Genomic DNA, 110,307 nt, shown 5'->3' with positions numbered 1-110,307 from the left:
TGGCGCAGAAAATCCACCGACGAACGAATGATCGTCAGCAGATTGTTGAAGTCGTGGGCGACGCCGCCGGTCAATTGGCCGATGGCTTCGAGCTTCTGCGACTGGCGCAACGCCGACTCGGCCTGGGCCAGGCGCAAGCTGCGCTCTTCGACCCGTTGCTCCAGCGTGGCGTTGAGCTCAGCCAGCGCCAGCAGGCCTTCGCGCACATTGGCATCGGCGCGCACCCGCTCGATGTGCGCCCAGCACCGTTCGGTCACTTCGCTCATCAATGCCTGCTCAAATTGCGACCAGACCCGCGGCACTTTGTCGTGGACGGCCATCAATGCGGTCAGACGGCCCTGCTTGATCAGTGGTACACAAATGGTCGCGGTAATACCGATGGCCTGAAAGGTCGCCGACTCTTCCGGTGGTAGCTCGCTGCGGTTGTCATGGATGACCAGCGGTTCCCCGGCGCGCAGCAGACGCACTGCCTTCTCACCGAAATCGCGCAGGCGGTAGTGGCCGACGATGCTTGGCGAACCCGGTGCCGCATAGTCGCCGCGAATGGTGAAGCCGTCCTCGTCGGCATCCATGTCGGCGTACGCGCAGTTGGACAATTGCAACTGCTCGACCATCAGCCGGGTGCTCGCCGCCAGGATTGCTTGCGCATCGGTGGCATTGGTCACCGCTTCGCCGATGGCATCGAGGACGGCCAGGCGTTGGTTGAGATAAACGGTCTGGGTGGTCTCGGTGACCGTGTCGAGCATGCCGACGACATTGCCCAGCGAGTCACGAATCGGGCTGTAGCAGAAAGTGAAGAACGCCTGCTCCGGACCGTTGCCGCGTTCGATCTTCAGGGCAAAGTTTTCGATGTAGGTGGCTTGGCCGGCATAGGCCGCCTCGGCTATCGGGCTGATCTCATGCCAGGCTTCTTTCCAGATGTCGCTGAAAGGACGTCCCAGCGCATGCGGCTTGTCGCCGAGAATCGGCACGAAGGCGTCGTTATAAAGGGTGATCAGTTGCGGACCCCAGACGATCGCCTGAGGGAAATGCGACGCGAGACTGAGCGAGACAGTGGTCTTGAGTACATCGGGCCAGTGTTCCAACGGGCCGAGGGGCGAATTCGCCCAGTCGTGACGGCGGATCTGCCCGGCCATCTCGCCGTTGTCTTGCAACCAGTCTGTCATGGGGTTCGTATCTTTCCGGGCATTTGTCTGAGAACAAAGACCTGCGCGCAGGGTGTTTGGTTTCAGCGCACCAGACACTGTTTGCGCTGCGAATTATTCTGACCTACATCATGGCAGCAAAAAACAGCGCTGGCGAAAAGAGCATCTTTTCGCCAGCGGATTTTTCTTCAGTTCGTGAGCGACTGCTCAGGCCTCGACGGTCGGGAAATCAATGTCGGTCAACGCCGTGTTGTTCAGGTAGTTGGTCAATGTCTGCACGGCCACTAGGGCAATCACTTCGATGATCTTGCGGTCATCGATACCGGCAGCGCGGGCAGCGGCCAATTGTTCATCGCTCAAGTGGCCACGGGTTTCGGTCAGTTGGCGGGCGAGGGCGGCGTAGGCATTCAGTTCGCCGTGACGGGCCGCGACGATGTCCTGTGGCGAGAGCCCGGCCTTGCCGGCGAACATTGTGTGTGCGGACAGGCAGTAGTCGCAGCCGTTTACTTGCGAAGTGGCGAGGTAGACGGCTTCTTTTTCCTGGGCGCTGAGCGAGGTCTTGCCGAGGATCGCCGAAGCTTGCAGGTAAGTGTCGAATGCAACTGGCGCTTGGGCGAGGGTAGTGAAGACGTTGGGCAGGAAGCCGATTTTTTTCTTCACGCCTTCCAGTGCAGGACGGGTGGCATCGGTGGCGGTGTCGAGGCTGATAGCGGGGATGCGGCTCATGGTGATTCTCCGAAATTCCGCAGCGAAGTGCAGCGGCGATGGAGAGATCTTAGGGGCTGCCAATGGCGCTTTGGCGGCAAATCGTCGAGGATATGCGGCAGATCGTCCAGATATGCCTTCGGGAGTCAGCCATGGATCGCCTTTCCACATTACTCAGTCATTTCGGCGTGAACGCCGGCACCTTCCATAGCGGCGCGTTTTGCGGCGTGAGCGTTCACGAAGGCGAGCCGGTCGGGCACGTGCATGTTCTGCAAGCCGGGGCGTTGCTGCTCAAACCGGGCAACGAGCGGGAGATCCGTCTGGACGAACCGTCACTGATTTTCTTTCCCCGGCCGTTTACCCATCGAATGTTTGCCGACGAAGCCATGGCCAGTCAGATTGTCTGTGCATCGCTGACCTTCGACGGCGGCTCGGGCAATGCCCTGGCCGCCGCGCTACCCGACTATCTGGTATTGAAACTCACCGACATCCCGGAACTGCGCAGCACCCTTGACTGGCTGTTCAATGAAGCCTTTGAAGGGCATTGCGGGCGCGTGGCGGTGATGGATCGCCTGTTCGAATTGCTGGTGATTCTGTTGCTGCGCCATCTCATCGGCAGTCGAGATCAGCAACCGGGCATGATGGCCGGGCTGGCTGACCCGCGCTTGTCTCGCGCTTTGAACCTGATCCATGAGCAGCCGCACAAGCCTTGGAGTGTGGCCGATCTCGCGGCGGCGGCGAACCAGTCCCGCGCCGGTTTCGCCGAGCAGTTTCGCCGCGTGGTCGGGCAGACGCCGGCCGATTATCTGCTGAGCTGGCGCGTCAGTCTTGCGCAGAAACGCCTGCGCGAAGGCCGGCCGATTGCGCTGATTGCCGAAGAGGTCGGTTACGAAAGTCCGTCGGCGCTGGCCCGGGCGTTTCGGCGCAAGACCGGGCTGAGTCCTCGGCAATGGAAAGCCGGACACTGAACATTACCTGGCGAATTTCTTCGCTCCGGCCACGCAAAGAATCACCCCAAGCGTTACGCCGAGCATGCCGACGCTGACCTGCTCATGCAGCAACGTCGCCGCCAGCGCCAGACCGAAAAACGGCTGCAGCAACTGCAACTGCCCGACCGCCGCAATCCCGCCCTGGGCCAGGCCGCGATACCAGAACACAAAGCCGATCAGCATGCTGAACAGCGACACGTAGCCCAGGCACATCCACGCAGGCAAGCTGATGTTGCCGAACGAGGCGGGCGCCAGCCACAGGCTCAGCACTGCCATCAGCGGTAACGACATTACCAGCGCCCAGCAGATCACCTGCCAGCCGCCGAGGCTGCGTGACAGTTTCGCGCCTTCGGCGTAACCGAGGCCGCAGGCGAGAATCGCCGCGAGCATCAGCAGATCCCCGATGGGCGAGGCGCTTAGGCCTTGCGACAGAGCGAAGCCCACCACCAATGCGCTGCCCAGCACCGAAAAGATCCAGAACACCGGCCGTGGCCGCTCACCGCCACGCAAGACACCAAACATTGCCGTGGCCAGCGGCAGCAATCCTACAAACACGATCGAATGCGCTGACGTTACGTGCTGCAATGCCAACGCGGTCAGCAGCGGAAAACCCAACACCACGCCCAGCGCCACAATCACCAGCGACAGCCACTGATGGCGCGACGGTCGCGGTTGCTTGAACAACAGCAGAAGTCCGACCGCCAGTGCGCCGGCAATCGCTGCTCGCACCACGGTCAGAAACACCGGATCGAATTCCAGCACCGCCAAGCGTGTGGCCGGCAGTGAACCGCTGAAAATCAGCACGCCGATAAAACCGTTGATCCAGCCGCTGGTTTTTTCCAGCGCCGGGTTGGCCGCAGTCGATGTTGTGTGCATGTCGGTCGCGCTCAAATAGTGGGTTGTATTGCGGCGATCCTAGGGCTGAGAATCAGCACAATCAAAAAATTGTCATGGATACAGCCGGCATGCCCCGATCCCGTTACAAGACCTTGGTTGACCGTTACGCGGCGGATATTCGTGGCGGACGACTGCCGCCGGGCACGCGATTGCCTACGCATCGGCAACTGGCGGCGCAGGAAGGACTGGCGCTGGTTACCGCTTCACGGGTTTATGCCGAGCTTGAGGCGATGGGCCTGGTCAGTGGCGAAGCCGGGCGCGGCACTTTTGTGCGGGAAACGTCGCTGGCGCCGGGGCAGGGCATCGATCAGAAAGACGTAGCGGTCGGCATGATCGACCTGAATTTCAACTATCCGTCGTTGCCCGGTCAGGCTGAGCTGTTGCGCACGGCGTTGCGGCAACTGGCGTTGTCCGGCGATCTCGAAGCGTTGCTGCGTTATCAACCCCACGCCGGACGTGCCCACGAACGCGCCTCGGTGGCGCGACATTTGTCGACACGCGGCGTGACCGTTGGAGCCGACCAAGTGCTGATCGTCAATGGCGCTCAGCAAGGTTTGGCGGTGACGCTGATGGCCCTGCTCAAACCCGGTGATGTGATCGCCGCCGATGCGCTGACGTATTCCGGGTTCAAGGTGCTGGCCGACGCGTTGCATCTGGAAGTGCTGGCGATCCCGATGACGGAGCACGGCCCGGATTTGCCGGCACTGGACAGGCTCTGCCGCCAGCGTGCGGTGCGCGCCGTGTACAGCATGCCGACGCTGCACAATCCGCTGGGCTGGGTCATGCCACTGGAACAGCGCGAGCAATTGGTGGCGATTGCCCGGCGCTATGATCTGACACTTATCGAAGATGCGGCCTACGCGTTTCTGGTGGAAAATCCGCCGCGAACCTTGATCGATCTGGCACCGGAACGGACGTTTTACGTATCGGGCCTGTCGAAAAACATCGCCACCGGATTGCGGGTCGGCTTCATCGCGGCGCCGCTGCCTCAAGTGCCCGCACTGGAACGAATCATTCGCGCGACAACGTGGAACACGCCCGGGGTGATGACCGCCATTGCGTGCGGTTGGCTCGACGACGGCACCGTCACCGTGCTTGAGGAGCAGAAGCGTAGTGATGCGATGGCGCGACAGGCCTTGGCCGCCGAGGTGCTGAAGGGGCTGCGCTACATTGCTCATCCGGCCTCGTATTTTCTGTGGTTGCCGTTGCCCGAAGATGTGCGTGCCGATCAGATCGTGGTCGAGTTGATGCAGCAGCAGATTTCGGTCACCACCGCCGAGCCGTTTTCGCTGTCGGCCAATACGCCCCATGCGATTCGTCTGGCGTTGGGTTCGGTGGACATGAAGGTGTTGTGTCAGGCGTTGATCACTGTCGGAACGATTGTCGGCGCTTATCTGTAAACTGCGTTCACGCCATGCAAAGCCAGGTTTGGACTGTTTAATGAAATTCACCACAGCACTGCTTCTCGCCTTGATCTTCAGCACCAGCGCTCAGGCTGAGGGCGATCCTGAAGCCGGGGCGAAAATCTTTCCGCGTCTGTGCGGCGGTTGCCATCAGGTTGGCGAGTCGGCTCGTTCGGGGTTTGGTCCGCAGTTGAACGGCATCGTTGGCCGGGCTGCGGGGACTTCGGCCAATTATGTTTATTCCGCTGCGATGAAGAACTCGGGGATTACTTGGGATCGGGCGACGTTGAAGGCTTATCTGAAGGATCCGAAAGGGGTGGTGCCGGGGACGCGGATGATTTTCTGGGGGCTGAGTGATGAGGAGAAGTTGAATAATTTGTTGGCTTATCTGCAGAAGTTCAGTGCTGAGCCCTAGTCGGGCGATGGTTTCCTGGCTGATTGAGTACATATCCATTGCTGCGGTAACGGCTGCTTAGGGTTCCGCCCTTACGGCGGGTCACCTTTTTCAAACGCCGGAGTGCCGGCCCAGCAAAAAGGTAACCCAAAAGGCTTGCTCCTGCGTTCGGCCCTCGCAGGCTCGGGTCCCTTCGCTGCGGGATCGATCCGGGCGCAGCGGCTCCGGTTTGCTTCGCTGCACCTACACTCGCTGTGTCTGGCTGCGCCAGACGGTCGCTGCGCTCCCACCCCCGGATCAATCCCTCCGCTCAGCCTTCCGACGTCGCCGGTGGATCAAAAGCAAGATCAAAAGCACTCGAGCTAACGCTCATTGTTGAGTGGGGCGGCTTCGCCGCGGGCAGCTGCGCTGCTTTGCTTTTCTGTGGGAGCGAGCCTGCTCGCGAAAGCGGTTCTCCTGCCGACCCATATTTGCGGTTTTCCCCCATCCCTGGAGGAGCTGGCTGGCCAGCGAGGCCGGCGGGCCGACCTGTCTCAGGTTGATATACGCGGTGTCAGTGAGCATGGAACGCCACCTGATTGCGCCCCGCAGCTTTCGCCTGATACAGCTGCTGATCGGCGCGTTTGATCAGGGCCGTGTGGTTGTTGTCTGCCGGATCTGCCAGGCCAAGGCCAATACTCACCGTGACGTTGCCGACGCCGGGAAACTGCGCTTCGGCGACTGCCATGCGAATTTTTTCGGCAACGACTTCCGGGGTGTCGGGTTGCGCGACTTCCGGCAGCAGTACGGCGAACTCTTCGCCGCCGTAGCGGGCGACGAAATCGGTGCTGCGCACGCTGTTCTGGATCAAGGTCGCCAGTTGTTGCAGGACCTCATCACCGACCGCGTGGCCGTGGCTGTCATTGATGCGTTTGAAGTGGTCGGCATCGATCAGCAGCAGGGCGAACGGGCGTCCGGTGCGTCGGGACAGCAGCGAATACTCAGTGATTTTTTCGTCAAAACGGCGACGGTTGTAAACGCCGGTCAAGCCGTCGTGTGTGGCCAGGCTCAGCAGTTCGGCGTTGGCCTCGGTGAGTGCGGCGGTGCGTTGCGCCACGGTGGCTTCCAGCGAGGCGTTGGCTTCTTGCAGTTCGCGCTCCTTGCCTAGTAGCGACTGCGTCATTGCGTCGATGGACTGGCCGAGCTGGGCGATTTCCAGCACCGGATGCTGCAGCTGGAACTGCGCGCCGGACTGGTTGTTTTGCACCTGTTTGGCCGAGTGCGCGAGTTGTTCGATCGGGCGGCTCAGGTACAGCGCCAGGTAATAAGCCACCAGACCGAAAACGATGGCGGCGAAAACGCCGAGTATCAGCAATTCGTATTGCAGCGTCCGCGCCGGTTGCAGCGCAGTCTCCAGTGGCTGGCGAATGGCGATCGACCACGACAGCGCCGTGCCCGATGGCGTCGGCACAGTGACCATGCTGGTCAGGTAACCGTTGGCCGCCGTCCAGCCCGACAATACCGGATCGTTGGTCGCCAGCTGTTGGCCCATCAGCGCTTCGGGGTAGAGCACCTTGCCGTCGTGATCGACAATCAGCGCCTGGATATCCGGCGCCGAGTTCTTGTGGGAAAACGCTGCCGACTCGACGATGCGCGTTACCCAACTCCAGTGTGCATGTGCGCCCAGCACGCCAATCACCTGTCCTTCGGCATTGTGGATCGGCGCGGCGAAATCGATGAAGCGCAGCGGCTCGCCATTGGCCAGGCCCGGCAACAACTTGGCCAGCAACACTGCTTCATGGGGATCGCCGGTGTATTGCCGGCGCAGGCCGATCTGGAACCACGGGCGTTTCTGCACTGATTGACCGACCAGCAGATCATTGACGGCCTGGCGGACGTTGCCCTCGGCGTCGGTGACGCCCATCCACGCATATTCGGCGCGCGCCTGGGTGCGCAACTGCATCGACTTGAGGATGGCTGGGTTGTCCAGATCTCCGCGCTCCAGATGCGGTGCGCGACTGAGCAGGTAGACCTCCAGTTGCCGTTCGCGCAGCTGTTCGCCCAACAGCGTCGCCGCTGCACGCGCGGTGTTCAGCAAGGCGTTGCCGCTGGCCTGCTTCATTTGTTCGGTGGCGATGTGACCGACATAAAAGCCGACGCTCAATAACGTCAGCAGGGACAAACCGCCGAACCACAGGGTGAGATGGCTACGCAGACTGGCTTTGAACATGGAGGCGGGTGTCTGTCTTTATTGAAGTGGCGCCATGGTATGCGACATCGCCGATGGGCGGCCAGCGAACGGGTTCATGTAAATACAAAGAAGATTGATGCCAATGAGCCATCATTTTGGTTAGAATGCGCGCCGCCCGAGAGACGGATCCCGGGCTTTTTCCCATGGAGTTTTACCGTGAAATACCTCAGCAAAGTAGTCGCCGCCACACTGTTCGGTGTGGTTCTGGCAGGTTGCACCGGCGCCCCGATGAAAACCGCCCATTACGACAGCAACCAATACACCGTGGTTGGCCACAGCGAAGCATCGGCCACCGGCCTGCTGCTGTTTGGCATCATCCCGATCCGCCAGAACAGCCGATTTGTGCGCGCGCAAAACGCGGCCATCCAAGCCAAGGGCGGCGATGCAATGATCAACACGCAGGTTCAGGAAAACTGGTTCTGGGCCTGGGTCCTGACCGGTTACACCACCACCATCTCCGGTGATGTGGTCAAGCTGAAAACCGCGCAATAAGCGACGGTTGAATGCAAAAAAGCCCGGCTGATCAGGCCGGGCTTTTTCATGGGTGTTGCGGTCATGCAGATGATTCAGGCGACACGGCGTTCGATCAGACGATCAGAACCACCTTCGGCAACACGGCGTTCGAGCAGACGATCCGAACCACCTTCGGCAACGCGGCGTTCGATCAGACGATCAGAGCCACCCTCGGCAACGCGGCGTTCGATCAGACGATCGGAACCACCTTCAGCAACGCGGCGTTCGATCAAGCGATCAGAGCCACCTTCAGCAACGCGGCGTTCGATCAAGCGATCAGAGCCACCTTCAGCAACGCGGCGTTCGATCAGACGATCGGAACCACCTTCGGCAACACGGCGTTCGAGCAGACGATCAGAGCCTCCTTCAGCAACGCGGCGATCGATCAAGCGATCGGAGCCACCCTCGGCAACACGGCGTTCGATGAGACGATCCGAACCGCCTTCAGCAACACGGCGTTCGAGCAGACGATCTGAACCACCTTCAGCCAGACGGCTTTCGATCAGCTTGTCCGAGCCGCCTTCAGCGACCAGGGTGTGAGCAGGCGTTACTGCAAAAGCGTTAACTGCGAAAACCGAGAAAGCGATGCCGAGAAGGGTTTGGCGTTTCATGATCGTGTGCTCCAGAAAGTTGTTTGTTTGTCTGGAGCCGATGTTACGCCGCGCAGTTTTTATGAGAACTTCATTGACGTGATGGTGAACATCGACGCCGATGATGTTTGCCATAAGCGGCGATTCAGAGGGCTTTTGCCCGAATGCACAACTCGCCGCTGGCACGAATCAGCGCCATGTCATGCAGCGAATCGGCGGCCAGACCGTTGCGGACATTGGCCAGCCATGCCGGGCAATTCGGATCCTGGCGATAAGGCGCGAAGGCGGCGTACTGCTGCAACAAGCGCTTTTGCAGTTCATCCAGGCGCGGGCGGATCTGTTTGCCCAGATCCGGACGCGGTGTGTCCGGTGCAGCACCTGCCGCTTGCCATTGCGCGAGCAGACCGTATTGCACCAGTTTGTTCGCTTCCATCTGTGCGGCGATCAGCTGCGCGACGTCGTCCGGATCGAGTTTGTGTTCGGTGGCCAGAGTTCGGGCATTGGCGATGACCTGCGCCTCTCGCGGGCTGTCCGGGATCGGCTTGCCGCTGTCCCACTTGGTCAACGCAACCAGATCGCCGATGCTCAGGCGTTCATTCAAAGTGGCCAGTAGCGGTTTCAATGAAGCAGGCGCCGCTGCGGGTGCGGCCGCCTGAGCGTAGGCGGCCGACAGAGCGAGGAGGGAGCCAAGCAGAAAATTTGCAACGTTACGCATGAACCGAGCCTCAATAGTCAGTGTCGAGAGAATCGCTGATTTACCACAGCCGCACACTGACACAAAGCGATGCCTGGCATTTACACAAATGCAAAACAGGCAATCAACGCCGATGGGAAATGTTGATTGCACGCTGCACGCAACTCACCGAAGCTATCGTCAATCAGGCCTGCCGCCGTCGAGATGGACCTCCATTCAATGCAAAGCGCCACCTTCGCCAAGCCGCTCTGGCAAACCTATCTGCTGTTTCTCGCGCCGATGGTGCTGTCGAACTTCCTGCAATCGATGTCCGGGACGGTCAACAGCATCTATATCGGCCAGATGCTCGGCACACAGGCGCTGGCGGCGGTATCCGGCATGTTTCCCGTCGTGTTCTTTTTCATCGCCCTGGTCATCGGCCTTGGAGCTGGCGCGGGCGTGTTGATCGGTCAGGCGTGGGGCGCGCGCGAAACGCACATGGTCAAGGCGATTGCCGGAGCGACGTTGCTACTGGGTGTGTTGATCGGTTTGGTCGCGGCGGTGCTGGGCACGGTGTTTGCGCGACAGGCACTGACGGGGTTGGGCACGCCGGCGGATGTGCTCGACGACGCGGTGGACTATGCCCACGTCATGTTGTGGATTCTGCCATCGCTACTGGTATTCGTGCTGTTCACCCAATTGCTGCGTGGTGTCAGCGATACGCTGTCGCCACTACTCGCGCTGATCGTCTCCACCGCCGTGGGGCTGGCGCTGACGCCAGCGTTGATTCGCGGCTGGCTGGGCTTGCCACCGTTGGGCATTCAGAGCGCGGCGTATGCCGGGCTGGCGGGGAATCTCTCAGCAATGGCGTGGCTGGCCTGGCGGCTGATCCGCAAGGGCCATCCGCTGGCGCCGGATCGAGAGTTCTTTGCCGCACTGCGACTGGATCGGGCCATTCTCGGCAAGGTCCTGCGCATCGGCCTGCCCACCGGCGTACAGATGATCGTGCTGTCGTTGTCGGAGCTGGTGATCCTGGCACTGGTCAACCAGCACGGCTCGCAAGCGACGGCGGCGTATGGCGCAGTAACGCAGATCGTCAACTATGTGCAGTTTCCGGCGCTGTCGATTGCGATCACCGCATCGATCCTCGGTGCCCAGGCGATCGGCGCCGGGCATTTGCAACGCATGGGGCCGATCCTGCGCACCGGGCTGTTGATCAACGTGTGCCTGACCGGTGGCCTGATTGTGTTGGGTTATCTGCTATCGCACTGGTTGCTGGGCCTGTTCCTGACCGAGGACTCGACCCGGGCGATGGCCGAGCATCTGCTGCACATCATGCTCTGGAGCCTGTTGGTGTTCGGCTTCCAGGCCATCATCGGCGGGATCATGCGCGCCAGCGGCACCGTCCTGATGCCGGTGGTCATTTCGATTGTCTGCGTGGTCGGCGTGCAGTTGCCGGCGGCGTACTGGCTCGATGGGCAGTTCGGTTTGCAGGGTGTGTGGATGGCTTTTCCGGTTGCCTATTTGGGGATGCTGATACTGCAGACGCTCTATTACAAACTGGTCTGGAAACACCAGAAGATCGAGCGGTTGATTTAGGCACGGCGGACAAACATTTCTCTGTCCCCCGAGACGAAAGCATCGTAGCGTATGCGCCCACAACAATAAGGGAATGACGAGGGTTCAAGTGGGAGCTTTTCGACTGCTGTTGGCGGTGTTGGTCGCTGTATCTCATATGGGCAAAAAGTTCGCCGGACTGAATCCTGGTGTGATCGCCGTCATCTCGTTCCTGATCATCAGTGGATTCGTCATGGCTTCGCTCATCGAGCGAAACTACCGTGAGCCGAGGAAGATCGGTCTGTTCTATATCGACAGGGCTCTGAGGTTGTATCCGCAATTTCTGGTCTACTTCGTCGCCTCGTGTCTGGTTATTCATTTTCTGTTGCCCGGTACGCCCCAAGCGGCTGAGCTGACATGGAAGACCCTGTCCACCAGTTTGCTCATGCTACCGCTTGGCTATTACATGTTCGGCGTCGGCGGGACCGAGATCCTGCCACCGGGCTGGTCGCTGGGGCTGGAAATGAGTTTTTATCTGTTGATCCCATTTCTGCTGATTTTCAAGACGCAGGGTGTCGCCTTTGCTGTCTCGGTCGGGATTTTTTTGCTGGCTTGCCTTGGCTTTATCAATACCGACGTCTATGGATATCGTCTGCTGCCGGGTGTGTTGTTCATCTTCCTGTGCGGCTGTTATCTATACCAACGCAATATCAGGGCAATGGTCGTTGTCACCGGCACAGCCGTTGCGGCGGGACTGCTGTTTGTAGCGATCATGGTCGGATGGATTGAGCGTCGTCCGTTCAATGCCGAAGTCACTCTGGGTATCGCCGTGGGCATTCCCTTGGTCTACCTGTTGACCAAACTGAAATTCCACCGGATGGACGAGTTCCTGGGCAATATCAGTTATGGCGTGTTTCTTAACCACTTTGTGGTGATGTATCTACTGCGGGGTTTTTGGCCCGTCGCGTATGACGCCTACGTTGTCGGAGCGGTGCTGGCGTTGTCATTTTTCTGCAGTGGCCTGACGTATTACTGCGTCGAGCGACCGGCGCTGAAGTTGCGTCACCACCTGCGCGGCAGGGCGAAGGAAAGGCCGGTTCAACCGGGGAGCGCCGAGAAAATTGTATCCCCTTTGGGTGAGCGTGAACTGGCATAACGCTCGGCTGTTTGCTTAAGTCAACCAAGGCCCTCGACGACACACGCCGCCCGGAGAATTCCATGACGTCGCGATTGCTGCTGGTTGCCGCGTTTACATCCTTTGTCATGGCCTGTGCGCAGGCCGCTGAATATAACCGGGTCAACACCAGCGCCAGCCAGATCAGTTTCACCTACAACCAGATGGGCTCGCGAATGTACGGCACCTTTGGCAAGTTCGAGGCGGCTCTGGATTTAGATACCGAAAACCTTGCCAACGCCCGCACCACCTTGCATATCGACCTGAGCAGCATTGACGCCGGCAGCGAAGACGCCAATACCGAGCTGGTGAAACCCGCCTGGTTCGATACTGAAAAATTCCCGCTCGCGGTATTCGAGTCCCGTCGTTTCACCCAGGTGGCCGAGCATCGTTACCAGGTCGCCGGTCAGCTCACGCTCAAAGGCATCACTCGCGATGTCGAAGTGCCGGTAGAGCTGAAACCGGACAACGCCATTGGCATTTTCGACGGCGAGCTGGTGCTCAACCGTGAGGAGTTCGGCCTCGGCGCAGGGGAGTGGGCGGACAGCGTGGTGTCGAAGGACATCTACATCAAATTCAGGGTGGTGGCGCCACAACAGTGACGGTTCGATAGATTCGGCGCGGTATGATGTCGCGGTTCGTCGACGGCTCTGATCATCGGCAACGTTTTTTATCGCCGGAGTTTGCCCATGCCACGCATCACCCACTACACCTCCCCATGCCCGGAAAGCGTCAACAGCCAGATCCTGCAAATGGTCGTCGATTACCTGACCGACATCAGTGCTGTCGGCCTCGGCCCGAGCAATCTGCTGTACAACGTTTATCAGTACGCGGTGGGTTATGAGGTGCATCTGTACCTCGAGGCGTTGAACGGCCAGAAGGGCACCGAGGTGGAATTGCTGGTGGCCACTGACGATGAGGATCCAGAGCAAGTCATCGGATTTCTCATCTGTCTGCCGGTGCAGGGCGATTGGGAGGCGTGCAGCGTCGCGTACATGGCGGTGCGTGAAGGCCATCGGCGCCAAGGTGTGGCGCGGGCGATGCTCGCGGACATGGTCGGGCGCTATCCGCATGCGGAACTGGCCTGCAGCATTGGCAAGGTGCCGTATTTCGAGGCGCTGGGTTTTGAAGTGATCGGCCAGCGCGAGACTCAGGTGCTGATGAGCACGCGGCATTACCGCAGCAACGGCTTGCGCGGGTTCATCGACACCACGCCGATCTACCGCTCGCTGGAAGTGCAGCAGATTCATACTTACTTGCTGCAGAAAAACGGCAAGCGCGCGATGCTCGATGCGGAAAAACAACGCGACCGCCATCTGGACCAGACCAGCCGCCACGTAGAAGAGTTTGTCCGTCAGCGCCTGACTCTGCACTGACCCGGCCAGTAAAAAGCCCTTGCTGCGCATTGCGCAACGAGGGCTTTTTTGTGCCTGCAATCTCAACCGATCTTGACGTTCATGGTGATGCGCGCGGTGAAGACTTTTTTGCCCTCGGTATCGTGAATGTCGACGTTGACCACCTTGTCGCCATCGCTTTGCCAATCCACACCTTCGGCGCTGGCCACGGCGGTGACGTCGGTTTTCGCCTTGGCCAGGTATTCCACGGTCATGCCCTTTGGAATCCAGCGCGCGCCGGGCGGGATCGAGACGTCGGTCATCATTCCGCCGGCCAGTTCCGCCGCGTTGCACAGGGCGATCGCATGCACCGTGCCAAGGTGATTGGTAATTTCCTTGCGAAACGGCACTTGTACGGTGGCGGCGTTCGGGCGCAATTCGCTGATCAGCGGATTGATGGTGCTGAAGTACGGGGCGAACTGACAGGCCATTTTGCTGAATGCATCCGCGCCGACGCTGTTGAACATGCTGAGAGATTGACTCATGGAAGCCTCACTGGGTGGTTTGCAGAATTATGTTCCGTTACAGAATAATGTTCTGTAACGGAACGGTATTCTGTTCGCGGCAAATCTGTCAACCTAGGCGCGATTTGTTCACGGGCACTTGATGCCTTTTTCAACCTCCGTTTTTGGACCCGAGCAGCATGGACACCGCCGATCTACTGGAGCGCAGCTACCCCGGCCGCCGCGCCGAACTCAAACGCGATATCTTTCGCAAGGCCCTGAGCCTGTTCAATGAACAGGGGATCGAGGCGACCACCATCGAGATGATTCGCGCCGAATGCGACACCAGCGTTGGCGCGATCTACCACCATTTCGGCAACAAGGAAGGGCTGGTCGCGGCGCTGTTTTTCACCGCGCTGGAGGATCAGGCGCGTTTGCGTGATGCGTATCTGGACGCGGCCAATACCACTGAAGAAGGCGTGCAGGCGCTGGTCTTCAGCTATGTCGACTGGGTCGAGCAGCAGCCGCAGTGGGCGCGTTTTCAGTACCACGCACGATTTGCAGTGACCAAAGGCCCGTTCAAGGAAGAGCTGGCCGAGCGCAACAAGACGCGCAACCTGCGCTTGGGCCAGTGGTTGGCCGAATCGGGTCGCGCCGCTGAGCTTAAGGATTTGCCTGCGGAGTTGCTGCCATCGCTGATCATCGGCCAGGCGGACAGTTACTGCCGGGCCTGGCTGGCAGGGCGAGTTAAGGGCAGTCCGATGGCTTATCGCGAAGTGCTTGCGCAGGCGGCATGGCGGTCGATTCGCGCCGAAGGTCTCGCCGAGAACTGAAATACGCAGACAAAAAAAGAGCCTCCAAGCTCTTTGATGCGGAGGAAGTAGAGCCCGTGAGGCTCAAGAGGCGTGTGAAGCAGAACTTGGGCTTGATTGGGAGTCAGTACACCCACGCCTACGCAGCGCCGGATCAATCCAGGCACCGCGTAGCTTCATCCTGGGAGCGTGCAATGGACGACTCAAGTACCGCCAATCGTCCCTGCACAATGCCGGTTCATGCCGGACGCGATCCCGGCCAACCGGATTTTTTCAGCGCCGCCAGAAGCGTCTGCGCATCCAGGCCCGGCACCGAATGGCCGTTGCCCTCGCTGCTGTCGCTGGCGAGCAGGGCATTGATGATCGCTTCTTCAACGGCTTCGGTCGCGGCCAGAAACAGCTCGCTGATGTGGTCGTTGTTGACCATGCGCAAGCCGTCGCAGGTGGCTGCGCGTTTAGCCTCGTAAGCGGCGGGCGGGACGTGATCATTGCCGGTGGCGAAGGCAATGAAGATGTCGCCGCTGTGGTCTTCGTTACCGCCGCCGGTGCGCGCCAGGCCCAGGCTGGCACGCTGTGCCAGGCGCGTGCATTGATGGGGCAGCAGCGGCGCATCAGTCGCCAGGCAAACGACGATCGAGCCCATGCCCGGGTGCGGCAGCGCTGCCCGCAGGAACGGTGAATCCTTCTGTTCCATATAGCGCCCGACCGGGTAACCATCGACGCGTAATTCACTGCGAATACCGTGGTTGGCCTGCACGATCGCGCCAACGGTCCAGCCACCCTGGGCAGCACTCAAACGGCGCGATGCGGTGCCGATACCGCCCTTGAACTCATGGCAGATCATGCCGCTGCCACCACCCACCGCACCTTCGACTACCGGCCCATCCACGGCGCCGTTCAGTGCCTCGGCGACATGCTCGGGCTTGACGTGAAAGCCGTTGATGTCATTGAGCAGTCCATCGAAGGTTTCCAGCACCACCGGCATATTCCAGTAAAGCCGCCCGTCATCCGGCTGTTGCTCACGGTCCAGCACAATCAGCGCATCCCGCACCACACCCAGGCTGTGGGTGTTGGTAAAGGCAATCGGACTGGTCAGCAGGCCGGCCTCGCGAATCCATTCCAGGCCGGTCGCATCACCGTTGCCATTGAGTACATGCACGCCGGCAAAGCACGGTTGCTGGCTGGTCGAGCCGGGGCGCGGCTCGATCAGCGTGACGCCGGTGCAGATGTCACGGCCGCTGCTGCTGCGACCGCGTACATTGCTGTGACCGACGCGCACGCCCGGCACATCGGTGATGGCATTGAGCGGGCCGGGTTGCATCTGGCCAATGAGGATGTCGAGATCACGGGCACGCGGATTCATAAGATTCAGTCTCTTCATTGAAAAGGTCGGGCGGCTTACCGCTCGGATGAGGCAGGCAGATTTCTCGCGCGGACTATTGGCCGTTCTTGACCTTGCTCCACACCCGCGTACGCACGCGTTCGGCGGCTTTGGGCAAGGGTTCGAGGGTGTAGAGGGTGGCCATGGCGGCGGGGGACGGGTAGACCGCCGGGTTGTCGCGAGTTGCTGCTGCCACCAGCTTTGTCGCGGCCCGATTGCCATTCGGGTACGACAAGTGATCACTGACCGGCGCGATCACCTCCGGTCGCAGCAGGTAATCGATAAACGCCAGGCCCTGGGCGCGATTGGGCGCGTCCTTGAGCAGTACCAGAGTGTCGAACCACACCGGCGCGCCTTCCTTTGGCAGGCTGTAGGCGATCTTTACGCCGTTATTGGCCTGCTCGGCGTTGGTCTTGGCTTCGAGCATCGCCCCGGACCAGCCAACCGCCACGCAGATATTGCCGTTGGACAGATCGCTGATGAACTTCGAAGAGTTGAAGTAGGCGATGTGCGGGCGCAGCCTGAGCAGCAGTGCTTCGGCTTTTTTGTAGTCCTCGGGATCGGTGCTATTGGGCGGCAAACCCAGGTAATGCAGGGCGACCGGCAGCATCTCCGACGGCGAATCGAGCATCGCCACGCCGCACTCGCTCAGTTTGGCCAGATTGGCTTCGTCGAACAGCAACTCCCAGGAATCCACCGGCGCTTTGTCACCCAACGCGGCGCGGACTTTTTCGACGTTGTAGCCGATGCCGTTGGTACCCCACAGGTAAGGCACGGCGTACTGATTACCCGGATCGTTGACCGCAAGTTTTTCCAGCAGATCGGGGTCGAGGTTTTGCCAGCCTGGCAGTTGATCGCGAGGCAACGGAGCGAGGGCGCCGGCCTTGATCAGGGTCGGCAGGCTGAAGTTGCTCGCCACGACAACGTCGTAGCCGCTGCGGCTGGTCATCAGTTTGCCTTCGAGCACTTCGGCGCTGTCGAAGGTGTCGTACACCGGCCGGATGCCGCTGTCGCGCTGGAAATCGTGCAGCGTGTTCGGCCCGATGTAGTCGTACCAGTTGTAGACATGCACGCTCGGTACGTCTGCCGCCATGGCGACCGAGGAGAGACAAAAACAGGCCAGCAGGCCCGGGTTGATAGATCCACGGTGACGACGCATGATGCGGCACTCCTGGCCTGTCGCAGGCCGGTGAGGAACTGGAGTGGTCAGGCTAACGGGCCGGTCACACCAGCCCCATTCCCATCATGGGTTACTCGAAAGGGGTAGTGCGTGGACGCGTTGTTGCAGGAACTGCCGGTGCATCAGAGTCTGGCGCGGGTATTTTCCCACCTCGGGCAGGAGGGTTTCTGGCGCGCGCTGGTCGACACCCTGCGCCTGCTGGTGCCGCTGGACAATGCCCTCGTCGCCCTGATGCAGCCCGGCCAGCCGCCGCGTTTGCTGATCGACTTCGACAGCAAGGGGGGCGTGGACGACCAGCAGGAGCTGGCCGGTTATACCGCCGGCATGTACCTGCTCGATCCGTTCTATCAAGCCGCCGTCAGCGGGATCAGCGACGGCCTGCACAGCCTGACGTCCGTTGCGCCGGATCAGTTTCTGCACAGCGAGTATTACCAGAGCTACTTTCGTGCCGTGGTGGGCGAGGATGAATTGCAGTTTCTGATCAACGTCGAAGGCGCGGTACTCGGCTTGTCCCTGGGCCGCTCGACCGCGTTTGGCATGGCCGAGCAGGGCCGACTGTTGTGCATTCGTGATTGGGTATTGGCGGCGATGCATCGCCACATGCAGTTGCTGCCGCCGCAAGGGCCGGTGGCTGACGCGGTGGTGGGTGATCTGGCGACGCTGCTGGACCGTTTCGATGCCCGGCTGACCGTGCGCGAGATCGACACGGCGCGTCTGATCCTGCAGGGCTTTTCCAGCAAGGCGATGGCCCAGCAGATGGGGATTTCGCCGGAGACCGTGAAAGTGCATCGACGTAATCTCTATCACAAGCTCAACGTCACCGGGCATGGTGAGTTGTTTGCACTGGTGCTGCGGCCGACGGCTTTTTGATCAACACAGAACTTGTGTGGGAGCGAGCCTGCTCGCGAAAGCGGTGTATCAGTCAACAAAATTGTTATCTGACACTGCGCTTTCGCGAGCAGGCTCGCTCCCACAGGTGAACTTACGCTGTGTTAGTGGCTGCGCTGGAAGACCAGGGCTTTCAGGCCGCTCTCTGGATCGATATCGGGAAACTCCGGCGGATTGTCCAGCCGATGATCGAAGCGCAGGCTTGGCGCTTCCTGGGTCACGCCATCAATCAGAAAGTCGGAACCGAACGACGGATCGTTCATGCACGCCAGCACCGTACCTTGCGCGGTCAGCAGTTCCGGCAAGCGGCGCAATACGCGTTGATAGTCCTTGGTCAGCAAAAAGCTGCCTTTCTGAAACGACGGCGGGTCGATGATCACCAGATCGTACGGGCCGCTGTTGATCACTTTGCCCCAGGATTTGAACAGGTCGTGGCCGAGAAAGCTGACCTTGCTCAGGTCGTGGCCGTTCAAACGGTGATTGTCGCGACCTCGGCTCAGGGCCGCACGGGACATGTCGAGATTCACCACATGGCTGGCGCCACCCTCGATTGCCGCTACGGAAAAGCCGCAGGTGTAAGCGAACAAGTTCAACACCCGCTTGCCCGCTGCCTGTTCACGGACCCAGTTGCGTCCGTAACGCATATCGAGAAACAGCCCTGCGTTCTGCTTGCGTCCCAGGTCGACGCGGTACTGCAAGCCGCCCTCGACGATGGTCATTTCTTCGATTTCCTCACCGATCAGCCATTCGGCCGTGCTTTGCGGCAGATAACGGTGCTGGATCAGCAAACTGTGCGCGCCGGACTGCTGCCACTCGGCCGAGGCGGCGAGGTGCAATAGCCAATCCCGCAGATCTTGCAGCTGCTCAGGCGCCGGTTCCTTGAACAGCGACACCAGCACCACGCCCTGCAACCAGTCCACGGTCAGTTGCTCCAGCCCCGGCCAGCAGCGTCCGCGCCCGTGAAACAAACGGCGGGTTTCGCTGGGCGCCGTTGCCAGTGCGGGCAGCAAATGAGCGTGGAGGGTAGCGAGGGCTTCAGGGTTCATGGATCAGGATCGGCCAGGCAAAGGGCCGGCATTTTAACCACAAATGAGGGGATTCGATGGGCGCCGCGCTTCGAAAAACAACACCTTGGCGAAATCCTCTGTATCAAAAATGAATTTCTACAGGGCGCGCTGCTCATACCAGATAAGCAGCGGATTCAAAACCGCTTATCAAAAATGTAATTCGGGGGAGTGCTGTTCATGTGCCCTACACCTACGTCGAGCGCGCACCTTCCTGGCGGGTTGATTCTGGTTGTCGAGGACGATCCGTTGATTCTGGAGTTTCTTTGCGAAATTCTTCAGGAGGAAGGGTTCAAGGTCGAACCGCAAACCAGCGCCGACGCCGCCTCACTGTATCTGGAAGAACACGCGGCGAACGTCGCGCTATTGCTGACCGACATCACCATGCCCGGCACGCTTAACGGCGCCGACCTGGCGAATCTGGTCGGCGATCGCTGGCCGGAAAAACCGGTGATGGTCATGTCCGGCTACGAGACGCCCGAGACCTCCGGGGTCAAGCATTCGGTGGCGTTCATCAAGAAGCCGTGGGCGATCGGTCAATTGCTCGACTGTGTGGAAAGTGCGTTCAAATCCAAGGCCCCGCAGTTGCACTGACAAGTGCTACATTGCCGGGCCAGGCTGCCCGGCCAACTGTCAGAGGATTTGTTCTTTTGTCTGCACAAGCATCGGTTTTTGATCGCGCATTCGGCGCGTTCCTGTTCGACATGGACGGCACCGTCCTCAATTCCATCGCCGCCGCCGAGCGCATCTGGTCAGCGTGGGCGGTGCGTCATGGTGTTGATGTCGAGACGTTTTTGCCGACCATACATGGCGCACGTGCGATCGACACCATCACCCGGCTGAATCTGCCGGGAGTGGATGCCGATGAACAAGCGGCGTTCATCACCGCAGCGGAAATCAATGACGTTGAAGGCATTGTCGAGATTCCTGCGGCGGCGGCATTTCTCAACGGTCTGCCGAAAGATCGCTGGGCAATGGTGACTTCTGCGCCTCGCGATCTGGCGTTGCGGCGGATGGCGGCGGCGGGTATCCCCGAGCCGGCGGTCATGATCACGGCGGAAGATGTAAAGGCTGGCAAGCCTGATCCTGCGGGTTATCTCTTGGCTGCAAATGAGCTGGGAGTCGAGCCGGCTGACTGTCTGATTTTTGAAGACGCCACGGTTGGTATTCAGGCTGCGGAAGCGGCGGGCGCGGCGTTGATGATCATCACCACCACGCACCAGCACCCGATCGAAACGGCGCATGCGACGTTGGCCAGTTACGATGCGATCGGCGTCAGGGTCGGCGCCGATGGTCTGCTTCGTCTGACGGAAATCTGATCTGTTCCGAAATGCCCCTCACCCTAGCCCTCTCCCGGAAGGAGAGGGGACTGACCGGGGGATATTCAGGTAATACGCCGACGTGAAAGGTCTTCTCTGAATCCATAATCGCTATGGTCTTTCAGGTCGAGGGCAAACTCAGCACAACTCGATCGGTTCCCTCTCCCCCGGGAGAGGGCTAGGGTGAGGGGCTACGGTCTGCCAGACACAGGGGATCGTCGATCAAACAACATCCCCGTCACCGGTCGGCAGCTCAACCATGCCGGCAATATCGCAACTACGCTGATCCATGCTTGTGAAATCGTCGCCAAAGTCGAGCGCGGTGGAACTCCTTGCTAATGAGGTAAACGCATGAAGATTGATCTGAGTGGAAAACTGGCCATCGTTAGCGGCAGCACTGCCGGCATCGGTCTGGGCATCAGCCAGTCGCTGGCCGAAGCCGGGGCGACGGTGGTGGTGATCGGTCGTGACACGGCAAAGGTCGAGCAGGCGCTGGCGAGCATACGCGAAGCGGTGCCCAGCGCGCAGTTGCGCGGTCTGACCGCTGATCTGGGCACGGCCGAGGGCGCGGAAAAGCTGTTCGCCGCCGAACCGCGCGCGGACATTCTGGTGAACAACCTCGGCATCTTCAACGACGTCGATTTCTTCGAGACTCCCGACAGCGAGTGGACGCGCTTCTACGAGGTCAACGTGATTTCCGGCGTGCGCCTGGCGCGGCATTATGTGCCGGCGATGGTTGAGCAGGGCTGGGGCCGGGTGATCTTTCTGTCATCGGAATCCGGCGTGGCGACGCCGGCGGACATGCTCAATTACGGCGTGACCAAAAGCGCCAACCTCGCGGTGTCCCACGGCCTGGCCAAACGTCTGGCTGGTACCGGTGTCACGGTCAATGCAATCCTGCCGGGGCCGACTTTCACGGATGGTCTGCAGGACATGCTCAGAGACGCGGCCGCCGAGTCCGGGCGCGAGCTGCGCGACGAAGCCGACGCCTTTGTGCGCAAGGCCCGTCCGACCTCGATCATCCAGCGCGTGGCGGATGTTTCGGAAGTGGCGCATCTGGTCACGTACATTGCTTCACCACTGTCCTCGGCCACCACGGGCGCAGCCTTGCGCGTTGATGGCGGTGTGGTCGACAGCCTGACTATCTGAATTTTCCAAAAGAGAGGTTTTATGCCAACTGCATCCGCAACCATCGACATCCCGGCCTCGGCCGATCAGGTCTGGCAATTGATCGGCGGCTTCAACACGCTGCCGGACTGGCTGCCGTTGATCACCAACAGCGAACTGAGCGAAGGCGGGCGAGTGCGCACCCTGCACACCGCTGACGGCGGCGTAGTGGTCGAACGTCTGCAGACTTTCGACAACGCTGCCCGAACGTACAGCTATTCGATCGAACAGGCACCGTTTCCGGCCAGCGATTACCTGGCGACGATCAAGGTTGAAGCCCAAGGGCATGGCGCGCGGGTGACGTGGTCGGGGCGCTTCAATGCGGTCGGCGTGAGCGATGAAGAAGTGGTGGCGCTGTTCAACGGCATCTACCAGGGCGGGCTCGAAGCCTTGCGGGCGAATTACCCGACCTGAGACGCCGATCGTTCCCACGCTCTGCGTGGGAATGCAGCCCGGGACGCTCTGCGTCCCATTTCGAAAGCCGGAACGCGGAGCGTCCCTTGAGGCATTCCCACGCGGAGCGTGGGAACGATCGGCGCGAGACGTCAGGCCTGACTGATCAAACTCTGCCGACAATCCAGCACCAGTTTCGCCCCACCCAAATCACTGCCGCCCACCTCAAGACTGAAGCCGTGCAGGCTGACTATCGCCGCAACGATCGACAACCCCAGACCAAAACCACTCTGCGGCTGGCCACCCTCGGTGCGGTAAAACCGCTGGAACACCGCCTCACGTTCCGCCTCGGGAATCCCCGGGCCTGAATCGTGCACCTCGATCCGCGTCTGCCCACCGGCATTGACCCCACGCAACATCACCGTGCCGCCGGGCGGGGTGAATTTGATCGAGTTGCTCAACAGGTTCGCCAACGCTTCGAACAGCAGTGCGCGGTCGCCATTGAGCGGCGGCAGCGTCTCCGGCATGTTCAACTGGAAACGCAGATCGCCTTCCTCGGCCAGCGGCAGATAGAACTCGTGCAACTCCTCCAGCAAACGCACCGGATCAAGTTCGACGAAACCTGAACGGCGCTGGCGATCCTCCAGCTCGGAAATCCGCAACAAACCGCGAAAGCGCGCCATCAGGGTATCCGCTTCAGCCAGTACCAAGTCCAGTTGCGCCGCTTCTTGCGAACCTTCGCCGGCCTGTTGCTGCATGCGATACAACTGCGCGCGCAGGCGGGTCAGCGGCGTGCGCAAATCGTGGGCGATGTTGTCGCAGACGCCTTTGACCTCGTTCATCAAGCGCTCGATGCGCTCAAGCATGGCGTTGACGATGGCGGCGAGCATGTCCAGTTCATCGCGGCGATTGGACAGCGGCAAGCGGTGCGTCAGGTCGCCGGCAACGATGGCCTGGGCGCTGTTCTGGATCGCGCGGATGCGCTGCAACGGTCGACGCCGCAGCAGATGCCAACCGGCGACCCCGGGAATAATCGTCAACGACACGCCCCAGAACAACGCGTGCAAAATGATCCGCGTCACCGCGAACAGCGAGCCATTGTCACGCAGCAGCACCAGCCAGCGCCCGTCACGGGTTTGCGTGGCTACGGCATCGCAGCTGTCGCTCGGCAGGGTCGGGTCATCGGAATCGGCGCACTCGGCGAGCATATGGATCTTGCCATCCAGCGGCAGTCCTTCGGGAATTTGCTGGAGTGCGCCGCCCAGGTAAACACCGTCAGCGCTGAACAGACCATAGGCGTCGATACCGCGAATATCGAAGGTCATGCTGGCCGCGAGCGCGTCTTCGAGTTGCTCGCCGCGAAAATGCGAGAACAGGTGCTGACGTTGCATCAACGAATGTTTGGCCAGTTTGTCGAGGTAGCCGGACACCTCGTAATACATGACCCCCATGAGGATCGCGCTCCACGCCACGAACAGCGAGCTGTACAGCGCCAGCAAGCGACTGCTGGAGGAGCGCCAGCCGTCAGACGGGTTCGGCAATGACATAGCCCGAGCCCCGTACCGTGCGGATCAGCGGAACGTTGCCGGCTGCGTCGATCTTCTTGCGTAGCCGGCCGATATGCACGTCGATGAGGTTGGTGCCCGGGTCGAAGTGATAACCCCAGACCTCTTCGAAAATCATCATCCGCGAGAGAATCTGGCCGCTGTTGCGCATCAGAAACTCGAGCAGTTTGTATTCGGTGGGCAACAGCGTCAGCACCTGCTCGGCGCGGCGGGCTTCGTGGCTGATCAGGTCGAGCTCGAGGTCGGCGACTTTCAGCGTGGTGGCCTGGGTGGCGACGCTGTTCTGCCGGCGCAGCAACACTTCGACCCGCGCGGCCATTTCATCGGTGGCGAACGGCTTGGTCAGGTAGTCATCGCCACCCGCGCGCAAGCCGCGCACGCGCTCATCGACGTCGGAGAGGGCGCTGATCATCAGAATCGGCGTCGCCACGCCCATGGTGCGCAGGGTGGTGACGATGGCCAGACCATCCAGCTCGGGCAGCATGCGGTCAAGGGTGATCAGGTCGTAGTTGCCGCTCACGGCGCGGTCGAGGCCTTCGCGGCCATTGTCGACCCAGTCGACGTCCAGCCCGTGGCTGCTCAGTTCGGCAACGATTTCCCGCGCGGTCACGGCGTCGTCTTCGATGGTCAAGATACGAGTCATAGGCAGGCCTGCTGATCGGTTCAAACGGAATGGCAGCATTTTGCCAAGAATTTGCCGTGGCGCTTTAAATTAACTTTCATCTTCGTCGCCTGGTGAATCAGAACTGATCGGATTTGCCACGCTTTGGTTAATGCAGAAAACCCGCAATCGGATGCGCTTTATTGCAAGTTGCACGGTCCGAGGAAGTTCAAGTTTTGTAACTCATTGAAAGAAGAGGAGTTATTAAAAGTGTGCGACTGGCACGGTCACTGCAATTCCTCACACGACGACTTGTAACACCATTTTTCATGCCTGGAGCACTACAACAATGAATAGATCCCCTGATGGCTATTATCCTGCCTTGGAAGAGTCGAGCAGCGTGTCAGGCGTGTCCTGGGGCGCGATCTTCGCCGGTGCTGCGGCTGCCGCCGCGCTGTCGATGATTCTGGTGCTGCTCGGGTTTGGCCTGGGCTTTTCGGCTGTATCACCGTGGGCCGGAGAAGGCGTCAGCGCCAAGGGCCTGGGCATTTCAACGATCGTCTGGCTGGCGGTGACGCAGATCATCGCTTCCGGCATGGGCGGCTACATTGCCGGCCGTCTGCGCGTTAAGTGGGCCAACATGCACGGTGACGAAGTCTACTTCCGCGACACCGCACATGGTTTCCTCGCCTGGTGCGTCGCTACTTTGGTGACCGCTGTGCTGGTGGTCGGTTCGGTCAGCAGCGTCGTCAGTGGCGGTGTGCAGGCGGGTGCCAACGTAGTCGGCGGTGCTGCCGGTGCGATGAGCCAGGCCGCCGGCTCTGCCGCAGCCAATACTGACAGCGATCAGTACGGCTACTTCGTCGACAGCCTGTTCCGCGATGATCGTCCTGCTGCCGTCAGCGATGACGCTGCACGCGGCACTGTGACCCGCATCTTCACGCAAAGCCTGGCCAACGGTCAGCTCAGCGCCGAAGACCGTACCTACCTCGCACAACTGGTATCGCAACGTACCAATCTGAGCCAGGCCGATGCTGAACGTCGTGTCGACGAAATCTACGCCAACACCCAGAAAGCCATCGCTGACGCCAAACTGAAAGCTCAGCAAGCGGCCGATACCGCCGCCAAAGTCGCTGCCTACACCTCGCTGTGGATGTTCGTCGCGCTGCTGGCCGGTGCGTTCTTCGCCAGCCTGGCAGCCACCTTCGGCGGTCGTCGTCGCGATGCAGTCGAGTACGTTGAAGTCGACACCTACACCACTACCACTCCGGTCCGTTAAAAAGGAGAGTCACCATGCGCTCATTACTGCTGTTTTTCCTCGGCGTACCGATCCCGATCATCATCCTGATCGCCCTGTTCGTACACTGATCCCTCTGAGGCAGGATGCCTCTGCCGCTTTCATCTTCGGGTGAAAGCGGCTTTTTGCATTCTGCGGGGCCAGTTCGTCTTCTCCAACTAACCGTTTCCATCCCGCCATCTTCACTGGCCTGGATCAATATTTCCCCTGGCGATATCGCCTACCGTAAATGATCCAGGCCTTTGCTGAGGTATGAGCTACAGTGCTTGTCGCGCACCTTGTTGCGCTGACGAAGTATCCGCGTCGACGTTGAAAACACAGCAATAAAAAAGCGTCGACGAGGCGTAGTGCAGCAAGGAGCTGTCACAACCTCAACTGAATCTTCACGGACGAATACCGTAATGAACTGCCTAGAAAGAACCTTCGATATCCAGCCCTTGGTGCAGGCGGACATGACCGTGCACATCAATGGCCAAGCGGTCAGCGCCGCCATCGGCGAAACCGTTCTCAGCGTCATCCAGTCCCTCGGCGTGCGCCAGATCGCACGCAACGATCACGATCAGATCAGCGGCGCCTATTGCGGCATGGGCGTATGCCAGTGCTGTCTGGTGAAAATCAACGGTCGGCACAAGCGCCGCGCCTGCCAGACCGTGGTGCGCGACGGCATGCTGATTGAAACCCAAGTCAACCGCGTCGTCGGGCAGGAGGTTGTATGAGCCTGCAACCGTTGATTGTCGGCGGCGGGCCGGCGGGAATGGCGGCGGCCATCGAACTGGCGCGCCACGGCGTGCGCTGCACCTTGCTCGAAGAGGCTTCGCGCCTCGGCGGCGTGGTCTATCGCGGGCCGCTGCGTGATGGTGTGCAACTGGATTATCTCGGCCCGCGTTATTCCGAAGCACTGGACAAACTGCACGGCGAATTTCAGCAGCAATCGGGGCTGATTGACGTGCGCCTCAACCATCGCGTGGTCGGCGCCGAAGGCACCCGCGCAGTGGTGGTGCTCGACGGTGATGAGCAACTGCACGAGATCGCTTATCCGCAACTGCTGTTGGCCGCTGGATGTCACGAACGCAGCGTGCCGTTTCCCGGCTGGACGTTGCCGGGAGTGATTCTGCTCGGTGGTCTTCAATTGCAGATCAAGAGTGGCGTGGTCAAGCCGCAAGGGCCGGTGATCATCGCCGGCACCGGGCCGTTGCTGCCGCTGGTTGCGACCCAGTTGCATGCCTCTGGCGTGCGCGTCGCCGGCGTCTATGAGGCTTGCGCATTCGGCAAGATCGCCCGCGAGAGTCTGGCGCTGCTGAACAAGCCGCAGCTGTTCCTCGACGGCTTGAGCATGCTCGCTTACCTCAAGTTGCACGGCATCCCGATGAAGTATGGTTGGGGCGTGGTTGAAGCCCATGGCGACGGCGAGCTGAAAAGCGTTAGCGTCGCGCCGTATTCGCCGACGTGGGAGGCAGATCTGTCGCGGGTCGAGCGTTTCGAAGCGCAGACGCTGGCGTTCGGTTACGGTTTTATTCCGCGCACGCAATTGAGCCAGCAGATGGGCCTTGATCACGGCTTCAGCGACGATGGCTACCTGCGTGCGCACGCCAATGTCTGGCAGCAAAGCAGCGTGGCGCATGTGCATCTGGCCGGCGACATGGGCGGGATCCGCGGCGGTGAAGCGGCGATGCTGGCGGGCAAGATCGCCGCCACTTCGATCCTGCTGCAACGCGGTGTGCTCGACGCCGAGCTGGCCCGGGTGCGCCGCGATCGTTACGCGAGCAAGCTCAGAGCCATCGTGCGCTTTCGTGCGGCGGTGGATCGCTACACCGAGCGCGGCGTTGGTCAGATCGCTTTGCCCGCAGCCGACACGGTGATCTGCCGCTGCGAACATGCGACCCGCGCCGACATCGATCTGGCGCTGGAGCAGGGTGTGCAAGACATCGCCAGCCTGAAAATGCGCACCCGCGTGAGCATGGGCGATTGTCAGGGGCGGATGTGCGTCGGCTATTGCAGCGATCGTTTGCGCCAGGCTACCGGACGTCAGGATGTCGGTTGGTTGCGCCCGCGCTTCCCGATTGATCCGGTGCCGTTTTCCGCGTTCCAGTCCCTCGGCAAGGAGGGCGCTTGCCATGAGTAAGTTCTACGACGTGGTCATTGCCGGTGGCGGAGTGATCGGCGCCTCCTGCGCCTACCAATTGTCCAAACGCAAAGATCTCAAGGTGGCACTGATCGACGCCAAGCGCCCCGGCAATGCGACCCGTGCTTCGGCGGGTGGTTTATGGGCGATCGGCGAGTCGGTCGGCCTCGGTTGCGGGGTGATTTTCTTTCGCATGATGTCGGCCAACCGCAAGCGCGAAACCCAGGGCGCAGCGGTGGCGGTGGACGCCAGTACGCCGCATATCTTGCCGGCGTCGTTTTTCGATTTTGCCTTGCAGTCCAACGCGCTGTACCCGGCGCTGCACCGCGAGCTGAAAGACAACCACGGCATGGATTGCAAGTTCGAGAAGACCGGATTGAAATTCGTGATCTATGACGATGAAGACCGGCTCTACGCCGAGCACATCGTCGGCTGCATTCCGCATCTGGCTGATCAAGTGCGCTGGCTCGATCAGGCGGCGTTGCGCGCGGCGGAACCGAGTGTCAGCCATGAGGCGCACGGGGCGCTGGAGTTTCTCTGCGATCATCAGGTCAGCCCGTTCCGCCTCGCTGATGCCTACATGGAAGGCGCGCGGCAGAACGGCGTCGATATCTTCGTCAACACCAACGTCACCGGCGTGCTGCATCACGGCACTCGCGTGACGGGTGTGCAGACGGCGGAGGCGGGGGTGTTCCACTGCAAGACGCTGATCAACGCCGCCGGTGCCTGGGCGGCGGATCTGAGTGAGTGGGCCACGGGGATTCGCATTCCGGTGAAACCGGTGAAAGGGCAGATTCTGCTGACCGAACGCATGCCGAAAATCCTCAACGGCTGCCTGACCACCAGCGATTGCTACGTGGCGCAAAAGGACAACGGCGAAATCCTTATCGGCAGCACCACCGAAGACAAAGGCTTCGACGTCACCACCACCTACCCGGAAATCGCCGGGCTGGTGCAGGGCGCGGTGCGCTGTCTGCCGGAGCTTGTGGACGTCAATCTGAAGCGCACCTGGGCGGGGCTGCGCCCGGGCTCGCCGGATGAGTTGCCGATCCTCGGGCCGATGCGTGGGGTCGAGGGTTATCTGAATGCTTGCGGGCACTTCCGCACCGGCATTCTGACCTCAGCGATTACCGGTGTGCTGCTGGATAAACTGGTGAATGACGAGCCCTTGCCGCTGGATATCACGCCGTTTCTGGCGGATCGGTTTGCAGTCACAGCCGTCGAGCCTGCGCCCGCGCTGGAACTGGTCTGACCCAATCCCCTGTGGGAGCGAGCCTGCTCGCGAATGCAATCTGTCAGTGAAGTATTGGGTGACTGATACGACGCTTTCGCGAGCAGGCTCGCTCCCACAGTTGGTTCTGGGCAAGGCACGATCAGGATTTTCGGGCTTCCTCTTCGAGCTGATCCGATTCAAACAATTTGGCCAGTTCCGCCCGGGCTTCCTGGGCGGTCTGCAGGACTTTGGCGGCATCGTCGTAGACGGCGTGTTGCGCCTCCAGCACCTGTTCGTCGTGATGCTTGAAACGCTTGATCCGCGCATCGGCCTGGGCTTGCGTCAGACCGAGGCCGACCAGCGTGCGCCGGCTCATTTCCAGACTCGAATAATAGGTCTCACGAATCGCTTCCGCGCCGACATCAACCAGGCGATGCACGTGCTGACGGTTACGCGCGCGGGCGATGATTTTCATGTGCGGATACAGCTTGTGCACCACTTCGGCAGTCTTGATGTTGGTCTCCGGATCGTCCGTGGCGATGACGAAATATTCCGCCTCGCCGACCTTCGCCGCGTGAAGGATTTCCGGGCGCATCGGGTCGCCGTAGAACACCGGTACGCCGCCGAAGCTGCGTGACAGTTCGATGGTTTCCACCGAGGTGTCCAGCGCAACGAACTTGATGTTCTGCGCGCGCAGAATCCGCGCCACGATCTGGCCCATCCGGCCCATGCCGGCAATCACCACGCGCGGCGCTTCGGTGTCGATTTCGCGGAATTTCTCCGGCACTTCCACCGGCTGCACTTTCGGGCTGACCAGACGCGCGCAGATCAACAGCAACAACGGCGTCAGCGCCATCGACAGGGTGATGGTCAGCACCAGCAGGTCGTACAGACGCGGCTCGAACAGGCCCTGATCGCGACCGATCTTGAACACCACGAACGCAAACTCACCGCCGGCGGCAAGGACGATGCCGAGGCGGATTGCGCTGATCTTGTTCAATCCTCCTGCCAAGCGCCCAACCACGAACAGCAGCGGCAATTTCAGACCGATCAGCAACAAGGTCAGGCCCAATACGGTGATCGGCGCGCTCAACAACAGGCTGAGATTGGCGCCCATGCCGACGCTGATGAAAAACAGCCCGAGCAGCAGGCCCTTGAACGGTTCGATCTGCGCTTCCAGCTCATGCCGGTATTCCGAATCCGCCAGCAGCAGTCCAGCGAGAAACGCACCCAGCGCCATCGACACACCGACCAGATCCATCAGCCACGCCGTGCCGATCACCACCAGCAACGCGGTGGCGGTGGACACTTCCGGCAGCCCGGTTTTTGCCACCACGCGGAACACCGGACGCAGCAGATACCGTCCGCCGATCACCACCACGGCAATGCCGCCGAGCACCTGCAAGCTGTGACGAATATCGTCGGCGGTGCTGGTGTGATGATCGACGCCGGCGAGCATCGGCACCAGGGCGATCAATGGAATCGCGGCGATGTCCTGGAACAGCAGAATCGCAAACGCGAGACGCCCGTGGGGGCTGGTCAGTTCCTTGCGTTCGGCGAGGCTTTGCAGGCCGAACGCCGTGGAGGAGAGCGCCAGACCGAGGCCCAGGACAATCGCGCTGTTCAGCGGCTGGCCGAACACCGCCAGTGCCAGCACGCCGATCACCGAAGCGGTCAACAGCACCTGCGCCAGACCGACGCCGAACACCGATTTGCGCATCACCCACAAGCGCCGCGGCGACAATTCGAGGCCGATGATGAACAGCAGCAACACCACGCCCAGCTCGGAAATATGCGCAACGCTTTGCGGGTTGCCGATCAGACCGAGCACCGACGGGCCGATGATCACCCCGGCAAACAGATAACCGAGCACCGCGCCCAGTTGCAGACGTTTGGCCAAAGGCACGGTGAGCACGGCCGCGAACAGAAACACGACGGCGGCTTGCAACAGATTGCCTTCATGGGGCATGGAACGACTCCTGACTACGGCTACGGCGGGGGTGACAAGGATAAGGGTTACGCGGTCTCCAGACCATTCGAGAACCAATGTGGGAGCGAGCCTGCTCGCGAATGCGCCGGGTCAGCCACCTATCCATTGACTGATGCCCCGCGTTCGCGAGCAGGCTCGCTCCCACAAGGGCAGCTTCCATCAGGTCTGTAATAATTTGCATCAACTAGTTACATTTATAACCCCTGCGCATCAATTTCCGGAAACGCCATGGCCATCAACTTCGACCTCAACGACCTACAAGCCTTTCGCGCGGTGGTCGAGCAGGGCAGTTTTCGCAAGGCTGCCGACACTGTGCGCCTGTCACAACCGGCGCTGAGCCGGCGCATTGAAAAGCTCGAAGATGCCCTCGGCGTGAAACTGTTCGAGCGCACCACGCGCAAGGTCAGCCTGACCCAGGCCGGGCGCGGCTTCATGCCCAGCGTCGAACGCTTGCTGGATGATCTCGACATTGCCTTGCTCGGCATCAGCGAAGTCGCCTCGACCCGTCTGGGCCATGTCACCGTCGCCTGCGTGCCCTCGGCGGCCTACTACTTCATGCCCCGCGTGGTCGCGCGCTATCACCAGCAGTTTCCGCGGATCAAGGTCAAAGTCCTCGATTCCAGCGCTCACGATGTGTTGAGTGCGGTGGTCAATGGCGAGGCGGATTTCGGTTTGAGTTTTCTCGGCACGCAGGATGCCAAAGTCGAGTTCGAACCGCTTGTGCAGGAGTGCTACGTTGTCGCCTGCCGCCGCGATCATCCGCTGGCCGGGCGCAGCAGCGTCAGTTGGGACGAGTTCTATCAGCAGGATTACATCGCGCTGGACAAGACTTCGGGCAATCGCTTTCTGCTTGATCAGGCCTTGGGCGGGGTGGTGCCGCAGCGTCAGAGCATCTGCGAGACGCGGCATGTGACGACGATGATCGGCTTGGTGGAGGCGGGGCTGGGCGTGGCGGCGGTGCCGTTGATGGCGATGCCCGGGCCGGATCATCCGATCCTGACGCGGGTGCCACTGATTGAGCCGCAGGTGATGCGCAGTGTCGGCATCATCAAGCGCCGGGATCGCACGTTGACCCCGGCGGCACTGGAACTGGAGCGGCTGGTCGTGGAGATGCGCGTCCAGCCGCCAGCGATCAACGCTTGACCGAATCCAGCCCGGTGGCCTGTACATCAGCCTGAGCGGCCGGTGCAGCGAGGTAGGCGAGCAGGGCCTTGGCTTCTTCCGGATGCTCGGCCTTGACCGGAATGCCAGCGGCAAAACGTGTCACCGACTGCACCGATTCCGGAATCTTCGCGACGAAGCTTACGCCCGGCACCGGCAGCAATTCGCTGACCTGCTGGAAGCCCAACTGATAGTCGCCAGTGGCAACCACCGAGCCGACCGGGATCCTGGCAATCATTTTCGCCTTCGGTTTCAGCTGGTCTTCGATGCCGAGTTTCTTGAACAACTGCTGCTCGATGTACACGCCGCTGGCGCTGTCGGAGTACGCCACTGACTGTGCGTCGAGCAGGGTTTTCTTCAGGCCATCGACGCTGCTGATGTCCGGTTTCGCCGCGCCTTCACGCACCACCATGCCGATCCGCGAATCCGCCAGTTCAACGCGGGAGGCCGGGTCGACTTTGCCTTGTTTGATCAGCTCATCGAGGGCGTAACCGACCATGATCACCACGTCGGCGTGCTCACCGCGTGCCAGACGATTGGGAATCGCTTCCGGCGCCTTGCCCATCGACGGGCCGAGGCTGGTGGTGAGCGTGTTGCCCGTTGCGGCGGCGAATTTCGGCCCGAGGATCTTGTAGGCGGCAGTGAAACCACCGGAGGTCATCACGCTGAGTTCTTCGGCCTGGGCCGCGAAGTTGAGGGCGAGACCGGCGAGCAGGGCGGTGACAGTAAAGAGTTTTTTCATGGCGAGTATTCCTCAGGCCGCGACAGGTTGCAGACGACCACCGGCACGGCGGTACAAGTAAAGAGTGGCGCACAGCGCGCACAGGGCACCGATGCTCATCCAGTAGCCTGGCGCGGCTTTGTCGCCGGTGTACTGGATCAGGAAGGTCGACATCGCCGGGGTGAAACCGCCGAAGATCGCCGTGGCCAGGCTGTAAGCCAGGGAGAAACCGGCGACGCGCACTTCCACCGGCATGATTTCGGTCAGCGCCGGAATCATCGCGCCGTTGTACAAGCCGTAAATGAAGGACAACCACAGCAGCGACAGCAGCATGTTGGTGAAGCTCGGCGCCTGCACCAGGAACGACAGCGCCGGATAAGTCGTGGCCAGTGCAAGCAAGGCCATGCCGATCAGCACTGGGCGACGGCCGATACGGTCGGACAACGCACCACCAATCGGCAGCCAGAAGAAGTTCGACACGCCCACCAGCAGCGTTACCAGCAACGCGTCGGATGTGCTCAGGTGCAGCACGGTCTTACCGAAGGTCGGTGCGTACACGGTGATCAGGTAGAACGCGGTGGTGGTCAGCGCGACCATCAACATTCCGCCGAGTACCACGCCCCAGTTCTGGCCGAGGGTGCGGAACACTTCGCGCATGCTTGGACGGTGTTTGCGTGCGGCGAACTCTTCGGTTTCCGCCAGGTTGCGGCGCAGGAAGAAGATGAACGGGACGATCATGCAGCCGACGAAAAACGGAATGCGCCAGCCCCAGGCGGCCACGGCTTGCGGCTCCATCCACTGGTTCAGACCGTAGCCCAGCGCTGCCGCGACGATGATCGCCACTTGCTGGCTGGCCGACTGCCAAGCGGTGAAAAAGCCTTTGCGGCCCGGCGTAGCGATTTCGGACAGATACACCGAGACACCGCCCAATTCCGCACCGGCCGAGAAGCCTTGCAGCAGCCGCCCGATCAACACCAGCGCCGGGGCGAACAGGCCTATGGTTTCGTATCCGGGCACCAGCACAATCAATATCGTGCCGCTGGCCATGATCGACAGGGTGACGATCAGACCTTTGCGCCGGCCGACGTCATCGATGTATGCGCCGAGCACAATGGCGCCCAGCGGACGCATCAGGAAGCCTGCGCCGAACACCGCAAAAGTCATCATCAAGGAGGCGAACTCGCTGCTCGCCGGGAAGAACACCGCCGCGATCTGCGTGGCGTAGAAGCCGAACAGAAAGAAGTCGAACTGTTCGAGGAAGTTGCCCGAGGTCACCCGGAAGATGGCACCGGCTCGCGAGCCGTTGGTTGGGATTGAGGCTGTCATTGAAAAGTACTCCACCGCTTTTATGACGTGCGCTACGGAGAGGCGGCGCACGGTTTTTATTGAGGTGGATGGTGGCGCAGATGTAACAATCTGTTAATTGCATTGTTGGCATGGATTGATGTGTGGGGCGGATCAATGGCTTCAGTGCCTGGCGCATTTGTGGGAGCAAGCCTGCTCGCGAAGGCGCCTGGTCAAGTGATGATTTGTTTCGGTCGACCGGGTACATATCCGTTGCTGCGGTAACGGCTGCTTAAGGTTTCGCCCTTACGGCGAGTCACCTTTTCCAAACGCCGAAAAGGTAACCCAAAAGGCTTGCTCCCACGTTCGGCCCCTCGCGGGCTCGGGGTTCCTTCGCTGCGGGCAGCTGCGCTGCTTTGCTTTTCTGGTGGGGGCGAGCCTGATCGCGACGACGGCCTGCAGGTGAACCCGTTTCCATCGAATTCACGCGATCCAACTGTAGGAGCTGCCGAAGGCTGCGATCTTTTGATCTTGCTTTGCTTTGCTTGGTTTTGTAGGAGAGGACCGGAGCTCAGGTCAATAATTGCGCTGTAATACAAAACCCTGCGGGAGCTGGCTTGCCAGCGATGGTGGTCTGATGGACAAAGCCTTCTGACGGCCACCTCCGGCAAAAAACAAGGAATGTTTCCTGCGCCACGCAGTCGGAGTTCAGGTACTACTCATCTGAAAGAGGTTCACCGATGAACAGCAAAACCCTAATCGCCAGCCTGGCCCTCGTTGCCGGCATTGCCGGGATCACGCCCGTTGTTCAAGCGGCGCAAACCTCCAGCGAACCCGCCGTGCAATCGCCGACCAGCGACCGCCAGTTGAAGGTCAACGACCGCGCACCGGAAATGTACCAGCGCGAAGACAAGGCGCTTAAGAACTGGAAAGCCAAAGGTCTGAAAGCGCCGATCGAGCAGGCGCAGTGGGTGCAGATCAATGACAAGTACGTGATGGTGATGATCACCAACGGCACGATTGTCGAGATGCATCCCGTCGAGAAATAGCCTGAACATCGGGGGGAGCGTTTACAGAAGCTCCCCCTTGTCCCAAAGCTGCACCAGCTCCCCAGGCGCCTGATCCTCTGGCACCTTCAACACCATTTCCCCTGACGGGTAGCGCACCTCAATCTGGTAGAAGCGCTGATCCCCACGGCCGGATTCGCTGCTGTCCAGTGGCAGGCAACCTTCGAGCACCGAGCATATTCTCGAACGCTGACTGATGTCGCATTGCGCGAATTCGATTTCCCGTGGGCGGCTCAGGCTGTGAATCGCTGCAACGCCACCCTGGCGAGATACGCGCAAAACGGAATCTTTATCCAGCTCGGGTAGCGTTTTCATACGGTCTCCTCAGATTATTCGATACCGACCTGTGCCCAGGCTTGCTGCACCGTGTCGGCTGCTTCGGCGCCGAAGCGCTGGTCAGCATGGTCGATCGTCAGTTTCGCGAACGCGTCGAATGTTGCGTCCTGTTTCAAACGGTCATCACACAGCGTGTCGTACCAGATGTGTCCGGCCTTTTCCCAAGCGAAGCCGCCAAACGCTCGCGCTGCCAGGTAAAACGCGCGGTTGGGAATGCCGGAGTTGATGTGCACGCCGCCATTGTCTTCGCTGGTGATGACGAACTTGCGCATGTGATCCGGTTGCGGATCCTTGCCCAGCATCGGGTCGTCGTATGCCGTGCCGGGGTGCGACATCGAGCGCAGGCCCTTGCCTTGGATCTGTGGCATCAGCAGGTCGGCGCCGATCAGCCAGTCTGCCTGCTCGGAGGTTTGGCCGAGGATGTATTGCTTAATCAACACGCCGAATACATCCGAGAGCGACTCGTTCAGCGCGCCGGACTGGTTGGCATAAATCAGCCCGGCTTCGCTTTCGGTGACGCCGTGGGCCAGTTCATGGCCGATGACGTCGAGCGAGCGGGTGAAGCGCTGGAAGATCTCGCCATCGCCGTCACCGAAAACCATCTGCGCGCCATTCCAGAATGCGTTTTCGTAGGCTTGCCCGTAATGCACGCTGCCGATCAGCGCGAATCCCTGATTGTCGATCGAGTCGCGACCAAGCACCTTCCAAAAGAAATCATAGCTGGCGCCCAGCGCATCGTAAGCCTCGTCGACCGCCGGATCCCCCGACGCCGGCTGGCCCTCGAGGCGCACCGGCATGCCCGGCAAGAGCATTTTGTTCTGCGCATCATGCACACTGCGCCGCGCCAGGCCAGGCTTGCTCGCTTCCGGCAGAATCGCGCGCGCCGGCGGCTGCGAAGGGCGGCCGGGGTTGGGCAGCAGGCTGCGCACATGGTTGAGCGTCTGCATCGCGGCGTTGCGCTGCGGCTCGGAACCGTGGGCGATGATGCGGTTGAGGATGTAGGGCGGGATGAAACTGCGCAGCAATCGAGAGTCGGTCATCTAAGCATCCTTGTCGTCATACGATGTCGATACACATGTGAGCGGCAAGGCGCGTTTTCGGTTCCATGGATTGCCATCGACGCCGGATTCTGCGAAAAACGCCGCCTGCGAACATCTCGAGAGCCAACGACATGACAGACGAACTGCAAATCATCGACCTGCAACCGGGCGACGGCAAAGCCGCGGTGAAAGGCGCGCTGATCACCACCCAATACACCGGCTGGCTGGAAGACGGCACTGAATTCGATTCGTCCTGGAGCCGGGGCAAACCGTTTCAGTGCGTGATTGGCACTGGCCGGGTGATCAAAGGCTGGGATCAGGGGCTGATGGGCATGCAGGTCGGCGGCAAACGCAAATTGCTGGTACCGGCGCATCTGGCGTACGGCGAGCGGACCATGGGCAAGATTCCGCCGAATTCGAATCTGGTGTTTGAAATTGAGTTGCTGGAGGTTTTGACGCGGGAGGATTGAAGGGGAGGAATCATCCAGCGGAACTCCTGTGCAGCTGGATGATGTCGATGGTTAACCGCGAAGTTGAATGCTATTCAACTCCCTCGATTTCAAAACTCGGAATGCAGGGTGGACATTGCCACGCAAAGCCAGTGTCAGGCCCATTGCAACGGGCCTGACGGAAAGCAAATGTCCACCTCCAGCCTTGCAGCAGCTGACAGGTTGACCAATGCATCGAGCGAGAATTTGTCGATTTTCCCGTTGAGTACATCATTGAGGCGTGGCTGCGAGATTCCCAATCTTTGTGCCGCGTCCTTTTGAGGAAGCTCCCACGCTCGAATGGTCTCGCAAAGCGAACGCATGAGCTTGGCTCGCAGACGCATGTTGGCAGCTTCCTGAGGCGTGTCCTCCAATGCATCCCATACACTGGAAAATCGTTGGGATGAGTCTTGATGTTCCTTCATGGCTTAACCTATTTCCTGATATCTGGCCCGGGCCAGTTCGATGTCTCTAATTTCCGTTTTACGTGTGGTTTTGTGCATGGCGTGAAGCACATAGATTGCTTCAGGTCGATTGACTACATAAAACACGCGAAACGCCCCTGAGTCCTCGGTGATCCTGATTTCGTTGACACCGCGTCCTACGGTTTTCATAGGGCGCCAATCGAGTGGGGCATCACCCTGTTGCAACAGGTCCAGCTGAAACCCCGCCGCTCTTCGGGCATCAACCGGGAACGCTTTGAGATCTTTCAACGCGCTTCCCACGAACACCACACCCTTGTGTTTCGGCATCGGCTTGTCCTGTGTCAAAAGGAAAAGCGTAATAGCTGAACGTAAGCGGCGACGGTGAGTTTTATTGCAAGAAATGCCAGTGCCCGGTTGATTTTCAGGTTATATCAGAATCAATATAAAGCAAGCCGCATTTTCCGTTTCACAATTTTCACCGTGAGCGTTTCTGCCGGCCTCGCCGTCAACGTCAGCGCTTAAAACGCTGCGGGATGGAGCGAAAGCTTGTTGCTTCGCCCAAACCGCTCCCGATAAACCGACGGCGGTACGCCCACCACGCTGCGGAACGCCACACGAAAACTCTCCACCGAGCGATAGCCGCAGCGCTGGGCGACCTGCTCGGTGTGTTGATGGGTGCTCTCGAGCAGCTCCCGCGCTCGCGCCAGGCGTTCATGTTGCAGCCAGGCTTTCGGCGATTGCCCGCTGGCTTCGGTGAAGCGCCGCAGAAACGTGCGCTCGCTCATTGCCGCTTCGCTGGCCAGATCGCGGACTTCCAGTGGTTCGTGCAGGCGTTCGCGGGCCCATTGCATGACGCGCGACAGGTCGCTGCGGGGCGTCGGGCTGACCGGGGTGGGGATGAACTGGGCCTGGCCGCCGGTGCGTTGTGGCGACATGACCAGTCGCCGCGCGACGGCGTTGGCGACCTGCGTGCCGAAGTCACGTGTCACCAGATGCAGGCAGGCGTCGATGCCGGCGGCGCTTCCGGCGGAGGTGATCAGTTGGCCCGCGTCGACGTAGAGCACGTCCGGATCGACCTCGATGGCCGGGAAGCGTTGCGCCAGTTCGCTGGTATAGCGCCAGTGAGTGGTGGCGCGGTGGCCGTCGAGCAGGCCGCTGGCTGCAAGGACGAACACCCCGGAGCAGATCGACAGCAACCGCGCGCCTCGGTCATGGGCCTGACGCAACGCGTCGATCAGCGCAGGCGGTACCGAGGCGTTGCGGTCGCGCCAGCCTGGAATGACGATAGTGCGCGCTTCGGCGAGCAATTCCAGGCCACCATCGGCCAGCACCTGAATGCCACCCATGGCGCGCATCGGGCCTGGATCGACTGCGGCAATCGCATGCTCGTACCAAGGGAAATCGAACTCTGGTCGGGCCAGGCCGAAGATCTCCACGGCAATGCCGAACTCGAATGTGCAGAGGCCATCGTAGGCCAGAATGGCAACCAGATTGGGCTGAGTGAGCATTTGGCGGAAAACTCCCGGTCGGTGTCTTGCGCGCCACTGTAGCGGCAAGCGCCGTCTCGATAAAGTCTGTTCATCCCCCACAGACAAAGGAGCAACACAACATGACCAGCCTGGTTCGCGAAATCCCCGCCGCACCTTCGGCGATTGCCCTGATGCATTTCAGCAATCGTCTGACCTTCGAAACCGATTGTTCCGACGTGTTCAGTAGCCAAGAGGCCGGTGAGGTCGACTTCGTTCTGGTGGATGTGCGCGGCCCATTGGCGTTCGAGCGCGGGCATGTGCCCGGCGCGATCAATATCCCGACACGCTTGCTCACGGCGGAGCGCTTGGCCGATTACCCGAAACACACTTTGTTCGTAGTCTATTGCGCCGGGCCGCATTGCAATGGGGCGAACAAGGCTGCGGTGAAGCTGGCGGCATTGGGCTATCCGGTCAAGGAGATGATCGGCGGCGTCACCGGATGGCTCGATGAAGGTTTCGAACTGCACGCGGCGTCAGTCGCCAATACACCTGTCGCCTGCGAATGCTGACGTTTCTGTAGGAGCCGCCGGAGGCTGCGATCCTTTGATCTTGATCTCAAAAAAAACAAGATCAAAAGATCGCAGCCTCCAGCAGCTCTACGGGGGATCGGCGTTTCTTGCTCTGAAAACAGTCTTGTTCTACATCCTTCGCACCAACACGGCGCACGCGTTTACTCTCGTCAAAGTGATCGCCGATGTTCTGTAAGTATTTGTCGCTTAAAAACAATTGCCTCCGTGCGCGCCGCCATAGACTGCCGGCCACTTCGGTTTTTGCCGTTAGAACGCCATGACCGAACGCTGACTCGAAAGCTGCCAATAAAAGCCTCCGCACGGGAGTAATAAATGAAAAAGCTAGTGATGTTCGGTGCCCTGGCACTGTCGATGTTGTCCCTGACCGCTGTGGCCGAAGACGCCAAGCCGATCCGCATCGGTATCGAAGCCGGGTACCCGCCATTCTCGATGAAAACCGCTGACGGCAAACTCACTGGTTTTGACGTGGACATCGGTGACGCACTGTGCACGCAGATGAAAGTCAAATGCACGTGGGTCGAGCAAGAGTTCGATGGCCTGATCCCTGCACTCAAAGTGAAAAAAATCGACGCGATCCTGTCGTCGATGACCATCACTGACGATCGCAAGAAAAACGTCGATTTCACTATCAAGTACTACCACACCCCGGCACGCTTTGTGATGAAGGAAGGCTCGGGCGTGAAAGACCCGCTGACCGAACTCAAGGGCAAGAAAGTCGGCGTGCTGCGTGCCAGTACCCATGACCGCTACGCGACCGAAGTGCTGGTTCCGGCCGGGATCGAACTGGTGCGCTACGGCTCGCAGCAGGAAGCCAACCTCGACATGGTTTCCGGGCGTATCGACGCGATGCTCGCTGACTCGGTCAACCTCAGCGATGGTTTCCTGAAAACCGACGCCGGCAAAGGCTTCGAATTCGTCGGCCCGACCTACGAAGACGCCAAATACTTCGGCGGCGGCGCTGGCATTGCCGTGCGCAAGGGCGATACCGCACTGGCTGAGCAATTCAACAAAGCCATCACCGAAATCCGCGCCAATGGCGAGTACAAGAAAGTCCAGGACAAGTACTTCGACTTTGACGTGTACGGCCATTAATACGCCGTGAAAAAAAGTGGCCCCGTTTGCGCGGTGGCCACTTTTTTTATGCTTTTTTATTGATGGAAATTCTCTGTGGGAGCGAGCCTGCTCGCGAATGCGGTCTGACATTCGATATCGTCATCGTCTGACCTGACGCATTCGCGAGCAGGCTCGCTCCCACAGGGTTTTACGTAACCCAGCTATTCAGGAGTTTTTCATGCAACGCATCGACCACGTTCTGCCCTGGAGCCACTTGGGCAGCGAGCGCTCCCTCAGCGTGTTCCGCTACGGCGCCGGCAGCCGCAAGGTGTATATCCAGGCCAGCCTGCACGCCGATGAACTGCCGGGCATGCGTACCGCGTGGGAACTCAAGCTGCGCCTGAACGAACTGGAACGGCAGGGCCGTTTGCAGGGTGTTATCGAATTGGTGCCGGTGGCCAATCCGATCGGCCTGGATCAGCATCTGCAAGGCAATCACATGGGCCGCTTCGAACTGGGCAGCGGCAAGAATTTCAACCGCGCGTTCGTCGAACTCAGCGCCCCGGTGGCAGCGCTGGTGGGCGAGCGTCTGGGCGCGGATGCCGAGGCCAACGTCGCGCTGATTCGCCAGGCCATGGCTCAAGTCTTCGAAGAATTGCCGGCGCCGGCCTCGCAACTGGAGGCCTTGCACCGCTTGTTGCTGCGCCACGCCTGCGACGCCGACATCACCCTCGATCTGCATTGCGACTTCGACGCTGCGATTCACCTCTATGCGCTGCCGCAACACTGGCCGCAGTGGCAATCGCTGGCGGCGCGGCTGAAGGCGGGCGTGGCATTGCTCTGCGAAGACTCCGGTGGCAGCTCGTTCGATGAGTCCTGCTCGACGCCATGGTTGCGTCTGGCCAAAGCATTCCCGAACGCGGCGATTCCGGCGGCGAATCTGGCGACAACGCTGGAGCTGGGCAGCATGGGCGACACCCGCGTCGATCAGGCTCAGGCCAATTGTGAAGCGATTCTGGGCTTTCTCGCCGAGCAGGGTTTCATCAGCGGCGAATGGCCGGCGGCGCCGAGCGAATGTTGTGAAGGTCTGCCGTTTGAAGGCACCGAATATCTGTTCGCCCCGCACCACGGCGTGGTCAGTTTCTTGCGCAATGCCGGCGAGTGGGTAGAGCAGGGCGATGCGCTGTTCGAGGTTGTTGACCCGTTGCAGGATCGCGTGACCACCGTGCGCGCCGGCACCAGCGGGGTGCTGTTCGCGATTGATCGCGGGCGTTATACCGAGCCGGGGATCTGGCAGGCGAAAGTGGCGGGGCGGGTGCCTTTTAGAACCGGGAAGCTCACCAACGACTGATGGCTCTCCGCTGAATTTGCTGACCCCATCGCTGGCAAGCCAGCTCCCACAGGGTTGCGGTTGATCCCAGATTTTGTAGACGCCGTAATTCTTGTGGGAGCTGGCTTGCCAGCGATAGCGGCATCAGCCGCACCACAAAATTTGGATCCTCAGCCGAGAATGTTAGGCTCCCCCGCGAACCCGACACTCTGTGAAGGAACGCTGCAATGCTGAAATTATTCGCCCTGCTGACCCTGCTCGCATCCACCGCCGTCCACGCGCAAACCACCCTGCAATCCGACTTGCCGCTCAAATACCTCGAACAGGTCCACGCCGACGCTGAACCACGTCCGCTGGTGATTTTCCTGCACGGTTACGGCAGTAACGAGGCCGATCTGATCGGCATGAAATTTCAGCTGCCGGCGCAGTACAACTACCTTTCCGTGCGCGCGCCGATGACGTTGGGTGAAGGACGTTTCCAGTGGTTTCGCAAGAAAGGTGAAGGCGCCTACAACGGCGAGACCGATGATCTGAAGGTCAGCGGCCAGAAGCTGCGCGACTTTATCGCCCAGGCGGCGAAGAAATATCACGCCGCGCCGGACAAGGTGTACCTGATCGGCTTCAGCCAGGGCGCGATGATGAGCTACGAAGTGGGCCTGCGCGCGCCGGCGGTCGTGGGCGGGTTTGCCGCGTTGAGCGGGCGCTTGTTGCCGGTGCTCAAAGCCGAACTCAAGCCTGGGCAAGCGCCGCTGCCGCTGAGCATTTTTATCGGCCACGGCACCGCTGATGATCCGGTGCCTTACCGTCACGGCACCGAGGCCAACGCGCTATTGCAAAAACTCGATTACAAGCCCGAGTTTCACGCTTATCCGGGCGTCGGCCACAGCATCAGTGCGGCCGAATTGCGCGATCTGAATGGCTGGTTGCAGCGGCTCAATCCTTGACGATGGCTTTGATCAAGGCATCGTGAGCTTTCTTGTCGCTGACGCGGGAAATCACCTGCACCAGCGCCATCTTCGTCCCCGAGCCGGCCAGCAGCGTGGTGTTCAGGGTTTGGCCACCGCCCTGGGTGGCGGTGCTGTCAACCTGACGCAGCCCCAGGCCGGTGCCTTTTTGGGTCAGGCTTTTTTCGCTGAGCTTGTTGAAGTCCGGCAGGGCCTTGCGCTGATCGTCGATGAAACTCGACACGCTGCCGTCGAGAAACTCACCGTCGTTGTCCTTGACGTTCTGCCCAGCCGGGATCTGGTTTTCGGCGGCGATGACCACGGTTTTGGTGGTCTGGTTGGTGTACATCGTGCCCTTGGCCCCGCTCGGGCTGGCGGGCAGTGGGTCGGCGACAAAGCCTTTGGGCAGGACAAAGGCAAACTTGCCGTCGAGCAGCGAGACCTTCTCGGTTTTGACTTTTTCCTTGGCGGCGTGCGCGTTGATCGCGGCGAAACCAGCGACGGCCGCCAGCATCAGAACAACGGCTTTTTTGCTCAACAATGACATGTGAATCTCCGGTGAATGGTCGCGCGAGGCGGGCGATCATCCCACGGAGCGTGCCGGCCGTTCCAGCGCGATTCGTCCAGGCGGTTATTGTGCTTGCGCCTTGGCCACTGGCCGCGCCAGCAGACGCCGGGTCACCCCGAGCATCGCCACCGACACTGCCACTCCCACTGCGAAGCCGCTGAGGCCCATGGTCGGCAGCGTCAAGGCCGACACCAGGCAGAACGCCGAGAACGAATACATGCCGGTTGCCGTTGCGCGCAATAACGCAGCGGTAAACGCCGGGCCGCGCGTTTGTTGCGAGAACACCGCCATGACGCTGCCGAGCACCGGGAACACCGCGAGCAGGCCGCTCCAGCGTTCGCCGACGGTGCTGGCCAGCATCGTCACCACCAGCGTCAGCGCCGCACCGGCGATCATCCGCCAGATCAGTTTGTCCGACTTCGGTGCTGGCCCGTTCAATACTGGATGCACCTCAGGGAACAGATAAGGCGAAGCGAGCAGTGCCACCGCTGCCGCAATCACCGAGAACGGCAAGGACGCCGGGATCACCGACAAGACTGCCGCCAGCGCGGCCCACACCGCCAGTGAAATGGTCAACGCCCACGGCCAGTTCGCCCGCTGCGCCACCTGCGCATAGGTGATGCAGAAAGCGATCATCGCGAACATTGCCGACAGCGCCGCGACCGCCGATTGCGCGGCAAACTGCGGCCCTTGTTCGATCGCCAGAAAAAACAGAATCGGCCCGACCACCACCGGCAATCCCGACAGCCACCCGGCCACGCTCGGCCCCCAGCGTTTGCCCGCCAGGGAAATCAGCAGGAGAAAACCGGGAATCAGCAGCAGTTTGAGGATCAGCACGCGGGTGTCTCCATCGGGTCAGGATGAGCCACGTTAGCACTGCCGATTAAAGATTGCTGCCTATGTTCGCAATTTTTGTATACAAAAATTCAGGCGCGAATCCGGCTATGCTTTGATCATCAGAATGCAGTGGAGACGATACGGCGATGAACAGAACACCCAAGCTCGTTCGTGGCTGTTGTGGCATCGGTTTATGGGCGCTGTTGCTCACACCGACATGGGCCAATTGGCAGGACGCAGTCCCGGGCGCGCAAATTATCGGCAGCGGCGATTTCAGCGTGTTCGGCTTCGACGTTTACAGCGCGCGCTTGTGGAGTGCCGCGCGGCCTCTGGCGGACGGCCAGCCGTTTGCTCTGGAGCTGATCTACCGGCGCAATATCTCGCGAGACGATCTGGTCAGCACCAGCGTCGATGAGATCAAACGCCTTGCCGGTCCCCGGGTCACTTCAGCGCAATTGGCCGGCTGGCAGACGCAGATGCAGCAATCGTTTGTCGACGTTCAGGCCGGCACGCGGATTACCGGCGTGTATCTGCCGGGGCAGGGCGCGCGGTTTTTTGTCGGCCAGAAGCTGCAGCATGAGATTGAGGATCCACAGTTTGCCAAGGCGTTTTTCGATATCTGGCTGGATCCGCGAACACGCAGTCCCGAGTTGCGCGAGCAGTTGCTGGGGGTGAATCCATAGGTTCAGTGATCTTTGCGCTTCAAGGCATCAGGCGAAACGACTAAGCTGCCGGGCTCCCGTTTTTGTTTCTGGATGTGTGCGTGAAATTCAGTCTGCCCAAAATCGCCACCGCGCCGTTTTGCCCGCCGGAAGTGGCCGGCAGTGTTGCGGTCGATCCGACTGCCTCGTTCTTCAAACGTGTGCTGCGTTTCGCCGGTCCCGGTTTGCTGGTGTCGATCGGCTACATGGATCCGGGCAACTGGGCGACCGCGATCGAGGCCGGTTCGCGTTTTGGCTACAGCCTGTTGTTCGTCGTGTTGCTGGCGAGTCTGGCCGGCATGGTCGTGCAATGTCTGTGCTCGCGGCTGGGCATCGCCACCGGGCGCGATCTGGCGCAGTTGTCCCGCGAGCGCTACAGCACCCCGACAGCGCGCCTGCAATGGATACTGGCGGAGATCTCGATCATCGCCACCGACCTCGCCGAAGTGCTTGGCTGCGCTCTCGCGTTTCACTTGCTGCTCGGTTGCTCGCTGACCTTCGGCATCGCCCTGACGGCGTTCGACACGTTGCTGGTGCTGGCCCTGCAAAACCGGGGCTTCCGCCGTCTCGAAGCGATCATGCTGGTGCTGGTCGCGACCATCGGCGTGTGTTTCTTCGTCGAGTTGTTGTTGATCAAACCGTACTGGCCAGACGTGGCGCTGGGCTTCAAACCTTCGCTGGCGGCCATCGGCGATGCCGCGCCGCTGTATCTGGCCATTGGCATCCTCGGCGCCACAGTAATGCCGCATAACCTTTACCTGCACACCTCGATCGTGCAGACACGGATGATCGGCAAGGACCTGGCGAGCAAGCAGGACGCGGTGAAACTCGCGCGTATCGACACCATTGGTTCGCTGGCCCTGGCGCTGCTGGTCAACGCTGCGATCCTGATTCTCGCGGCGGCGGCGTTTCACCAGTCCGGACACACCGATGTGGTCGACATTCAGGACGCGTATCACCTGCTCGACCCGCTGGTTGGCGGTGCGCTGGCGAGTGTGCTGTTCGGCGTGGCGCTGCTCGCGTCGGGGCAAAGTTCGACCTTCACCGGGACCATCGCCGGGCAGGTCATCATGGAGGGCTATCTGAACCTGCGCATCCCGTGCTGGCAGCGGCGTTTGATCACTCGCGGGCTGGCGCTGATTCCGGCGTTCATCGGCGTCTGGCTCATGGGCGATAACGCGATCGGCAAGTTGCTGGTGTTGAGCCAGGTGGTGTTGAGTCTGCAGTTGCCGTTTGCCCTGTTCCCACTGATCCGCATGACCAACGACAAACGGCTGATGGGGCCGTTTGTGAATCGCTGGCCCACGCGGGTGCTGGCCTGGGGGCTGTTTGTGTTGATCAGCGGGGCGAACAGCTGGTTGATATTGCAGTGGGCGGTTTGATCACTGAGTTGCGGTGACTGGCAGGGACTCTTCGCGAGCAGGCTCGCTCCCACAGGTTTTCGCGGGCCGCCACAATTCAGCTGGCCAGCCGACGAGGGGTCATCCATCAACTTGTTTCGCGGCGGGCGAGCCTATACTGTATATGCACACAGTAAAGAGTCCGTGCCATGCAAATCATCGACAAGCTCAGCATCCTCGCCGACGCCGCCAAGTACGACGCCTCCTGCGCCAGCAGTGGTGCGCCCAAGCGCAGCTCCGAGGGCAAGAGCGGGCTCGGTTCGACGGACGGCATGGGCATCTGTCACAGCTACACGCCGGACGGGCGCTGTGTGTCGTTGCTGAAAATCCTGCTGACCAATTTCTGCCTTTACGATTGCCAGTACTGCGTCAACCGCCGTTCCAGCGATGTGCCGCGTGCGCGCTTCACCCCGGAAGAAGTCGTGACGCTGACCATGGATTTCTACCGGCGCAACTGCGTCAGCGGCCTGTTTCTCAGCTCCGGGATCATTCGCTCGGCGGACTACACCATGGAGCAACTGGTGCGGGTGGCGAAGTTGCTCCGAGAAGAGCACGAATTTCGCGGCTACATCCATTTGAAGACCATTCCGGAAGCCGATCCGGCCTTGATCGAAGAAGCCGGGCGTTACGCCGACCGCCTCAGCGTCAACATCGAACTGCCCACCGATGCCAGTCTGCAGACGCTGGCGCCGGAGAAGGACATCACCTCGATCAAGCAAGCGATGAACACCATCTACACCGGCGTGCAAACAGTGTTGAACGAGCCGCGCTCGGCGAAATTCGCCCCGGCCGGGCAGAGCACGCAATTGATCGTCGGTGCCGATGACACCGACGACAGCACCATCCTCCACAGCGCCCAATCCTTGTACGGCAACTTCCGTTTGCGCCGGGTCTATTACTCGGCGTTCAGCCCGATCCCCGACAGCCCGAAAAGCGTACCGCTCGCCGCGCCGCCGCTGATGCGCGAGCACCGTTTGTATCAGGCTGATTTCCTCCTGCGCAGCTACGGCTACAGCGCTGACGAATTGCTTAAAGGCCCGGGCAATCTGGCGCTTGATATCGACCCGAAGCTGGCCTGGGCGCTGGAAAATCGCGAAGTGTTTCCGCTGGACCTGAACCGTGCCGACGCGACGTTGATCGCGCGCATCCCGGGCATTGGCTTGCGCACCACCGAGCGCCTGGTCGAGTTGCGTCGCCAGCGCCGCGTCCGTTACGAAGACGTGGCGCGGATGCGCTGCGTGCTGGCCAAGGCGAAGCCTTTCATCATCACCAGCGATTACCACCCGCAACAGGCGGAAGTCACCAGCCACATGCTCTATCAGCAATTGCGCGACCGACCGATGCCGCAGCAGATGGGGTTGTGGGGATGATCAGTCTTGATTGCGATGACCTGTTCGACACATGGCGTCAGCAGGCGCGCTGGTTGCTCAGCCATGAAATCGATCCGAGTCTGGTGAGCTGGGCGGCGGAAGGCGTTGGCGATCTGTTTGCCAGTGATGAGCACGTGCCCGAAGGGCCGGGGCCGTTTCAGGCGCGTATTCCCCGTGCGCTGCTCGCCACCCTTGAGCAAGCGGCGCGCTATCGCGGCGAACAGCGCTGGAGCCTGTTGTATGAAGTGCTCTGGCGCGTCAGTCACGGCGACCGCACGGCGATGATGGCGGGCGACAAGCTCGGCAGCGAATTGCAGCGGCGCATCAAGCAGGTCAGCCGCGAGGCCCATCATCTGCATGCATTCGTGCGTTTCATCGAGCGGTCGAAGGATCTGCCCGGTCCACAATACGTGGCGTGGCACGAGCCGGCGCATGACATTCTGCACAGCGCCAGCGAGCACTTTATCGGGCGCATGGGCCAGCATCGCTGGTTGATCGCCACACCGCGTGACGGCGTTTATTACGACGGTGAGCAATTGATTCACGAGCGGCAGTGCCCGATTGAGTGGCAGCAACTGGCGCAGAACGTCGACGATCCCCACGGCGATTTGTGGTTGACCTACTACAGCCACATCTTCAACCCGGCGCGGTTGAACCCGAAGGTCATGCAAGGGCATTTACCGGTGCGGTTCTGGAAGAATCTGCCGGAGGGTGAGTTGATACCGGGATTGATCACCCAGGCGCGGATGGGCAAGCAACAGAATGGGCAGGCGAGCGGGATTTCGGATCGGACGGGCAAGCGCATTGCCTCCAAAAATCAAAAGCAAACCCTCACCCCAGCCCTCTCCCGGAGGGAGAGGGAGCCGACCCAGGTGTTCTTGCGAACTCCATCGACCTGAATGGCCGAGGTGAACGCGATTTTTGAAAAGCACACAAGTCGGCTCCCTTTCCCCCTCGCCCCCTTGGGGGAGAGGGCTGGGGTGAGGGGGTGACGTTCTTCAATACGACACCAGAGCCCAGCCCTACAAAAAAGCCCCCCACCAATCACTCGGTGGAGGGCTTTGAGCATCAGCAGTCGTCAGATCAAACCTTGACGATCCAGCCCGCTGGCGCTTCGATGTCGCCGGTCTGCACGCCAGTCAGCTCTTTGTAGAGCTGCTGGGTTACCGGGCCTACCTCGGTTTCGCTATGGAACACATGCAGGTGGTCGTTGTAGCTGATGCCGCCAATCGGCGTGATCACCGCAGCGGTACCGCAGGCACCGGCTTCCTTGAAGTCCGACAGCTTGTCGATCAGCACGTCGCCTTCAACCACTTCCAGGCCCAGACGCGATTTGGCCAGTTCGATCAGCGACAGGCGGGTGATGCCTGGCAGGACCGATGGCGAGTTCGGGGTGACGAACTTGTTGTCGTGGGTGATCCCGAAGAAGTTGGCCGAACCGACTTCCTCGATCTTGGTGTGGGTCATCGGATCGAGGTAGATCGCGTCGGCGAAGTTGGCCTTCTTGGCTTTCGAGCCCGGCATCAGGCTGGCGGCGTAGTTGCCACCGACCTTGGCCGCACCGGTGCCTTGCGGGGCCGCGCGGTCGTAGCTGGAGATCTGGAAGTTGTGCGGGGTCAGGCCACCCTTGAAGTAGGCGCCGACCGGGATGCAGAAAATCGAGAAAATGAACTCGGGCGCAGTGCGCACGCCGATGTTGTCACCGACGCCGATCACGAACGGACGCAGGTACAGCGCGCCGCCAGTGCCGTAAGGCGGGATGAAACGCTCGTTGGCGCGGACCACGGCTTTGCAGGCTTCGATGAACTGCTCGGTGTCGACCGTCGGCATCAGCAGACGCGCGCAGCTGCGTTGCATGCGCAGGGCGTTCTGGTCCGGGCGGAACAGGTTGATCGAGCCGTCCTTGCAGCGATAGGCCTTCATGCCTTCGAAGCACTGCTGACCATAGTGAAGGGCGGTGGAGCCTTCGCTGATGTGCAGGACGTTATCTTCGGTCAGGGTGCCTTTGTCCCACTCGCCATCGCGAAAGTACGACAGATAGCGCTTGTCGGTCTTGATGTAGTCAAAACCCAGCTTGTCCCAATTGATGCTTTCGTTACCCATGACACCCTCTATCACTGAACAACCGCCGAAACGGTTCAAGGCTTCTGACGTTTTTTTGGATGGGCACAACAATACTTCATTCTTGAGCGGTTTCGCAGCCCGGACTATCGGATGACACTCAGATAAATAGTGTTGCCCTCAAGAATTCGCGAGCAGGCTCGCTCCCACAGGGGGAATGCATTTCAAGTGTGGGAGCGAGCCTGCTCGCGAAGGGGCCTACAGATGCAGCGCATGCCCCAGCGCCCGCAACGCCGCTTCCTGCACCGCTTCGCCCAAGGTTGGGTGCGCATGAATGGTGCCGCCGATGTCTTCCAGTCGCGCGCCCATTTCCAGGCTCTGCGCAAAAGCCGTCGACAGTTCGGAAACCCCAACGCCCACCGCTTGCCAACCGACAATCAGATGATTGTCGCGACGTGCGACCACGCGCACGAAGCCGCTTTTCGATTCCAGGGTCATCGCCCGGCCGTTGGCGGCGAACGGGAAGCTGGAAACGATGCAGTCCAGCCCCGCAGCCTTGGCCTCATCCGGAGTTTTGCCGACCACCACCAGTTCCGGGTCGGTAAAGCACACGGCGGCGATGGCGGTCGGGTTGAATTCGCGGCGCTTGCCACTGATCAGCTCGGCAACCATCTCGCCCTGGGCCATGGCGCGGTGGGCCAGCATCGGTTCGCCGCTCACATCGCCAATGGCGTAGACGTTGCGCATGCTGGTCTGGCAACGGCTGTCGATCCTGATCGCCGAACCGTTCATGTCCAGATTCAGCGCTTCGAGATTAAATCCCTGCGTATTGGGTTTGCGGCCGACGGCAACCAGTACCTGATCGGTTTCCAGATTGAGGGTTTCGCCTTCGGGATCGCGCACCTGCAACGTGCCGTCGAAACCGAGCACGCTGTGCTTGAGGTACAGTTTCACGCCCAGCTGCTTCAGCGCGTCGTGGACCGGTTGTGTCAGCTCCGCGTCATAGGCCGGCAGGATGCGGTCCTGTGCTTCGACCACGCTGACCTCGGCGCCGAGCTTGCGATAAGCGATGCCCAGCTCCAGACCGATGTAACCACCGCCGACCACCACCAGACGTTTCGGCACAGACGTCGGTGCCAGCGCTTCGGTGGAGGAAATGATCGGCCCGCCAATCGGCAGGATCGGCAGATTGACGCTGGTCGAACCGGTGGCCAGCACCAGATGTTCGCACTGGATGCGGGTATCGCCGACTTCCACGGTTTTGCCGTCGATGATTTTCGCCCAGCCATTGATGACCTGGACCTTGTTCTTCTTCAACAGCGCGGCAACGCCAGTGGTCAGGCGATCAACGATGCCATCCTTCCACTCGACGCTTTTGCTGATATCCAGGGTCGGCGCGGCAACGTTGATGCCCAACGCCGAATGCTGGCTGTGATGCTGCGTCTGGTGAAACTGCTCAGCCACATGAATCAGCGCTTTTGACGGAATGCAGCCGATATTCAGGCAGGTGCCGCCCAACGACTGGCCTTCGACCAAAATGGTCGGGATACCCAATTGCCCGGCGCGGATCGCCGTGACGTAACCGCCGGGGCCGCCGCCGATAATCAGCAGCGTGGTGTTCAAAGTCTGCATTCCATTACTCCACAAACAAGGTAGCGGGTTGTTCGAGCAAGCCACGGATGGCCTGAATGAAAAGCGCCGCATCCATGCCGTCGATCACGCGGTGATCGAAGGAGCTGGAGAGGTTCATCATCTTGCGGATCACCACTTGGCCTTTGACGACCATTGGCCGCTCGACAATTTTGTTCACGCCGACAATGGCCACTTCCGGCAGGTTCAGCACCGGCGTGCTGACAATGCCGCCCAATGCGCCGAGGCTGGTCAGAGTAATGGTCGAACCGGACAGCTCATCGCGGCTGGCCTTGCCATTGCGCGCGGCGTTGGCCAAACGCGAAATTTCCGCGGCGCTGTCCCACAGGCTGCGCGCTTCGGCGTGACGCACCACGGGCACCATCAGGCCGACATCGCTTTGCGTGGCGACGCCGACATGCACCGCACCGAGGCGGGTGATGACTTGCGCTTCGTCATCGTAACGGGCGTTCATCTGCGGGAAGTCGCGCAGGGCGACGACCAGCGCGCGAACAAGGAACGGCAACAAGGTCAACTTGCCACGGCTGGCGCCATGTTTTTCATTCAGATGCGCGCGCAGTTCTTCGATTGCGGTGACGTCGATTTCCTCGACATAACTGAAGTGCGCGGCACGCTGAGTAGCATCTTGCATGCGCTGAGCGATCTTGCGGCGCATGCCGATCACTTGAATCTGTTCTTCGTCGTGGCGCTGGGTATAAGCGGCAGCGGCCGGCGCCGAAGCGTTCGACTGACCTTGCGCCAGATAGGCTTCAAGGTCTTCGTGCAACACGCGACCGGCCGGGCCGGAACCGCGCACCAAGCGCAATTGAATGCCCAGATCCAGCGCATGTTTGCGCACGGCTGGCGAGGCTAGCGGGCGTTCATCCGCTTCGCGAGCGACCATCGGACCCTGGCAAACGGCAGCCGGACGTGGTGCGGCGGCTGCGGCGGGTTTGCTTTCGACAGCGGTCTCAACTTTCGGCGCAGCCGGTGCTTGTGTGACAGGCGCGGGTGCGGCGGACTCTTTAAGGTTGCCGGCACCTTCAACTTCAATGCTGATCAGCACACTGCCGACCGCCATCACTTCACCCGGCTGACCACCAAGGGCAATCACCTTGCCGTGTACCGGCGATGGAATATCGACCATCGCCTTGTCGGTCATCACATCCGCCAGCACCTGATCTTCAACCACCAGATCGCCAACCTTGACGTGCCACTGCGACAGTTCTACTTCTGCGATGCCTTCGCCGATGTCCGGCATCTTGATAACGTGCGTGCCCATTCAGACCTCCATGACCCGTTTCAACGCCGCGCCCACGCGGGACGGCCCTGGGAAATACGCCCACTCCTGCGCGTGCGGGTAGGGAGTGTCCCAACCGGTGACGCGTTCGATCGGCGCTTCCAGGTGATGGAAGCAGTGCTCTTGCACCAGCGATACCAGCTCGGCGCCGAAACCGCAGGTGCGGGTGGCTTCGTGTACCACCACGCAGCGGCCGGTTTTCTTCACCGACTTGACGATGGTTTCCAGGTCCAGCGGCCACAGGCTGCGCAGGTCGATGACTTCGGCATCGACGCCGGATTCTTCGGCAGCGACTTGCGAGACGTAGACGGTGGTGCCGTAGGTCAGCACGGTCACGTCCTTGCCCGGGCGAGTGATCGCGGCAACGTCCAGCGGCACGGTGTAGTAACCGTCCGGCACCTGGGCTTGCGGATGTTTCGACCACGGGGTTACCGGGCGGTCGTGATGGCCATCGAACGGGCCGTTGTACAGGCGTTTCGGCTCGAGGAAGATCACCGGGTCATCGTTTTCGATGGAGGCGATCAGCAAGCCTTTGGCGTCGTACGGGTTGGACGGCATCACCGTACGCAGACCGCAGACCTGAGTGAACATCGCCTCGATGCTCTGGCTGTGGGTCTGGCCGCCGTAGATGCCGCCGCCGCAAGGCATGCGCAGGGTCATCGGTGCGGTGAACTCGCCGGCCGAGCGATAACGCAGACGCGCCGCTTCGGAGATGATCTGGTCGGAGGCGGGGTAGACGTAGTCGGCGAACTGGATTTCGGCGACCGGGCGCAGTCCGTAAGCGCCCATGCCGACAGCCACGCCGACGATGCCGCTTTCCGAAATCGGCGCGTCGAACACCCGCGAGGTGCCGTACTTGGTCTGCAGGCCTTCGGTGCAGCGGAACACACCGCCGAAGTAACCGACGTCCTGGCCGAAGACGACGACGTTGTCATCACGCTCAAGCATCACATCCATGGCCGAGCGCAGGGCCTGGATCATGGTCATGGTGGTCGTGGTCATGGCGGTTTCCAACTGAATATTGTTGTTGTGATCGTTCATGTCAGATCCCCAACTGCTGACGCTGGCGCTTCAAGTGCTCCGGCATCTCTTTGTAGACGTCTTCGAACATGGTCGCGGCGCTTGGAATCTGGCCACCGGCGAGGGTGCCGTACTGTTCGGCCTGTTTCTGCGCGGCAATCACTTCGGCTTCGAGTTCAGTGCTGACGGCGCTGTGCTCTTCCTCCGACCAGTGGCCAACCTTGATCAGGTGCTGTTTCAGACGCGCGATCGGATCGCCGAGCGGGAAGTGGCTCCAGTCATCGGCAGGGCGGTATTTTGATGGGTCGTCGGAGGTCGAGTGCGGGCCGGCGCGGTAGGTGACCCATTCGATCATGGTCGGGCCGAGATTGCGCCGGGCGCGTTCGGCAGCCCAGGCGGAAGCAGCGTAGACCGCGTAGAAATCGTTGCCATCGACACGCAGCGAGGCGATGCCGCAACCGACGCCGCGTCCGGCGAAAGTCGTGGCTTCACCGCCGGCTATGGCCTGGAAGGTGGAAATCGCCCACTGGTTATTCACGACATTGAGGATCACCGGCGCCCGATAAACGTGGGCGAAGGTGAGGGCGGTGTGGAAGTCCGATTCGGCGGTGGCGCCATCGCCGATCCACGCCGAGGCGATTTTGGTGTCGCCCTTGATCGCCGAGGCCATGCCCCAGCCGACGCCCTGAATGAATTGGGTGGCGAGGTTGCCGGAAATGGTGAAGAAGCCGGCGTCCTTGACCGAGTACATGATCGGCAACTGGCGGCCCTTGAGCGGATCGCGCTCGTTGGACAGCAACTGGCAGATCAGGTCCACCAGCGGCACATCACGGGCCATCAAGATGCTTTGCTGGCGGTAGGTCGGGAAGCACATGTCGTCGATGTTCAGCGCCAGAGCCTGGGCGCTGCCGATGGCTTCTTCGCCAAGGCTCTGCATGTAGAACGACATCTTTTTCTGCCGCTGGGCGACGACCATGCGGTTGTCGTAGATGCGCGTCTTGAGCATCGCGCGCATGCCTTTGCGCAGGATCTCGACCGGCACGTTTTCGGCCCACGGGCCGAGGGCGTTGCCCTGATCGTCAAGCACGCGAATCAGGCCACGGGCGAGGTCGGCGGTATCGGCAGGTTCTACATCGACAGGGGGTTTGCGCACCGTACCGGCATCGGTCAAATGCAGGTAGGAAAAATCGGTTTTGCAGCCGGGACGGCCCGAGGGTTCAGGGACGTGCAGGCGCAGCGGTTCATACGCTTGGGTCATGGCTTCTACGCTCGATCTTGTGAATTTCTTGTAGTGAGCTGGCAGTCATTCCCGGGTAGGGGAAATCTTGTCCTACAACAATCATAGGCGTGGGCAAGAAGAATATTTCTCTGTGTTTCGTTGCGCTGGCGACCATTTGCAGATAGAAATTCTGCATAAACATAAAAAACAGGTGGTTTTGTCTCATGCGCAAACTGGACCGTACCGACATCGGCATTCTCAACAGCCTTCAGGAGAATGCGCGCATCACCAACGCCGACCTCGCCCGTTCGGTGAACCTGTCGCCGACGCCGTGCTTCAACCGGGTCAAGGCCATGGAAGAATTGGGCCTGATTCGCGAGCAGGTCACGCTGCTGGATGCCGATCTGCTGGGGCTGCATGTGAATGTGTTCATTCACGTCAGCCTGGAAAAGCAGGTGGAGGAAGCGCTGCAGCACTTCGAGGAGGCGATTTCTGATCGGCCGGAGGTGATGGAGTGCTATCTGATGGCCGGCGACCCGGATTATCTGATCCGTGTGCTGGTGCCGAGCATTCAGTCGCTGGAACGCTTCATGATGGATTTTCTGACCAAGGTGCCGGGGGTGGCGAACATCCGCTCCAGCTTTGCGCTCAAGCAGGTGCGTTATAAGACCGCGTTGCCGTTGCCTGCGAACGGTTTGACGTTGGGGACGTGAAGATCAAAACATCGCAGCCACGGCAGCTCCATTCGCCGATCGTTCCCACGCTCCGCGTGGGAATGCATCCCGTGACCCTCTGCGTCACTTCTTGAGGCGGAACGCGGAGCGTCCCTGGCGGCATTCCTTTGCTGCGCGTGGGAACGATCAGTTGGCTCCGCGCCTGAATCAGCGCGGTCAGAGTTTGTTCAGCGGGATCTTCAGGTAAACCACGCCGTTGTCCTCAGGCGCCGGCATATTCCCCGCCCGTACATTCACCTGAATCGCCGGCAGCAGCAACGTCGGCATGCCTAACCCAGCGTCACGTGTCGTGCGCATCTCCACGAACGCCGCTTCATCGATCCCGTCATGCACATGAATATTGCTTTTGCGCTGTTCGCCGACAGTGGTCTGGCACTGCGAGGCGCGGCCCTCGGGCGGGTAATCGTGGCAAACGTAAAGCTTCACGCTCGCCGGAAAAGCCAACAGCTTCTGGATCGACTTGAACAATTGCTGCGCATTGCCGCCAGGGAAATCACAGCGCGCGGTGCCGACATCGGGCATGAACAGCGTGTCACCAACCAGGATCTGCTCGCCGTCGACCAGGTAGGCCATGTCCGCTGGCGTATGGCCGGGGACGTGCAGGGCGGTGGCCTTGAGGTTGCCGATCATGAATGACTCGTTCGGCGCGAACAGGTGATCGAACTGCGAGCCATCGACGCAAAATTCCGGCTCCAGATTGAACAGCGCCTTGAACACATTCTGCACTTTGCTGATCGATTCACCGATGGCGATCTTGCCGCCCAGTTCACGACGCAGGTACGGCGCGGCGGAGAGGTGATCGGCGTGGGCGTGGGTTTCCAGCAGCCATTGCACTTGCAGCCGATGCGCACGCACGAAGGCGATGATCTTGTCCGCTTGCGCGGTGCCGGTGCGCCCGGCAGCGCCGTCGTAATCGAGCACCGGGTCGACGATCGCGCACTGGCCGCCGTCGGCTTCGTAGACCACGTAGCTGTAGGTCGAGGAGGCGGGGTCGAGGAACGCTTCAATCAGGGCGGGCATGGCGAAAACCTGTGCTGGGTAATTTCGGGTTGCAACACTTTATGTAAAAACATAATGTTCGCAGCTTAAGTGACCTTCAAGGCCTCGTGCAAATGCAATCCAGTCTGACCGAATGTGAAGTCGCCCAACTGCGCGCCTCGGCGTCCAAAGCCTGCGCGTTGCTCAAAGCCCTGGCCAATGAGGATCGCCTGTTGATCCTCTGTCAACTGACCCAGGGCGAACGCAACGTCGGCGAACTGGAAAAAATGACCGGCGTACGCCAGCCGACGCTGTCCCAGCAACTGGGCATCTTGCGCGATGAAGGCCTGGTCGCGACCCGCCGCGAAGGCAAATACATTTTCTATGGCCTGGCCAGTCACGAAGTGATCCAGGTGATGAAAACCCTCTCGGGGCTGTATTGCGGAGCGGTACTCAAGAGCTGGGAACAGCCATAAATGCCAGCCCTCACAAACATCTCCTGTGGGAGCGAGCCTGCTCGCGAAGGCGGCGTGTCAGCCGACGAATAGTTGACTGAGCCACCGCTTTCGCGAGCAGGCTCGCTCCCACATTGGTTGTTGTGGTGAGCCAATAAATCCTTGCGTGCAGCAAAAGGAACAAGCAATGAACGATCAACACTGGGGCCTATCCATCAGTGCGGACATCGTGGTCATCGGCGGTGGCACGGCCGGCATCGGTTTTGTCGCCAGCCTGCTCAAGCGTGACCCGCAGCTCAAAGTCACCGTGATCGAACCGAGTTCACAGCACTACTATCAACCGGCGTGGACGCTGGTCGGCGGTGGCGCGTTTGACGTGAAGGACACGGTCAGGCCGATGAGCAAAGTCATGCCGCGTCAGGCGACGTGGATTCAGGCCAGTGTCAGCGCTATCGACCCGCAAAGCCGCCAACTCACCCTCGACGACCAGCGCACCGTCAGATATCAGAACCTGATCGTCTGCCCCGGCCTGCGCCTGGCCTGGGAGAAAATCGAAGGCTTGCGGGAAAGCCTCGGTCAGCACGGCGTCACCTCCAACTACAGCTATCAACACGCCCAGTACACCTGGGATCAAGTGCAGAAACTGCGCGATGGCCGGGCGCTGTTCACCCAGCCGGCGATGCCGATCAAATGCGCCGGCGCGCCGCAAAAAGCCCTGTACCTGTCTTGCGATTACTGGCGCAAATCCGCCGTGCTGAAAGACATCAAGGTTGAATTCAATCTCGCTGGCGCTGCGCTGTTTGGCGTGCCGACCTTCGTGCCGCCGTTGATGAAGTACATCGAACAGTACGACGCGCAACTGGCGTTCAACTCGAATCTGGTCAAAGTCGACGGCCCGGCGAAAACCGCCTGGTTTGACGTCAAGGACGCCGATGGCAATGTCAGCCGGGTCGCGAAAACCTTCGACCTGCTGCACGTCGTGCCGCCACAAGTCGCGCCGGATTTCATCGCACAGAGTCCGCTGGCCGATGCCGGCGGTTGGTGCGAGGTCGATCCGCACAGCCTGCAGCATCCGCGTTATCCAGACGTGTTCGCACTGGGCGATATCTGCGGCACCAGCAATGCGAAAACTGCCGCAGCGGTGCGCAAGCAGGTGGTCGTCGTTGCGCAAAATCTGCTGGCCGCGCGCAAACAACAGCCGCTGCCGCTCAAGTACGACGGCTACGGTTCCTGCCCGCTGACGGTGGAGAAGGGCAAGGTGATCCTCGCCGAGTTCGGCTATGGCGGCAAACTGCTGCCGACCTTCCCGCTGGACCCGACCGTGGCCCGCCGTTCGGCATGGTGGCTGAAGGCGACGTTGCTGCCGTGGTTCTACTGGCACGGCATGCTCAAGGGCCGCGAGTGGCTGACGCGTCTGTCCAGGGTCGACTGAGAAAACTCCTATGTTGCTGGCAAGTCTGTTTGGCGTGGTGATGGGGCTGGTGCTTGGCCTGACCGGCGCGGGCGGCGGGATTCTCGCAGTGCCGGCGCTGGTGCTCGGGCTCGGCTGGACGATGACGCAAGCGGCGCCGGTGGCCTTGTTTGCGGTCGGCAGCGCGGCAGCGGTCGGGGCGATCGATGGTTTGCGCCATGGCCTGGTGCGTTACCGCGCGGCGCTGTTGATCGCCGCGTTGGGTGCGGTGTTTTCGCCGCTGGGGATCTACTTCGCGCATCAGTTGCCGGAAAAGATTCTGATGATGCTGTTCAGTCTGCTGATGGTCCTGGTCGCCTGGCGAATGTTCAGAAAGGACCGTCAGCAAGCGGGGCCGAGCGATCACGGCCACGCCAGTTGGGGCCAGAAAAACTGCATGCTCAACGAGCAGACCGGGCGCTTCGACTGGACCGCCAAATGCACCGCCACCCTTGCTGCACTGGGCGCGATTACCGGCGTGGTTTCGGGTTTACTTGGCGTCGGCGGCGGCTTTCTGATTGTGCCGGCGTTCAAGCAACTGACCGATGTGCAGATGCGCGGCATCGTTGCGACGTCGTTGATGGTGATCAGTCTGATTTCCGCGATCGGGGTGATCGGCGCGTTTCATGCGGGTGTGCGTATCGACAGTCAGGGTGCGGCGTTCATTGTCGCCAGCATCGTTGGCATGATCGTCGGTCGCAGGCTGTGCGCGCAGGTGCCGGCGCGGGCGTTGCAGGTGGGGTTTGCCAGTGTCTGTCTGGTGGTGGCGGGGTACATGCTGGTGCGGGCGTGAAGATCAACAGATCACAGCCTCGTTGCACTCGACAGCTCCTACAGGGGTATGCGATTCCTGCAGGAGCTGCGATCTTTTCAGCGGGTTACAACACCAGGTGCGGCAGCCACAGCGAAATCGCCGGCACGTAGGTCACCAGCAGCAGCACCAGGAACAGCACGCCATAGAACGGCAGCAGCGCTTTTACGGTGCTTTCGATACTGACCTTGCCCACCGCCGAGCCGACGAAGAGCACAGCGCCCACCGGCGGTGTTATCAATCCGATCCCCAGGTTGACCAGCATGATCATGCCGAACTGCACCGGATCGACACCGATGCCCATGATCACTGGCATCAGGATCGGCGTGAGGATCAGGATCAGCGGCGCCATGTCCATCACCGTGCCCAACAGCAGCAACATCACGTTGATGCACATCAGGATCACGTAGCGGTTGTCCGACAGGGTCAGGAACAGCGTGGTGATCTTCGCCGGGATCTGCATCAGGGTCATGATGTAGCCGAAGCTGGCGGCGAAACCGATCAGGATCATCACAATGGAGATGGTGCGCACCGTGCGGTGCATCAGCTTGGGCAGCTCGCTCCATTTGTAGTCGCGGTAGATGAACATGGTCACGAAGAATGACCACAGCACCGCGATGGCCGCCGATTCAGTGGCGGTGAAAATACCCGAGAGAATGCCGCCGAGGATGATCACCATCGCCATCATGCCCCACAGGGCTTCGCCGACGATCTTCAGCGCCTGGCGCATCGGAATCACTTCGCCCTTGGGGTAGTTGCGCTTTTTCGCGAAGATCAGGCACAGCACCATCAGGCAGGCGCTCATCAGCAGGCCCGGGACGATGCCGGCCATGAACAGCGAAGCGATCGACACCGTACCGCCTGCAGCCAGGGAGTAGAGCACCGAGTTATGGCTTGGCGGAGTCAGCAGGGCTTGCACCGAACCGCTGACGGTCACGGCGGTGGAGAAGTCCCGTGGATAGCCCTTGCGTTCCATTTCCGGGATCAGCACCGAGCCTACCGACGCGGTGTCGGCCACCGAAGAACCGGAGATCGCGCCGAAGAACGTCGAGGCAACGATGTTGACCAGCGACAGGCCACCGCGGACGAATCCCACCAGCACCCCGGCACACGCCACCAACCGCCGTGACATGCCGCCCTCGGCCATGATCGCACCGGCGAGGACGAAGAACGGAATGGCCAGCAGCGAGAATTTGTTCACCCCCGAGGCGACCTGGATCATCACCGCCTGGAACGGGATGTCGATCCACCACGCGCCGATCAGCGCGGCGGCGCCCAACGCGTAGGCGACCGGCATGCCGATCAGGATCAATACGATAAAACTGCCCAGCAGAATCAGAGCGTCCATTAAGCGGCACCTTCACTTTCTTCAACCAGGTCGAACTGCACGACCCGCCGTTTGCTCTGGTCACCGAGCAAGAGTTTTTCCAGAACAAAAATGAGCGTCAGCAGGCCGCCCACGGGGATCGGCAGATAGGTCACGCCAACGCGCAGATCGGGCAGGGCGGCCATGAACTGGTTCCAGGTGGAGATGCACAGCTTGGTGCCCCAGATGGTCATGAAGATGCAGATTGCCGCCATCAGCAGTTGCGAAAAAATCGCTGCTGCGGATTTCAGCTGCGGTGGCATGCGGTCGGTGAGCATGGCCACGGCCATGTGCGCACCGGCGCGGTAACTGGCGGCGGCGCCGATGAAGGTGAACACCATCATCAGCAGGATCGCCGTCGGCTCTGGCCAGCTCGAACCGGTGCCGAGCACGTAGCGGGCGAAGACGCCCCAGGGAATCATCAGGGAAATCGCCAGGACGGAAAGGCCGGCGACCCAGATGCACGTCATGTAGATCTTGTCGTTGATACGCAGCAGCAGATTCTTCATCGGGTTCCACCGTAACCGGGCGCGCCTGAACCGCTGGCGCGCCGGGCCTTTTTCATGAGTACGGAGCGGGAGGTGTTACTGAACGGCTTCGATCTTTTTGATCAGATCTGCGTACTTCGCACCGTACTTTTCACGTACCGGAGCGGTGGCGTCGTAGAAGGGTTTCTTGTCAACGGTGATGAACTCGACGCCGGCGGCCTTGAGTTTTTCTTCACTGGCGGCGGACTTCTTGTCCCACAACACGCGTTCTTCAGCCTGGGCAGCTTTGGCCGCCGTTTTCACCATCTTCTGTTGATCCGGAGTGAGTCTTTCCCAGGTGATTTTCGACATCACGATCGGCTCTGGCAGGATCAGGTGACCGGTCAGGCTGTAGAACTTGGCGTTCTGGAAGTGGTTGTGTTCGAGCAGGGTCGGCGGGTTGTTTTCCGCGCCGTCGATCACGCCGGTCTGCAGGGCGCTGAAGATTTCCCCGGTGTCCATGGCGATACCGTTACCGCCCATGGCGTTCATCATGTCGATGAACATCGGGTTGCCTTGTACGCGGATTTTCATGCCCTTGAGGTCTTCGAGCTTGCGCACCGGTTTCTTGGTGTAGATGTTGCGCGTGCCGCCGTCCATCCACGCCAGGGCCACCAATTTGAATTCGGAGTTGGTGATCTTGTCGAGAATCTCATCGCCCACCGGGCCATCGATGACGTTACGCATGTGTTGCTGGTCGCGGAAAATGAACGGCATGTTGAACACGTTCACATCCGGCACCACGGGGCCGACGATACCCAGGCTGACCCGGGACATCTGTATCGCGCCGACTTGCATCTGCTCGATGACTTCCTTCTCGGAACCGAGCACTCCGCCCGGGAAGTACTGGAAGGTCAGCTCGCCGTTGGTTTCCTTTTCAAGCGTTTTGCCCATGCTCTTTTCGGCCACCACAGTTGGGTAACCGTCTGGATGAATATCAGCGAATTTGAGTTTCATATCTGCCTGAGCGCCACCAGCAAAGGTGAACATCAGCGGGAGTGCAGCGGCGAGCAAGGTGCGTTTGAAGTTCATGAGGGGTGAGTCTCCAGTCTTGTTATTTTTGTGTTCAAGGCGCAGCGGTGCAGCAGAGGGTTTAAAGCAAATCGTTGAATTGCGGTTCGGCGAGGCCCTTGACGCCTGGCTTCAGGGCGAACACGCCGCCGGCCAGGGATTGCGGGTCGTGGTCATCGCCGGGGCGAATCGAGGCGACAAACAAGGTATCCAGGTTGCTGCCGCCGAAAGCGCACATGGTCGGTTTCTTCACCGGTACTTCCAGCGAGAAATCCAGTCGGCCATCCGGGGCGAAGCGGTGGATCAGGCCGGCGTCGTTGGCGCAGATCCAGTAACAGCCTTCGGCATCCACGGCAGCGCCATCGGGGCGGCCGGGGAAATGATTCATGTCGACGAAGACTCGGCGATTCGATGGCGTGCCGGTCTCGGTGTCGTAATCGAAGGCCCAGATCAGTTGCACGTTGGGGTGCGAATCCGACAGGTACATGGTTTTGCCGTCGGGGCTGAAGGCGAGGCCGTTGGGTACGATGAAGCCATCCAGCTGCGCTTCGATCACGCCAGTCTGCCCGGCGCCGTAGCGATAGAGCCGGCCTTCAGGCGCGTTCTGGCCCATATTCAGCACCATGCTGCCCGCCCAGAAACGACCTTGGCGATCACAGCGACCGTCGTTGAGGCGCATGTCCGCGCGGCTGTGCCCGACGGTGGCGAGCAATTCGCTGTCGAGGCTGCCGTCGCTGTGCGGGTGCAGGCGATAGAAACCGCTTTCCATGCCGGCGACCCAGCCGCCACTGCGGTGGCGGGTGATGCAGGCGAGCATTTGCGGGGCTTTCCACGAGGCGACGTGCCCGGTGTCAGCGCTCCAGCGTTGCAGCCCGCCGTTGGGGATGTCGACCCAGTACAGAGCGTTTTCCTGCGGCACCCAGACCGGGCTTTCACCGACCGCGTTGCGGGCGTCGACGATCAATTCGGCTTGCATACTCATTCCCTTGGTTTTTATTGGAGGGGGATCAAGTCGAGCGATCAATCGCCAAACGGGCCTGCTGCGACGAAGGCGCCGCCCTGATAGATCCGCGCCGGATCATCGTCGGCTGGCATCGGTTGCGCTTCGACCTTGTCGCGGAAGATTTCCGAGGTGTCATTGGCTTCGAAACCGAGGTGGCTGGCGTAGCGGTTGTCCCACCAGACGTCTTTGTTGGCGGACATGCCGTAGACCACGGTGTGGCCGACATTTGGTGTGTACAGCGAGCGTTCGAGCAGTTGCGTGAGGTCGTCGAAGCTCAGCCAGGTGTGCATCATCCGGCGGTTCTGCGGTTCGGGGAACGAGGAGCCGATGCGGATGCTGACGGTTTCGATGCCGTAGCGATCGAAGTAGAAACTGGCCATGTCTTCGCCGTAGGACTTGGACAAGCCGTAGTAACCATCGGGACGACGCGCCGAAGTGGCGTCGAGCTGTTGGTCCTGTTTGTAGAAACCGATGACGTGGTTGGAACTGGCGAAGATCACCCGTTTCACACCGTGCTTGCGTGCCGCTTCGTAAATGTGGAACACGCCGCAGATGTTGGCGCCGAGGATTTCTTCGAACGGGCGCTCAACCGAAACGCCGCCGAAATGCAGGATCGCATCGACGCCTTCGACCAGTTGATGCACGGCTTGCTTGTCGGCGAGATCGCAGAGCACGACTTCTTCGTGGTCATCGACGGCCGGGGCGAGGGCGGCGATGTCGGACAGGCGCAGCACATTGGCGTAAGGGCGCAGGCGTTCGCGCAGGACTTTGCCCAAGCCTCCGGCGGCACCGGTCAGCAGCAGGCGATTGAAAGGAGCGCGGGGGGTAGAAATAGACGTCATGGCAATCCCTGAACACATTGTTATTAGGTTTGTTGTAGGTTGTCGTATGACTGCGCTGAAGTATCGGTAGGGTTTCCGGATCTTGTCAACGCGACTTTTGGTGTAGATGACGGAAGGGCGCGATTCATTTTCTCAAGACCCGATACCTGCCTTGCAATGCAATCCCCTTGTGGGAGCGAGCCTGCTCGCGAAGGCGGTGTGCCAGTCAAAACAAGTCGACTGGTCCGGCGCTTTCGCGAGCAGGCTCGCTCCCACAGGGCAAAACACCAACCGTTACAACAACGAAATCGGATAGCTGATAAAAATCCGGTTCTCGTCAAATTCGTTGGTGCTGAAGTCCCGGCGAATGGTCGCGTTGCGCCATTTCACGTTGAGGTTCTTCAGCGGGCCGCTCTGCACGGTGTAGGCCAGTTCCGATTCGCGGCCCCATTCCTTGCCGTCGTTGGTGGTGGCGGTGTGTACGTTATCGCCGCTGATATAGCGGTTCATCAGGGTCAGGCCAGGCACGCCCAGCGCAACGAAGTTGTAGTCGTGACGCACCTGCCAGGAGCGCTCTTTGGCGTTGTCATAACTGGCGTTGTAACTGTCGTTGGCCAGGGTGCCGCCGCTGGTGCCGTTGACGCGCATCCAGGCATCGTCGCCGGTGAGTTTCTGCAGGCCGACGTAGAAGGTGTTGCCACCATATTTCGCCGAGAGCAGGGCGAACGCGGTCTTGTTGTCGAGGTCGCCGGCCTGAGCGCTGCCGTCTTCCTTGCCGGTGAAGAAACCGAGGTTAGCGCCCAGCGTCCAGTCGCCCATCGGCTGGCTGTGGCTGAGGTTGAAATACTGCTGCTGATAGATGTCGGTGAGCTCGGCGTACCACACGCCGACCATCGTGCGTTTTTCGTTGAAGCTGTATTCGCCGCCGCCGAAGTTGAAGCGATCGGAGGTGAATGCACCGCGGCCGTTCATCGACATGTCTTCCATGCTCGCGTCGTTGCGCGGGCTGTTGCCACGGAACTGGCCGCCGTAAACGGTCAGGCCGTTGATCTCGGTGGACGTGATCTGGCCGCCGCGAAAGGTCTGCGGCAGGGAGCGGCCGTCGTCGGAGCGCAGGATCGGCAATACCGGCATCCATTCGCCGACCTTCAATTCGGTCTTCGAGACTTTGGCTTTCAGCGCCACGCCGAGGCGACCGAAATTGTCGGCCGGGCGACCGTCATCATGAATCGGCAACAGTTGCGTGCCGCCAGTGCCTTTGCCGCCATCAAGCTTTTGCGAATACAACCCGAGCATATCGAGGCCGAAGCCGACGGTGCCTTGGGTGAAGCCGGATTTGGCGTCGAGAATGAAGCTCTGCGTCCACTCTTCAGCCTTGCCCTGCGGATAGGCCGGGTTGACGAAGTTGCGGTTGAAGTAGGCGTTGCGCAGGTTCAGCGTAGCTTTGCTGTCGTCGAGAAAGCCTTCGGCATCAGCGCTCATGGGCAAGGCCAGAGCGAGGCTGCTGCAACCGATCAGGCTGAGGGTCGAACGCGGCTTGAAATGGGCAAAACGTGAAGGGCGGACGGAATTGCGGGCGAGTGGGCTCACTGTGACGCTCCCTGGATCGTTTGTTGTTTTTATTATTTGTCATACGTCGTCGTACAACATCGATGCGGATATTTCCCAGATTTTCAGGGATTGTCAACTGGGAGTTATACGATGACCTCCCATGCGACGCCGAACCCATGTGGGAGCGAGCCTGCTCGCGAATGCGGACTTTCAATCAATGAAGTTGTCGACTGACACAGCGCTTTCGCGAGCAGGCTCGCTCCCACAGGGTTCCTTGGTGTCTGTCGAGTCGTGTGTTGCCCGTGAAATTGCGGCAAACTTCCTTCACCCCCAGCACCAGGCCGATTCATGGATAAATACGCCCCGCGCAACTGGCAACCCCACGAAAAGCCCAGCCTGCCCGGTTCTCCGTCGACACCGCTGCACTCCACGCCCAAGCGCCTGGCGTACGCGGCGGTTGGCGTGCTGGTGGCGGTGACTGGTGGGTTGGGCAACTCGCTGGTGGTTGCCAACCTGCCTTACCTGCAAGGCTCGCTCGGCGCGACCACGGCGGAGATGGCCTGGCTGCCGGCGGCGTATGTGATGACCAACGTGTCGATGAACCTGCTGCTGGTGAAGTTTCGCCAGCAGTTCGGTTTGCGCGCGTTCACCGAGGTGTTTCTGGTGCTGTATGCACTGGTGACCTTCGGCCATTTGTTCGTCAACGATCTCAACTCGGCAGTGGCGGTGCGAGCGGCGCACGGCATGGTCGGTGCGGCGCTGAGCTCGCTGGGTCTGTATTACATGGTCCAGGCGTTCCCGGCGAAGTGGCGGCTCAAAGCGTTGGTACTCGGCCTCGGCACGTCGCAATTGGCGTTGCCGCTGGCGCGGCTGTTCTCCGAAGACCTGTTGCAGATCGCCGAATGGCGCGGCCTCTATCTGTTCGAATTGGGCATGGCCCTGCTGTCACTCGGCTGTGTGTTGCTGCTGAAGTTGCCGCCCGGTGACCGCTTCAAGACCTTCGAAAAACTCGACTTCCTGACCTTCGCCATCCTCGCCACCGGTGTGGCGTTGTTGTGCGCGGTGCTGTCGCTGGGGCGCATCGACTGGTGGCTGGAGGCGGACTGGATCGGCGTGGCGCTGGCCTGTTCGATCGCGCTGATCATTATGGGCCTGGCCATTGAGCACAATCGCAGCAACCCGATGTTGATGACCCGCTGGCTGGGCAGCGGAACGATGATTCGCCTGGCGCTGGCGGTGACCCTGATTCGCATGGTCACCTCGGAGCAATCCACCGGCGCCGTGGGGTTCATGCAGAACCTGAACATGGGCTATGAGCAGTTGCACAGTCTGTATGTGGTGATGCTGATCGGCAGTATCGCCGGGCTTGCCACCAGCGCGTTGACCATCGACCCCAAACACTTGCTGATGCCGTTGATCATCTCGCTGGCGCTGATGGCCACCGGTTCGGTGATGGACAGTTTTTCCAACAACCTGACACGCCCGCAAAATCTCTACTTCAGCCAGTTCCTGCTGGCGTTCGGCAGTACGTTTTTTCTCGGCCCGACCATGGTCTTCGGCACGCGCAACGTGCTGACCAATCCGCGCAACCTGGTGAGTTTTTCCGTGCTGTTCGGGATCTGCAATAACCTCGGCGGGCTGCTCGGCGCGGCGTTGCTTGGCACTTTTCAGATCGTGCGGGAGAAGTACCATTCCAGCCACATCGTCGATCATCTGGTGATGTCCGATCCGTTGGTGGCGGCGCGGGTGCAGAGCGGCGGCTCAGCCTACGGCGGTTTGCTGGCGGACCCGAGCCTGCGCAATCTGGCCGGCATGCGCAGCCTCGCCAATGCGGCGACACGCGAAGCGAACGTGCTGGCCTATAACGATGTCTTCATGCTGATCGCGGTCATTGCCGTCCTGACCATGATCTGGCTTTCGATTCGCGCGTTGTGGCTGATGAGCACCACCAAAGCCATTGAACCGACACCTTCCGTACCACCCAGCGGTGCCACTTCTTCATGACCGAACCGACCACCACAACCACCAATGCCATCGCCGCCACGCCTGAAGGGGAAGCGCCGCCATCGTCGCCGAACACTGCGCCGCGTTCGCTGCGGGTGCGGATCATATCTTCGCTGGGCTTTGCCGCAATCGCCATCGTCGGTGTCCTGATCGTGCTGTATGCGTGGCAACTGCCGCCGTTCAGCAGTGCGGTCGAAACCACCGAAAACGCCTTGGTGCGCGGGCAGGTGACGATCATCGGCCCGCAGCTCAGCGGCTATGTGTTCGAGGTGCCGGTGCAGGACTTCCAGTACGTCAAGGCCGGGGATCTGCTGGTGCGTCTGGACGACCGCATTTATCAGCAACGCCTCGACCAGTCCCTGGCACAACTGGCGGTGCAGAAGGCCGGGCTGGCCAACGTCGTGCAGCAACGCAACAGCGCTGAAGCGACGATCAAATTGCGCCAGGCAGTGCTCGCCGACAGCCAGGCGCAGTTGCGCAAGAGCGAGGCCGATCTGCGGCGTAATCAGGAACTGGTGCGCGACGGCTCGGTGTCCAAACGCGAGTTCGACGTGACCCTCGCTGCCAATGCGCAGAGCACGGCATCTGTGGCGCAGGCCAAGGCCAATCTGGAAATCGCCCGGCAGGATCTGCAAACGGTCATCGTCAATCGCGGCTCCCTGGAAGCCGCCGTGGCCAGTGCTGAAGCAGCGGTGCAACTGGCGCGGATCGATCTGTCGAACACGCGGATTGTCGCCCCGCGCGACGGCCAGCTCGGGCAGATCGGCGTGCGCTTGGGGGCCTACGTCAACTCCGGCGCGCAGTTGATGGCGCTGGTCCCGGACCAGAAATGGGTGATCGCCAACATGAAGGAAACCCAGATGGCCAACGTACGTGTCGGGCAACCGGTGCGCTTCACCGTCGACGCCTTGAACCACCGCAGATTCACCGGCCATGTGCAGCATATTTCGCCGGGCACCGGTTCGGAATTTGCCTTGCTGCAGGCCGACAACGCCACCGGCAACTTCGTCAAGATCGCCCAGCGGGTGCCGGTGCGCATCACTATCGATCCCGATCAGCAGGAAGCAGAACGCTTGCGGCCGGGGATGTCAGTTGTTGTCAGCATCGACACCGCCGCCGGCGACACCCAACCCCACTGATCAATGCATAACCCTGTGGGAGCGAGCCTGCTCGCGAAAGCGTCGTATCAGTAACATTTCTTTATCTGACACACCGCTTTCGCGAGCAGGCTCGCTCCCACAGGATTAGTGCTCACGGGGCTCTATTCATTCGGGCGAGGGGGTGACCCGGCAACTTTTGCGGTTGCGAATCTGCTCGTCGCTGGGCCTCTCGCGGACGAATTCGAAACGCGGTTCGCCTTCGCTGTAATGCACCAGCCAGCCCCATTCCAGTTCGCTTTCGTCCTGTCCGGGATGTGGTGGCCGGGCCCACCAGGGTTCTTTGCTGAGGATCTCGCGCATGGCAGCCTCCGGTTGATGGCAATCCCTGAACTATAGCTTCCTGTCGCGAGTCGTCAGCACAGGCTGTGTAGAATCGGCGCGATCATGACGAACAAGGGGGCAGGGCAATGATTGATGGGGTGCGCAAGGATGAACCTGCAAAGCGGCTGTTCTTTGCCCTGGATTGCCCGCCGGCGCAGCGCAAGGCAATCGCCCAGTGGCGCGCGGAGCTGGGCCTGCGCAGCGGCAAACCGGTGCCGGCGGATAACTTTCATCTGACTCTGCTGTTCCTCGGTGCGGTGCCGTTGGCGCAGATTCACGGCGTCTGCGAAGCAGCGGGCAGTGTGCGTATTCCGGGCGAAACGTTGCGTATTGAGCTGGATCGCTTGCAGGTCTGGCATCGCGCCGGTGTGCTGTCGCTGGCGCCCGAGCAGGCACCGCCGGCGCTGTTGCGCCTGGTTTACGCGCTGGAGCAGGCGATGCTGCCGTTCGGTTTTGAACAACCCACCCACGAGTTCCGTCCGCACTTGACGCTGGCCCGCGAGTACCGCGCGCCGGAGCCGGAAGCGCGCACGCCGCCGGAGTTTTTCCTGCGCCCTGAACGCTTCGGCTTATTCGAATCGCACAAGGGCCGCTATCGAGTTGTGCAGGACTGGCCGCTGATCTGAACGGACAAAAAAAGGCGCCCGAAGGCGCCTGCAAATTCACCCGAGCCGAGGGAGCCGGGTGAGGCCGTTCAGAGCAGGGTGCAGCGGTGGTAAGGCGCTGCGTGAACGGAAAATTTTCAGCACTGCATTGCTTCATTGTGGGAGCGAGCCTGCTCGCGAAAGCGTCGGCACATCCAATATTTTCGTCGCCTGTCCCACCGCCTTCGCGAGCAGGCTCGCTCCCACATTTTGATCATCGGTGTTTTTATTTACCGAGCTTCACCCGCGTCCAGCCGCGCGTCATGATCCGCTGTGTGGCAATCGGCTGATCCGGCACTGCATACAAAGTCGCCATCACCGCTTGCGACGGATACGAGCCCGGTTCGTTGCGGATCGCTTCGTCCACCAGTGGCGTGGCCGCTGCGTTGGCGTTGCTGTAGCCGATGCTGTTGGTGACTTCGGCGATGATGTCCGGGCGCATCAGGAAATCCATGAACAGGTAGGCGTTGTCGACGTTCGCCGCATCACGGGGGATGGCGACCATGTCGTAGAAACTGCCGGCGCCTTCCTTGGGAATGCTGTAGTCGATCACCACGTTGTTGCCCGATTCCACCGCGCGGGCCTTGGCCTGCAGGACGTCGCCGGAGTAACCGACCGCCACGCAGATGTTGCCGTTAGCCAGATCGGAGATGTACTTCGAGGAATGGAAGTACGCCACGTAAGGGCGGATTTTCATGAACAGCGCTTCGGCTTCGGCGATGTGCGCCTTGTCCTTGTCGTTCACCGGATAGCCCAGGTAGTGCAGGGCGGCCGGGAGCATTTCGGTTGGCGAATCGAGGAAACTGATGCCACAGGCTTTGAGTTTTTCCGCGTTCTCCGGTTTGAACAGCAAGTCCCAGGAGTTGGTCGGGGCGTTGGCGCCGAGCACTTCCTTGACCTTCGCCGGGTTGAAACCGATGCCGATCGAGCCCCACATGTACGGGAACGCATGCGCGTTGTCCGGATCACTGGCGGAAGCGTTTTTCAGCAATACCGGGTTAAGATTCTTCCAGTTCGGCAGCTTCGACTTGTCCAGCGGCTGGTAGACGCCGGCTTTGATCTGCTTGGCCAGAAAACTGTTCGACGGCACGACGATGTCATAGCCGGATTTGCCCGCGAGCAGGCGCGCTTCCAGAGTTTCGTTGCTGTCGAAGACGTCGTAGGTCACGCGAATGCCGGTCTCGTCTTCGAATTTCTTCACGGTGTCCGGCGCGATGTAATCGGACCAGTTGTAAACACGCAGCACCTTGTCGTTGGCCTGGGCGCCCATGACCATCGCGCCCATTAAGGACAGTGTCAGCAGAGTCCTGCCAAACATTTTCATCGGTACAACTCCCTTCTTCTTATTCAAAAACACAAAAGCTCGGTGCACTTGAACCTTGTGGCGAGGGGATTTATCCCCGCTCGGCTGCGTAGCAGTCGCAAAACCTGAATACGGAGTCTTCAGGTAGAACTGCAGGGGCCGCTTCGCAGCCCAACGGGGATAAATCCCCTCGCCACAGTTGTTCATCGGTGTTGCTCAGGCAGTCGCCGTTGCCGGCTGTTGCCACGACTCGCTCGCCGTCTGCTCCATCGCTTCCTGAATCGCCCGTTTGCGGTTGGCTTCGGCCTTGCGGCCGAAGTACCAGACCAGGAAAGTCACCAGCGATACCGCCAGCAGAATCAGGCTGGCCACGGCGTTGATCTCAGGCTTCACGCCCAGACGCACCGCCGAGAACACTTCCATCGGCAGCGTCGTCGAGCCCGGCCCGGAAACGAAACTCGCCAGCACCAGATCGTCCAGCGACAAGGCAAACGACATCATTCCGCCGGCGGCCAGCGACGGCGCGATCATGGGGATGGTGATCAGGAAAAACACTTTGAATGGTTTGGCGCCGAGGTCCATCGCCGCTTCTTCGATCGACAGATCCAGCTCGCGAAGGCGCGCGGAGACTACCACCGCGACATAGGCTGCACAAAATGTGGTGTGGGCGATCCAGATGGTGACGATGCCGCGCTCCTGCGGCCAGCCGATCAGTTGCGCCATTGCCACGAACAGCAGCAACAGCGACAGGCCGGTGATCACTTCCGGCATCACCAACGGCGCGGTGACCAGGCCACCAAACAGCGTGCGCCCCTTGAAGCGCGTCACCCGCGTCAGCACGAAGGCCGCCAGCGTACCCAGTGCCACAGCGGCAATCGCGGTGTAGCAGGCGATTTCCAGCGAGCGCACCACCGAGCCCATCAGTTGCGTGTTGTCGAGCAGGCCGACATACCACTTCACTGACCAGCCACCCCACACCGTCACCAGTTTCGAGGCGTTGAACGAGTAGATCACCAGAATCAGCATCGGCAGATAAATGAACATCAAGCCGAAGATCAGCATGAACTTGGAAAAATTGAAGCGTTTCATCCCCGTGCCTCCATCTCTTTGGCCTGGCTGCGGTTGAACAGCAGAATCGGCACAATCAGGATCAACAGCATCACCACCGCCAGCGCGGAAGCCACCGGCCAGTCGCGGTTATTGAAGAACTCCTGCCACAGCACGCGACCGATCATCAGCGTCTCCGGGCCACCCAGCAGTTCCGGAATCACGAACTCGCCAACTACCGGAATGAACACCAGCATGCAGCCGGCAATGATGCCGTTCTTGGCCAGCGGCACGGTAATCTTCCAGAAGTTGTTGAAGTTGCTCGAACCTAGATCCTGCGCGGCTTCCAGCAGGCTGTTGTCGTGCTTGACGAGGTTGGCGTAGAGCGGCAGAACCATGAACGGCAGATAGGCGTAAACCACACCGATATAGACGGCAGTGTTGGTGTTGAGGATCTCGATCGGGTGATCGGTGAGCCCGGTCCACATCAGAAACCCGTTGAGCAGACCGTTGTTGCTGAGGATGCCCATCCACGCATACACGCGGATCAGGATCGCCGTCCAGGTCGGCATCATGATCAACAGCAGCAGGACGTTTTGCGTTTCCTTGCCGGTCTTGGTGATCGCGTAAGCCATCGGGAAACCGATCACCAGGCACATCAGCGTGCTCAGTGCCGCGACTTTCAGCGAGCCGAGGTACGCCGACAGGTACAGCTCGTCTTCGCCGAGCAGGGTGTAGTTGCCGATGTTCAGCAGCAGCTGGAATTTCTGTTCGGCGAAGGTGTAGATCTCCGAGTACGGCGGGATCGACAGCGCGGCTTCCGAAAAGCTGATCTTCATCACCAGAAAGAACGGCAGCATGAAGAACAGGAACAGCCAGATGAACGGAATGCCGATCACCAGTTTTCGTCCGCTGGGCACCAGGCGCAAAAATTGCTGATTGAAAGTTCTCATGAGCGCAGCACCACGCCGCTGTCGTCTTCCCACCAGACGTAGACTTTGTCGTCCCAGGTCGGCCGCGCGCCACGCCGCTCGGCATTGGCCATGAACGACTGGACGATCTTGCCGCCGGGCAGCTCGACGTAGAACACCGAATGGCCGCCGAGGTAGGCGATGTCATGCACCTTGCCTTCGGACCAGTTGTAGCGGAACTCCGGTTGAGTGGTGCTGACGAGCATTTTTTCCGGGCGAATGGCGTAGGTGATCGACTTGTCCTGCACCGACGTGCTGACGCCGTGACCGACATAGATCTTCTGCTGCAAGTCGGGGCTGTGAATGATCGCGTGGCCTTCGAGATCTTCCACCACGGTGCCGTCAAAGGCGTTCACGTTGCCGATGAATTCGCAGACCATGCGGCTGACCGGCGCTTCATAAATGTCCACCGGGCTGCCGATCTGCGCGATCCAGCCCAGGTGCATGATCGCGATGCGCTGGGCCATGGTCATGGCTTCTTCCTGGTCGTGGGTCACCATCACGCAGGTCACGCCAACGCGCTCGATGATTTCCACCAGCTCAAGCTGCATCTGCGACCGCAGCTTTTTATCCAGCGCGCCCATCGGCTCGTCGAGCAGCAACAGTTTCGGCCGTTTGGCCAACGAGCGGGCGAGGGCGACGCGCTGACGCTGGCCGCCGGACAACTGGTGCGGGCGGCGCTTGGCGTATTGGGTCATGTGCACCAGCCGCAGCATTTCTTCGACGCGGGCATCGATTTCGCTGGCCGGCAAACGATCCTGCTTGAGGCCGAAGGCAATGTTCTGCGCCACGGTCATGTGCGGGAACAGCGCGTAGGACTGGAACATCATGTTGATCGGCCGCTCGTACGGCGGCATGTCAGTGATGTCCACGCCATCGAGCAGAATCCGCCCCTCGGTCGGCCGCTCGAAACCGGCGAGCATGCGCAGCAGCGTCGATTTGCCCGAACCGGAACCGCCCAGCAGCGCGAAGATTTCGCCCTGATGGATCTCCAGGGACACATCGTCCACGGCCACGGTTTCGTCGAACTTCTTGGTGACACGATCGACTTTCACCAGCACCTTTTTCGGTTGCTGCTGACCTTCGAGTGCCTTGCGGTAAGTGCTGGAGGCGTTTGCCATGTGAAACTCCCAACAGGTGTCGTGTGCCTGGCCAATGTGGCCGGGCTTAAGTGGATTGCGGAGCTGCATGAGAATTACCTGCCGAACTACATCCCCCTGTGGGAGCGAGCTTGCTCGCGAATACGTCGTGTCAGTCGACATCTTTGTTGGCTGACACACTGCTTTCGCGAGCAAGCTCGCTCCCACAGGGTTTTGCATTGATCTGACAGGTATCGCTCAAACCGATCCGGCTTGTTCGGCGCCGCCGTCCTGGCTGCCTGGGTCGTACTTGTTGTTATCACGGGTGTTGCGGTTCACGACTGGCAGATGTGCAAACGCACACCCGCCAGCCGTGGGGGCAGTAAATCGTTATCGAGTCTGGGATTGCGTCAGCGCTGACTGCGCTTCGCCGCCCGTTGCCGGCACGCTGCGCCGAACGCCTGGAAAATCCTCAGGTAGTTCGGGTTGTCCAGCACTTGCCATTCCGGGTGCCATTGCACGCCGAGGGCGAAGGTCGGGCTGTGCTCGACCGAGATCGCCTCGATCAAACCGTCCGGCGCCACGGCTTCAACACGCAGGCCGGGAGCGAGGCGGTCGATGCCTTGGCTGTGAATCGAATTGACCTGAAATTCGTCGGGCAGCTCCAGCGCTTCGAACACACCGCCAGCGATCACACTGACCGCATGGGCCGGTGCATATTGCACGGCCACATCCGGGCTGTCGGCTTCGCGGTGGTCGAGCATGCCGGGCAGCTCATGCACCTTTTGATGAAGGCTGCCGCCGAACGCCACATTCATCTCCTGGAAACCACGGCAGATGCCGAGCACCGGAACGCCCGCCGCGATGGCTGCACGCAACAAAGGAAGGGTGGTGGCGTCGCGGGCCGGATCGTGATCCGTGCCGGGGGCGCTGGCCGGGCCTTGATAGTGGAAGGGCTCCACGTTCGAGGGAGAGCCGGTAAGCAACAGACCGTCGAGTTGACCGAGCAGGTCTTCGATCTCAGTCAGATTGCCGAGGGAAGGAATGACCACTGGCAACCCTTGAGCGCCAACGCTGACAGCACGTACGTACTTGTCGCCGCTGATGTGATAGGGGTGCAGGCCAATCTGTTTGACGCACGCAGTAACGCCGATCAATGGCTTGAATGCCATTTTTATTCACCTCGAAGTCTGTCACTTGAACGAGCTTTTCCGGAGCTTAGCCTCGTTGATTTTAATTAACAACTGCCATGTAAAAAATTCTAAACGCCATTCATCAAATCGCTTAGGTTTACCGGGGTTTGCCGGTAGATATGGCTCGAGAGTGTTAAGAAAAGCCCGAAAAATAAAGGCTGCAGGGCAGGGTGTTCGCTATTGACTTCACTTTGCCTTTCGGATTGACTGGCTGCGCAACACGGTGGTGAACATAATAATTAACAGCTAAATAGGTGCATCATGTCGGTCCCTCTGCGTACCGTTCAACTCAACGAAGCCAACGCATTCCTTAAGAAATATCCTGAGGTTTTGTACGTCGACCTTCTGATTGCGGATATGAACGGTGTGGTGCGCGGCAAGCGCATCGAACGCACCAGTCTTCATAAGGTGTACGAAAAAGGCATCAACCTGCCGGCGTCGCTGTTCGCGCTGGACATCAACGGCTCGACGGTGGAAAGCACCGGCCTGGGCCTGGATATCGGCGATGCCGATCGCATCTGTTACCCGATCCCCGGCACCCTGAGCATCGAGCCGTGGCAAAAACGCCCGACCGCTCAACTGCTGATGACCATGCACGAGATCGAAGGTCAGCCGTTCTTCGCTGACCCGCGTGAAGTACTGGCCAACGTTGTGCGCAAATTCGACGACCTCGGCCTGACCATCTGCGCGGCGTTCGAACTCGAGTTCTACCTGATCGACCAGGACAACGTGAATGGCCGTCCGCAATCGCCACGTTCACCGGTATCCGGCAAGCGTCCGGTGTCGACCCAGGTTTACCTGATCGACGATCTCGACGAATACGTCGATTGCCTGCAAGACATCCTCGAAGGCGCGAAAGAGCAGGGCATCCCGGCGGATGCCATCGTCAAGGAAAGCGCCCCGGCGCAGTTCGAAGTCAACCTGCATCACGTCTCCGACCCGATCAAGGCGTGCGATTACGCGGTCCTGCTCAAGCGTCTGGTGAAGAACATCGCCTACGACCACGAGATGGACACGACCTTCATGGCCAAGCCTTATCCGGGCCAGGCCGGCAATGGTTTGCACGTGCACATTTCGATTCTGGACAAAGAAGGCAACAACATCTTCGCCAGCGAGGATCCCGAGCAGAACGCCGCACTGCGTCACGCGATCGGCGGTGTGCTCGAGACCCTGCCGGCGCAAATGGCGTTCCTCTGCCCGAACGTCAACTCGTACCGCCGCTTCGGCGCACAGTTCTATGTGCCGAACTCGCCGAGCTGGGGCATCGACAACCGCACCGTGGCCGTGCGCGTGCCGACCGGTTCAGCGGACGCCGTGCGCATCGAACACCGCGTCGCCGGTGCCGATGCCAACCCGTACCTGCTGATGGCGTCGGTGCTGGCCGGCATCCACCACGGCCTGACCAACCAGATCGAGCCCGGCGCGCCGGTCGAAGGCAACAGCTACGAGCAGAACGAGCAGAGCCTGCCGAACAACCTGCGCGACGCCTTGCGCGAGCTCGACGACAGCGAAGTCATGGCGCGCTACATCGACCCGATGTACATCGACGTGTTCGTTGCGTGCAAGGAAAGCGAGCTGGCCGAGTTCGAGAACTCGATTTCTGACCTTGAGTACAACTGGTATCTGCATACGGTCTGAAGATCAAAAGCCCCTCACCCTAACCCTCTCCCGGAGGGAGAGGGGACTGACCGCGTCGTCTGGAGATATCCGGCGACCTGAACGATCCAGTCGATGATGGATTCGGCAAAGATTTTTCAGGTCGGCGCAGTTACCAGACATCCCCCGATCGGTCCCCTCTCCCTCTGGGAGAGGGCTAGGGTGAGGGCAGCGATTCCCGGCCAGACAAAGCAACCAGACCAACCCCCAAATTCCCCCTTGTCGAGCTCAAAACAATGACCACAACCCGCAACGACTGGGAACAACGCTTCCAGTCTCTGTCCATCGAATCCCGCGCCTTCATCAACGGTGAATATCGCCCGGCGATCAGCGGCGACACCTTCGAATGCCTGAGCCCGGTCGACGGCCGCTTTCTTGCCGCCGTCGCCAGCACCGATGAAGCCGACGCCAACCTGGCCGTCGAAGCCGCGCGCCAGTCCTTCAACTCCGGCATCTGGGCGAAACAAGCCCCGGCCGAGCGCAAGCGCGTGCTGATCCGCTTCGCCGATCTGATCCTGCAGCACCAGGAAGAACTGGCACTGCTGGAAACCCTCGACATGGGCAAACCGATCAGCGATTCGATGAGCATCGACATCCCGGCGACCGCCAACGCGATCCGCTGGAGCGCCGAGGCCATCGACAAGATCTACGACGAAGTCGCCGCCACGCCGCACGACCAACTTGGCCTCGTCACCCGTGAGCCCTCGGGTGTGGTCGCGGCGATCGTGCCGTGGAATTTCCCGCTGATCATGGCCAGCTGGAAGTTCGCCCCGGCGCTGGCGGCGGGTAACTCGTTCATCCTCAAACCTTCGGAAAAATCACCGCTGACCGCCATCCGCATCGCGCAACTGGCGCTGGAGGCGGGCATTCCAAAGGGCGTGTTCAACGTGCTGCCGGGCTACGGCCACACCGTCGGCAAGGCACTGGCGTTGCACCTGGACGTCGACGTGCTGGCCTTCACCGGCTCCACGGCGATCGCCAAGCAACTGATGATCTACGCGGGCCAAAGCAACATGAAACGCGTCTGGCTTGAGGCCGGCGGCAAAAGCCCGAACGTGGTGTTCGCCGACGCACCGGATCTGCGCGCAGCTGCTCAAGCGGCGGCCAGTGCCATCGCCTTCAACCAGGGCGAAGTCTGCACTGCCGGCTCGCGTCTGCTAGTCGAGCGCTCGATTCGCGAACAGTTCATTCCGTTGCTGGTAGAGGCGCTGCAAGCCTGGAAACCGGGGCACGCACTGGATCCGGCGACCACCGTCGGCGCCGTGGTCGACCAGCGTCAGCTCGATAACGTGCTGCGCTACATCAGCATCGGCCGCGAGCAGGGCGCCGAGTTGATAGCCGGCGGTCAACGCACCCTCGAAGAAACCGGTGGCCTCTACGTGCAGCCAGCGATTTTCGACGGCGTGACCAATGCGATGACCATCGCTCAGGAAGAAATCTTCGGCCCGGTGCTGTCGCTGATCACCTTCGACACTGCCGAAGAAGCCCTGCAGATCGCCAACGACAGCATCTTCGGCCTCGCCGCCGGGGTGTGGACCAGCAACCTGAGCAAGGCACACACCTTCGCCCGCGGCCTGCGCGCCGGTAGCGTCTGGGTCAACCAGTACGACGGTGGCGACATGACTGCGCCATTCGGTGGCTTCAAGCAATCGGGCAACGGTCGCGACAAATCGCTGCATGCGTTCGACAAGTACACCGAACTGAAAGCGACCTGGATCAAGCTCTGACTCTTTTACAGCGGCGGCCGCCCCTGATTGGCGGCCCTCGGAGAAACCTATGAAACAGCAACACGTAAACAGCTACTACGCCGCCACCCGCAACGAAGTCATCGACTTCCCGGTTCTCGAAGAAGCGCTGGACTGCGACGTCTGCATCATCGGCGCCGGCTACACGGGCCTGTCCTCGGCACTGTTCCTCAGCGAAGCCGGCTACAAAGTCACCGTGCTGGAAGCGGCGAAAGTCGGCTACGGCGCCAGCGGGCGCAACGGCGGGCAACTGGTCAATTCCTATAGCCGCGACGTCGATGTCATCGAAGAGCGCTACGGCGACAAGACTGCAGAAATCCTCGGCAGCATGATCTTTGAAGGCGCCGACATCATTCGTTCGCGCATCAAGGATTACGACATCAAGTGCGACTATCGCCCGGGCGGCATCTTCGCAGCGATGAACAAGAAACAACTCAATGGCCTGGCAGAGCAGAAGCGCAATTGGGAACGCTACGGCAACCGCAATCTGAAGATGCTTGATGCAGCGGACATTCGTCGCGAAGTCGGCTCCGACGCCTACGTTGGCGGCTTGCTGGACATGCAGGGTGGCCACGTTCATCCATTGAATCTGGCGCTAGGGGAGGCCGCTGCCATCGTGCGTTTGGGCGGCAAGATCTACGAGCAATCGGCGGCGGTGGAAATCGCCTACGGCGAGCCGATCACCGTGCGCACTGCCAAAGGTCTGGTCCGCGCCAAATATTTGCTGATCGCCGGCAACGCTTATCTGCCGCAAGGCCTCGACAATCGCGTCACCGCGAAAAGCATGCCGTGCGGCTCGCAGATCGTCGTCACCGAACCGCTGACCGAGCAGCAGGCGCGCAGCCTGATCACCAATAATTACTGCGTCGAGGACTGCAACTATCTGCTGGATTACTACCGCCTCACCGCTGACAACCGCCTGCTTTACGGTGGTGGTGTGGTCTACGGCGCGCGGGAGCCGGACGATATCGAGCAGCTGATCCGGCCGAAGATCCTCAAGACCTTCCCGCAGCTCAAGGACGTGAAGATCGACTACCGCTGGACCGGCAACTTCCTGCTGACCATGTCGCGCATGCCGCAATTCGGCCGCATCGAAAAGAATGCCTACTACATGCAGGGCTACAGCGGCCACGGCGTCACCTGCTCGCACCTGGCCGGCAAACTGATCTCGGAAATGATCCGCGGCGACGCCGAACGCTTCAACGCCTTCGCCTCGCTGCCGCACATGCCAATGCTCGGCGGCCGCACCTTCTCCGCACCGCTTACCGCTCTGGGCGCGGTCTACTACTCCCTGCGCGACCGCTTCGGCGTCTGACTTACCTCCCGGCGGCGGTCCGAAAGACCTCGCCGGTTTTTCACTTATGCAAAACCACTGATGTCCACTGTGGGAGCGAGCCTGCTCGCGAAGAGGCCATATCAGGCGACATCGATTCGCCAGACACTACGCTTTCGCGAGCAGGCTCGCTCCCACAGTGGCTGTATTGCCAAGGCCAACAGGACTTTTGCCGCACCATCCATCGAACCTGCTGAGCAACACCGGCAAACGTGATTTAATAGCCGCCTTTCACGGTTCCGGGACACGGGAGCAACGTGATCCGCGCGACCTGCGCGTCACCCGCCACCCACCCCCATCGCCCCTTTTACATAAGGCAGTCATGGATACGGGTTCTCGACTCAAACTAGTACGCGAAAGCTACAAACTCTCCCAGCGCGAGCTCGCCCGGCGTAGCGGCGTGACCAACGCGACCATCTCGCTGATCGAACAGAACCGCGTCAGCCCCTCCGTCAGCTCGCTGAAAAAGCTGCTCGAAGGCATACCGATGTCCCTGGCCGACTTCTTCACCTTCGACCAGCCCCCGCGCGAACACCAATACGTGTTCCGCGCCAACGAACAACCCGACCTCGGCCGCCACGGCCTGCGCCTGCTGCTCATCGGCGCCTCGGTGCCCAGCCGGCAGATGCGCCTGCTCCGCGAACAATACGCCCCCGGCGCCAGCTCCGGCGAAGAGCCGATCGTGCATGCCGAAGGCGAAGAGTGCGGACTGGTCACGCGCGGCACGGTGGAACTGACCGTGGACGGGCAGGTGAGTGTGCTGAGTGCGGGGGACGGGTATTACTTTCCGACGACGTTGCCGCATAAGTTTCGCAATATCGGCGCGGATGAGGCTGAGATTATCAGTGCGAATACGCCGGCGAATTTCTGATCGGATAACGCATATTGTTTGTTGACCCGGCATCTTTTAGGGGGTGTCGGGTTGTTTGTTCCTGCCATTCGTCACCCCTTCCGCATTTTCCCCGCGCACGCGCTTCCAATGCATAACTCACCCCCGCAGAGGAACCGCCGACATGCATAAATCCAGTCTCGCAGCATTCACCTTGGCCACGCTGTTATCCGCCACTTCGCTCTATGCAACAGCCGCCAGCGATACCCCGGCACCCACCGCTAACGACGGCAATAGCCAAACCAATCCGAGTGCGCCGGAAGACATTCATTCCAATGGCGCCACCGTGCCCAAAGGCACGCAGGGCAACACCACCAACAATGACGGCTCTACACCTTCGGGTTCCAAGCCCAGTGGTTCGAAGCAATCGAACGACAGCGGCACGAGCAGCGGTGCTGGTCAAGGTTGAGGCTGTTTGCAGATGCAGCAAGCCCGGCATCAAGCCGGGCTCTCTGTCAGGCAATCCTCGATAACCGAGACTATTTAGCCTTCCAGTTCCCGCCACTGTTTTCGCAATCAATCTTCGCCTGCGCCAAGTGCTCACCGTCGTAGTAATACGTGGTGACTTTGGCGTTGTCGGGCATGTTCAGCGGTTTGGCGCTTTTGTCTTTGCTGGTCGAGTGCGGGTTGGCGAGGGATTCCTGGGTGAGGCGGGCGGTGCAGGTGGCCTGGTAGTGGTCGTCGCAGCGATCGACTTTTTTCTTGGTGGCGTTGAGGGTGTCCTTGGTTTCGTTGCTGCAGGACCAGTTGATGGAGTCCACCGGCATGCCTTCGTACTCGTAGCAGCTGTGGGTTTCCACCGCCGGCACCGAGGCGCTGGAGGAGCGGGTCTGCACGTCGCAGCCTTCGGCCATGACGCAGGTGGGGATGATGGCGAACGTGGCGATCAGGAGCAGCAGTCGGGTTTTCATCGGCAATTCCTCTCCAATGGCGCCGCGTCTGATCGGTGATTTGGCGCTTGTCTGGTTTCGAGGCGGCGAGGGCGGGCAAGGTTCAATCGGCTTTGCGCTGCGCGATCTTCGCGTACACTGCGCAACAATCAGAAACATAAAGCGCAGGATTCGATTCCCATGGCCCAAACCCTCGAACGCGCTATCGCCATTGCCGCCACGGCCCACAGCGGGCAGGTGGACAAGGGCGGGGCGCCGTACATTCTGCATCCACTGAAAGTCATGTTGCGCATGCACACGCTGGAAGAACGCATCGTCGCTGTGCTGCACGATGTGGTCGAGGATTGTGGGGTGAGTCTGGATGATTTGCGCGGGGAAGGATTCAGCGAAGAGGTGCTGGCGGCGATTGCGGCGGTGACCAAAGTGCCCGGCGAGTCCTACGAGGATTTTGTCGACCGTGCCGCGCAAAACCCGATCGGCCGGGTGGTGAAGCTGGCGGATCTGGAAGAGAACAGCGATATCTCGCGGATTGCCTCGCCGAGTTGGGAGGATCTGGAGCGGATCGAAAAATACCGGCGGGCGATTGCACGCCTTCGCGCATAGGAATGCAAATCCCCCTGTAGGAGCTGCCGAAGGCTGCGATCCGATCGTTCCCACGCTCTGTGTGGGAATGCAGCCGGGGACGCTCTGCGTCCCAAAAGATCGCAGCCTTCGGCAGCTCCTACCAGGGACTGGTGGTGTGTCAGATAAATAGCCAGGAAGGCGAACTATGAAATCCATTGTGTGCTTGTTGATTGCGGCCGGTTTCGGCGCGTTATTGCAGTTTGAAGGCGTACCCCACGGCTTGCTGCTGGGCTCGATTGTCGTTACTGCGTTGTTCGCCAGTAAAACCGGCATCGCCCCGGCAACTCCTTATGGACTGGGCTACATCCAGGTCACGCTGGGCATCGCCACCGGGTTGATGTTCGAAGCATGGGACAGCGAAACGGCGACGACGATGGTGCCCAGCCTCGGCGTATTGCTGATCTGCCTGACCGTACAAATCGCACTCGCCGGATGGTGGCTGACACGCGGCGCCGGTTGGAACCGTACCGATGCATTGTTGGCGGTGTATCCCGGCGCATTGGCCGCAGTGTTCGATTTGCTCGAGTCGGAAAAGGCTTCGAGCAAAGTCATCATCGTGCATCTGATGCGGCTGCTGTTGATCACCGTACTGGTGAGTTTGCTCATTCCCGGGCAAGCAGCGGTGGCTGAAGTCGCCAGCGATCCGTTGACCACAGGCATGGCGCTGACCGCATGCTCAGTCATCGCTTTGAGCGTATTGCTCGGCCGCCTGTTGTTGCTGATCGGCGTCCCGGCGCCGTTCATGCTCACTGCGATCATCATCACCGCTGTATTTGTGAAGTCGGGATGGCTGCACGGTTTTCACATGCCGGAGTGGAGCCTGAACCTGGCCGCACTGATTCTCGGCGTGCGCATCGGCTCACGTTTTCAGGGACTCGGCATCGCAGAGCTGGCGCGGCATGGGCGCACCGCTCTGGTTTCGGTCGGCTTGATGATCATCGTTGCAGCGGCGTTTGCCGAGGTGGCTGCGCGCTGGCTGGGCGGTGATCCGCTGTCCCTTTGGCTGGCGTACATGCCGGGCGCGATCGAGACGATTGCGATTGTCGCGTTTGGCGGCGGGCTGAATGTGGTGTTTATCCTGACGCATCATCTGAGCCGGATGGTGTTGCTGCATTTTGCCCCGGCGTTGTTGGTGCAGGTCAGGCGGGTGCGCCAGGAAACTTGAAGCAAGCCAGTGCTGCCTGGCGATGCGGCGTGTCATTCAGATCCATCCCTCTCAGCCCAGCCCTTTCCCCCAGGGCGGCTGCGGCGCATAAGCGGCTTCGTGAGCAATTGCTGGGCTCGGTTTGACGCGCTGTCAGGCGTGGCCCAAGGCAATCGCGAACGACACGACGATCATGCAGGCGAAGGCGAAGTTGAGATTCATGGGCTGTTCATCCTGAGCTTTTGAGAGTGGGGCCATTGTGAACAGGCGCAGCGCAAAGAAAAAATTCGCCGTGTTGATTCCAATGATCGAAAGCATTGATAGCCGTTGCGTTTGTATTTGCCTGAGACTTTCGCTAGTGTCGCTGAAACCTGCAACTACAAGCACAAACAGGCATAACCATGCACGACCACTCCATCGCCGAATTGCCGTCCCTGCGCCGGCAGAAAATCCTTTTGCTTCTCGAACGTGACGGCAAGGTCATGGCCTCCGAACTGAGCCAGCATTTCGCAGTGTCCGAAGACACCATCCGCCGCGACCTTGCCGAGCTGGACAGCGCCGGACTGGTGCAGCGGGTGCATGGCGGGGCGTTGCCGCGACCGAAAGACTCGGGCAAAGATTACTTCACCCGTCTGGATGAGACCGACGAGGTCAAGGTGCGCCTGGCGCAATTGGCGGCGCAGCACATCGAGGACGGGCAGATTGTGCTGTTCGATTCCGGCTCGACCACCTTGCAGGTGGCGCGCGCGCTACCCGCCAACATCCGCATCACCGCCGTGACCGCTTCCCCACTGACGGCGATTGCCTTGTCCGAATATAAAGGTGTGAAAGTGATTCTGGCGGGTGGTGAATTGAATCCGCATTCGATGTCGGCCAGTGGTCAGGAAGCGCTGCGACTGTTGGCCGGAATCAAGGCGGATCTGGCGATTACCGGGGTGTGTGCGATTCATCCCGAGGTCGGGATTACCTCGCTGCATTTCGATGAAGTGCCGATCAAACAGGCGATGCTCGACAGTGCAGCGCGGGTGATTGCAGTGACTACGGCAGACAAGCTGGGTGCGGTGGAGCCGTTTGTGGTGGCGCCGTGTACGCGCCTGCATAGGTTGATTACCGAGCGGCATCCGGGGGCGAATGTCGAGGATTATCGGCGGCTGGGGATTGTGGTGGAGCAGTTGCCGGATTGAATTTTGTGTGGGGTTTGAGGGCCTCTTCGCGAGCAGGCTCGCTCCCACAGGGTGTTGTGTCGTGCACAAATCCAATGTGGGAGCGAGCCTGCTCGCGATAGGGCCAGTAAATTCAGCGCAACCGCTCGAGCATCTGGTAATACCACATCCCCGCCGCCAGCAACGGATTGCCTAGCAGGTCGCCCATTGGCACGCGGATGTGCTGGCACGCGGCGAAGGTATCGAACTGTTCCATTTGCCCGGTGATTGCCCGGCTCATGATCTCGCCCATGATGTGTGTGGTGGCGATGCCGTGTCCCGAGTAGCCCTGGCAATACCAGACGTTGTCCGAAAGCTTGCCCAGTTGCGGGATGCGGTTGATGACGATGCCCATCGCGCAGCTCCACTGGTAATCGATCGGGACACCTTTGAGCGCCGGGAATGTGCGCTCGATGCACGGGCGCAGTTCCGCAGCAATGTCGCGCGAATCCTTGCCGCTGTAGTTGGCGCCGCCGCCGAACAGCAAACGGCCGTCGGCGGTGAGCCGGTAGTAATCGAGGACGAAGCGGCAGTCGTACACGGCGAGGTCTTCGGGGTTGATCTGTTTTGCCAGATCACCCAGCGGCGCGGTGGTGACGATGCCGCCCATGGCCGGGAAGATCTTGCCCTTGAGCTGACCCGGTTCGAGCTTGTGATAGACGTCACCGGCGAGCATCACCTGATTGGCGTCGATCTGACCGTGAGCGGTGCGCACGCCAGGTGTGTCGCCGTGAATGATCTCCAGCACTTCACTGTTTTCGAAGATCTGCGCGCCCAGGCTTTCGGCTGCGCGTGCTTCGCCAATGCACAGGTTGAGCGGGTGCAGGTGCATGTTGCGGGTGTTCTTGATGGCGCCGTGGTAGAGCTCGCTTTGCAGCAGGTCGCGAACCTGGCTGCGGTCGAGCAGGCTCACTTCATCGCCCAATCCGCGACGCACGGCTTCGTCGTAATCCTTGCGCAGATCGACCATGTGGCTCGGCTTGTACGCCGCGTGCAAGTGGCCGTGTTTGAGGTCGCACTGGATCGCATATTTCTCGACGCGCTCGCGGATGATTTCATGCCCGCGCCAGCGCAGATGCCAGATGAAATCGTCCACGTCATCGCCAAGTTTCGCGCGCATCTGTTTGCGCATCGCGCCGTCGCCGGAAAGGCTGCCGGTGACTTGCCCGCCATTGCGCCCGGTGGCGCCCCAGCCGATCTTGTGGCTTTCGACGATGGCGACTTTCAGGCCTTTTTCCGCCAGCTCGACGGCAGTGGCGACGCCAGTGAAACCGCCGCCGATGATCACCACATCGACCTTGTGCCGACCTTGCAGGGTCGGGTAGTCGGTGTCGTGGTTGAGGGTGGCGGTGTAGTAGGAATTGCAGCGAATGGTCATGTCAGGGTCCACAAAAATTCTAGTTCGAAGTGCATTCCCTGTGGGAGCGAGCCTGCTCGCGAAAGCGGTGTGTCAGTCACCCAAAATGTTGAATGTGACGACGCCTTCGCGAGCAGGCTCGCTCCCACAGGTTCGGTGTTGGATCTTTAAGCTTCGGTCAGGTACCACCGCCAATCCTGCTCACCCACTTCAGCCATGAACTGCCGATACTCGGCACGCTTTACCGCCAGATACACACCAAGAAATTCCTGCCCCAATGCCTCCCGTGCCCACGTGGAATTTTCCAGCGCCTGCAACGACGTCAGCCAATCGGTCGGCAGTAGTTCTTTCGCTTGGGCATAACCATTGCCCTCGACCGGTGCCCCCGGATCCAGCTCTTCACGAATGCCACGATGAATGCCGGCGAGGATCGCTGCCGCTGCCAGATACGGGTTGGCGTCGGCGCCGCAGATGCGGTGTTCGATGTGTCGCGTAGGAGCCGGGCCGCCGGGAACGCGCAGGCTGACCGTGCGGTTGTCGACGCCCCAGGTCGGCGCCAGTGGCGCATAGCTGTTGGCCTGGAAACGCCGGTAAGAGTTGGCGTTGGGGCAGAACAGCAGCAGCGAATCAAGCAGCGAGGCGAGCATGCCGCCAATCGCCGTGCGCAACAGTGGCGTGCCGGCTGGGTCTTCAGACGCGAACAGATTACACCCCTCGGCATCGGCGAGACTGACGTGCATGTGCATGCCGGTGCCGGCCAGATCATCGAACGGTTTGGCCATGAACGTCGCCTGCATGCCGTGCCTGTGCGCCACGCCTTTGACCAGACGTTTGTAGCGTACCGCCTGATCCATCGCCTCCAGTGCGTCGCCATGTTCGAGGGTGATTTCGACCTGACCCGGCGCGTATTCGGAGATCGCCGTGCGCGCCGGAATGCCGTGCAGTTTGCACGCGCTGTAGAGGTCGGCGAGGAACGGCTCGATCTGTTCCAGCTCGCGCAAACCGTAGACTTGCGTGTGTCGCGGTCGCCCGCCGTCGGCGTCCAGCGCCGGTTGCGGGCGGCCGTTGTGGTCGCGTTTGGCATCGAGCAGATAGAACTCCAGCTCGCACGCCATGATCGGGTGGAAACCCTCGGCCTTCAGTCCGTCGATCACCTTGATCAACAGGTGCCGAGGGTCAGCGATGCTCGCCGGCAGGCCCTCGCTCGGGTGCATGCTGACCTGCACCGCAGCGGTTGGAATCTGTCGCCACGGCAGGCGCACCAGACTGCCTTGCAGCGGATAGGCGCGGCAGTCGATGTCGCCGACGTCCCACACCAGCCCGGAGTTCTCGACGTCCTCGCCTTGTACAGTCAGACCAAGGATGGTGCTCGGCAGCGGTCGGCCGCTTTCGTACACGGCGAGCAGTTCTTCGCGATGCAACAGCTTGCCGCGCGGCACGCCGTTGGCGTCGAGGATGAACAGTTCGATCATGTCGATATCGGGGTTCTGTTCGAGGAACAGGCGTGCGTCTTCGATGGCTGCGAATTTCATGGCAAATCACTCACGGTGGCGCCGCACAGGCGCGCAGATTCGGCCGGACACGACGCGACAAAATGGCGTAAGTGTCCCGGCAGGGATATCAGGAAAATCGGGAAATTGACTGTCGCGGTTTCAGCTCACGCGATCAGGCAGGAACGGCGATATCCGGCGGGCGTGCGGAATGACGCAGCTTGGAACGGCGCAGGGCCATGGGCAGATTGACGATGCGGTTCATACGCGGCCCCTGTTGCAGTGGGCGCGTACAGCAGAGACGTGCAACCTTTGGGGTTGTTGTGGTGACGTACTCATAACGCGTGTTTCCGTTGGCGGAAAGCGTCGGCGGCAGGGCAGGCCCGGCGACCGGTGTGCCCGGATAGTAAGGGGGAATTTGCGCGCGTGTAAATGGAAGATTCGTCGGTGGCGCTTTCCGGCGTTTGGGCTGATTGGCCGAGTTGCCTTTTTCGCGAGCAGGCTCGCTCCCACAGGAGAATGCATTTCAACTGTGGGAGCGAGCCTGCTCGCGAATGGCCGCACCTCGGTCCCGAGCGGACGCGCCGGGCCATCTCGTTGTTTGCCGCTGAGCCATTCAGCGCAGCACGTAGTCGTCCGGCTCCGGCGCGGGGGGCAATGGCGAGACGCCCAGTTCGTACAGCACATCGCGCTCCAGGGTGCGCACCAGTGCATCGGTCGGCAGATCGTTTTCATCGCGCCCGAACGGGTCTTCGAGTTCATCGGCAATCGCGTCGAAGCCGAAAAAGGTGTAGCTGACAATTGCCGTGAACAGCGGCGTCAACCAACCCAGCGATTGCGCCATGGCGAACGGCAGCAGCAGGCAGAACAGGTAGATGGTGCGGTGCAGCAGCAGGGTGTAAGGGAAGGGCAGTGGTGTGTTCTTGATCCGGTCGCACACCGCTTGGGCCTGGCTCAGACAGGTCAGGTGATTGGCCAGCAATTGATAACGCCATGGCGACAGCACACCGGCCGTTTCCAGCTCGGAACACTGGCGCCCGAGCTGATGAAGGATCTGTCCGCAGTGATCCGGCGCAGCCCCATCGATCGGTGGGCTGACCCAGTCGGCACTGGCCTGCTCCTCGCTGTCTCCACGCAGCCGTGCATTCAACGCGTGGGCGAAACCGCACAGGTTGCGCAACAGTTGTCCACGCAGGCGGGTGTCATCGAGGTCTTGGGTTTCGCGCATCACCGCGCGCACCCGCAACAGCACCTCGCCCCAGGCCTTGCGCCCCTCGTACCAACGGTCGTAACAAGCGTTGTTGCGAAAGCTCAGGAAAATCGACAGCGACAGGCCGAGCAGGGTGAACGGTGTCGAATTGATCTGGGCGAAGTAGCTCGGCACCAGAAGTTCGATCAGCACAATCGCCGCCGCCAGCAGTGTCAGCATCAAGGTGCGCACGGCGATGCGTTTGGCGATCGAGCCTCGGAGGGTGAACAGCACGGCGAACTGATTGGGTCTCGGTCTGACGATCATCTCGCGGTCCCGGTTGCGCGGCGTTTCAACCGCCGGTCATGTTCATGAAACGCACCACTTGTACGTCGTCGTTGACTTCGAAATTGTGTCGATACGGCTTGAGTTTCATCGCCTCGATGATCGCGTTTTCCAGGCGTTCCGGGTGGCCGGGATGGGCGCGCAACACCGCTTTGAGGTCCATCGAATGCTCGTTGCCCAGGCACAGCAGCAAGCGACCTTCTACGGTCAGGCGCACGCGATTGCAGGTGCCGCAGAAGTTGTGGCTGTGCGGCGAAATGAAGCCCAGACGAATGTTTGGTGCTTCCGCCACGCGCCAGTAGCGCGACGGCCCTTGCGTCGATTCGGTCGAGTCGATCAGGGTGAAGCGTTCGGCAATGCGTTCGCGCACTTGCGCGCTGGAGTAGAAGGATTCGGCGCGGCTGTGTTCGGCGATCGCGCCCAGCGGCATCTCTTCGATGAAGGAAATATCCAGATCACGCTCGATGGCGAAACTGACCAGATCGTTGATCTCGTGATCGTTGCGGCCCTGCATCACCACGCAATTGAGTTTGGTACGGGTGAAACCGGCGGCACGTGCGGCATCGATGCCGTCGATGACCTGCGCCAGATCGCCGGTACGGGTCAGCTCTTTGAAGCGCTGCGGATCGAGGCTGTCGAGGCTGATGTTGAGACGCTTGACCCCGGCGTCGAACAGCGGCCTGGCCAGTCGGCCCAATTGCGAGCCGTTGGTGGTCAGGCACAGCTCGCGCAGGCCGGGCAGGGCGGCGATCTGTTCGCAGAGTTGCACGACACCGGGGCGGATCAGCGGCTCGCCACCCGTGAGGCGGATCTTGCGCGTGCCGAGGGCGACGAAGCTTTGCGCCACCTGGAACAGCTCTTCGAGGGTGAGGATCTGCTGGCGCGGCAGGAACTGCATGTCCTCGGCCATGCAATAGACGCAGCGAAAATCGCAGCGGTCGGTCACCGACAGGCGCAGATAATCCACGCGGCGGTTGTGACCATCGATCAATTCACGCTGTGTCATGGGCTCGCCTCGTGGATGTGGAACGCCGTCAGCGGGCGCAGATCGCGCAGGGTAGGCTGCGCTCGCCACGCCGTCCAATCACTCTGGCTGACCGAGTGATTGACGGCGTCGATGATGCCTTACGGTGCGCCAAACATTGCCGTCCAGTAAATGCCGGCGTTGCTTTTCGGATCGGTCGCGTAAGCGGCGCCCAGTTCCTGATATTGCGGATTCATCAGATTGGCGCAATGGCCTGGGCTGGCGAGCCAGCCGTCAACGACCTTGCCGACGGTGTCTTGCCCGGCGGCGATGTTTTCACCGACCAGTTGTCCGCTGTAACCGGACAGTTCGGCGCGGTCGCCCGGCGTGCGGCCGTCGCGGTCCTTGTGGTCGAGGTAATTGTTGTTGGCCATGTCGCGGCTGTGATCCTGAGCGACAGTGCCCAGCGTGGCATTCCACGCCAGCGGTGCTGCCGCCGCGAAGGACTGGCCGCCGCACTGGCGCGCCTGGCTGCGCGCGGTATTGAGTTGCGCCAGCAGCTTTTGCCCTTCGCTTTGTGCATCGCCGAGTTTCGCCGTCAGCAACGGCCGCGCGAGGACGATGCGCCAATCGCGGTCAACGCGGTTGACACCGATATCGACAAACTGCGGATCGAGCACCACCTGACAGAAGCTTTCCTGAATCGCCTTCATTGCTGACGCCGCATCGCGGGGGCCGTTGAGGGTGATCGCCTGCACGTTGACCATCGGGTAGTGGGCGCTGGTCATGGCCTGCTGCAGATCAACCGCGCCGCTGGCCGGCAGGCGCAGCCGTGGATCGGCCGACAGCGGTGGCAACTCGTTTGACGCCTGCGTGCCGCAACGCTGGGGCTGGCTGCGATAGCTGTTGATCGACTCGATCAATTGCAGTTCATCGGCGGCCAGCGCCGAGGTGGCGAACACCACGCCCAGCGACAATGCGGCATAACGCAAAACGGACGGCATGAAGCGCATGGAAATCTCCCTTGAGCTGAATGCGCCCATGATGCGCGAAAGGCCCCCGGTGAGTGAATGTGTTTTTCTTTGCGGCGGATTTTTTCTGCGCTGGTGTGGCCGCTCATTTGCTCGCTACACTCTGCGAAGACCCCGCAAACCGGGCGTCTCACCGACGTAACATCTTGCCCCGGGCGGGCGCTGACGGAAGAATCGACATGGGATCGAAAGGCTTGGCGGGCGGTTTGTTGTGGATCTTTTTGACCGGCGCGGCATGGGCCGGGGCGCAGGCGCCGATCGAGGCCAAGGCCGAACAGAAAGCCGAGGTGCTTGAAGAGAAAGCGGCGGATAAAGTCAGCGCTGCTCCGGCGCCGAAATCCGAGGCCATCACCCCCACCGAAGCGCAGGCGGTAGACCCGGCCGGTGTCGCGCCGCTGGACGATCCGCTGACCTGTCTGGCGCGCAGTATTTACTGGGAAGCCAAGGGCAAGGACACCCCGGAAATGGAAGCCGTCGCCAGTGTGGTGATGAATCGCCTCGGCCATGACGGCTTTCCCGACACGGTATGCGCGGTGGTCAAGCAAGGTTCGGAAAGCGGCAATTGCCAGTTTTCCTGGTGGTGCGATGGCAGGCCCGATCAGGTCAAGGAAGACGCCGAATACGCGCTGGCCAAGGAGATCGCCGGCAAGGCGTTGAACCGTCAGCTCAAGGACCGCACGCGCGGTGCCCTGTATTTTCATGATCGCGGCGTGCACCCGAGTTGGGCCAAGGCCTATCGCAACACGGCGCAGACCGGCAGGTTCCTGTTCTACAAACCCGCCGGAGGCGACGCGCGTTAACTGGCGTGGGTGTTGAGAATGCTCGCCACCTGCTGCGGCTGGCAGTTCAGATACGGTGACTTCTGCAACCAGCGTTGATCCGGATACCAGGAAAACATGAACTGGCCGTTCTTCAGGCGATCGATCACCTGTTTGGCGATCTGCGGCCGCACGGCGGGGCAACCCTGACTGCGGCCGATACGCCCCTGACGCTTGCTCCACAGCGGGTTCACGTAACTGGCAGCATGAATCACGATCGCGCGATCGCGGGCCAGATCATTGAAACCGGGCTCCAGACCGTCCATGCGCAGCGAGTAGCCGTGAGTACCTTCGTAGCTTTCCTGAGTGCGGAACAGGCCGAGGCTGGACTGATAACTGCCTTCGCGATTGGAAAACTGCGTGGCGAAGTTTTCCCCGGAGTTGGAACCGTGGGCAACCAGATCACGCAGCACCAGCTTCTTTTTGCTCAGATCGAAGATCCACAGACGGCGTTCGGTGGACGGTTGCGAGTAATCGATGATCGCCAGATGCCGCGAGGGTTTCGCGCCGTTGTTGACCGCGCATTGCATGGCGTTCAATGCACCTTTGAGCGCTTGGGGATTGAGTTCCGGCGCGGCGTGGGCGAGGCTGTTGTAGAGAACCGGCGATGGCTTGCCGGCGGCAAATACTGGGCTGGTCACGGCGACAAGGGTCGCGGTGCTCAACAGAAGTCGGCGCAAAAACGTCAACATTTTATAAAGTGTCCTCAACTTGCTACATAAACGGCACTTTGGCTCCTGACTCCCAGTCAATACCCGCAGGCTCGCGGTTCGAGCCTGACTGTTCAGCGCACCTGATGTAAGGTTGACCGTCATCTGGACGGCCATGGATTGGAGTAAAGCAGTTGTTCAAAAAGTACGCATGCTACTTGAGCATTTGTTTGCTCGCTGCGCCGTTTGTCGCTTGCGCCGATGAGCCGCTGCCCCCGCTCGAAACCCTGCCGACGCCTGAAATGCAATTGCCGGTCGAGCCGCGCAGCCCGTTGCAGGCGGTTTTGATCAGCCTGGCGCAGTCGTGCCCGGCGATCGCTCCGCGCCTCAATGGCCCGGCGTTGAGCCAATTGCAGGCGTTTTATGAACAGCAGGACTGGATGCCGGTGTGGGCGAGTGAGTCGGCACGCTTGCCGGCATTGCGCGCGCAATTGCAGCTGTTGGCCGACGACGGGCTGAATCCGAATCGCTATGCGGTCGCGACGACACCGCCCCAGGATGGCGAGTTGTGTGCCGACATCGACATCAGCCGCAACTATCTGCAGGCCTTGCAGGATCTGCATTACGGCCGTCTGTTGCAGTCGCATTTCGAACCGCTGTGGCGTGTCGACGGCCCGCCGACCGATCGTCAGGCGCAATTGCTCAGCATTGCCGTGCCGGGCATGAACGATATCGCTGCGGCGTTCAACCTGGCGCGTCCGCATCTGCCGCAATATCAGAGCCTGCGTCAGCTGTATGCCGCGCAACGCTTGCAAGCCTTGCCGCAATGGCAGCCGGTCGGCAGCGGCCCGTTGCTGCGCCCGGCGATGGAAGACCCGCGCGTGCCGGAACTCGCCCGACGGTTGTATAGCGAAGGCTACTTGGCACACGCACTGGTGACGCCGGACAACGCCTACGATGACGTGCTGGTGGAGGCAGTGAAACACTTTCAGGCCAGCCATTCGTTGCAGGCTGACGGCGTGGTCGGGCCGGGCACGATTGCCGAGCTGAACATCAGCCCGCTGACCCGCCGCGATCAGTTGCGCGTCAATCTCGAACGTTTCCGCTGGATGGCCCAGGACATGGAGCCCAGTGGCCTGGTGGTCAACGTGGCTGCCGCTGAGCTGACGCTGTATCAGGGCGGTCAACCGGTGTGGCAGACCCGCACCCAGGTCGGCCGCGCCGAACGCCAGACGCCGCTGCTCAAATCCCGCGTCACCCGGCTGACGCTGAACCCGACCTGGACCGTTCCGCCGACTATCTGGAAGGAAGACAAGCTGCCGGAAATCCGCAAGGACCAGACCTTCCTCAGCCGCCAGAATCTGCAAGTGCTCGACGCCAACGGTCAGCCTCTGGCGGCGGCGGATATCGACTGGGACAACCCCGGCAACATCCTCCTGCGCCAGGACGCCGGCCCGCGCAATCCGCTGGGGCAAATGGTCATCCGTTTCCCCAACCCGTTCTCGGTGTACCTGCACGACACGCCGAGCAAGGCGCTGTTTGAAAAAGGCCCACGGGCGTTCAGCTCCGGTTGCGTGCGGGTCGAGCACCCGCTGCAACTGCGCGATCTGCTGCTGTCCCCGGCAGAAAAAGCCCGTACCGATACTTTGCTGGCGACCGGTAGCACCCATGAATTTCGCCTGTCGGCGCCAGTGCCGATCCTGATGACTTACTGGCCGGCGCAAGTCGACAGCAGCGGCCAGGTGCGTTATGCGCCGGACATCTACAGCCACGACAGCGCATTGCTGGCGGGGCTGGATCGGGCGCATTGAGTCCGGCACCAGCACGGCAGTCAAAGATCTGAGTTCGATGAGTGATTTCAGGTCGACGAATCCCGTACAAACACCTCGGTCAGTCCCCTCTCCCTCGGGAGAGGGCTAGGGTGAGGGGCCGATTTCAAGCCGAACCCATTACTCAAAATCTCACCGCCTCAGCTCCTCCACCAACCACGGCAAAAGCTCCTCACACGAGCCTTCAATCTTCAAATCCAGCAAATCATCCGCCCGGGTCTTGCCCAGATTGATCGCCATCAACGGCTTGCCACGCTCGGCAATCACCCGACACAAGCGAAACGCCGAATACGCCATCAACGACGATCCCACCACCAGCAACCCCGCCGCATTCTCGGCAGCGGCCAAGGCCCGCGCGGCCGTCGGTTGCGCCATGTTCTCGCCGAAAAACACCACATCCGGTTTCATCCGCTCACCCGCGCAATGCGGGCACTGCGGTACCTGAAAGCGCGCTTCAAATGCCGGGTCGAGCAAGGTATCGCCATCCGGCGCCTGCACCGCATCAACACCACTCAGGTAGGGATTCTGTGCCTCCATCTGCTGCTGGATCGCATCGCGCTCGCTGCGTTGCCCGCAATCCAGGCACAGCACCCGATGCAGACTGCCATGCAGCTCGATCACATCCTGGCTGCCGGCCTGATCGTGCAAGGTATCGACATTCTGCGTGATCAAATCGCTGATCCGGCCGCGCTGCTGCAACGTCGCCAGCGCCTCATGCGCCGCGTTCGGTCGGGCCTGACGGACGCGCGGCCAACCGAGCATGGCCCGCGCCCAATACCGCCGGCGTGATTCCGGGGCGGCGAGAAATTCCTGATACATCATCGGCTGCCGCCCGCGACGCACGCCGTCACTGTCGCGATAGTCCGGAATGCCCGATGGCGTGCTGATGCCGGCGCCGGTCAATATCAGCAAGTTATCATCGGCCATGGCCTGCAACAGCGTATCGAGATGTTCGCGGATCGGGCTATCGAGCATGCTCAGCACTCCAGAATGGGCAGTGCCCCGCAGGTTAGCACGCGATCCGTACGGGTTACTTGCGCGCCTCCAGTATCAGGTTGAAAGGCGTTTGCGTGGCGCGGCGGAACTGCTTGAACCCGGCCTCGACAAAGACTTTGCGCAGGCGCATTTCCCCAGCCTGCGCACCGAGCCCGAGGCCGACTTCCTGGGACAGCGAATTGGGCGTGCAGATAAACGTCGAGGCGGCGTAGAACAGGCGCCCGACCGCGTTGAGATTGTCGTCCAGTTTGTCGTTGGCGAACGGTTCGACCAGCAACACCGTGCCATCACCTTTCAGCGACTCATAAGCGTGGCGAGCGGCGCCGACCGGGTCGCCCATGTCGTGCAGGCAGTCGAAAAAGCAGATCAGGTCGTAGTCGCCGCCGGGATAGTTTTTCGCCGTGCCCTCGAAAAATCTGGCGCGATTGCCCACGCCACCTTCTTCGGCGCGTTGCGTGGCGACGGTGACTGACGGCGCATGGAAGTCGAAGCCGACAAACTGCGATTTCGGAAACGCCTGGGCCATGATCACCGTCGAGGCGCCGTGACCGCAGCCGATGTCGGCAACCTTGGCGCCGCGTTCGAGTTTGGCCACCACACCGTCCAGGGCCGGAAGCCATTCGGCAATCAGGTGACCTTTGTAGCCGGGGCGGAAGAAGCGTTCAGTGCCGCTGAACATGCACGGATGGTGATCGCCCCAAGACAAGGCGCCATTGCCGCGCATGGCCTTGACCAGTTTGTCCTTGTCATGGAAAAACGACGCCACCACGCCGAGACCGCCGGCGACGTACACGGGGGATTCCTCCACCGCCAGCGCCAAGGCCTGCTCTTCGGGCAAACGAAACTGACCGTCAGAGTGTTCCATGTAACCGGACGCGGCATGGGCGCTGAGCCATTCGCGTACCAGGCGCGGATTGCAGGTGGTTTTCGCAGCTAGGGCTTCGGGGCTGATCGGTTGGCTGTCGGCCATTGCCCGGTACAGGCCGAGTTCTTCGCCGACGATGACATTGGCCAGCATCGCCGCGCCGCCCATGTCGTTGACCAGTTTGCCCATGAATTCGTTGAGCTTCGCCTCATTCATCACGTGTGCTCCTGAAACAGGATCACCGTCCGGCGGCGTTGAATGTCGAGGCAGGCGCCACCGGGCGGTGGTCACGGATTGGGGCAGGGCACAGCAGACGTCCTGCGGCCCCCTCGACTGGGTAATGAATGAGTCTAGCCGGTGTTTTTCTCAGCGTGGCAGCGGCAACTTCAGTTCAGCGCACAACCCGCCACCTTCACGATTGCTCAACAGCAGCGAGCCACCCAGCGCCATCGCCAATTGCTGGGCGATCGCCAGCCCGAGCCCGGTGCCGCCGGTGTCGCGGTTGCGCGAATTTTCTACGCGGTAGAACGGTTCCAGTACCTGCGCCAACTCGGCCTCGGCGATGCCCGGGCCGCGATCGAGGACTTTCACCGACAGGCTGTTGCCCTGCGCTTCGACCTGCAATTGCGCGGCGCCGGCGAATTTCAGGGCGTTGTCGGTCAGGTTCACCAGGACCCGGCGCAGGGCCTGCGGGCGGGTTTCGATTACCGCTTTGCTCTTGCCGCCGAGCTGCACGTCCTTGCCCATGTCCTGATAGTCGAAGACCAGGCTGTCGAGGAACGAGTCGAGATCGGTACGCCGGCTTTCTTCGGTGGCGCCGTGAACGCTGCGGGCGTAGGCCACGCCTTCGCGCACCAGATGCTCGATCTCGCCCAGGTCGCTGCTCAGTTTGTCTTTCTCGACCGAGTCGTCCATGAACTCTGCGCGCAGTTTCATCCGGGTGATCGGCGTTTGCAGGTCGTGGGAAATCGCCGCGAGCAGTTGCATGCGTTCTTTCAGGTAGGCGGCAATGCGCGTCTGCATGGCGTTAAACGCCCGCGCGGCGTGGACCACTTCGGTCGGCCCTTGCTCGTCGAGTTTGATCGGGTGCGCGTTGGGATCGAGGGTTTCCACGGCGTTGGCGAGGCGAGTGAGGGGGCGGATGGCGATGCGCACGGCGAGCCATGTGCAGAGGATCAGTAACGCCAGTTGGCCGAGCAGCACCACCGGCAACCACGGCGACAACGGCACCATCGCCGGACGGATATCGATGGTCACCGGGCTGCCGTCGCTCAGGCGCAGGTGGCCCTGGAAGTGTTGTCTCGGACCGCCGGGAACTTCGGTAAACACGATTGGATAAGTGTCGCCGATGGCCGCCGTAATCGAGGCGATCGCGACGGACTTTTCAGCTGAGGTCACCGGCATGCCCGGTTCGCCCTCGTTGAGCAGGTAGCCGTAATTGCGCCGGGCCAGTCGCGGCAGCCAGGCCTCGCGCTCGGCGGCGGGCAGGCGATCGAGGATCGCCATCGAAGTCGAGACGTCGGTTTCGAGGTTGCCGAGCATGGTGCTTTTCGCGCTCTGGTAACGCTCGTAATACTGCGCGCCGAACGACAGGCCCTGCGCCAGAATCAGTCCGATCAGGAAAATCAGCGACAGGCGCGAGGCGAGAGTGCGCGGCCATTGCAGCTTGAGTTTCATGCCGAAGCCCCAAGCAGTTCGACCGGCAGCGAGAACACATAACCTTCACTGCGCACGGTCTTGATATAGGCCGGCTCGCGAGCATCGTCCAGCAGGCGTTGACGCAGGCGACTGACCAGCAGATCAATGGAACGGTCGAACAGATCGGCCTCGCGCCCTTGGGTCAAATTGAGTAACTGATCACGGCTGAGCACCCGTTGCGGATGGTCGAGGAACACCCGCAGCAAGCGGTATTCGGCACCGCTGAGGGCAACCATGGTGCCGTCGCTGTCGAGCAGGTGGCGGGCCGAGGTGTCCAGCTGCCAACGACCGAACGCCAGCAGGCGTCCGGCTTCGGTGACCACCAGGTTCGGCGGCAACATGCGTGTGCGGCGCAACACGGCGTTGATCCGCGCCAGCAGCTCGCGGGCGGCGAAAGGTTTGGTCAGGTAATCGTCGGCGCCCATTTCCAGACCGATGATGCGGTCGGTCTCATCGTTGCGCGCGGTGAGCATCAGCACCGGCGTGGCCTTGTGTTTGCCCACGCGCAATTCACGGCACAACTGCAGGCCATCGTCGCCGGGCATCATGATGTCGAGCACGATCAGGTCGACGGTGTTGGCATCAAGGAAGCTGCGCATCTGCCGGCCATCAGCGACCACTGTCGTGCGCAGGCCGTTCTTCTTCAGGTAGTTGCCTACCAGTTCACGGATCTCGCGGTCGTCGTCGACGATGAGAATGTGATCGACATGTTCCATCGGTTCAAGCCTCTGTCAAAGGGGGAATGCCGTGCAGTCTATAGCGCCGTTGACCGCACGCCTGCCTGCCTTTGTATTGCAGTGTATCTGTCGCGACGGCGGATACACACCGACGCAAAATCACGATTTTTTCGGGGTTTTGTATCGCTCTGTATCTACACATGGCGTGGATACACAACGAGTGATTCTCGTCCTTTCCTGACACAGACGCGATACCTCAAGCGCCTCAAATAGGCTCCATCGAGGCACACACAGACCGCCTCGGCTCAAACCCACTGAAGCCTTGAGGACTACACCATGAACAATAAATCCGTATTCGCCGCCTGCCTGTTCGCCGCTCTGAACATCTGCACCCTTTCGGCCCACGCCGAGGCTGACGTCAGCCGGCAAACCTACACCTACGGCACGCATCTGGATATCCAGAAAGTGCTGTCGATGACTGAAGACACTTCAGTGACCTGCGGCATCACCGAGGCGCGCATGACCTACCTCGATTCCGCCGGCAAAACCCGCGAGCTGGATTACAGCAAATTCGCTGACGGCTGCAACAACCAGAACTGAGTCATCCCTACTTTTTCTGCAAGGAGTTTTGCCATGAACAACGTCTCGCGCTTTCTGACCGCAGCAGCCTTCGCCTTCACCGGTGCCGCCGCCCACGCCAACAGTGCTGTGGAGCAGAGCAGTTGCGCCAGCAGCACCTGCTTCCAGCTGACCACGGTCGCGAAGGAGGGCAGCGATGCACTGATCGCCGCTGATGGTTCCAGCCGCACGCCGCAGGGGCAGATGGTTGCCGCTGACGGGTCGAGCCGCACGCCGCAGGGCCAGATGGTTGCCGCTGATGGATCGAGCCGCACGCCGCAAGGCCAGATGGTTGCTGCTGACGGATCGAGCCGCACACCGCAGGGCCAGACGGTTGCCGCTGATGGTTCCAGCCGCACACCGCAAGGCCAACTGGTCGCGGAAAACGGTGCCAGTCGCACGCCTCAAGGGCAGCTGCTGGACGGCCAGACCGCATGAGCCACGGCGTAGATAAAGCAGGCTAGCGAGGGACGTTTCCCTCGCTGCCCGGTTGCGTGCCCAGCCCCCACATTCAAGGTGACCCCGTTATGTACCTCATCGCATTTCTCGGCGGTCTGCTGACCGTCCTCAGTCCGTGCATCCTGCCGGTGGTGCCGTTTCTGTTCGCTGGCGCCAACCGTACCCGTTCCTCGATCTTGCTGACCCTCGCCGGCATGGCGCTGACCTTTGCGCTGATCTCAAGCCTCGCGGTGGTCAGCAGCGAGTGGGTGATTCAGGCCAGCAACACCGGCCGCCACGTTGCCTTGTTGGTCATGGCGCTGTTCGCCCTGTCGCTGATCTCGGCCCGCGTCGGTGACTGGCTGACCAGGCCCTTCGTCGCCCTGGGCAATCGTCTCGATCAGGACACCCGTAAAAGAGCCGGACCGATGGGCTCGATCATGCTCGGCGTCGCCACCGGCCTGTTGTGGGCGCCCTGTGCCGGGCCGATCCTTGGGGTGATTCTGACCGGCGCAATGTTGCAAGGCGCCAATGCCCAGACCAGCCTGTTGCTGCTGGCTTACGGCGTCGGCAGTGCCTTGTCGCTGGGAACGTTGATCTTCGCCGGGCGCGGTCTGGTCAATCGGCTGAAACCGTCGATCCCGTTCAGCGGCTGGTTGCGTCGCGGTGCCGGGGTTGCGGTGCTTGCTACAGTTGCGGTGATTTCCACGGGCGCCGACAAGGCTCTGCTCGCCAATACCTCTTCCGAAGGCGTGGCCAGCGTCGAGAAAAACGTCCTGGAAAACGTGCCGAAAGTGGTCGACTACTTTGTCAGCAAGGTCCGCGCCGATTCGATGATGGACGAGGCGCGGGGCGCGATGCCGTCGCTGTCGGGCGCTGTGCAGTGGCTCAATTCACCGCAGCTCAGCGCTGAATCCCTGCGCGGCAAAGTAGTGCTGGTGGACTTCTGGACCTACGACTGCATCAACTGCCAGCACACCCTGCCGTACGTCAAAGACTGGGCGAAGAAATACGAGAAGGACGGCCTGGTGGTGATCGGCGTGCACACACCCGAGTATGGCTACGAGCGCATCATCAACAACGTCAAGGATCAGGTGAAAAAACTCGGTATCACCTACCCGGTGGCGATCGACAACGACTACGCAATCTGGCGCAACTTCGACAATCAATACTGGCCGGCGCATTACCTGATCGACGCCAAGGGCCAGATGCGTTACAGCCACTTTGGTGAAGGTCGCTATGCGGAGCAGGAGCAGATGATCAAGCAGTTGCTGGAAGAGGCGAAAGCTCCGGCAGCCTGATCAAAAAAACCAATGGCTCACAGGTCGCGGACCATGAGCCATTGTTGTTTTTCCCACGCCTGGAAACCCTCCAATAGCTGCCAGCCGCGTTTACCGTAGTAGTCGTGTTTGTCTTGCGTGTGCAAGTACAACCGCGACACCCCACGCTGCTTTGCTGCCTCGCAAATCCCTTCAATCAGCTGCTCCGCCAAGCCTCGCCCGCGCGCCTCGGGGTCAACGAATACGCAGGCGAGCCATGGGCCGAGATCGGCGCGATCGGTCAAATCGTTGCGGGCCAGTGCGGCACCACCGAGCAGGCGTTCACCGTCCATGGCAATCAGGCACGACCATTCACCATTGCTTTGGCCCTCGGCAAATTCGCGCTGCCATTGAGCCAGGGGCTGGTCGGCGTATTCGTAGTGGAATTGTTGGTGAATCCACGCCGCGTAGCGATCGCTGTGTTGCATGTGCGCGGCGAGCCAGTCGAGGTGCAGTGACATCGGTCGAGTCCTTTGCGTGGGCGAGCCCGCATCAGAAACCAATCCCGCGACGCTGACAATGCGCAAGGTGTATCAGGTGCTTGACAGATTTGCGCCACTCATCGGCAAAGTGCCGGGTTTATGGGGCTGGCGGACGATTGACAGGGACGCCGTGCAGCCTCGGCGCGATAGTGACCAAGCACAGTCTGCGCCGCCGACTGTGCATTCTTTCTGCCACGGAGCTCGCTGTCATGAGTACCCCGCTTGATCTCACTGCCCTGAAGGAACGTCAGAAAGTCGCTTGGGCCAGTGGCGACTACGCCGTGATCGGCACCACCTTGCAAATCGTTGGGGAAAACCTCGCCGAGGCTTGCGATCTGCGCTGTGATGAACAGGTGTTGGATGTCGCCGCCGGCAACGGCAATGCAACCCTGGCAGCGGCGCGGCGCGGTTGTGTGGTGACCTCGACCGATTACGTCGCGGCACTGCTGGAGCGTGGTCAGGATCGCGCCCGGGCCGAGCATCTGGAGGTGATTTTTCAGGTGGCCGATGCCGAGGCTTTGCCTTTTCCCGATGAAAGCTACGACGCCGTGTTGTCGACGTTCGGCGTGATGTTCGCGCCTGACCAGGTCACCGCCGCTGCTGAACTGGGGCGGGTCTGTCGTCGCGGCGGACGGATCGGTATGGCGAACTGGACGCCGGAGGGCTTCGTCGGCCAGATGTTCAAGACTCTCGGCCAGCATCTGCCACCGCCAGCGGTTGCACAGCCTCCATCGAACTGGGGCTCGGATGCGTGGCTGCACAAGCATTTCGATGACCGCGATTTTGTCGTGCGCGTGACCCGCAGCCACTTCAACTTCCGCTACCGCTCGGCGGCGCATTTCATTGACATTTTTCGGCACTGGTATGGGCCGGTGCACAAGGCTTTTGCGGTGTTGCCAGCGGAGGCCGGGCAGGCGCTGGAGGATGATCTGACCGAGTTGCTCAATCGAGCGAATCGCGCCGGGGAGGCATCGCTGGTGGTGCCGAGCGAGTATCTGGAGGTGGTGATTACCAAGCGCTAGTCCCCATCGGATCTCCTGATCGATGAAGATCTCTGTGGGAGCGAGCCTGCTCGCGAAAGCGGTGTGCCAGCCAACCTTGATGTTGATGGAACGACCGCATTCGCGAGCAGGCTCGCTCCCACAGGGAATGTGCTTATTTCAAATGGCCGCGATCAAACCACTCCAGCGCCGTGCGCCAGATGCAGATCCCCAGGAAATAAGCCGACATCAGCAGCCACAAGCCCATCACCAGCGGGTTGATCACCGGGTGATTGAGCACCAGCGACAGGCTGCACAACAGCCAGATCGCCGTCACCGCAATATTGATTGGCATGAAACGCCGCACGCGAAACGGGTGCAGGAACTTCATCCGCGTCACCGTCAGCAGCGCCAGCCCGATCACGGTGAGAAAGGTAATCCACGGCCCCGGGCCAATGATGTACAGGCACAGCGCTACCACGTTCCAGGCCGCCGGGAAGCCGACAAAATAGTTGTCCTTGCTCTTCATGTTGACGTTGCAGAAGCAGAACAGCGACGACACCAGAATCACCGACACCGTCAGCAACAGGGTGTAATCGGGCAGGGGAATGTAGCGGTAGATAAACAGTGCCGGGATGAATACATAAGTCAGGTAATCGATGACCAGATCGAGGATCGAACCGTCGAAACTCGGCAGCACCGATTGCACATTGACCTTGCGCGCCAGTGCGCCGTCCAGGCCGTCGACGATCAGCGCAACGCCCAGCCACATCAGGCAATGGATCGGCTGGTTTTCCAGCAGGGCGAGTGTGGCGAGGAAGGCGGTGACCACGCCGGTCGCGGTAAAACCATGGGCGCCCCATGCTTTCAGCCTGGCGATGTGTACGGTTGATATCACGAGGGCGTTCTCCAGAAAGTGAAGCAAGCCGGTTATCGCCCATCATCAGAAAGGGCGTCGGCAAACCGGGTCGGGTTGCAGCTATCGACCGGTTTAGCCGGGATAAGGTTCACCACCCCTGAATCTTAGCTGGCTGGCGAAAATTTTCTCGCGTGGCGATTCAACGGTGATCGGGCGTCAGCCCAACGGTGCTGGCGCTATGGCTGCGTCGGTCTATCGTTGCCTGACGCGATCGGGCCGTGGCCTCGGAGGATAACGTCATGAACACCAGCGATTTGCTTGAACAACTGCTCCGAGGCCAGGCCTCGGCGGGACAACAACGCGGAGCTTCGGCCGGTGACGGCCTGGGCGGTTTACTTGGTGGACTGTTGGGCGGCGGCAGTCAGTCCGGAGCGGGTGGCGCGGCTGCTTCGGGTGGCCTCGGCGGCCTGGGTGGTTTGCTCGGTGGCTTGCTCGGCGGCGGTGGCTTGGGAAGCGCCCTCGGTGGCGGTAGCAGAAGCCGTACCGGCGGGACCAGTTACGCGGCGCTCGCATCGCTGGGCATGATGGCTTACCAAGCGTATCAAGCCTGGCAACGCAGCCAGGCCAGCACCGCGCCGCAGGAGCTGCCACAAACCGCCGACCTGCTCGCCGGCCCGCAAATCGAAACCCACAGCCACGCGGTACTGCGCGCCCTTATCGCCGCCGCCAAGGCTGACGGCCGCATCGACGACGCAGAAAAGCATCTCATCAGCAGCGAAATCGGCAAACACACCGCCGACCCGCAGTTGCAGCAATGGTTCGACGCCGAAGTCGCCAAGCCGCTGGATGCCCGCGAAGTGGCGCAATCCGCTAACGGCGATCCGGCCGTAGCCGCCGAAATGTACCTGGCCAGCGTCATGCTGGTAGACGATCAACAGGACGCCGAACGCAGCTATCTCGATGAGCTGGCCGCCGCCTTGAACATCGATCCCGACTTGCAGGTGCATCTGGAACAGCAGGCGAAAGGGCAAGCCTGACCCGCTGTAAAAATCCCTGACACTGCCAGCCCCGGCCGTTCCATCCGTCCGGGGCTTTTTTACCTCGATTGAATTTTTCCGCCGCCGTGTTGCTCTTCTGCATAACAGAACCCGTCTGCCATCGGTGTGCTCATGAACAGGAACCTCGACGATTACAACCGCATGCGTGATTTTTCCGCGACGTCGGAACCGGCCGCAGTCAAGCGCTCGGGTCGTAAGTCGGCCAAGGATCATGCTTTGCAGTTCTGCATCCAGAAGCACGATGCTTCGCACCTGCATTACGACTTTCGCCTGGAACTCGATGGCGCGCTGAAAAGCTGGGCGGTGCCGAAGGGGCCGTCGCTGGACCCGTCGGTCAAGCGTCTGGCGATTCATGTCGAGGATCATCCGCTCGATTACGCGACGTTCGAAGGCAGCATTCCCGAGGGGCATTACGGTGCCGGTGATGTGATCGTCTGGGATCGCGGTGTGTGGATTCCGCTGGAAGATCCGCACAAGGCCTATGCCAAGGGCCGGCTCAAGTTTGAGTTGCAAGGCGAGAAGCTCGGCGGCGTGTGGAATCTGGTGCGCACGCACATGCCGGGCAAGAAAGAACAATGGTTCCTGATCAAGCATCAGGACAACGCCGCGCGCCCGCAGGATGATTTCGACGTATTGGTCGCCGAGCCCGACAGCGTGCTCAGCGAGCGCACGATTGTCGGCAAATCGGCGGCTGCTGCCGATAAAGCCAAACCGGTGAAAAAGGCCCCGGCCAAGCCGCGCAAGCAGGCGTCCGGGCAGCTTACCGGCGCGCGCAAGGGCAAGCTCCCAGCGCTGATCAAGCCGGAACTGGCGACGCTGGTCGACAGCGCGCCCGAAGGGCAGTGGAGCTACGAGATCAAGTTTGACGGCTACCGGATCATGGCGCGGATCGATCACGATGAGGTGCAGCTGTTCACCCGCAACGGCCATGACTGGACGCACAAACTGCCGCAGCAGGCCAAAGCGCTGGCGGCGCTGGGTCTGGAATCGGCCTGGCTCGATGGCGAAATGGTCGTGGCCAACGAGCAAGGCGTGCCGGATTTTCAGGCGCTGCAGAATGCCTTCGATGCCGGGCGCAGCGGCAACATTGTTTATTACCTGTTCGACGTGCCGTATCTGAATGGCGTCGACCTGCGCGACGTGCCGGTCGAAGAACGCCGCGCCGCGCTGAGCACCATCCTCGGCGCGCAGAAAGAATCGTCAACGCTGCGCTTCTCCGAAGCCTTCGAAGAAACCCCGGATGCGCTGCTCAACAGCGCCTGCCAGATGCAGATGGAAGGTCTGATCGGCAAGCGGCTCGGCTCGCCTTATGTATCGCGGCGCAGCGGTGACTGGATCAAGCTCAAATGCAAGCATCGCCAGGAATTCGTCATCGTCGGCTACACCGATCCGAAAGGCGCGCGCAGTGCCTTCGGTGCCTTGCTGCTCGGCCTGCACGACGCTGACAGTGGCGAGTTGCGCTACGCCGGCAAGGTCGGCACCGGGTTCAACGAAACCACGTTGAAAAGCATCCTCGCCCAACTTAAGCCGTTGCAGACCAAAGCCGCCGCAGTGGTCAATCCGCCCAGCGGTTTCGAGGCCAAAGGCGTGCACTGGCTCAAACCCAAACTGCTGGCGGAGGTGGCGTTCGCCGAGATGACCAAGGACGGCTCGGTGCGTCATGCCGTGTTCCATGGTTTGCGCGATGACAAACCGGCCAAGGACATTACCGAGGAGCGAGCGAAGCCTGTGAAAGCTGCCAAGTCCGAAAAAACCGAAAAGACCAAAACCGCCGACAAGCAGCCGGCAAAGAAAACCGCCGCCAGCAAAAAAGACGAAACCGCCCCTTCGCAAGCAGGTCTGGCCGGCGGCAAGGTACGCATCACTCACCCCGATCGAGTGATCGATGCGGTCAGCGGCACAACCAAGATGCAACTGGCGCAGTATTACGCCAGCGTTGCCGAACACATCCTGCCGCAACTTAAGGATCGTCCCGTGGCCTTAGTGCGTGCACCGGACGGCATCGCCGGCGAATTGTTCTTCCAGAAGAACGCCGAACGCCTGGCCATTCCCGGTATCACTGCTCTGGACAAGGACGTCACCGGCCAGCCAGTGATGATGATCAACAATCCCGAAGCGCTGGTCGGTGCGGTGCAGATGAGCACCGTCGAACTGCACACTTGGAACGCGACGAAGGTGGATCTGGACAAGCCCGATCGCTTCGTTCTCGACCTCGACCCGGATCCTGCGCTGCCATGGAAAAGCATGGTTGAAGCCACCGCGCTGACCCTGACTGTGCTCGATGAGCTGGGCCTCAAAGCCTTCCTGAAAACCAGCGGCGGCAAAGGCATTCACCTGGTGGTGCCGTTGACGCGCAAGCATGGCTGGGACGAAGTGAAGGACTTCAGCCACGCCATCGTCAGCCACATGGCCAAGTTGCTGCCGGACCGGATTTCAGCGGTGTCCGGGCCGAAAAACCGCGTCGGGCGGATCTTCATCGATTACCTGCGCAACGGCCTCGGTGCCACCACCATTTGCGCCTACGCCGCACGTGCGCGGGAAGGCATGCCGGTGTCGGTGCCGCTGTACCGAGAGGAAGTCGCTGAAATCAAGGGCGGTAATCACTGGAACATCTACAACGTTCACGAGCGTCTGACCGAAGTCGGCGATGAGCCTTGGGCGGACATGAAGAAAACCCGTCAGACCATCACCGCCGAGATGCGCAAGCGCGTCGGCATGAAAAAGTGATCAGGTGTCGCGCAGCAAGTCGTGGGCGTTGAGCAGTTCGAAGGCGATTTGCGGGTGGTTTTCCAGGCCCTTGCGAATCGCCGCCGGGATTGCCGCGCGAGTCTTGCGACACAGGCCTGGCAGCTCGTCGATCTGAATGGCAATGCCGCGCATGGTGCGCACTTCATTGAAACCGGGGGCGACGTCGACACGGATGCCGAGTTGCTCGTACATGCGCTGTTGCAGGCGTTTGAGGTCGTCGAGGTCTTTGAGTTGTTCCAGGCGCGCCAGAAGAATTTTTTCTTCAGCGCGAGTCAAGCGCAGGATGCGCAGGTCGGCGCCGGGCGTTTCCAGCAACGGATCGCGCCCGCAGATGCAGGCGCCGGGAGGGCAGGGTGAGCGCAAGGGCACGGTCGTCGTCATGGCCTCCATCATAGAGGCCGTCGGACATGTTTGCCTATGTGCACTCAGCGGCCGTCCATCGGCCGCTGCTTCCCTCGTGACTACTGCTGCACGCCTTCGTATTGCACCAGAATGGCGTTGGCCAGGTCTTCATCACTGGCGTTCAAGCCAGGGTTGGCCTGGCGCACCTGTTGCAGTACCGACTCAAGATAAACCCCACGAATGGCCCCGCCGCTGGCAACGAACGCAGACACGTCGTCACGGGCCGGAATGACCATTTTGTCGTCCTTGAAGGTCGAGTACAGCGACGCGGAGACACCTGCCGAGGTGGCGACGTCACCCGCGTCAACGCGGGCCAGCGCCGAACCGACCGGCAGGCAAAGCATTAAAGAAGAAATCAGGACTAACTTGCGCATGACGTGTTCCTCCACAAGCGCTAAGCAAAAAGGGAAGGGACTACATAACGTCAGAGGTGAACGGCGCGCGGGAGTTCCGTGAGCGGTGAAAAGCCGTGAGTCAGCGTTTTCACCGCTCAGTCGGTTCAGATCACCCCACAGGCCATGCGATCACCGCCACCGCCCAGTGGCTTGGGCATGTCGGAATGGTTATCGCCGCCGGCGTGAATCATCAGGGCGTGGCCCTTGATCTCGGAAATCTTCTTCAGGCGCGGTGCCAGCACCGGATAGTTGGCGACCCCGTCAGCCGTCACATACACCGCTGGCAGATCACCCAGATGCCCATCGGCGTAAGGGCCGAGATGCTTGCCGGTTTTGGCCGGATCGAAGTGTCCGCCAGCGGCCAGTGCCGCGCCTTTCACGCCATCCTTCGTGCCCGCTTCGCAGCTGCCGTTTTCATGGACATGAAAACCGTGGATGCCGGCCGGCAATGATTTCAGCTCGGGTGTGAACAGCAGGCCGTACGGCGTTTCGCTGACAGTGACAGAGCCGATCGCCTGCGGCGCACCGTCGGCGCTGACCAGATTGATTGCGACTTTCTCCGTTGCTGCCTGTGCGGTGCCGATTGCCAACGTGCCGAGCAGACCAAACCACAGTGCGCGTTTCATAAGCGTTTCCTTCAGCTGCATGAGTGTTCGAAGCGATGGATTCATAGCCTGTCGTGGTTAACCAGCGATGAAGGCGTTATCCATCGGCGCTGCAAGGTGTGACCGGGTTCACGCTTGAAAAGTTTTGCCGGATTCAAGTCGCCCCTTACATCAGCCGATACGCTCTGTGTCGGCAGTTCCCTGCACATAGGCTTAACTGAAATCCGACAAGCGCAATCCAGCGTGCCCACGGGAGATTCCACGGTGTCGATCAAACTGCGTTTGGTATTGCTGATTGCGACCAGCCTGCTGACGGCGCTGATCGTGAGTCTGGTCAGTTACGTCGGCAATCTGCGGATGGCCACGGCGGTCGGCGATAACACGGTAAGCATGAGCGCGCTGCGCAATCACATGGAAGCCGACATGATGCACGACGCCCTGCGCGCCGATGTCTATTCGGCGATGCTGGTCGGCCTGGGCAAGAGCACCGCCACCGCCACAGAAGTGCGCGATTCGCTGGCCGAGCACGCAGGGCATTTTCGTGAAGTGCTGGATGACAACCTGAAACTGCCGATCAACCCGCAGCTGCGCACGGCGCTGGAGCAGATCAAGCCGAGCCTCGACACCTACATCAAATCCGCCGAGCAGATCGTCGGCGTGGCGCTGGATAAGCCAGATGCCGCCCAACAGCAGCTTGGTACGTTCAATAGCGCCTTTACTCAGCTCGAAGAGCAGATGGGCGCGCTCAGCGAACTGATCGAAAATAACACCCTGCACACCAGCGAAGGCACTGAAGCGGCCATCCGCCACGCCAATGTCGCGCTGGGAGTGGTGCTGATCGCCAGTCTGTTGCTGCTGCTGATTCAGGGGCGCTGGGTGATCCTGAGTATCATGGGGCCGCTCAAATCCGCCAGCCGCATCGCTGAAAGCATTGCCCATGGCAATCTCAGCGAACCGATTGTCGAGCCCGCCGGCAAGGACGAAGCCAGCGTTTTGATCCGCACATTGGCGACCATGCAACGTGACTTGCGCAACATGATCGACGTGGTCCGGCGCAATGCCCACGGTGTCAGCGGCATGAGCGAGCAGCTCAGTCAGGGCTGCCATCAGGTCGCCGACAGCAGCCAGCAGCAAAGCGTTGCCGCTGGGACCATGGCGGCCGCCGCCAGCCAGATGACCGCCAGCATCGAGGAAATCACCCGCCACGCCGAACGTGCCCTGAGCATGGCCAATCAGGCGGAAACTCTAGCGAAGGAGGGCGGCGGGGTGATTCATCAAGTGGTCAGCGACATGGACGACATCGCCCGCTCGGCACAGCAGTCGGCGCAGGTGATCCGCACGCTGGATCAGGAATCCGAGGCGATCTTCAACATCATTCAGGTGATCAAGAGCATCGCCGACCAGACCAACCTGCTGGCCCTCAACGCCGCGATCGAAGCGGCGCGGGCAGGTGAGCAGGGCCGTGGCTTT

111 protein-coding genes and 1 pseudogene (2 of these 112 running past the window's edge) are annotated in these 110,307 nt (G+C 60.8%); 54 read left to right on the top strand and 58 right to left on the bottom strand.

Features of this window, described 5'->3' with window-relative positions:
• Positions 1-1,166, bottom strand: the 5' portion of a protein-coding gene (locus PSH90_RS16485) for a response regulator (protein WP_305381071.1). Its footprint begins 1,066 nt before the window's first position; the window shows 1,166 of its 2,232 coding nt (coding positions 1-1,166); the start codon lies at positions 1,164-1,166; its stop codon lies off the left edge, out of view.
• Positions 1,167-1,352: 186 nt separating this feature from the next.
• A complete protein-coding gene (locus PSH90_RS16480; RefSeq protein ID WP_095182048.1) occupies positions 1,353-1,871 on the bottom strand; it encodes a carboxymuconolactone decarboxylase family protein in 519 nt (172 codons plus the stop codon).
• Between the two features lie 131 nt (positions 1,872-2,002).
• Here PSH90_RS16480 and PSH90_RS16475 point away from each other — a divergent pair, with 131 nt between their 5' ends.
• A complete protein-coding gene (locus tag PSH90_RS16475; RefSeq protein WP_150741130.1) occupies positions 2,003-2,818 on the top strand; it encodes an AraC family transcriptional regulator in 816 nt (271 codons plus the stop codon).
• Positions 2,819-2,821: 3 nt separating this feature from the next.
• On the opposite strand, the gene PSH90_RS16470 is transcribed toward PSH90_RS16475, so the two are convergent.
• Positions 2,822-3,715 carry a DMT family transporter gene (locus tag PSH90_RS16470; protein ID WP_305381069.1) on the bottom strand — a complete coding sequence of 298 codons (894 nt, stop codon included), beginning with the start codon at positions 3,713-3,715 and terminating at the stop codon, positions 2,822-2,824.
• Between the two features lie 89 nt (positions 3,716-3,804).
• Here PSH90_RS16470 and PSH90_RS16465 point away from each other — a divergent pair, with 89 nt between their 5' ends.
• Both PSH90_RS16465 and PSH90_RS16460 read left to right on the top strand, forming a co-directional pair.
• Entirely contained in the window at positions 3,805-5,136 is a 1,332-nt protein-coding gene (locus PSH90_RS16465) for a PLP-dependent aminotransferase family protein (protein ID WP_305381068.1), read from the top strand.
• 40 nt (positions 5,137-5,176) lie between these two features.
• On the top strand, positions 5,177-5,554 hold the full coding sequence (locus PSH90_RS16460; RefSeq protein ID WP_252876551.1) for a cytochrome c family protein: 378 nt from the start codon (positions 5,177-5,179) through the stop codon (positions 5,552-5,554).
• Between the two features lie 532 nt (positions 5,555-6,086).
• Here PSH90_RS16460 and PSH90_RS16455 read toward each other — a convergent pair.
• A complete protein-coding gene (locus PSH90_RS16455; RefSeq protein ID WP_305381066.1) occupies positions 6,087-7,742 on the bottom strand; it encodes a diguanylate cyclase in 1,656 nt (551 codons plus the stop codon).
• Between the two features lie 177 nt (positions 7,743-7,919).
• On the opposite strand from PSH90_RS16455, the gene PSH90_RS16450 reads away from it, so the two are divergent.
• Positions 7,920-8,255, top strand: a complete 336-nt coding sequence (locus PSH90_RS16450; RefSeq protein ID WP_095182042.1) for a hypothetical protein — start codon at positions 7,920-7,922, stop codon at positions 8,253-8,255.
• A gap of 74 nt (positions 8,256-8,329) precedes the next feature.
• Here the strand turns inward: PSH90_RS16450 and PSH90_RS16445 are convergent, their stop codons facing one another.
• Positions 8,330-8,887 carry a phage infection protein gene (locus tag PSH90_RS16445; RefSeq protein WP_236168586.1) on the bottom strand — a complete coding sequence of 186 codons (558 nt, stop codon included), beginning with the start codon at positions 8,885-8,887 and terminating at the stop codon, positions 8,330-8,332.
• Between the two features lie 124 nt (positions 8,888-9,011).
• A complete protein-coding gene (locus tag PSH90_RS16440; protein ID WP_305381064.1) occupies positions 9,012-9,581 on the bottom strand; it encodes a chorismate mutase in 570 nt (189 codons plus the stop codon).
• Between the two features lie 198 nt (positions 9,582-9,779).
• On the opposite strand from PSH90_RS16440, the gene PSH90_RS16435 reads away from it, so the two are divergent.
• The 4 genes from PSH90_RS16435 to PSH90_RS16420 all read left to right on the top strand — a co-directional run bounded on the left by PSH90_RS16435 (position 9,780) and on the right by PSH90_RS16420 (position 13,646).
• On the top strand, positions 9,780-11,138 hold the full coding sequence (locus PSH90_RS16435; RefSeq protein ID WP_305381063.1) for an MATE family efflux transporter: 1,359 nt from the start codon (positions 9,780-9,782) through the stop codon (positions 11,136-11,138).
• 88 nt (positions 11,139-11,226) lie between these two features.
• Positions 11,227-12,252: an acyltransferase gene (locus PSH90_RS16430; RefSeq protein WP_305381061.1), complete on the top strand. Its 1,026-nt coding sequence runs from the start codon at positions 11,227-11,229 to the stop codon at positions 12,250-12,252.
• A 62-nt stretch (positions 12,253-12,314) separates the two neighbouring features.
• Complete coding sequence (locus tag PSH90_RS16425) at positions 12,315-12,872, top strand: YceI family protein (protein WP_305381059.1); 558 nt, start codon at positions 12,315-12,317, stop codon at positions 12,870-12,872.
• Between the two features lie 87 nt (positions 12,873-12,959).
• The gene (locus PSH90_RS16420; protein WP_110600861.1) at positions 12,960-13,646 is read left to right on the top strand and encodes a GNAT family N-acetyltransferase; all 687 of its coding nucleotides are present in this window, start codon (positions 12,960-12,962) and stop codon (positions 13,644-13,646) included.
• Between the two features lie 62 nt (positions 13,647-13,708).
• On the opposite strand, the gene PSH90_RS16415 is transcribed toward PSH90_RS16420, so the two are convergent.
• A complete protein-coding gene (locus PSH90_RS16415) occupies positions 13,709-14,149 on the bottom strand; it encodes a hotdog fold domain-containing protein (protein WP_095182037.1) in 441 nt (146 codons plus the stop codon).
• A 158-nt stretch (positions 14,150-14,307) separates the two neighbouring features.
• On the opposite strand from PSH90_RS16415, the gene PSH90_RS16410 reads away from it, so the two are divergent.
• Entirely contained in the window at positions 14,308-14,940 is a 633-nt protein-coding gene (locus PSH90_RS16410) for a TetR/AcrR family transcriptional regulator (protein ID WP_130899260.1), read from the top strand.
• Between the two features lie 217 nt (positions 14,941-15,157).
• On the opposite strand, the gene PSH90_RS16405 is transcribed toward PSH90_RS16410, so the two are convergent.
• Positions 15,158-16,282, bottom strand: coding sequence for a P1 family peptidase (locus tag PSH90_RS16405; RefSeq protein WP_258706899.1), 1,125 nt, complete (start codon positions 16,280-16,282; stop codon positions 15,158-15,160).
• Positions 16,283-16,355: 73 nt separating this feature from the next.
• On the bottom strand, positions 16,356-17,459 hold the full coding sequence (locus tag PSH90_RS16400) for a polyamine ABC transporter substrate-binding protein (protein WP_305381056.1): 1,104 nt from the start codon (positions 17,457-17,459) through the stop codon (positions 16,356-16,358).
• Positions 17,460-17,570: 111 nt separating this feature from the next.
• Here PSH90_RS16400 and PSH90_RS16395 point away from each other — a divergent pair, with 111 nt between their 5' ends.
• Positions 17,571-18,350 carry a helix-turn-helix transcriptional regulator gene (locus PSH90_RS16395; protein ID WP_305381054.1) on the top strand — a complete coding sequence of 260 codons (780 nt, stop codon included), beginning with the start codon at positions 17,571-17,573 and terminating at the stop codon, positions 18,348-18,350.
• Positions 18,351-18,472: 122 nt separating this feature from the next.
• On the opposite strand, the gene PSH90_RS16390 is transcribed toward PSH90_RS16395, so the two are convergent.
• Positions 18,473-19,414, bottom strand: a complete 942-nt coding sequence (locus tag PSH90_RS16390; RefSeq protein ID WP_305381053.1) for a class I SAM-dependent methyltransferase — start codon at positions 19,412-19,414, stop codon at positions 18,473-18,475.
• 198 nt (positions 19,415-19,612) lie between these two features.
• Here PSH90_RS16390 and PSH90_RS16385 point away from each other — a divergent pair, with 198 nt between their 5' ends.
• The 4 genes from PSH90_RS16385 to PSH90_RS16370 all read left to right on the top strand — a co-directional run bounded on the left by PSH90_RS16385 (position 19,613) and on the right by PSH90_RS16370 (position 22,332).
• Entirely contained in the window at positions 19,613-20,026 is a 414-nt protein-coding gene (locus PSH90_RS16385; protein WP_056788985.1) for a response regulator, read from the top strand.
• Positions 20,027-20,082: 56 nt separating this feature from the next.
• Complete coding sequence (locus PSH90_RS16380) at positions 20,083-20,751, top strand: HAD-IA family hydrolase (RefSeq protein ID WP_305381051.1); 669 nt, start codon at positions 20,083-20,085, stop codon at positions 20,749-20,751.
• Between the two features lie 351 nt (positions 20,752-21,102).
• Positions 21,103-21,900, top strand: a complete 798-nt coding sequence (locus PSH90_RS16375; protein WP_305381049.1) for an SDR family NAD(P)-dependent oxidoreductase — start codon at positions 21,103-21,105, stop codon at positions 21,898-21,900.
• 21 nt (positions 21,901-21,921) lie between these two features.
• Entirely contained in the window at positions 21,922-22,332 is a 411-nt protein-coding gene (locus PSH90_RS16370) for an SRPBCC family protein (RefSeq protein ID WP_305381047.1), read from the top strand.
• Positions 22,333-22,463: 131 nt separating this feature from the next.
• On the opposite strand, the gene PSH90_RS16365 is transcribed toward PSH90_RS16370, so the two are convergent.
• Positions 22,464-23,858: a HAMP domain-containing sensor histidine kinase gene (locus PSH90_RS16365; protein WP_217849334.1), complete on the bottom strand. Its 1,395-nt coding sequence runs from the start codon at positions 23,856-23,858 to the stop codon at positions 22,464-22,466.
• Complete coding sequence (locus tag PSH90_RS16360; protein WP_056788996.1) at positions 23,836-24,519, bottom strand: response regulator transcription factor; 684 nt, start codon at positions 24,517-24,519, stop codon at positions 23,836-23,838. The genes PSH90_RS16365 and PSH90_RS16360 overlap by 23 nt, the downstream gene beginning before the upstream one ends.
• 307 nt (positions 24,520-24,826) lie before the next feature.
• Here PSH90_RS16360 and PSH90_RS16355 point away from each other — a divergent pair, with 307 nt between their 5' ends.
• From PSH90_RS16355 to hcnC, 4 genes are all read left to right on the top strand, one after another.
• Entirely contained in the window at positions 24,827-25,756 is a 930-nt protein-coding gene (locus PSH90_RS16355) for a hypothetical protein (RefSeq protein WP_056788998.1), read from the top strand.
• Positions 25,757-26,175: 419 nt separating this feature from the next.
• Positions 26,176-26,490 (top strand): (2Fe-2S)-binding protein, encoded by a 315-nt coding sequence (locus PSH90_RS16350; protein ID WP_056789002.1) that lies wholly within the window; start codon positions 26,176-26,178, stop codon positions 26,488-26,490.
• Complete coding sequence (hcnB, locus tag PSH90_RS16345; RefSeq protein ID WP_305381046.1) at positions 26,487-27,896, top strand: cyanide-forming glycine dehydrogenase subunit HcnB; 1,410 nt, start codon at positions 26,487-26,489, stop codon at positions 27,894-27,896. Before PSH90_RS16350 ends, hcnB begins: the two co-directional genes overlap by 4 nt.
• Positions 27,889-29,148: a cyanide-forming glycine dehydrogenase subunit HcnC gene (hcnC, locus tag PSH90_RS16340; RefSeq protein WP_305381045.1), complete on the top strand. Its 1,260-nt coding sequence runs from the start codon at positions 27,889-27,891 to the stop codon at positions 29,146-29,148. Before hcnB ends, hcnC begins: the two co-directional genes overlap by 8 nt.
• Positions 29,149-29,269: 121 nt before the next feature.
• Here hcnC and PSH90_RS16335 read toward each other — a convergent pair whose 3' ends face one another.
• Positions 29,270-31,078: a monovalent cation:proton antiporter-2 (CPA2) family protein gene (locus PSH90_RS16335; protein WP_095182026.1), complete on the bottom strand. Its 1,809-nt coding sequence runs from the start codon at positions 31,076-31,078 to the stop codon at positions 29,270-29,272.
• A gap of 249 nt (positions 31,079-31,327) precedes the next feature.
• Here PSH90_RS16335 and PSH90_RS16330 point away from each other — a divergent pair, with 249 nt between their 5' ends.
• Entirely contained in the window at positions 31,328-32,242 is a 915-nt protein-coding gene (locus tag PSH90_RS16330; RefSeq protein WP_150741110.1) for a LysR family transcriptional regulator, read from the top strand.
• On the opposite strand, the gene PSH90_RS16325 is transcribed toward PSH90_RS16330, so the two are convergent.
• The gene (locus PSH90_RS16325) at positions 32,232-33,002 is read right to left on the bottom strand and encodes a substrate-binding domain-containing protein (protein WP_282386705.1); all 771 of its coding nucleotides are present in this window, start codon (positions 33,000-33,002) and stop codon (positions 32,232-32,234) included. The two genes, PSH90_RS16330 and PSH90_RS16325, sit on opposite strands and share 11 nt — an antisense overlap.
• 12 nt (positions 33,003-33,014) lie before the next feature.
• Positions 33,015-34,307 (bottom strand): MFS transporter, encoded by a 1,293-nt coding sequence (locus tag PSH90_RS16320; protein ID WP_016775219.1) that lies wholly within the window; start codon positions 34,305-34,307, stop codon positions 33,015-33,017.
• Positions 34,308-35,005: 698 nt separating this feature from the next.
• On the opposite strand from PSH90_RS16320, the gene PSH90_RS16315 reads away from it, so the two are divergent.
• Complete coding sequence (locus PSH90_RS16315; protein ID WP_056789015.1) at positions 35,006-35,314, top strand: RcnB family protein; 309 nt, start codon at positions 35,006-35,008, stop codon at positions 35,312-35,314.
• A 21-nt stretch (positions 35,315-35,335) separates the two neighbouring features.
• Here PSH90_RS16315 and PSH90_RS16310 read toward each other — a convergent pair whose 3' ends face one another.
• Both PSH90_RS16310 and PSH90_RS16305 read right to left on the bottom strand, forming a co-directional pair.
• Entirely contained in the window at positions 35,336-35,647 is a 312-nt protein-coding gene (locus tag PSH90_RS16310; protein WP_305381043.1) for a protealysin inhibitor emfourin, read from the bottom strand.
• A 14-nt stretch (positions 35,648-35,661) separates the two neighbouring features.
• Positions 35,662-36,708 carry a M4 family metallopeptidase gene (locus PSH90_RS16305; RefSeq protein ID WP_305381041.1) on the bottom strand — a complete coding sequence of 349 codons (1,047 nt, stop codon included), beginning with the start codon at positions 36,706-36,708 and terminating at the stop codon, positions 35,662-35,664.
• Between the two features lie 131 nt (positions 36,709-36,839).
• Between PSH90_RS16305 and PSH90_RS16300 the strand changes: the two genes are divergently transcribed.
• The gene (locus PSH90_RS16300) at positions 36,840-37,178 is read left to right on the top strand and encodes an FKBP-type peptidyl-prolyl cis-trans isomerase (RefSeq protein WP_305381040.1); all 339 of its coding nucleotides are present in this window, start codon (positions 36,840-36,842) and stop codon (positions 37,176-37,178) included.
• Between the two features lie 134 nt (positions 37,179-37,312).
• Here the strand turns inward: PSH90_RS16300 and PSH90_RS16295 are convergent, their stop codons facing one another.
• The 3 genes from PSH90_RS16295 to ftrA form a co-directional block, all read right to left on the bottom strand.
• The gene (locus PSH90_RS16295) at positions 37,313-37,621 is read right to left on the bottom strand and encodes a helix-turn-helix domain-containing protein (protein WP_016775213.1); all 309 of its coding nucleotides are present in this window, start codon (positions 37,619-37,621) and stop codon (positions 37,313-37,315) included.
• Between the two features lie 3 nt (positions 37,622-37,624).
• Positions 37,625-37,948 (bottom strand): type II toxin-antitoxin system RelE/ParE family toxin, encoded by a 324-nt coding sequence (locus PSH90_RS16290; protein WP_305381039.1) that lies wholly within the window; start codon positions 37,946-37,948, stop codon positions 37,625-37,627.
• Between the two features lie 191 nt (positions 37,949-38,139).
• Positions 38,140-39,129, bottom strand: a complete 990-nt coding sequence (ftrA, locus tag PSH90_RS16285) for a transcriptional regulator FtrA (RefSeq protein WP_258706886.1) — start codon at positions 39,127-39,129, stop codon at positions 38,140-38,142.
• A 101-nt stretch (positions 39,130-39,230) separates the two neighbouring features.
• Between ftrA and PSH90_RS16280 the strand changes: the two genes are divergently transcribed.
• Positions 39,231-39,659, top strand: a complete 429-nt coding sequence (locus PSH90_RS16280; RefSeq protein ID WP_305381038.1) for a rhodanese-like domain-containing protein — start codon at positions 39,231-39,233, stop codon at positions 39,657-39,659.
• Positions 39,660-39,720: 61 nt separating this feature from the next.
• Here the strand turns inward: PSH90_RS16280 and PSH90_RS16275 are convergent, their stop codons facing one another.
• Positions 39,721-39,966: a hypothetical protein gene (locus PSH90_RS16275; RefSeq protein WP_095182018.1), complete on the bottom strand. Its 246-nt coding sequence runs from the start codon at positions 39,964-39,966 to the stop codon at positions 39,721-39,723.
• 26 nt (positions 39,967-39,992) lie between these two features.
• Here PSH90_RS16275 and PSH90_RS16270 point away from each other — a divergent pair, with 26 nt between their 5' ends.
• From PSH90_RS16270 to PSH90_RS16260, 3 genes are all read left to right on the top strand, one after another.
• The gene (locus PSH90_RS16270; protein ID WP_095182017.1) at positions 39,993-40,772 is read left to right on the top strand and encodes an ABC transporter substrate-binding protein; all 780 of its coding nucleotides are present in this window, start codon (positions 39,993-39,995) and stop codon (positions 40,770-40,772) included.
• A 199-nt stretch (positions 40,773-40,971) separates the two neighbouring features.
• Complete coding sequence (locus PSH90_RS16265) at positions 40,972-42,084, top strand: succinylglutamate desuccinylase/aspartoacylase family protein (RefSeq protein WP_073471250.1); 1,113 nt, start codon at positions 40,972-40,974, stop codon at positions 42,082-42,084.
• 206 nt (positions 42,085-42,290) lie between these two features.
• Complete coding sequence (locus PSH90_RS16260; RefSeq protein WP_150634982.1) at positions 42,291-43,007, top strand: alpha/beta hydrolase; 717 nt, start codon at positions 42,291-42,293, stop codon at positions 43,005-43,007.
• Here PSH90_RS16260 and PSH90_RS16255 read toward each other — a convergent pair.
• Together PSH90_RS16255 and PSH90_RS16250 are read right to left on the bottom strand one after the other, a co-directional pair.
• Entirely contained in the window at positions 42,997-43,554 is a 558-nt protein-coding gene (locus tag PSH90_RS16255) for a hypothetical protein (protein WP_252884433.1), read from the bottom strand. The two genes, PSH90_RS16260 and PSH90_RS16255, sit on opposite strands and share 11 nt — an antisense overlap.
• Positions 43,555-43,638: 84 nt before the next feature.
• A complete protein-coding gene (locus PSH90_RS16250) occupies positions 43,639-44,412 on the bottom strand; it encodes a hypothetical protein (protein WP_041476998.1) in 774 nt (257 codons plus the stop codon).
• 146 nt (positions 44,413-44,558) lie between these two features.
• On the opposite strand from PSH90_RS16250, the gene PSH90_RS16245 reads away from it, so the two are divergent.
• The 4 genes from PSH90_RS16245 to PSH90_RS16230 all read left to right on the top strand — a co-directional run bounded on the left by PSH90_RS16245 (position 44,559) and on the right by PSH90_RS16230 (position 48,782).
• Entirely contained in the window at positions 44,559-45,095 is a 537-nt protein-coding gene (locus PSH90_RS16245) for a chalcone isomerase family protein (protein WP_095182013.1), read from the top strand.
• A gap of 80 nt (positions 45,096-45,175) precedes the next feature.
• Complete coding sequence (locus PSH90_RS16240) at positions 45,176-46,495, top strand: Nramp family divalent metal transporter (protein WP_305381036.1); 1,320 nt, start codon at positions 45,176-45,178, stop codon at positions 46,493-46,495.
• A gap of 167 nt (positions 46,496-46,662) precedes the next feature.
• Positions 46,663-47,883, top strand: coding sequence for a putative DNA modification/repair radical SAM protein (locus tag PSH90_RS16235; RefSeq protein ID WP_305381034.1), 1,221 nt, complete (start codon positions 46,663-46,665; stop codon positions 47,881-47,883).
• Positions 47,880-48,782, top strand: coding sequence for a TIGR03915 family putative DNA repair protein (locus PSH90_RS16230; RefSeq protein ID WP_305381032.1), 903 nt, complete (start codon positions 47,880-47,882; stop codon positions 48,780-48,782). Before PSH90_RS16235 ends, PSH90_RS16230 begins: the two co-directional genes overlap by 4 nt.
• 184 nt (positions 48,783-48,966) lie before the next feature.
• Here PSH90_RS16230 and PSH90_RS16225 read toward each other — a convergent pair whose 3' ends face one another.
• The 5 genes from PSH90_RS16225 to PSH90_RS16205 form a co-directional block, all read right to left on the bottom strand.
• Complete coding sequence (locus PSH90_RS16225) at positions 48,967-49,986, bottom strand: branched-chain amino acid aminotransferase (protein ID WP_016775201.1); 1,020 nt, start codon at positions 49,984-49,986, stop codon at positions 48,967-48,969.
• Positions 49,987-50,202: 216 nt separating this feature from the next.
• Entirely contained in the window at positions 50,203-51,576 is a 1,374-nt protein-coding gene (gene lpdA / locus PSH90_RS16220; protein ID WP_305381031.1) for a dihydrolipoyl dehydrogenase, read from the bottom strand.
• 4 nt (positions 51,577-51,580) lie between these two features.
• The gene (locus PSH90_RS16215) at positions 51,581-52,855 is read right to left on the bottom strand and encodes a dihydrolipoamide acetyltransferase family protein (RefSeq protein WP_305381030.1); all 1,275 of its coding nucleotides are present in this window, start codon (positions 52,853-52,855) and stop codon (positions 51,581-51,583) included.
• Positions 52,856-53,914 (bottom strand): alpha-ketoacid dehydrogenase subunit beta, encoded by a 1,059-nt coding sequence (locus PSH90_RS16210; RefSeq protein WP_003224000.1) that lies wholly within the window; start codon positions 53,912-53,914, stop codon positions 52,856-52,858.
• Position 53,915: 1 nt separating this feature from the next.
• Positions 53,916-55,151, bottom strand: a complete 1,236-nt coding sequence (locus PSH90_RS16205; RefSeq protein WP_305381028.1) for a 3-methyl-2-oxobutanoate dehydrogenase (2-methylpropanoyl-transferring) subunit alpha — start codon at positions 55,149-55,151, stop codon at positions 53,916-53,918.
• A 185-nt stretch (positions 55,152-55,336) separates the two neighbouring features.
• Between PSH90_RS16205 and bkdR the strand changes: the two genes are divergently transcribed.
• On the top strand, positions 55,337-55,825 hold the full coding sequence (gene bkdR / locus PSH90_RS16200; RefSeq protein ID WP_039762201.1) for a Bkd operon transcriptional regulator BkdR: 489 nt from the start codon (positions 55,337-55,339) through the stop codon (positions 55,823-55,825).
• Positions 55,826-56,002: 177 nt separating this feature from the next.
• On the opposite strand, the gene PSH90_RS16195 is transcribed toward bkdR, so the two are convergent.
• Positions 56,003-56,866: an MBL fold metallo-hydrolase gene (locus PSH90_RS16195; RefSeq protein ID WP_305381027.1), complete on the bottom strand. Its 864-nt coding sequence runs from the start codon at positions 56,864-56,866 to the stop codon at positions 56,003-56,005.
• 92 nt (positions 56,867-56,958) lie between these two features.
• Between PSH90_RS16195 and PSH90_RS16190 the strand changes: the two genes are divergently transcribed.
• The 3 genes from PSH90_RS16190 (at position 56,959) to PSH90_RS16180 (ending at position 59,522) form a co-directional block, all read left to right on the top strand.
• Complete coding sequence (locus PSH90_RS16190) at positions 56,959-57,300, top strand: helix-turn-helix transcriptional regulator (RefSeq protein ID WP_016775194.1); 342 nt, start codon at positions 56,959-56,961, stop codon at positions 57,298-57,300.
• A gap of 166 nt (positions 57,301-57,466) precedes the next feature.
• Positions 57,467-58,711, top strand: a complete 1,245-nt coding sequence (locus PSH90_RS16185; protein WP_305381025.1) for an FAD/NAD(P)-binding oxidoreductase — start codon at positions 57,467-57,469, stop codon at positions 58,709-58,711.
• Between the two features lie 10 nt (positions 58,712-58,721).
• Positions 58,722-59,522: a sulfite exporter TauE/SafE family protein gene (locus tag PSH90_RS16180; RefSeq protein WP_236168611.1), complete on the top strand. Its 801-nt coding sequence runs from the start codon at positions 58,722-58,724 to the stop codon at positions 59,520-59,522.
• 85 nt (positions 59,523-59,607) lie between these two features.
• Here the strand turns inward: PSH90_RS16180 and PSH90_RS16175 are convergent, their stop codons facing one another.
• From PSH90_RS16175 to PSH90_RS16150, 6 genes are all read right to left on the bottom strand, one after another.
• Complete coding sequence (locus PSH90_RS16175; protein WP_016775191.1) at positions 59,608-60,888, bottom strand: TRAP transporter large permease; 1,281 nt, start codon at positions 60,886-60,888, stop codon at positions 59,608-59,610.
• The gene (locus PSH90_RS16170) at positions 60,888-61,415 is read right to left on the bottom strand and encodes a TRAP transporter small permease (protein ID WP_056789065.1); all 528 of its coding nucleotides are present in this window, start codon (positions 61,413-61,415) and stop codon (positions 60,888-60,890) included. The genes PSH90_RS16175 and PSH90_RS16170 overlap by 1 nt, the downstream gene beginning before the upstream one ends.
• A gap of 75 nt (positions 61,416-61,490) precedes the next feature.
• Positions 61,491-62,465: a TRAP transporter substrate-binding protein gene (locus PSH90_RS16165; RefSeq protein ID WP_150634991.1), complete on the bottom strand. Its 975-nt coding sequence runs from the start codon at positions 62,463-62,465 to the stop codon at positions 61,491-61,493.
• 61 nt (positions 62,466-62,526) lie between these two features.
• Positions 62,527-63,420 (bottom strand): SMP-30/gluconolactonase/LRE family protein, encoded by an 894-nt coding sequence (locus PSH90_RS16160; protein WP_305381024.1) that lies wholly within the window; start codon positions 63,418-63,420, stop codon positions 62,527-62,529.
• A 44-nt stretch (positions 63,421-63,464) separates the two neighbouring features.
• On the bottom strand, positions 63,465-64,289 hold the full coding sequence (locus tag PSH90_RS16155; protein ID WP_305381023.1) for an NAD(P)-dependent oxidoreductase: 825 nt from the start codon (positions 64,287-64,289) through the stop codon (positions 63,465-63,467).
• A 273-nt stretch (positions 64,290-64,562) separates the two neighbouring features.
• Positions 64,563-65,858, bottom strand: coding sequence for an OprD family porin (locus tag PSH90_RS16150; protein WP_305381022.1), 1,296 nt, complete (start codon positions 65,856-65,858; stop codon positions 64,563-64,565).
• A 309-nt stretch (positions 65,859-66,167) separates the two neighbouring features.
• On the opposite strand from PSH90_RS16150, the gene PSH90_RS16145 reads away from it, so the two are divergent.
• Together PSH90_RS16145 and PSH90_RS16140 are read left to right on the top strand one after the other, a co-directional pair.
• Positions 66,168-67,823 (top strand): MFS transporter, encoded by a 1,656-nt coding sequence (locus tag PSH90_RS16145; RefSeq protein ID WP_056789076.1) that lies wholly within the window; start codon positions 66,168-66,170, stop codon positions 67,821-67,823.
• On the top strand, positions 67,820-68,962 hold the full coding sequence (locus tag PSH90_RS16140) for an HlyD family secretion protein (RefSeq protein WP_041480937.1): 1,143 nt from the start codon (positions 67,820-67,822) through the stop codon (positions 68,960-68,962). Before PSH90_RS16145 ends, PSH90_RS16140 begins: the two co-directional genes overlap by 4 nt.
• Positions 68,963-69,088: 126 nt before the next feature.
• Here PSH90_RS16140 and PSH90_RS16135 read toward each other — a convergent pair whose 3' ends face one another.
• Positions 69,089-69,283 carry a hypothetical protein gene (locus tag PSH90_RS16135; RefSeq protein ID WP_024013337.1) on the bottom strand — a complete coding sequence of 65 codons (195 nt, stop codon included), beginning with the start codon at positions 69,281-69,283 and terminating at the stop codon, positions 69,089-69,091.
• A gap of 107 nt (positions 69,284-69,390) precedes the next feature.
• Between PSH90_RS16135 and thpR the strand changes: the two genes are divergently transcribed.
• Positions 69,391-69,930 carry an RNA 2',3'-cyclic phosphodiesterase gene (thpR, locus tag PSH90_RS16130; RefSeq protein WP_305381020.1) on the top strand — a complete coding sequence of 180 codons (540 nt, stop codon included), beginning with the start codon at positions 69,391-69,393 and terminating at the stop codon, positions 69,928-69,930.
• A gap of 244 nt (positions 69,931-70,174) precedes the next feature.
• On the opposite strand, the gene PSH90_RS16125 is transcribed toward thpR, so the two are convergent.
• From PSH90_RS16125 to PSH90_RS16105, 5 genes are all read right to left on the bottom strand, one after another.
• Positions 70,175-71,272 (bottom strand): polyamine ABC transporter substrate-binding protein, encoded by a 1,098-nt coding sequence (locus PSH90_RS16125; RefSeq protein ID WP_024013335.1) that lies wholly within the window; start codon positions 71,270-71,272, stop codon positions 70,175-70,177.
• Between the two features lie 195 nt (positions 71,273-71,467).
• On the bottom strand, positions 71,468-72,340 hold the full coding sequence (locus PSH90_RS16120; protein WP_305381019.1) for an ABC transporter permease subunit: 873 nt from the start codon (positions 72,338-72,340) through the stop codon (positions 71,468-71,470).
• Positions 72,337-73,251 carry an ABC transporter permease subunit gene (locus PSH90_RS16115; RefSeq protein ID WP_024013334.1) on the bottom strand — a complete coding sequence of 305 codons (915 nt, stop codon included), beginning with the start codon at positions 73,249-73,251 and terminating at the stop codon, positions 72,337-72,339. Before PSH90_RS16115 ends, PSH90_RS16120 begins: the two co-directional genes overlap by 4 nt.
• Entirely contained in the window at positions 73,248-74,390 is a 1,143-nt protein-coding gene (gene potA / locus PSH90_RS16110; protein WP_024013333.1) for a polyamine ABC transporter ATP-binding protein, read from the bottom strand. Before potA ends, PSH90_RS16115 begins: the two co-directional genes overlap by 4 nt.
• A gap of 368 nt (positions 74,391-74,758) precedes the next feature.
• Positions 74,759-75,520: a gamma-glutamyl-gamma-aminobutyrate hydrolase family protein gene (locus PSH90_RS16105; RefSeq protein WP_305381018.1), complete on the bottom strand. Its 762-nt coding sequence runs from the start codon at positions 75,518-75,520 to the stop codon at positions 74,759-74,761.
• 282 nt (positions 75,521-75,802) lie between these two features.
• On the opposite strand from PSH90_RS16105, the gene PSH90_RS16100 reads away from it, so the two are divergent.
• The 5 genes from PSH90_RS16100 (at position 75,803) to PSH90_RS16080 (ending at position 81,573) form a co-directional block, all read left to right on the top strand.
• Positions 75,803-77,179 (top strand): glutamine synthetase family protein, encoded by a 1,377-nt coding sequence (locus PSH90_RS16100; RefSeq protein WP_007918694.1) that lies wholly within the window; start codon positions 75,803-75,805, stop codon positions 77,177-77,179.
• Between the two features lie 254 nt (positions 77,180-77,433).
• Positions 77,434-78,924: an aldehyde dehydrogenase gene (locus tag PSH90_RS16095; protein WP_305381017.1), complete on the top strand. Its 1,491-nt coding sequence runs from the start codon at positions 77,434-77,436 to the stop codon at positions 78,922-78,924.
• Between the two features lie 49 nt (positions 78,925-78,973).
• Positions 78,974-80,257, top strand: coding sequence for an FAD-binding oxidoreductase (locus tag PSH90_RS16090; RefSeq protein ID WP_305381015.1), 1,284 nt, complete (start codon positions 78,974-78,976; stop codon positions 80,255-80,257).
• A gap of 340 nt (positions 80,258-80,597) precedes the next feature.
• Positions 80,598-81,146 (top strand): cupin domain-containing protein, encoded by a 549-nt coding sequence (locus tag PSH90_RS16085; RefSeq protein WP_011333561.1) that lies wholly within the window; start codon positions 80,598-80,600, stop codon positions 81,144-81,146.
• Between the two features lie 142 nt (positions 81,147-81,288).
• Positions 81,289-81,573, top strand: coding sequence for a hypothetical protein (locus PSH90_RS16080; protein WP_305381013.1), 285 nt, complete (start codon positions 81,289-81,291; stop codon positions 81,571-81,573).
• A 70-nt stretch (positions 81,574-81,643) separates the two neighbouring features.
• On the opposite strand, the gene PSH90_RS16075 is transcribed toward PSH90_RS16080, so the two are convergent.
• On the bottom strand, positions 81,644-82,075 hold the full coding sequence (locus PSH90_RS16075; protein ID WP_024013328.1) for a hypothetical protein: 432 nt from the start codon (positions 82,073-82,075) through the stop codon (positions 81,644-81,646).
• Between the two features lie 159 nt (positions 82,076-82,234).
• Here PSH90_RS16075 and PSH90_RS16070 point away from each other — a divergent pair, with 159 nt between their 5' ends.
• Both PSH90_RS16070 and PSH90_RS16065 read left to right on the top strand, forming a co-directional pair.
• Positions 82,235-82,657 (top strand): HD domain-containing protein, encoded by a 423-nt coding sequence (locus PSH90_RS16070; RefSeq protein ID WP_056789098.1) that lies wholly within the window; start codon positions 82,235-82,237, stop codon positions 82,655-82,657.
• A gap of 166 nt (positions 82,658-82,823) precedes the next feature.
• On the top strand, positions 82,824-83,843 hold the full coding sequence (locus tag PSH90_RS16065; protein WP_305381012.1) for an AbrB family transcriptional regulator: 1,020 nt from the start codon (positions 82,824-82,826) through the stop codon (positions 83,841-83,843).
• A 132-nt stretch (positions 83,844-83,975) separates the two neighbouring features.
• On the opposite strand, the gene PSH90_RS16060 is transcribed toward PSH90_RS16065, so the two are convergent.
• Positions 83,976-84,140 (bottom strand): hypothetical protein, encoded by a 165-nt coding sequence (locus PSH90_RS16060; RefSeq protein ID WP_163012744.1) that lies wholly within the window; start codon positions 84,138-84,140, stop codon positions 83,976-83,978.
• An 83-nt stretch (positions 84,141-84,223) separates the two neighbouring features.
• Here PSH90_RS16060 and PSH90_RS16055 point away from each other — a divergent pair, with 83 nt between their 5' ends.
• Positions 84,224-85,006, top strand: coding sequence for a DeoR/GlpR family DNA-binding transcription regulator (locus tag PSH90_RS16055; protein WP_305381011.1), 783 nt, complete (start codon positions 84,224-84,226; stop codon positions 85,004-85,006).
• Positions 85,007-85,118: 112 nt separating this feature from the next.
• On the opposite strand, the gene PSH90_RS16050 is transcribed toward PSH90_RS16055, so the two are convergent.
• The 5 genes from PSH90_RS16050 to PSH90_RS16030 form a co-directional block, all read right to left on the bottom strand.
• Positions 85,119-86,402, bottom strand: a complete 1,284-nt coding sequence (locus PSH90_RS16050) for an FAD-binding oxidoreductase (RefSeq protein WP_305381010.1) — start codon at positions 86,400-86,402, stop codon at positions 85,119-85,121.
• Between the two features lie 146 nt (positions 86,403-86,548).
• Positions 86,549-87,913 (bottom strand): glutamine synthetase family protein, encoded by a 1,365-nt coding sequence (locus PSH90_RS16045; RefSeq protein ID WP_305381008.1) that lies wholly within the window; start codon positions 87,911-87,913, stop codon positions 86,549-86,551.
• A gap of 574 nt (positions 87,914-88,487) precedes the next feature.
• The gene (locus tag PSH90_RS16040; protein ID WP_305381006.1) at positions 88,488-89,387 is read right to left on the bottom strand and encodes a bestrophin family protein; all 900 of its coding nucleotides are present in this window, start codon (positions 89,385-89,387) and stop codon (positions 88,488-88,490) included.
• Between the two features lie 25 nt (positions 89,388-89,412).
• Positions 89,413-90,411: a GTP 3',8-cyclase MoaA gene (gene moaA / locus PSH90_RS16035; RefSeq protein WP_041480911.1), complete on the bottom strand. Its 999-nt coding sequence runs from the start codon at positions 90,409-90,411 to the stop codon at positions 89,413-89,415.
• A gap of 119 nt (positions 90,412-90,530) precedes the next feature.
• The gene (locus PSH90_RS16030; RefSeq protein ID WP_095181988.1) at positions 90,531-91,382 is read right to left on the bottom strand and encodes a CAP domain-containing protein; all 852 of its coding nucleotides are present in this window, start codon (positions 91,380-91,382) and stop codon (positions 90,531-90,533) included.
• A gap of 197 nt (positions 91,383-91,579) precedes the next feature.
• Between PSH90_RS16030 and PSH90_RS16025 the strand changes: the two genes are divergently transcribed.
• A complete protein-coding gene (locus tag PSH90_RS16025; protein WP_305381004.1) occupies positions 91,580-92,200 on the top strand; it encodes a cell wall hydrolase in 621 nt (206 codons plus the stop codon).
• On the opposite strand, the gene PSH90_RS16020 is transcribed toward PSH90_RS16025, so the two are convergent.
• Complete coding sequence (locus PSH90_RS16020) at positions 92,197-92,910, bottom strand: murein L,D-transpeptidase catalytic domain family protein (RefSeq protein ID WP_016775166.1); 714 nt, start codon at positions 92,908-92,910, stop codon at positions 92,197-92,199. The two genes, PSH90_RS16025 and PSH90_RS16020, sit on opposite strands and share 4 nt — an antisense overlap.
• A gap of 152 nt (positions 92,911-93,062) precedes the next feature.
• Between PSH90_RS16020 and PSH90_RS16015 the strand changes: the two genes are divergently transcribed.
• Positions 93,063-94,679 carry a murein L,D-transpeptidase gene (locus PSH90_RS16015; protein WP_305381002.1) on the top strand — a complete coding sequence of 539 codons (1,617 nt, stop codon included), beginning with the start codon at positions 93,063-93,065 and terminating at the stop codon, positions 94,677-94,679.
• A gap of 150 nt (positions 94,680-94,829) precedes the next feature.
• Here the strand turns inward: PSH90_RS16015 and PSH90_RS16010 are convergent, their stop codons facing one another.
• The 4 genes from PSH90_RS16010 to PSH90_RS15995 all read right to left on the bottom strand — a co-directional run bounded on the left by PSH90_RS16010 (position 94,830) and on the right by PSH90_RS15995 (position 98,972).
• On the bottom strand, positions 94,830-95,672 hold the full coding sequence (locus PSH90_RS16010; RefSeq protein WP_305381000.1) for an NAD-dependent protein deacetylase: 843 nt from the start codon (positions 95,670-95,672) through the stop codon (positions 94,830-94,832).
• A gap of 55 nt (positions 95,673-95,727) precedes the next feature.
• Positions 95,728-96,774 carry a class I SAM-dependent methyltransferase gene (locus PSH90_RS16005; RefSeq protein ID WP_150741080.1) on the bottom strand — a complete coding sequence of 349 codons (1,047 nt, stop codon included), beginning with the start codon at positions 96,772-96,774 and terminating at the stop codon, positions 95,728-95,730.
• Positions 96,775-96,924: 150 nt separating this feature from the next.
• Entirely contained in the window at positions 96,925-98,235 is a 1,311-nt protein-coding gene (locus tag PSH90_RS16000; protein WP_110645568.1) for an ATP-binding protein, read from the bottom strand.
• Positions 98,232-98,972 (bottom strand): response regulator, encoded by a 741-nt coding sequence (locus PSH90_RS15995; RefSeq protein WP_039762337.1) that lies wholly within the window; start codon positions 98,970-98,972, stop codon positions 98,232-98,234. Before PSH90_RS15995 ends, PSH90_RS16000 begins: the two co-directional genes overlap by 4 nt.
• A 297-nt stretch (positions 98,973-99,269) precedes the next feature.
• Here PSH90_RS15995 and PSH90_RS15990 point away from each other — a divergent pair, with 297 nt between their 5' ends.
• From PSH90_RS15990 to PSH90_RS15980, 3 genes are all read left to right on the top strand, one after another.
• Positions 99,270-99,533, top strand: coding sequence for a DUF2790 domain-containing protein (locus tag PSH90_RS15990; protein ID WP_016775158.1), 264 nt, complete (start codon positions 99,270-99,272; stop codon positions 99,531-99,533).
• Between the two features lie 33 nt (positions 99,534-99,566).
• The gene (locus PSH90_RS15985) at positions 99,567-99,989 is read left to right on the top strand and encodes a hypothetical protein (protein WP_305380999.1); all 423 of its coding nucleotides are present in this window, start codon (positions 99,567-99,569) and stop codon (positions 99,987-99,989) included.
• 89 nt (positions 99,990-100,078) lie between these two features.
• Positions 100,079-101,290 (top strand): cytochrome c biogenesis protein DipZ, encoded by a 1,212-nt coding sequence (locus tag PSH90_RS15980; RefSeq protein ID WP_258706861.1) that lies wholly within the window; start codon positions 100,079-100,081, stop codon positions 101,288-101,290.
• Between the two features lie 17 nt (positions 101,291-101,307).
• On the opposite strand, the gene PSH90_RS15975 is transcribed toward PSH90_RS15980, so the two are convergent.
• Complete coding sequence (locus PSH90_RS15975; RefSeq protein WP_150741077.1) at positions 101,308-101,769, bottom strand: GNAT family N-acetyltransferase; 462 nt, start codon at positions 101,767-101,769, stop codon at positions 101,308-101,310.
• A 230-nt stretch (positions 101,770-101,999) separates the two neighbouring features.
• Between PSH90_RS15975 and PSH90_RS15970 the strand changes: the two genes are divergently transcribed.
• Positions 102,000-102,812 carry a class I SAM-dependent methyltransferase gene (locus PSH90_RS15970; RefSeq protein ID WP_095181981.1) on the top strand — a complete coding sequence of 271 codons (813 nt, stop codon included), beginning with the start codon at positions 102,000-102,002 and terminating at the stop codon, positions 102,810-102,812.
• A 133-nt stretch (positions 102,813-102,945) separates the two neighbouring features.
• Here the strand turns inward: PSH90_RS15970 and pcsA are convergent, their stop codons facing one another.
• Positions 102,946-103,668: a phosphatidylcholine synthase gene (pcsA, locus tag PSH90_RS15965; RefSeq protein ID WP_039762346.1), complete on the bottom strand. Its 723-nt coding sequence runs from the start codon at positions 103,666-103,668 to the stop codon at positions 102,946-102,948.
• 260 nt (positions 103,669-103,928) lie between these two features.
• On the opposite strand from pcsA, the gene PSH90_RS15960 reads away from it, so the two are divergent.
• Entirely contained in the window at positions 103,929-104,666 is a 738-nt protein-coding gene (locus PSH90_RS15960) for a tellurite resistance TerB family protein (RefSeq protein WP_056789146.1), read from the top strand.
• A gap of 132 nt (positions 104,667-104,798) precedes the next feature.
• Positions 104,799-107,414 carry a DNA ligase D gene (ligD, locus tag PSH90_RS15955; RefSeq protein ID WP_305380998.1) on the top strand — a complete coding sequence of 872 codons (2,616 nt, stop codon included), beginning with the start codon at positions 104,799-104,801 and terminating at the stop codon, positions 107,412-107,414.
• Here the strand turns inward: ligD and PSH90_RS15950 are convergent, their stop codons facing one another.
• The 3 genes from PSH90_RS15950 to sodC form a co-directional block, all read right to left on the bottom strand.
• On the bottom strand, positions 107,415-107,816 hold the full coding sequence (locus PSH90_RS15950) for a hypothetical protein (RefSeq protein WP_038861845.1): 402 nt from the start codon (positions 107,814-107,816) through the stop codon (positions 107,415-107,417).
• 80 nt (positions 107,817-107,896) lie between these two features.
• On the bottom strand, positions 107,897-108,211 hold the full coding sequence (locus PSH90_RS15945; protein WP_016775151.1) for a DUF2388 domain-containing protein: 315 nt from the start codon (positions 108,209-108,211) through the stop codon (positions 107,897-107,899).
• Positions 108,212-108,336: 125 nt separating this feature from the next.
• Complete coding sequence (gene sodC, locus PSH90_RS15940; protein ID WP_042609346.1) at positions 108,337-108,858, bottom strand: superoxide dismutase family protein; 522 nt, start codon at positions 108,856-108,858, stop codon at positions 108,337-108,339.
• Positions 108,859-109,080: 222 nt separating this feature from the next.
• Between sodC and PSH90_RS27540 the strand changes: the two are divergent.
• A pseudogene (locus PSH90_RS27540) lies at positions 109,081-109,809 on the top strand (MCP four helix bundle domain-containing protein); the annotation flags it as partial.
• A gap of 42 nt (positions 109,810-109,851) precedes the next feature.
• Positions 109,852-110,307 carry the 5' portion of a methyl-accepting chemotaxis protein gene (locus PSH90_RS27535; protein WP_370695144.1) on the top strand. Its footprint extends 408 nt past the window's final position, so only the first 456 of its 864 coding nucleotides appear in the window; the start codon lies at positions 109,852-109,854; its stop codon lies off the right edge, out of view.

The sequence above is a fragment of the Pseudomonas sp. FP1762 genome (assembly GCF_030687105.1).
Taxonomy (GTDB): domain Bacteria; phylum Pseudomonadota; class Gammaproteobacteria; order Pseudomonadales; family Pseudomonadaceae; genus Aquipseudomonas; species Aquipseudomonas siliginis.
Note: the sequence above shows the minus strand (reverse complement) of the source record. Positions and strands in the feature narration are given on the sequence as shown.

What these genes read in the sequence shown, in the direction of transcription:
- PSH90_RS16480 (WP_095182048.1), bottom strand. Translation starts at nt 1,871, where the DNA reads ATGAGCCGCATCCCCGCTATCAGCCTCGACACCGCCACCGATGCCACC.
- PSH90_RS16475 (WP_150741130.1), top strand. Translation starts at nt 2,003, where the DNA reads ATGGATCGCCTTTCCACATTACTCAGTCATTTCGGCGTGAACGCCGGC.
- PSH90_RS16470 (WP_305381069.1), bottom strand. Translation starts at nt 3,715, where the DNA reads ATGCACACAACATCGACTGCGGCCAACCCGGCGCTGGAAAAAACCAGC.
- PSH90_RS16465 (WP_305381068.1), top strand. Translation starts at nt 3,805, where the DNA reads ATGCCCCGATCCCGTTACAAGACCTTGGTTGACCGTTACGCGGCGGAT.
- PSH90_RS16460 (WP_252876551.1), top strand. Translation starts at nt 5,177, where the DNA reads ATGAAATTCACCACAGCACTGCTTCTCGCCTTGATCTTCAGCACCAGC.
- PSH90_RS16455 (WP_305381066.1), bottom strand. Translation starts at nt 7,742, where the DNA reads ATGTTCAAAGCCAGTCTGCGTAGCCATCTCACCCTGTGGTTCGGCGGT.
- PSH90_RS16445 (WP_236168586.1), bottom strand. Translation starts at nt 8,887, where the DNA reads ATGAAACGCCAAACCCTTCTCGGCATCGCTTTCTCGGTTTTCGCAGTT.
- PSH90_RS16440 (WP_305381064.1), bottom strand. Translation starts at nt 9,581, where the DNA reads ATGCGTAACGTTGCAAATTTTCTGCTTGGCTCCCTCCTCGCTCTGTCG.
- PSH90_RS16435 (WP_305381063.1), top strand. Translation starts at nt 9,780, where the DNA reads ATGCAAAGCGCCACCTTCGCCAAGCCGCTCTGGCAAACCTATCTGCTG.
- PSH90_RS16425 (WP_305381059.1), top strand. Translation starts at nt 12,315, where the DNA reads ATGACGTCGCGATTGCTGCTGGTTGCCGCGTTTACATCCTTTGTCATG.
- PSH90_RS16420 (WP_110600861.1), top strand. Translation starts at nt 12,960, where the DNA reads ATGCCACGCATCACCCACTACACCTCCCCATGCCCGGAAAGCGTCAAC.
- PSH90_RS16415 (WP_095182037.1), bottom strand. Translation starts at nt 14,149, where the DNA reads ATGAGTCAATCTCTCAGCATGTTCAACAGCGTCGGCGCGGATGCATTC.
- PSH90_RS16410 (WP_130899260.1), top strand. Translation starts at nt 14,308, where the DNA reads ATGGACACCGCCGATCTACTGGAGCGCAGCTACCCCGGCCGCCGCGCC.
- PSH90_RS16405 (WP_258706899.1), bottom strand. Translation starts at nt 16,282, where the DNA reads ATGAATCCGCGTGCCCGTGATCTCGACATCCTCATTGGCCAGATGCAA.
- PSH90_RS16400 (WP_305381056.1), bottom strand. Translation starts at nt 17,459, where the DNA reads ATGCGTCGTCACCGTGGATCTATCAACCCGGGCCTGCTGGCCTGTTTT.
- PSH90_RS16390 (WP_305381053.1), bottom strand. Translation starts at nt 19,414, where the DNA reads ATGAACCCTGAAGCCCTCGCTACCCTCCACGCTCATTTGCTGCCCGCA.
- PSH90_RS16385 (WP_056788985.1), top strand. Translation starts at nt 19,613, where the DNA reads ATGTGCCCTACACCTACGTCGAGCGCGCACCTTCCTGGCGGGTTGATT.
- PSH90_RS16375 (WP_305381049.1), top strand. Translation starts at nt 21,103, where the DNA reads ATGAAGATTGATCTGAGTGGAAAACTGGCCATCGTTAGCGGCAGCACT.
- PSH90_RS16370 (WP_305381047.1), top strand. Translation starts at nt 21,922, where the DNA reads ATGCCAACTGCATCCGCAACCATCGACATCCCGGCCTCGGCCGATCAG.
- PSH90_RS16365 (WP_217849334.1), bottom strand. Translation starts at nt 23,858, where the DNA reads ATGTCATTGCCGAACCCGTCTGACGGCTGGCGCTCCTCCAGCAGTCGC.
- PSH90_RS16360 (WP_056788996.1), bottom strand. Translation starts at nt 24,519, where the DNA reads ATGACTCGTATCTTGACCATCGAAGACGACGCCGTGACCGCGCGGGAA.
- PSH90_RS16355 (WP_056788998.1), top strand. Translation starts at nt 24,827, where the DNA reads ATGAATAGATCCCCTGATGGCTATTATCCTGCCTTGGAAGAGTCGAGC.
- PSH90_RS16350 (WP_056789002.1), top strand. Translation starts at nt 26,176, where the DNA reads ATGAACTGCCTAGAAAGAACCTTCGATATCCAGCCCTTGGTGCAGGCG.
- hcnB (WP_305381046.1), top strand. Translation starts at nt 26,487, where the DNA reads ATGAGCCTGCAACCGTTGATTGTCGGCGGCGGGCCGGCGGGAATGGCG.
- hcnC (WP_305381045.1), top strand. Translation starts at nt 27,889, where the DNA reads ATGAGTAAGTTCTACGACGTGGTCATTGCCGGTGGCGGAGTGATCGGC.
- PSH90_RS16335 (WP_095182026.1), bottom strand. Translation starts at nt 31,078, where the DNA reads ATGCCCCATGAAGGCAATCTGTTGCAAGCCGCCGTCGTGTTTCTGTTC.
- PSH90_RS16330 (WP_150741110.1), top strand. Translation starts at nt 31,328, where the DNA reads ATGGCCATCAACTTCGACCTCAACGACCTACAAGCCTTTCGCGCGGTG.
- PSH90_RS16325 (WP_282386705.1), bottom strand. Translation starts at nt 33,002, where the DNA reads ATGAAAAAACTCTTTACTGTCACCGCCCTGCTCGCCGGTCTCGCCCTC.
- PSH90_RS16320 (WP_016775219.1), bottom strand. Translation starts at nt 34,307, where the DNA reads ATGACAGCCTCAATCCCAACCAACGGCTCGCGAGCCGGTGCCATCTTC.
- PSH90_RS16315 (WP_056789015.1), top strand. Translation starts at nt 35,006, where the DNA reads ATGAACAGCAAAACCCTAATCGCCAGCCTGGCCCTCGTTGCCGGCATT.
- PSH90_RS16310 (WP_305381043.1), bottom strand. Translation starts at nt 35,647, where the DNA reads ATGAAAACGCTACCCGAGCTGGATAAAGATTCCGTTTTGCGCGTATCT.
- PSH90_RS16305 (WP_305381041.1), bottom strand. Translation starts at nt 36,708, where the DNA reads ATGACCGACTCTCGATTGCTGCGCAGTTTCATCCCGCCCTACATCCTC.
- PSH90_RS16300 (WP_305381040.1), top strand. Translation starts at nt 36,840, where the DNA reads ATGACAGACGAACTGCAAATCATCGACCTGCAACCGGGCGACGGCAAA.
- PSH90_RS16295 (WP_016775213.1), bottom strand. Translation starts at nt 37,621, where the DNA reads ATGAAGGAACATCAAGACTCATCCCAACGATTTTCCAGTGTATGGGAT.
- PSH90_RS16290 (WP_305381039.1), bottom strand. Translation starts at nt 37,948, where the DNA reads ATGCCGAAACACAAGGGTGTGGTGTTCGTGGGAAGCGCGTTGAAAGAT.
- ftrA (WP_258706886.1), bottom strand. Translation starts at nt 39,129, where the DNA reads ATGCTCACTCAGCCCAATCTGGTTGCCATTCTGGCCTACGATGGCCTC.
- PSH90_RS16280 (WP_305381038.1), top strand. Translation starts at nt 39,231, where the DNA reads ATGACCAGCCTGGTTCGCGAAATCCCCGCCGCACCTTCGGCGATTGCC.
- PSH90_RS16270 (WP_095182017.1), top strand. Translation starts at nt 39,993, where the DNA reads ATGAAAAAGCTAGTGATGTTCGGTGCCCTGGCACTGTCGATGTTGTCC.
- PSH90_RS16265 (WP_073471250.1), top strand. Translation starts at nt 40,972, where the DNA reads ATGCAACGCATCGACCACGTTCTGCCCTGGAGCCACTTGGGCAGCGAG.
- PSH90_RS16260 (WP_150634982.1), top strand. Translation starts at nt 42,291, where the DNA reads ATGCTGAAATTATTCGCCCTGCTGACCCTGCTCGCATCCACCGCCGTC.
- PSH90_RS16255 (WP_252884433.1), bottom strand. Translation starts at nt 43,554, where the DNA reads ATGTCATTGTTGAGCAAAAAAGCCGTTGTTCTGATGCTGGCGGCCGTC.
- PSH90_RS16245 (WP_095182013.1), top strand. Translation starts at nt 44,559, where the DNA reads ATGAACAGAACACCCAAGCTCGTTCGTGGCTGTTGTGGCATCGGTTTA.
- PSH90_RS16235 (WP_305381034.1), top strand. Translation starts at nt 46,663, where the DNA reads ATGCAAATCATCGACAAGCTCAGCATCCTCGCCGACGCCGCCAAGTAC.
- PSH90_RS16230 (WP_305381032.1), top strand. Translation starts at nt 47,880, where the DNA reads ATGATCAGTCTTGATTGCGATGACCTGTTCGACACATGGCGTCAGCAG.
- PSH90_RS16225 (WP_016775201.1), bottom strand. Translation starts at nt 49,986, where the DNA reads ATGGGTAACGAAAGCATCAATTGGGACAAGCTGGGTTTTGACTACATC.
- lpdA (WP_305381031.1), bottom strand. Translation starts at nt 51,576, where the DNA reads ATGCAGACTTTGAACACCACGCTGCTGATTATCGGCGGCGGCCCCGGC.
- PSH90_RS16215 (WP_305381030.1), bottom strand. Translation starts at nt 52,855, where the DNA reads ATGGGCACGCACGTTATCAAGATGCCGGACATCGGCGAAGGCATCGCA.
- PSH90_RS16210 (WP_003224000.1), bottom strand. Translation starts at nt 53,914, where the DNA reads ATGAACGATCACAACAACAATATTCAGTTGGAAACCGCCATGACCACG.
- PSH90_RS16205 (WP_305381028.1), bottom strand. Translation starts at nt 55,151, where the DNA reads ATGACCCAAGCGTATGAACCGCTGCGCCTGCACGTCCCTGAACCCTCG.
- bkdR (WP_039762201.1), top strand. Translation starts at nt 55,337, where the DNA reads ATGCGCAAACTGGACCGTACCGACATCGGCATTCTCAACAGCCTTCAG.
- PSH90_RS16195 (WP_305381027.1), bottom strand. Translation starts at nt 56,866, where the DNA reads ATGCCCGCCCTGATTGAAGCGTTCCTCGACCCCGCCTCCTCGACCTAC.
- PSH90_RS16190 (WP_016775194.1), top strand. Translation starts at nt 56,959, where the DNA reads ATGCAATCCAGTCTGACCGAATGTGAAGTCGCCCAACTGCGCGCCTCG.
- PSH90_RS16185 (WP_305381025.1), top strand. Translation starts at nt 57,467, where the DNA reads ATGAACGATCAACACTGGGGCCTATCCATCAGTGCGGACATCGTGGTC.
- PSH90_RS16180 (WP_236168611.1), top strand. Translation starts at nt 58,722, where the DNA reads ATGTTGCTGGCAAGTCTGTTTGGCGTGGTGATGGGGCTGGTGCTTGGC.
- PSH90_RS16175 (WP_016775191.1), bottom strand. Translation starts at nt 60,888, where the DNA reads ATGGACGCTCTGATTCTGCTGGGCAGTTTTATCGTATTGATCCTGATC.
- PSH90_RS16170 (WP_056789065.1), bottom strand. Translation starts at nt 61,415, where the DNA reads ATGAAGAATCTGCTGCTGCGTATCAACGACAAGATCTACATGACGTGC.
- PSH90_RS16165 (WP_150634991.1), bottom strand. Translation starts at nt 62,465, where the DNA reads ATGAACTTCAAACGCACCTTGCTCGCCGCTGCACTCCCGCTGATGTTC.
- PSH90_RS16160 (WP_305381024.1), bottom strand. Translation starts at nt 63,420, where the DNA reads ATGCAAGCCGAATTGATCGTCGACGCCCGCAACGCGGTCGGTGAAAGC.
- PSH90_RS16155 (WP_305381023.1), bottom strand. Translation starts at nt 64,289, where the DNA reads ATGACGTCTATTTCTACCCCCCGCGCTCCTTTCAATCGCCTGCTGCTG.
- PSH90_RS16145 (WP_056789076.1), top strand. Translation starts at nt 66,168, where the DNA reads ATGGATAAATACGCCCCGCGCAACTGGCAACCCCACGAAAAGCCCAGC.
- PSH90_RS16140 (WP_041480937.1), top strand. Translation starts at nt 67,820, where the DNA reads ATGACCGAACCGACCACCACAACCACCAATGCCATCGCCGCCACGCCT.
- PSH90_RS16135 (WP_024013337.1), bottom strand. Translation starts at nt 69,283, where the DNA reads ATGCGCGAGATCCTCAGCAAAGAACCCTGGTGGGCCCGGCCACCACAT.
- thpR (WP_305381020.1), top strand. Translation starts at nt 69,391, where the DNA reads ATGATTGATGGGGTGCGCAAGGATGAACCTGCAAAGCGGCTGTTCTTT.
- PSH90_RS16125 (WP_024013335.1), bottom strand. Translation starts at nt 71,272, where the DNA reads ATGAAAATGTTTGGCAGGACTCTGCTGACACTGTCCTTAATGGGCGCG.
- PSH90_RS16120 (WP_305381019.1), bottom strand. Translation starts at nt 72,340, where the DNA reads ATGAAACGCTTCAATTTTTCCAAGTTCATGCTGATCTTCGGCTTGATG.
- PSH90_RS16115 (WP_024013334.1), bottom strand. Translation starts at nt 73,251, where the DNA reads ATGAGAACTTTCAATCAGCAATTTTTGCGCCTGGTGCCCAGCGGACGA.
- potA (WP_024013333.1), bottom strand. Translation starts at nt 74,390, where the DNA reads ATGGCAAACGCCTCCAGCACTTACCGCAAGGCACTCGAAGGTCAGCAG.
- PSH90_RS16105 (WP_305381018.1), bottom strand. Translation starts at nt 75,520, where the DNA reads ATGGCATTCAAGCCATTGATCGGCGTTACTGCGTGCGTCAAACAGATT.
- PSH90_RS16100 (WP_007918694.1), top strand. Translation starts at nt 75,803, where the DNA reads ATGTCGGTCCCTCTGCGTACCGTTCAACTCAACGAAGCCAACGCATTC.
- PSH90_RS16095 (WP_305381017.1), top strand. Translation starts at nt 77,434, where the DNA reads ATGACCACAACCCGCAACGACTGGGAACAACGCTTCCAGTCTCTGTCC.
- PSH90_RS16090 (WP_305381015.1), top strand. Translation starts at nt 78,974, where the DNA reads ATGAAACAGCAACACGTAAACAGCTACTACGCCGCCACCCGCAACGAA.
- PSH90_RS16085 (WP_011333561.1), top strand. Translation starts at nt 80,598, where the DNA reads ATGGATACGGGTTCTCGACTCAAACTAGTACGCGAAAGCTACAAACTC.
- PSH90_RS16080 (WP_305381013.1), top strand. Translation starts at nt 81,289, where the DNA reads ATGCATAAATCCAGTCTCGCAGCATTCACCTTGGCCACGCTGTTATCC.
- PSH90_RS16075 (WP_024013328.1), bottom strand. Translation starts at nt 82,075, where the DNA reads ATGAAAACCCGACTGCTGCTCCTGATCGCCACGTTCGCCATCATCCCC.
- PSH90_RS16070 (WP_056789098.1), top strand. Translation starts at nt 82,235, where the DNA reads ATGGCCCAAACCCTCGAACGCGCTATCGCCATTGCCGCCACGGCCCAC.
- PSH90_RS16065 (WP_305381012.1), top strand. Translation starts at nt 82,824, where the DNA reads ATGAAATCCATTGTGTGCTTGTTGATTGCGGCCGGTTTCGGCGCGTTA.
- PSH90_RS16060 (WP_163012744.1), bottom strand. Translation starts at nt 84,140, where the DNA reads ATGCTTTCGATCATTGGAATCAACACGGCGAATTTTTTCTTTGCGCTG.
- PSH90_RS16055 (WP_305381011.1), top strand. Translation starts at nt 84,224, where the DNA reads ATGCACGACCACTCCATCGCCGAATTGCCGTCCCTGCGCCGGCAGAAA.
- PSH90_RS16050 (WP_305381010.1), bottom strand. Translation starts at nt 86,402, where the DNA reads ATGACCATTCGCTGCAATTCCTACTACACCGCCACCCTCAACCACGAC.
- PSH90_RS16045 (WP_305381008.1), bottom strand. Translation starts at nt 87,913, where the DNA reads ATGAAATTCGCAGCCATCGAAGACGCACGCCTGTTCCTCGAACAGAAC.
- PSH90_RS16040 (WP_305381006.1), bottom strand. Translation starts at nt 89,387, where the DNA reads ATGATCGTCAGACCGAGACCCAATCAGTTCGCCGTGCTGTTCACCCTC.
- moaA (WP_041480911.1), bottom strand. Translation starts at nt 90,411, where the DNA reads ATGACACAGCGTGAATTGATCGATGGTCACAACCGCCGCGTGGATTAT.
- PSH90_RS16030 (WP_095181988.1), bottom strand. Translation starts at nt 91,382, where the DNA reads ATGCGCTTCATGCCGTCCGTTTTGCGTTATGCCGCATTGTCGCTGGGC.
- PSH90_RS16025 (WP_305381004.1), top strand. Translation starts at nt 91,580, where the DNA reads ATGGGATCGAAAGGCTTGGCGGGCGGTTTGTTGTGGATCTTTTTGACC.
- PSH90_RS16020 (WP_016775166.1), bottom strand. Translation starts at nt 92,910, where the DNA reads ATGTTGACGTTTTTGCGCCGACTTCTGTTGAGCACCGCGACCCTTGTC.
- PSH90_RS16010 (WP_305381000.1), bottom strand. Translation starts at nt 95,672, where the DNA reads ATGCTCGATAGCCCGATCCGCGAACATCTCGATACGCTGTTGCAGGCC.
- PSH90_RS16005 (WP_150741080.1), bottom strand. Translation starts at nt 96,774, where the DNA reads ATGAATGAGGCGAAGCTCAACGAATTCATGGGCAAACTGGTCAACGAC.
- PSH90_RS16000 (WP_110645568.1), bottom strand. Translation starts at nt 98,235, where the DNA reads ATGAAACTCAAGCTGCAATGGCCGCGCACTCTCGCCTCGCGCCTGTCG.
- PSH90_RS15995 (WP_039762337.1), bottom strand. Translation starts at nt 98,972, where the DNA reads ATGGAACATGTCGATCACATTCTCATCGTCGACGACGACCGCGAGATC.
- PSH90_RS15990 (WP_016775158.1), top strand. Translation starts at nt 99,270, where the DNA reads ATGAACAATAAATCCGTATTCGCCGCCTGCCTGTTCGCCGCTCTGAAC.
- PSH90_RS15985 (WP_305380999.1), top strand. Translation starts at nt 99,567, where the DNA reads ATGAACAACGTCTCGCGCTTTCTGACCGCAGCAGCCTTCGCCTTCACC.
- PSH90_RS15980 (WP_258706861.1), top strand. Translation starts at nt 100,079, where the DNA reads ATGTACCTCATCGCATTTCTCGGCGGTCTGCTGACCGTCCTCAGTCCG.
- PSH90_RS15975 (WP_150741077.1), bottom strand. Translation starts at nt 101,769, where the DNA reads ATGTCACTGCACCTCGACTGGCTCGCCGCGCACATGCAACACAGCGAT.
- PSH90_RS15970 (WP_095181981.1), top strand. Translation starts at nt 102,000, where the DNA reads ATGAGTACCCCGCTTGATCTCACTGCCCTGAAGGAACGTCAGAAAGTC.
- PSH90_RS15960 (WP_056789146.1), top strand. Translation starts at nt 103,929, where the DNA reads ATGAACACCAGCGATTTGCTTGAACAACTGCTCCGAGGCCAGGCCTCG.
- ligD (WP_305380998.1), top strand. Translation starts at nt 104,799, where the DNA reads ATGAACAGGAACCTCGACGATTACAACCGCATGCGTGATTTTTCCGCG.
- PSH90_RS15950 (WP_038861845.1), bottom strand. Translation starts at nt 107,816, where the DNA reads ATGACGACGACCGTGCCCTTGCGCTCACCCTGCCCTCCCGGCGCCTGC.
- PSH90_RS15945 (WP_016775151.1), bottom strand. Translation starts at nt 108,211, where the DNA reads ATGCGCAAGTTAGTCCTGATTTCTTCTTTAATGCTTTGCCTGCCGGTC.
- sodC (WP_042609346.1), bottom strand. Translation starts at nt 108,858, where the DNA reads ATGAAACGCGCACTGTGGTTTGGTCTGCTCGGCACGTTGGCAATCGGC.